This is a genomic window from Massilia sp. BGA-UO-ETr-WB1 (genome assembly GCF_059567845.1).
Genome location: NZ_JCAQOT010000027.1, coordinates 1,028,036 through 1,143,378, shown reverse-complemented (window position 1 = coordinate 1,143,378; position 115,343 = coordinate 1,028,036). Strand labels below are relative to the sequence as shown.

Genomic DNA, 115,343 nt, shown 5'->3' with positions numbered 1-115,343 from the left:
TCATGCGTTCCATTTTGCCCGGCACCAGCAGGCCGGCGCGGTTGGCCACGCCCATCAGGGTGCCGGTGGCGTCGAACAGTTCAACCAGGAAGAACACCAGCACCACGTTGATGATGCCGACCGACAGCGCGCCCTTGATGTCCAGTTTCAGCAGCGTCGGATCGAGCGACGGCGGCGCGGAGAACACGCCATTGAACTTGTTGTCGCCGAAGACGAAGCTGAGCAGAGTGACGGTGACGATGCCGATCAGGATGGCGCCGCGCACTTTCAGCTTGTCCAACGCCACGATCAGCATGAAACCGAAGATGGCCATCAGCGCCGGCGGCTTGTGCAAGTCGCCCGCCGTGACCATGGTGGCCGGATTGGCGGTGACGATGCCGGCGCTCTTGAGTGCGATCAGCGCCAGGAACAGGCCCAGGCCCACCGTGATGGCGGTGCGCAGTCCGTGCGGTATACCGTTGATGATCAGCCCGCGCAGCCCGAGCAGGCTGACAACGACGAACAAACAGCCCGAAATGAACACCGCGCCCAGCGCCGATTGCCAGGGCACGCCCATGCCCAGCACCACGGCGTAGGCGAAGTAGGCGTTAAGGCCCATGCCGGGCGCCATGCCGATCGGGTAGTTGGCGTACAGCGCCATGATGGCCGTGCCCAGCGCGGCGGCCAGGCAGGTGGCGACGAACACGGCTTCCTTGGGCACGCCGGCGTCGCCGAGGATGGACGGGTTGACGAAGATGATGTAGGCCATGGTGAGGAAGGTGGTGATCCCCGCCACGGTTTCGGTTCGCACGTCCGAGCCGGCTTCTTTTAGTTTGAATAGTTTTTCAGCGATGGACATTGGGGCTCCCAAGAAAGTGTCAGGAGCAGCATATCATTTCTCACTCAGCTCCCAAAAGCCGTTTCGGCGGTGTGGCGCCGGCTCCAGCTTGTAGGTCAGCTCGTGGGTCAGGCCCAGGGCATCCAGGAAGCGGGCGTCGTGCGAGACCACGGCGAGCGCGCCGGTGTAGCTTTGCAGCGCCTGTTCCAGCGCCCGCACCGAGGCCAGGTCGAGGTGGTTGGTGGGCTCGTCCAGCAGCAGGAGCTGGGCCGGCTCCTTGCGCCACAGCGCGCAGGCCAGCGCCGCTTTCAAGCGTTCGCCGCCGCTAAGCTTGGCGGAAGGTGTCTGCACCTGCGCCGCCTGGAGGCCCAGCAGGGCCAGGCGGCTGCGCAGTTCGCCCTCCTGCAGCGGGGTGTCCAGCTGGCGCAGGCGCTCCAGCACCGTCAGTTCGGGCGGCAGCAGCGCGGCGGCGTGCTGGTCCAGCCAGGCGTGCGGCACGCAGACCTGGCACTCGCCGGACAGCGGCGGCAGCAAGCCCGCCATCATTTTCAGCAGCGTGGTCTTGCCGCAGCCGTTGGGGCCAGTGACGGCAAGCCGCACCGGGCCGGCGAGCGTGAAATCCAGTGCCGCTATGGCTCGCGCTGCTGGGGGCGGGGAGTCGCCGGCGCCGCTGCGCGCGAGGGGCGTCTGCGACCCTGGTGGCGGATAGGGCGGCACCGCGCTGTCGAACTGGATAACGCGCTTGCCTGGCGGGACGGTGCTGGCCGGCAGCAGCAGGGCGACGGCAGCGGGTGCACGCAGGCGGGAGACGGCCTCGCGCACGGCATCGTCGTGGGCTGCGCTGGTCTCGGCACGGCGCTGCACTTCGCGGCCGGCGCTGGCCTCTGCCTGGCGTTTCAGCTTGCCGCGCAGGATGGGGGCGATATTGGCCTCCTTTCCCACCCGCGCATTGCGGGCGGCGCGGGCCTGCTGGCTGTCGTGCTGCTTGCGCAGTGCGCGCTGCGCCGCGTCGCGCTCGTTGCGGGCGTGTTCCAGCGCGCCGCGCGCCGCGTTGTCGGCCGTTTCGCGTTGCATTTCATATTGGCTGTAGTTCCCGCCATAGCTATGCAGGCCGGCCGCGTCCAGTTCCACGATGCGGTCCATCGCCCCCAGCAGCTCGCGGTCGTGGCTGACGACGATGGCGCCGCCGCGCCAGGCCAGCAGGCGCGCGTGCAGCCAGGCGCGGCCCGCGCGGTCCAGGTGGTTGGTCGGTTCGTCCAGCAGCAGGCCGTCCGCCTGGGACAGGAAGGCGCCCGCCAGGGCCACCCGCATCAATTCGCCGCCGCTCAGGCCTGCGGCGCTGTCGCCGGGCCGCAGCTGCGGCATGCCGCAGTCGGCCAGCGCCTGCACGAACTCGGCCGCCACGTGCCAGCGGCCCTCCAGGAAATCCAGGTCGTCGCTGCGGACTTCGCCGGCGTCCATGCGGCGCAGCGCGCCGAACAGCGGGGCCAGCCCTGCCACGGCTGCAACCGTGTCGCCGGCGGCCGGGCGTACTTCCTGCGGCACGTACACTACGCCGCCTTCGCGCAGCACGGCGCCGCTGTCGGGCGCGACCAGGCCTGCCATCACGCGGGCCAGCAGGCTTTTGCCTGTGCCGTTCGCGCCCACCAGGCCGGTGCGTTCGGCGTGGAAGGTGGCGTCCAGGCGGTCGAACAGGACGCGGCCGGAAGGCAGTGCGAGCGACAGCTGGCGCAGGGAGATCGAGAAAGCACCGGAGGGTGCGGGCGCGTTGGACGGCGCCACGGCCACCGTGGCGGTGGCGCTGATAAGTACTGCCATATAAGTAAGCTCCAGACGAGAAATGACGTCATACGCAGGCCGCGCAGCGGTCTTGCGTTCTCTTGCTGAGGGGGCTTACTTCTTCATCGGCGCATACTCCTGAATGGGCGCTGCCCGAAAATTGGGCAGCGCACGCATTCTAGCGCAGCTTCAGCGCGGCGGCAATATCGGACCAGGCCACGTACTTGAAGTTCTGCGGACCGTCCGGCAGGCGCTTGTAGCCGTCCTGCACCACCAGCATGCCTTCGCTGTAGGCGCCGCCGAGGTTGGCGGCGCTGACATCCAGGCCGTCGGTTTCGGAAGCGCCGTCGATGCCGGCCGCCACGTTCAGGCCGATGCGGAAGCTGCCGCGCACCTTGTGCGGCGCGGCCGCGTCCAGCACCACATAGCTGTTGCTGCCCTGGCTGGACACCACCAGATAGCTGGCCTGCGCACCGTGGTAGAGCGACAGGCCTTCCACGTCGGCGGTCAGCACGCCACCGACCGGCAGCACCATGGCCATGGCCGAGCCCTGGTCCGCGGCCGCCGGCAAAGCCCACACGCCGCGCTTTTCCTCGCCTACGAACAGGCGACCGGTGCGGTCGTCGGCCACGCAGCCTTCGGGCTGGGTGGCGACCTTGAAGCTGCGCAGCAGGGCGCTGGTGTAGGCGCCGTCCTTGCGGCCGATGCGGTAGTGCTGGAACGTGCCGTCCTTGTCGTTGACGAAGGCTTCCAGGCCGCCGCCGGCAGGCTGGTAGACGCATATGCCATAGATCTTTTCAAGGCCGGTCGGGAAGCGAACGGTTTCGGCGACTGTGCCGTTGCCGTCTATCGTGAACAGGACGATGGTGTTGTCGTCGCGCTGGGTGGCCAGCGCCAGGTCATGGCGGGCGCCGTCCAGCAGGACGTTCTGGCGCAGGTCGACGTTGTTCAGGCGGCCCGATTCGAGCAACTGGGTCTGCCTGCCTTGCATATCGTAGACCAGCAAGCCTTGCTTCTTGTTGGTGCCCAGCACGCGCGAGGCGGATGGATCTGTCGGGTGGACCCAGATGGCCGGGTCGTCCGCCGCGTCGCCCAGGCGCGCCATGGGTTCGGTCTGGGTGCGGGGCAGGACGATGGCGGGGGCGGCGACGTTGGCTGGCGCCGAGACAGCCGGCGCGGTCAGGCCGGCGGGGAAGGTGCGCCATTGCTTCGCATCCTCGTCGTTCAGCAGCAGTTCGGTGCGCGCGCCGGTGCTGCGGCTGGCCAGCGTGCGGCTATAGGCGGCCGCCTTCAGCACGCGCGGAGCTTGCGCCTGCCAGGCGCCATTGCGCCGGCTGAACAGGTTCAGGGTTTTGCCCTTGGCGTCCAGCATGGCGACGCCGCCCGGCAGCAGGGCCAGCGGGCCGGCGCCGCCGGGAAGCTTGCCGTAGGGCGGGCGCAGCGCCAGCGCGTGGCGCTCTCCGACGCTGGCGGCGCCTTCCGCATCCGCGTTATAGGCCCACAGGCCCATGCCGGATTCGCTGACGAACAGCGTGCCGGTGGCGTCGTCCACGCGGCAATGGCGCACGTGCGTCGGCAGGGCGAGCTTGCGCACCAGTTTGCGCTCGGCGCCGTCCAGCAGCCATTGTTCGCCCTGGCCGTCCTTGGCGATCAGGAACTGGTAGCTGAGCTGCTGCGCGTCGCGGTACAGGCAGGCAGCCTCGGGAGCGAAGGCCGGCGGCGGGAAGGGCGCCTGCACGCGCAGCGTGCCCGCTTTCAGGTCGGCGTCGATGGCGACGGTGCGTTCGGTGTTGGAGTCCACCAGTGTGGCGAGCACGCCGCCGGGCTGGCTGCGTGTGTCCAGCTGCTTGCCGCGCACCGCATGGCGGGCGCGCTCGGCGCCATTGGCGTCGAGCAGGCGCAGGGCGTTCTTGTCCAGCGCCAGCCAGCCGCCGTCCGGCAGCGCGGCCAGTTCCGTGGCCGCCGAGATGGCTGCCATGGCGCCGGCCGATCCGGCCGAACCGGCTGCTGCGGCGGTGCTCGCGAATGCGGCGCATGCCGCAGCGATGATTGCTTGAGTCTTCATCATTAGAACAGGCTGGCTTTCAGGGTGATTTTATAGGTACGGCCATACTGCTCGTATTGTGTGTTATGGTTCTTTACGCCTTGGTAGACGTAGTACTTCTCGTTGTTCAGGTTGGAGGCCTCGAACTGCAGCTGCAGCTGCTTGCTGATCTGGTAGGCGAAGGACAGGTCGAGCTGCTTCTGGCTATCGACAATGCGGTCCTGCGCCGCGTTCAGGATGTCGCCGCCCATTTCAAGCAGGTACTCGGACTTGTAGTTCAGCGCCAGGCGGGTGCTGACCGGACCCTGTTCATAGCCCAGCATCACATTCATCACGCGGTCCGACTGGCCCGGCATGGAGATGCTGCGCGACAGCACCTTGCCGGCCTTGGTGTCGAAGCGCGCCACGTTGGCCTTGGAGTCGCTCAGGGTAGCGTTCACGCCAGCCAGCAGGTGGTTGAACGGCGCCGGCAGCATGCGCAGCGGCTGGGTCCAGGCCAGTTCGACGCCCTTCACGCTGGCCTTGTCGCCGTTGGCGTAGGAGGTGGCCGTGGTATAGCCCGCCCACTGGCCGGTGCCCGCCAGGTTGGTGGTGTAGGTGAAGTTCTTGATGTCCTTGTGGAAGGCATAGGCCGACACGGTGCCGTCGGTGCCGAGGATGCGTTCCACGCCCAGGTCCAGGTTGCGCGCCTGCAGCGGGGCCAGGTCCGGGTTGCCGATGGTGGCTTCGGTGGCGCTGGCCAGGCTCACGCCCGGCGCCAGCTGGCTGAAGTTGGCGCGCACCACGGCCTTGGTGATGGCGGCGCGGATGCTGGTGCGGTCGTCTGCGTCGTAGCGCGCCTGCAGCGATGGCAGCCAGTTGGTGTAGGAGCGCTCGCGCTGTAACGGCGAGATGACCGCGCCGCTGATCTGCGAGCCGGCCGCGTCGAAGCTGGTGTGCTCGGCGCGCACGCCGGCCAGCACGCGCCAGGCATCCCACGCCAGCGTGTTCTGCACGTAGGCCGAGTCGATGTCCTCGTTCATGCTGAAATCGTTGATGGCCGACTCGGACGCCAGCCGCGCCGCATTACGGTCCAGGCCCGCGATGCGCGCGCGCACGACGGAAGGATCGATGGCGGCGCCGATGCGGCCCAGCTTGTAGTCCAGTTCATTCGTGCCCACGAATGCGGCCATGGCGGTGGAGCCGGCGCCCCAGTAGTTGCCGCTGGTGGCCTTGCTGCTGTTGTAGGCCCACTGGTTGGTGTCGTTGGCCTTCTCGCGGCGGCTGGCCTTGGCGCCGAACTTCAGCGTCGAGCGCATCTCGCCGACAGGGAAGGTGTGCGACAGGTCGATGCGCGCATGGTGCTCCTTGTCTTCCGAATAGCGCCGCTGCAGCGTGATGGCGTTCAGGCTGTAGTTGGCCGCGTCGTAAATGCCTGCCGGCGCGGTGAGCCGCGGCTTGCCGCCGTCCGTGAAGCCGACGCCTGCGAAGTTGGCGTTGCCACGGAAGCGCGCGTCGTTGATGGATTCCGGCGTGTCCTCGTTGGCGCGGCTGGCGCCGCCTTCCACGTTCAGCTGCCAGTCGCCGAATTTCTGTTCGGTGCCCAGCACCGTGGAGCGGATCTCCTGCGTGTACTTGCGCTGGCGCAGGCGGCGCTCGGCGCGCGCGCTGGCGGTGGCCCCATCGGCGATGCCGCCGCCGGAGATATTGCTGATGGTGAGGCGGTCGCGCACTTCATCGTCGCTGAAGCGGCTCAGCAGGTTGCGCAAGAACCAGTTGCTGCCGGCGGCAGGCCGGTAGTCCAGGTTGATGGCGGCGGCGCGGCGCTCGCGCACCGGCAGGTAGTCGCGGAATTCGAAGCCGCTCAGCTTGTCGCCGTCCCAGGCGCCGCCGGTTTCCACGTTGTCCGAGCCGAACTTGCGCTTTTCGCCGCTCAGGCCAACGGCCACGCCCAGGTGGCCGTCCATGAAGCGCTGCGCCCACAGCAGGCCGGCGCTCGGGCTGCTCTGGCCGGTGTTCTGGTCGCGGCTTGCCGCTGCGCTGACCGACAGCACCTTGCCGGGCAGGTCGAAGGCCGACAGCGACTTCACCTCCACGGTGGCGCCCAGCGAGTTGGCGTCCATGTCCGGGGTCAGGGTCTTGCTCACTTCCAGGGAGCGGATCAAGCCTGCGGGCAGGATGTCCAGCGCCACGGCGCGGCGGCTCGCTTCCGGCGACGGCACCAGCGCGCCGTTGATGGTGACGGCGTTCAGGTCCGGGCCCAGGCCGCGCACGGTGATGTAGCGGCCTTCGCCCTGGTCGCGCTGCACCGACACGCCCGGCAGGCGGGCCAGCGCTTCGGCGGCGTTCTTGTCCGGCAGGCCGCCGATGTCGTCGCTGCTGACGACGCTGATGATGTTGTCGGCCTTGTCCTGCGCGGCGATGGACTTGCGCAGGCTGGCTTGCTGGCCGGTGATGACGACGACGCCCGCCACGGAGGTGGACTCGGCAACCTGGGCGTGCACGCCCAGGGAGGTCAGCATGGCCAGCACGCCCATGCTGAGGGCGGACAGGCGGAAGGTTGGCGCGGTTGGCTTGTGCATGGTTTTTTTCGTTGGTTGGAATGTTGAAGTAACGCCGGGCATTCTAGGAAGCGAATGTGTCGCTTCTGTTACAAAGCGGGTGCGGCGAGTGAGCTGTTTGCACCTCCCCTGGCGTGTTGGGCTCCGTCATGCCGCTGTCATAAAGCGCCGCTATGCTGCCGCCATGCTAAAACTGCACCGTCCCTATCTGATCCTGTCGGCCTTCGGCCTGCTGCTGTTCCCCATCATCTACGCCGGCATGGGTGAGGCCAGGCCGCTGGCCCAATGGAAGTGGCTGGATATCCTGTGCGAAGGCGGCACGTCCGCCATGGCCGGCATCTGGCTGCTGATTACGCTGAGCAGCCGGCCGGGCGGCCTGGTGACGCGCCTGCTCGCGCTGGGGCTGGCCGCCATCATGCTGGGCTCCTGGGCGGACTGCCTGGACGAGCTTTTCCACGTGGCCAAGGACCAGCTGTGGGACAACTGGCTGGAGGCGCTGATGCCGCTGGGGATGCTGACGCTGACGGCCGGCATGTACTACTGGCGCCAGGAGCAGTTCAGCCTGAATGAACACTTGCAGAAGCGCGAGCGGCTGTTCCGCGACCATCGCGCGTTCGACCGCGTGACGCAGCTGGCGGGCGCCGATTACCTGCGCACGCAGATACGGCTGGAGCACGCCCGCGCGCCGGGCAGCCCTTGCGCGCTGGTGCTGCTGGACATAGACGGCTTCCACAAGATCAACCGCGAACACGGCCAGCGCGAAGGCGACCGCGTGCTGCAAGCGGTCGGGCATATGCTGTTGCTCAACCTGCGCAACGAGGATCTGCTGTGCCGCTACGCGGGCGACCGCTACGCCGTCCTGCTGCCCGGCATGGGGCAGCAGCAGGCGCGCGAACTGGCAGAACACCTGTGCTTCATGGTCGGCCGCATGCGGCACGCCGCGCCCGCCGGGCAGATTGCGGTGGGCCTGCGGCACGCCTGCACGCTGGCCGAGGGCAATCCGGAGGCGCTGCTGGCGGAGCTTGGCAAGGCGGTCGACGCGGCGCCGGCGCACTCCGGCGATGGGCGCGGGCTGGCTGCGGCGTGATCGCCTACCACGGGGCCGGCGATGCGGTGATCCCGGCCCGGCACCAGCCGTGGCAGGTGCTGGACTACGCGGCCAGCCGCGATGCCGCGCTACCGGCGCTGTGGCGCGGCACCGGGCTGGATGGCCCGGAGCTCCCGCCTGCCGGCCTGCATCTGACGCCGCAGCAGTACCTGCAACTGCTGCAGAACGCTGCGCGCGTGCTCGACAGCGCCGATACCGCCTTCATGCTGGGCCAGCAGATGCTGCCGGGCGACTACGGCCCGGCGAGCGGCGCATTGCTGCGCGCGCGCAGCTTGCGCGAGGCGCTGCATATCCTGGCGGGCAGCCATTGCCTGCTGTCGCCGCTGCTGTGTCCCCGGTTCCGCGAGGAGGGCGCACTGACGGCGCTGTACTGGACCGACAGCTACGGCGCGCCCGGCCAGCTTCCCTTCCTGGCCGAGATGCACATGACGGCGCTGGCGGCCATGTGCCGCTGGCTGGGCGGAGAGCGCCTGCCGTGGCGCTTCTGCTTCAACCGCACGCGGCCGCGCTACACCGAGCAGCACGAAGTGCACCTCGGCGCCGACCTGCGTTTCGACTGCCACCTGGACGCCATGCTGATCGACACCGCGTGGCTGGACCGGCCATGGCCTGCCGCTGCAAGCACTGACGCCGGCGCCGTCCCTGCCGCCGGGCCGGCAAGCGCGTCCGCCGCCGATTCCGCCACCGCATCGCCCAGCCTGCTGACCGCGCTGTACGACTACCTGCTGGCGCGCGTGCGCGCGGCGCCGACGCTGGAACAGACTGCAGTGGACTTCGCCGTCAGTCCCGCCACGCTGAAGCGCCACCTGGCGCGCCACAACACCCACTTCCAGGCCGAACTGGACCAGGTGCGAACCCACGTGGCGCTGTACCTGTTCCAGACCCGCCGCGCCGACAACGAAGCCGTGGCCAGCCACCTGGGCTTCCACGATGCCGCCAACTTCCGCCGTGCCTTCAAGCGCTGGACCGGCCGGACGCCCGGCCTGCTGCGTGAATCCATGCTCTCCGGGGCCAACTAAAGCGGGCAGCGCCGAGGTACAATTGGCATCCAACAGAATCATGAGCATCGATGCGATTACGTACCCATTATTGGCTGCTGGCTTCTTCCATCGTGTTGCCGGTGGCCGTGTTTTGCAGCATCGCGCTGGACATGCTTCTCACGGCACAGCGCGCCTCGGCGATGCGCCACATCGAGGAAAGCGCCCGTTCGGCCACGCTGGAGATCGACGCTGAAATCCGCCGCGCGCAGTCGGTGCTGCGCGTGCTGGCCGGTTCGCACTCGCTGGCTTCCGGCGACATGCAGCGTTTCCACCAGGAGGCCGGCGCCGCCAACGCGGGCCATGGCGGCTGGATCATCCTGTACGAACGCAGCGGACAGCAACTGGTCAATACGCGCCTGCCATACGGCGCCAGGCTGCCGCAGCGGCCGGACCCCGAGGTGGTGGAGCGGCAGCTCGACAGCGGCAACGGCGTGGTGTCCGGCATGAAGTGGGGCCTGGACCTGAAGCGCGTCTTCGTCACCGTCGAGCTGCCCATCACCACGGCGGCAGGCGACCGGCGCGTGATCTCGCAGGCGTTCACGCCATCCTATTTCGCGCGCAGTTTCGAAGCCCGCACCATCCCCGCCAGCTGGAAAGTCAGCGTGGTCGACAGCACCGGCGTCATCATCGCGCAGCGCGGACAGCCGGACGATCCGGCGCGCATGCGCGTTGCGCCCGACGTGCTGGCGCGCATGCAGGCGGCGCCGGACGGCACGCTGCGCCATGCCGGCAGCGAAGGCACCGAGGTCTATTCCTACTTCGTGCGCTCGGCGCTGTCGGACTGGGCGGTGGTGGTGTCGGCGCCGGTGGCGGAAATCAACGCGGCGGTGCTGCGCGGGATGTCGGTGGCCATCATCGGCTTTGTGATCGCCATCGGTTCGGCGCTGGCGCTCGGCATCCATACGGGCCGCAGGCTGGTGCGCTTCGTTTCCGGCGCCTCGCACGCGGCGCGCGCGCTGGGCGGCAGCATGCCGGTGGCGGGGCTGCGGCATTCCAGTATCCGCGAGATGGAAGCACTGAACGACGCCATCCGCGACGCCGACGCGCGCTTGCGCGCGGAGATGGTGAGCCGCGCCAGCGCCGAGGCGGAGCGCAACGAGCTGCTGGTGCGCGAGCGCGCCGCGCGCGAGCACGCGGAACGCCAGAACGCGGCCAAGGATGAATTCCTGGCCATGCTGGGCCACGAGCTGCGCAACCCGCTGGGCGCCATCACCAGCGCCGTGGCCTTGATCGACATGAGCAGCCAGCCGGGCATGCCGCCGCAGGTGGGCCAGAAGGCGCGCGAGGTGCTGCGGCGCCAGACGGCGCACCTGACGTCGCTGGTGGACGATCTGCTGGAAGTGAACCGGGCGCTGATGGGCAAGCTGGCGCTGAGCAAGCGCGGCATCGATCTGGCCGATGCGGCGCGCGGCTGCGTTGAAACGCTGCAGGCCGGAGGGCGGCTGGAGCATCACCGCATCGAACTGCACGCCGAGCCGGCCCCGGTACTGGCCGATGCCACCCGGCTGGCGCAGGTGATCGACAATATCCTCGACAACGCGCTCAAGTACAGCCCTGCAGGATCTGCCATCGCCATACGCGTGGCGCAGCATGGCGGGATGGCGGAGCTGACCGTGCGCGACCAGGGCGTGGGGATTGCGCCGGAACTGCTGCCGCATGTGTTCAATGTGTTCGTGCAGGGCGAGCAGACCTTGCAGCGCGCCCAGGGCGGGCTGGGAATCGGCTTGACGCTGGTGCAGCGGCTGGTGGAAATGCATGGCGGCACGATAGACATCGCCAGCGCGGGCGTGGGGCAGGGCACCTGTGTGACGGTGCGGCTGCCCGCCGCCGCGATGAATGCGGCTGCCGAAGCGGAGCCGCTTGCCGGTTCAACTGCAGGTTAAATTACAGGTTGAACAGCTGGCTGTAGATGCGCGCGGCCATCAGGCCGGCGGGCGTGTGCTGCAGCGACGGCGCCAGCAGCCGCGCCAGCGTGGCCATGGCTTCCTCCTTGCTGTCCGACGCCGCCAGGCGCGCTTCCAGCAGGCGCAGCTCGCAGCCGATCGATTCCCACGCGTGTTCGTCGGAAGGGAAGTGGTGGCGGATGACGGGCCGCTCGGTGCGGGTCCGCTGCGGCGCTTCGGCGGTGGCCAGCTGGCCGGCATGCGGCGCTGCCTTTGACGATGATGTCGATGCCGATGCGGCAGCTTGCCCGGGGGGCATGCTGGCGCCCGGCTGGGCGCCGGCGCGGTCGGCCACGGCATCCGGCGGCAGGACGGGTTCGGCGGGCTCCCGCAGCGGCGCGGCCGGGGGCTTGGCAGGCTGCGCCGCCGATGGCGCGGCAGTCGCAGGCGATGCCGCTGGCGGCTGGCCTGCAGCCTGGCCGGCCGGCGGCTCGGCGGATAGTGGCGGCACGGCGTCGGCGGCGGAGGGCAGCGGCAGGTGGGCCGCAAGCGCGTGCAGGCGGTAGCCGTCCGCCACGCGGCGGTAGAAGGCGGCCGGGTCGCCGACCCGCGCCATCACGCCGCGCAGGCTGAGCAGCGCGGACGGCCCGCTGCCGGCCGCCACGCCGGCTGCGGCAAAGGCGTCCGCGCTCAATCCCAGTTCCTGCAACTCGTGGCGTGCCACCAACAGCTCTGCCGATGGCTGTTGGCGCGACAGGTTATAGCCTATCAGTTCCGGCAGGAAATCATCGCCATTGTGCGCCAGCGCCATTTCCAGCGCGGCGCTGCGGTAAGCGCCCAGCGGCACGCCGGCTGCGACGGTTCCCGCGGCGGCATCGGCGTTGCCGGCGCTGGACGCCAGCAAGTCGCGGTACAGCAGATAGCGGTTGCGGTCCGGCACGCCGTAGCCCAGCTGCTCCAGGTAGCTGGCGATCATGGGCTGGAAATCGATATCGTCCCAGCGCTCCACCACGCCGTACAGCGAGGCGCCGTCCGCCAGCCGGGCGGGCGCGGCTTCGCGCAGGAACTGGCGGGCTTGCGCCAGCGTGGCGAAATGGCGGCGCGGCGCGCCGAACTCGCGCGCCACCTGGTAGCGGTGGTAGGCGTCGGTCACGTTTTGCGCATGGTGGCTGATCCATCCTGCCAGCTCGTCGTAGCGCAGCGGCAGGCAGGCTGGCTGGGCGGCCGCCGCATCGAGCTGGCTGCGCAGGAATGCTGCGGCGTCGGCGGCGCGCAAGGATTCGCCGGCTTCCGACAGGGCGGCGTAGATGCGCCGAGGGGCTTCGGGGGAGGTGGTGGCAACGGGGTTCAGCATGACGTGTCTCGCTCAGCTAGCAGTTTTTTCCAGTATGCAAAATTGTTGCTTGCATGCGTAGCGGTGATTGTCCCGCCACTCTGTAAGACTAGACTGACAACGGAAAAAAGCCATGCAAAGTAGCCGCTTCCTGCGCCGCTGTTGCGCGCCGCCTACTACCGGGCGTCAGAACTTGGTGAACTGGCTTTCGTCCAGCGTGCTGGCGGCCGGCGCCAGGCTGGCCGGCGCCGGGCCCGGGCGCTGCCGGCGCGGCTTGCCCGATTTCACCGGGCGCACGTTGGAGCGGTCCGGCTGCTCCTCGCTGGCGTAGCGCTTGAACAGCGCCATCAGGTGCGCCAGGTGGTCGGCCTGCGAACTCATCTCTTCCGACGTGGCGGCCAGCTGTTCCGAGCTGGCGGCGTTGGTCTGGGTGGCCTGGCTGAGCTGCCCCACGGCGGCATTGATCTGGCCCACGCCGGCCGACTGTTCCTCGGACGCGGCCGCGATCTCCTGCACCAGGTCCGAGGTGCGGCGGATGTTCGGCACCATGGCGTCGAGCAGCACGCCGGCCTGCTCGGCCAGGTCCACGCTGTTGGCCGCCACCTCGCCGATCTCCTGCGCCGCCACCTGGCTGCGTTCGGCCAGCTTGCGCACCTCGGCCGCCACCACCGCGAAGCCCTTGCCGTGCTCGTGCGCGCGGGCCGCCTCGATGGCCGCGTTCAGGGCCAGCAGATTGGTCTGGTAGGCAATGTCGTCGATGATGCTGACCTTCTTGGCGATCTGGCGCATGGCGGCGGCGGTGGCTTTCACCACTTCGCCGCCCTTGGCCGCTTCCTGCGCCGCCTTGGTGGCGATGCCGTCGGTGATGCGGGCGTTCTCCGCATTCTGGGTGATGGAGGCGGTCATCTGCTCGATGGAGGCGCTGGTCTCTTCCACGCTGGCGGCCTGCTCGCTGGACGCCTGCGACAGCGACTGCGCCGTGGCGCTGACCTCGGTCGAGGCGCTGGCCAGCGCGCCGGTGACCTGCTGGATGTCGCGCACGATGCTGCTCAGGCTGCGCGAAATCCACACCGCCAGCACGCAGCCCAGCACGGCGATCACCACGGCGAAGGACAGTATCCAGCTCTTGGCCTGGCGCGCGATGTCGCTCATTTCGCCCGATTCGGCCTTGGTCTCGGCGGCATTGACCTCGCGCAGCCGGGCGCTGGCGCCGGCGATGCCGGCGTCGGCGCCTTTCACGGCCTTGTCCAGCTCCAGCACGGTGGCGCCTTTTTCGCGCAGCGCTTCCAGGTGGCTCATCTGCTGCCCGTACTCCTTGGTGGCGGCCAGGATTTCATTGAGCAAGCCTTGTTCTTCGCGCGACACTTCGCCGCTGGCCAGGTAGTTGTTGGCGGCCTTGTCGACCGCGGCGATCTCGGTGCGGAATTTGGCGGCATAGTCGCCGCCGCGCAGCACGTAGTTCTTGAAGCTGTGCGAAGCGCGCCCGTGCGCGGCAACGATGGACATCACGGCATCCTTGCGCGCCAGCGTCATGCTCTCGATATTGTTCCAGCGCCCGAGCAGGGCGCTCAGGCTGGCGAAGGCGGTCAAGCCCAGCAATATGACCAGAATCACGATGCCGCCCAGTCCCACGTGCAGCCGGGTTTCCATCTTCATGTGCTTCAGCATGGTTTTTCCTCCTGACGGCGCGGGCCGGTAAGGAAGATATTGTGCCGCAATCGGAGCGCACAATTGTCACCAAATTCCACAATCCCGCATTTACATCAGCTTTGTTCCGCATCCACAACATAGCAGTCCCGGCCGTTGCGCTTGGCCTGGTACAGCGCCCGGTCGGCGCGCGCGACCAGGCTGGACGCGGTCTCGCCCACGCCCTCGCCGCCGCCGCCGCCCCGATACAGCGCCACGCCGACGCTGGTGGTCACTTGCATCGGCGAACCGGCCACCGTAAACGGCGCGCGCACGGCGGCCACGATCTTGGCCGCCAGCTGGGCCGCCTCGCCGCCCTGGTCCACGTTTTCCAGCACGATGATGAATTCGTCGCCCGCCAGGCGCGCCACCAGGTCCACCGCGCGCACCGCCTGGATCAGGCGGCTGGCGAATTCCTTCAGCACATCGTCGCCGGCGCCGTGGCCCAGGCGGTCGTTGATGGCCTTGAAATTGTCGATGTCGAGATAGGCCAGCGCCATGCGGCGCGCCAGGCGCTGGCTGCGCGCCATGGCCTGCTGCAGCACTTCCTCGAACTTGCGGCGGTTGGCGATGCCGGTCAGCGCGTCGACCCGGGCCAGCTCGATCAGCTGCCGCTCGACGGCCTTGATGCGGCTCATGTCCTGCGTCAGCGCGTACACGCCGGCCACGCCGCCGGCCCGCACATCCGGCACCAACGTGGTCTCCAGCGTGCGCAGGTCGCCATGCAGGCGGGCGCGGTGCTCGAAGCTCACGCGCTCGCCGGAGAAGGCGCGCTCCAGGTGCGGCAGCGTCTTGCCGTAGGCGGCCGCGCCCATCACTTCGCGCAGCGGGCGCGCGGCCAGGGATGCCGGGTCCAGGCCCAGCCAGTGCTGGAAGGTGGCGTTGCCGAAACGCAGTACGCGCTCGCGGTCCACATAGGAGATCAGCGCGGGCAGGTGGTCGGTGATCAGCTGCAGGCGCTTCTCGCTGGCCGCCTGCGTCAGCTCCGCGTTGCGGCGCTGGGTGATGTCCAGCGACATCAGGTAGATGCCCTGCACCTGGCCGGCGCCGTCCACGTCCGGCACCTGGCCGGCGCCGTCCACGTCCGGCACCAGGTCCGTCATCAGGTGCAGCGCGCGGCCCATGTGCACGCTGTCGCGCTCCTCGTGCACGCGCTCGCCGCGCAGCGCGGCGTCGATCTTGTCTTTCCAGTCCAGGTAGACTTCGGGGCCGAACACCTCGCTGATGGTCTTGCCCAGCATGCGGGCCGGGTCCACGCCCAGCAGCTTCCGGTAGTAATCGTTGGTGAAGCGGAAGCGCAGGCTGCGGTCCAGGTAGGCCACCAGCGCCGGCATGCTGTCGGCGATCATGCGGAGGCGGTGCTCGCTGGCGGCAATCTGCTCCTCGTGCGCCACCCGGTCCGAGATGTCGTGCAGGAAGGCCGTGGCGACCACGCCGCTGTCGTGGCGCAGCGTGCCGATCGACAGCTCGACCGGGATTTCATGGCCGTCCCGGTGCTGCGCGGCGATGCGGGTGCGCTGGAGGCGGCGCTGGCCCGCCAGCCCGTCCGGCGCGCTGCGGCCGCCGGCCAGGCGCATGATGCCGAGGGCGTGCGCGCTGCGCAGGCGCGGCGGCACGATCAGCTCGGCCACGTTGCGGCCCAGCGCTTCCTCGCGGCGCCAGCCGAAGGTATGCTCGGCCTGCACATTCCATTCGGTCACTGTGCCGTCGGCGGCGGTGCTGACGAAGGCGTCCGGCGCATGTTCCAGTATGTTGCGCACCAGCGTTTCGCTGGCCAGCACCCGCTCCTGGGTGGCGGCGCGCTCGGCGGTCAGGCGGTAGAAGGCTTCGCTCAGCTCGCCGATCTCGTCCTGCCGCCCGGTGCGCAGCGATTCGATGTCGCTGCCGCCCCGGTGCAGCAGCGCCACCTGCGAGCGCAGCCGCTCCAGCGGCGCCAGCAGGCGGTGGATGGCCAGCCAGGCCACCAGGCCGGCCACCGCCGCGAACAGGGTGGCGGCCAGGATGGCTTGCCGGCGCAGTTCGATCAGCGGGGCAAAGGCCTCGTCGGTGGGATAGCGCGCCGCAACAATCCAGTTGGTGGCCTTCAGCCGTTTGTATGAATAGATGCCCTCGTTGCCGTCCTTGTTCCTGGCTTCGGTCCAGCCCTCGAAGCCCTTCAGCGCCATTTCCGTGGCGCGGTTGTAGCCGGGCCGGTCGTTGATGTGGCGCAGCAGGCGCTCCGGCGTGGGGTGGTGCAGCAGGATGCCGCCGGCCGTCATGATGAACATGAAACCGGTCTTGCCGGGCTTGAGGCCGTTGATGGGGCCGAAGAAGTCGGACTGCTGCAAGTCGATGCCGGCCGCGATCACGTAGGCCACCTGGCCCTGCGGGTCCAGCACCGGCTGGGTCATCAGGACCACCGGGCGGCCCGACAGGCGGCTCAGGAAGGGCGCCGAGATCAGGCCGGCGCGGCTGCTGACGGTGTTGTCGAAGTAGGGCAGGCCGATGGCGTCCACGCCGGCTTCCTTCAGGTCCGGGCGCAAGGTGGCGACCATTTTGCCGCGGCGGTCGAACACCACCACGTTGAAGAACTCCGCGCTCACCGCCGGCCGGGCCAGCAGCAGCGCCTGCAGCGCGGCCGGGTCGCTGTGGATGCCGGGGGGCAGGCCTTCGGGCAGGGTCGAGAGCAGGGCGCGCTTGGCTTCCAGCTGTTCGTCGACATAGGAGGCGGCGGTGGACAGCACGGCGTACTGCTGGGCGCCGATGACGGCCTTCATGTCGTGCTCGGCCAGCATCAGCGCGACGGTGGTGACGATGGTGGTGGCGGCCAGCACCAGCAGGATGACGACCGTGGTCATCCGGGATTTGAGGGTACGTGGCAGCATGCCGGCTGGGGCCATGTCTTTGAGCAAGTCGTTCGGGAGCGTGGAGTATTGCACACCCGGCCTCGGCAAGCCATGGATTTAGGAGGATTGGCGTGCCGCCCGCACATGCCCTACAATTGCTGCACCGCATCTAAAACAGAGCCCCTGAGTGATTTCCAAGCCCGTCCTGCTGGCCGCCGTTGCGGCCGTCGCCCTGTCCGCCGCCGGCGCAGGCTACTACTACACGCACCGCGCCGCACCCGAAGCCGCCGCCGGGGCCGCCGCCGTTCCCGGCCCGGCCGGCGCTGCTGGCGCAGCCGGGCCGGCCCAGGCTGCCCAGGCCATCGCCGGCCAGCTCAAGGATGTGCTGGCGGCCTACCGCAAGACCATCGTGCTGCTGGCGGATGAGCGGTCGCTCAGCGAAGCGGAAAAGGCCCGCGCCAACCAGGTGGGGCAGGGACTGTTCCATGACAACCAGCTGCGCATCGGCCGCATCGACGAGGCCCTGGCCGCGCTGGCGGCCTCGCCGGACGCCGGCCGCTTCGCCGCCATGGGCGCACTGCTGGACTATATAGAAGCCGACGCCAGCCTGTACGACGCCGACCGCCTGGCCTTCCGCGAGCTGCTGCAAGCGCTGCGCGGCTACGTGGCCAAGGACGGTTCGCTGCCGGCCATCAAGCTGCACAAGCGCATTTCGGAAGACCTGGACGCGCTGGCCGAGATCGAGCGCAATTACGACCAGGAGATCCGGCAGATCTTCGGCCGCTTCGAAACGCGCGGCATCGAACTCAAGCGCGAACGGTGGGACGATTACGTGGCGCACTTGAAGAAGCTGTATACCCGCGAGCAGATTTTGAAGGAGTACGGCGTGGTGATGCCGTATCCGCAGCCGCCCGCCGGCGCTGCCGGTGCTGCCGCCGCCAAGCCGGAGGACGGCGAAATCTTCGGCAAGTCGCTGCCGAAGAAGACCGTGGTGCTGACCTTTGACGACGGCCCGCACAAGCGCTACACCGAGGAAATCGCCGCCATCCTGAAGCAGTACGGCGTGCCGGCCGTGTTCTTCGAGGTGGGCCGCAACATCGGCAGCGTGGACGCGGCGCAGCAGGCCAGGCTGAACGGCGGCGCCGAAGTGAGCCGCAAGCTGAAGGCGGCCGGCTATACGCTGGCCAACCACAGCTACAGCCACGCCCAGTTGTCCAAGGAAAGCGGCGACAAGCTGCAAGCGGAGATCCTGAACACCGACCTGCTGCTGAAGGCGGTGGACGCCGACCGCTCGCCGCTGTTCCGCTTCCCGTACGGCGCGCGCAACAGCGAGGGCATGGCCCTGCTGCAAAAGGCCAAGCTGCAATCGGTGATGTGGAATATCGATTCCCTGGACTGGGCCGACCCCGTGCCCAGCTCGATTGCCGGCCGTGTACTGCAGAGCGTGGAGAAGGAAGGGCGCGGCATCATCCTGTTCCACGACATCCACGAGCGCACCGTGAAGGCGCTGCCTGCCATCCTGGACCGGCTGGTGGCGGAAGGCTACCAGTTCGCGGGCTGGGACGGCACCACCTTCAAGGTGGCGCAGGGCGCGGCTGCGCCGGGGCCCGCCCCGGCGGCGCCGGTGTCCGCCGGCTATGGCAACTCCTGGGCCATCGTGATCGGCATCGACGACTACGCGAAGTGGCCCAAGCTGCAATACGCGGTGCGCGACGCGCAAGGCGTGCGGCAAACGCTGATCGACAAGTTCGGCTTCACCGCCGAGCGCGTGGTGACGCTGAAGAACGCCGAGGCCACGCGGGCCGGCATCCTGCGCGCCTTCCACGACCGGCTGGCGCACGGCGGCGTGCAGAAGAACGACCGCATCTTCGTGTTCTTCGCCGGCCACGGCGCCACGCGCAAGCTCAGCTCGGGGCGCGACCTGGGCTACATCGTGCCGGCCGACGCGGATCCGAACCAGCTGGCCACCGATGCGATTCCGATGACCGAAATCCAGAACATCGCCGAGAGCCTGAGCGCCAAGCACGTGCTGTTCGTGATGGACGCCTGCTACAGCGGCCTGGGGCTGACGCGCGGCGGCTCGTCGTCCTCCTTCCTGCGCGACAACGCCAAGCGCATCGGCCGCCAGATGCTGACGGCCGGCGGCGGCGACCAGCTGGTGGCGGACGGCGGCCCGAACGGCCACTCGGTGTTCACCTGGACCTTGCTGCAGGGGCTGGGCGGCAAGGCCGACCTCAATGGCGACGGGCTGATCACGGCGACCGAGCTGGCGGCCTATGTGGCGCCGGCGGTGGCGGGCGTGTCGAGCCAGACCCCGGCGTTCGGCAGCCTGCCGGGTTCCGAGGGCGGCGATTTCGTGTTCGAGCTGCCGGCCGAGACCGAGTTCCTGGGCGCCGGCACGGCGCAGCTGTCGAACGACGCCATCGCGCTGAACTCCAAGCTCGATTCCAAGCTGGACCCGAAAGCCGACGCGGCGCCGGTGGCCGTCACCATCAAGGATTTGCAGGGCAAGGAGCAGGCCATCACGCCGCCGCCGGCGGTGCCGGTGTCCGCGCGGCAGATGGCGCAGCGTGCCAACGACCGGGGCTTGCAGCTGTATAAGGAGAAGCAGTACGCGGCGGCCGAGGCGCAGTTCACCGAGGCGCTCAAGCTGCGCGCGGACTTCGCGCTGGCGGCCAACAACCTGGGCTTCGTGTTCTACAAGCAGGAGCGCTATCCCGAGGCGGCGCGCTGGTTCGAGAACACCATCAAGATGGACCCGTCGCGCGCCATCGCCTACCTGAACCTGGGCGACGCCACGGCGCGCGCCGGCGACGGCAAGCGCGCGCAGGGCGCTTACAAGACCTATCTGGAACTGGCGCCGAACGGCAGCGGCGCGGCGTACGCGCGGCAGCAGCTGGAAAAACTGTGAAGCGTATCGAAGGCATCCTGTGGGACAACGACGGCGTGCTGGTGGACACGGAACGGCTGTTCTTCCAGTCCAACCGCGAGCTGTTCCTGCCGTTCGGCGTCGATTTGTCCGAGCTGGACTTCTTCAACTGGTACCTGGCCGATAACTGCGGCGCGTGGCACTTGCTGGAGCACCTGGGCATGGGCGAGGAACGCATCGCCCAGCTGCGCGAAGGGCGCAACCGGCGCTACTCGGAACTGCTGCTGGGTGCGGCCGTGGAGCCCATCGCCGGGGTGGCCGAGCTGCTGTCCGAGCTGGCGCCACGGCTGCCGATGGGCGTGGTGACCAGCTCCATGGGCAGCCATTTCGAGCTGATCCACTCCAGGCTGGACCTGCTGCGCCACTTCCGCTTCGTGCTGACGGCGGAGCACTATGCCAACAGCAAGCCGTCGCCCGAACCGTACCTGCTGGGGCTGGAGAGGCTGGGACTGGCGGCGGACCAGTGCGTGGTGGTGGAGGATTCGCCGCGCGGCCTGCAGGCGGCCACCGCTGCGGGCATGCGCTGCATCGTGCTGCGCAACGCGCTGACGCGGCACTACGATTTCCCCGGGGCCTGGCGCATCGCCGACGATATGGCTGGGCTGCGGGCCGAGCTGGCGGCGCTGGCCGGCGAGGAGCACTGAGCCATGGCGCGCTTTCACCTGTGCTGGGAACTGGGCGGCGGCCTGGGCCACGCCGGCCGGCTGAAGGTGCTGGCCGAGGCCTTGCTGGCGCGCGGCCACGAGGTCAGCATCAGCCTGCGCGACCTGGCGCAGGCGCATGGCCTGTTCAGCGGCCTGTGCGGCGCTTCGGCGGGCGCGCCTTCATTGTGCGTACCGCCGCTGCAAGCGCCGGTCTGGCTGCACCGCACCGAGGGCATGCCGCCGAACCATGCCAGCCATGCAGAGATCCTGCTGACCGCGGGCTATCTGCAGGCCGGGCCGCTGGCGGGCATGGTGGCCGGCTGGCGCGCCATGTTCGGCCTGCTGCGTCCCGACGTGGTGGTGGCCGACTACGCGCCCACCGCCATCCTCGCCGCGCGCAGCATGGGTTTGCGCAGCGCGTTGGTCGGCTCGGCGTTCGCCATGCCGCCGCCCGGGCGCGCCTTGCCCTGCCTGAGAGAGTGGGAAAACATGGCGCCGCAACGGCTGGCCAATGCCGAAGCGCGCGTGCTGCAAACTGCCAACGCCGTGCTGGCGCACCATCACGCAGCGCCGCTGAACTGGGCCGTCGACCTGCTGCTGGGCGACGCTCCGCTGCTGACCACATGGCCCGAGCTTGACCAGTTCAACCGCGCCGATGCTCCTGCCGCATCCACTGCCTCTGCTCCCTGCACCGAATGGTACGGTCCGGCGTTCCTGGCGGCCAGCGGCGAGCCGCCGGTATGGCCGCCGGGCGCGGGCCCGAAAGTGTTCGCCTATCTGAAAACCGGCCATGCGGACCATGCGGCAGCGCTGGCTGCGCTGGCGCAGGAAGGCTGCCGGGTGCTGTGCTATTTGCCGGAGGTCGCCGGCGGCAAGGCGCCGCCGGTCACCGCGCCCAACCTGGCTTTCGCGCGCGGGCCGGTTGCGCTGCAAGCCGCGCTGGCTGAAGCGCAGTTGTGCGTCACCCACTGCGGCGAAGCGACGCTGGCGCAAGCCATGCTTGCCGGGGTGCCGGTGCTGATGCTGCCCATGCAGCTTGAGCAGTTCCTCACCGCGCGCCGCATCGCAGCCGCCGGGATGGGCGTGAACGCCGCCATGCTGGGCAAGCCGCTCGACTGGCGCGCGCTGGTGCGCCACATGCTGTCCACGTCCGGCTACGCTGCCGCCACGCAAGCGTTCGCGGCGCGCACGCAAGGCTACAAGGTGGAAGAGATGGCCGCGCAAGTAGCCATGGCGTTGGAGCGGCAGGCTGCAGGGAGCTGAGCGTGCTATTCAGTATAGATTGGTAAGCTTGGCCAGTATGCCGACGACGGCCACCAGATTCGTGCATAGCACGCCGAACATCCAGCGCAGGCGGGTACGCATCTCCCGCATTTGCTTCGGACGAACGTCTCCAGCTCGGTGACGCGCCGGTCGATGCGGGCGAAGCCATCTTCCATGCGCCGCTCGAGCGACTGCAGCGTGACAATAACGTATTCCATTTGGACCTCGAGACGGACAATCCGTGCTTCATGTCCACCTTCGGGAGGACGATCAGTGTTGTCAAGCGGAACCTGGTTCATGCTGGACGCCTGGAGAGGTTAATTCTCTCACTGTCGCCCAAGATGGCGGCGCCGCCTTGCGCAAGCGCAAAATCGTGTCACTTGGGACGGGGCGGAACCAGGCCGGTGTCCGGCCGCACCGGGTCGCCGGCCCGCAGGCGGCCGATGCAGGCGGCGAGCGCGCGTGCCACCACGCGCACCTCTTCCTGGAACTTGTCCTCGCGGTCCAGCACCTCGTGGCTTTCGGCATACGATTCGTAATAGCCCAGGTACCGGTCGAGCTCGGCCTGGCCGCCCGCGCTCACCAGTCCCATCCAGCTCAGCCAGTCCGACAGGTTGCGGCGCAGGCTTTCCACGCCCGCCACGTCGCCATGCACCACCAGCCCGTAGGCGCGCCCGGCCAGGTGCTTGGGGTAGCCCCAGCCAGCCAGCTCCAGCGCCTTCGCTTCCGCCGCCTTCTTGCCGTGCGTGCTGGTGGGGTCCGGGTTGCCGCCGTCGGCGCAGACCAGGCGGTCTATCATCAGCTTGAGCGGGCTGGGCGCCTGGTACCAGTACACCGGCGTGAGGATGATGACGCCGTGCGCCGCCACCCATTTCTCGTAGATCTCCGCCATCCAGTCATTGGTCTGCCGCTCAGCGTGGTTGGGGTAGCAGCTGCACGGCCAGTGGCACAGCGGCATGGCGGTCGAGACGCAGCCTTTGCAGGGATGGATGTGCAGGTCGTAACTGGAGGTCAGCAGGCTCAGGTCCAGCACATCGCTTTCGATGTGCTGGCCGGCCAGCGTGTCGCGCGCCAGCTGCGCCATGCGCCAGGTCTTGGACGCTTCGCCCGGACAGGTGCCGTCGTTGCGCGCCGACCCGATGATGAGCAGCGCGCGCGACGGCGAAGCCGGGTCCTTCTGCCTGCGCTCGGCGGCGCGCAGGCGCTCGCGCGTGGCCACCCATTCGGCCGACAGCTCGTACTCGGGATCGGCATAGCCTTCGCCGGCCGCTTGCGTGACGGGCGCCTTGCGGCCCGCGTGGTAGTTGTTCCAGGCCACTTCCTCCACCTGGTCCAGCGCCCCGCGCACGGCGTCGAACGCCGGGTCGAGAAAAGAGCGCCGGAACTGCAGGTGGAACTCCCGCCGTTCCAGCGGTTTGGGCGCCTGGCCCTTGCGTATCTCTGTCATGCGGCCTCCGGTGGAAGACTCCAGCTTGCCACCGGGGCGCCAGGCGCTCTGTACGCTAACGTACGCTACCGCTGCGCCAGGTTGCGCGCCTCGCCGGCCGCCACGGCGAAGCCGCGCGCCTGTTCGCCAGCGCGCGCTGCAATTCGGCGATCGTTTTTGCTACAGAATGTGAAGCTGTTAGAGTGGAAATGTTGCGATTTTCGCCAAGCGCGGTGTACACTCGACAGCAAGTTGCAAGGGCGCAAGCACCGCCGCCATTCGTGGAAACCGCATAACCGAGGAGTGTGTTCCAACGTGTATTCACAAACGCAAATCGATCCGGTCGTGAGTTTTCAGAATGCGCAGGGCGAGACAGTCCGGGCCACCATCGTCAACCTGCAGCGCCGGTCGCTGGCGATGGAAGTGTACAACCCGTATTCCATCGTCCAGGCCAGCGAAGTGCTGAGCGAAGTGACGGTGCGCATCGGCGCCCGCTGCGGCTACGCGGGCAAGGCGGTGGTGGTGAGCATCGTCAACACCGGGCTCACCGCCGTGGTGTCGGTGACGCTGATCGACGAGTGGCGCGAGCTGGGTGTGTCGGGCATGTCGAGTGAGCTTGCGCCAGGTGCGGTGGGCCGCGAAGCGGGCCGCTTCGTGGCGGACTGGGACGAACGCTTCCGCATCCGGCGCGACTATCAGGTCGTCATCAACGAAACGCGCGCCTACCTGTCCGAGGTGGCGCGCTGGGTGGAGCAGGTGGACCTGTCCGCCGCGCTGCCCAGGGAACACGGCAAGCTGCGCGCCGACGTCTTCGCCGAACTGGCCGAACCGCTGGTTCTGCGCACCAAGCGCTACTTCGGCGACATCAACGCCGAAGCGGCCCGGGTGGAGGATGAAAGCGCCGCCTCCCACCGCGCCTTCGCGCAAGCGGCGCTGCATCCGCTGATCCTGCGCGCGCCCTTCGTGTTCCGCACCTATACCAAGCCGCTGGGCTACGCCGGCGACTACCACATGGTGAACCAGATCCTGGACGATCCGCGCCAGGGCCCGAGCACTTACTTCCAGATCGTCAACGCGGCCTTCCTGCAGACGGCGGTGGCGCTGGCGCACCGCAACCGCATCGGCATCCTCACCGCCTTCCTGAAGCGCATGGCCGATGCGGCGCGCGCGGCGGGGCGGCCGTTCCGCGTGCTGAACGTGGGCTGCGGCCCGGCGGCCGAGATCCAGCGCTTCCTGAAAGAGTACGACGAGCCGCACTGGCTCTCCTTCGAACTGGTGGACTTCAACGGCGAAACGCTGGAATGGACCAGCCAGCGCCTGGCCGCCATCAACCACGGCCTGGCGCGCCAGGTGACGGTGCGCTTCATGCAGGACTCGGTGCAGCAACTGCTCAAGCGGCGCGCGGAGGCCGAACCGGCGGGCGAGTTCGACGTGGTGTACTGCGCCGGCCTGTTCGACTACCTGTCGGACAAGGTTTGCGCCCGCATGATCGCGCATTTCGCGGCGCGCATGCGATCCGGCGGCCGCCTGCTGCTGACCAATGTCCACGCCAGCAACCCGGAACGGCCCGGCATGGAGCACCTGCTGGAATGGTATCTGATCCACCGCGACCAGCTGAAGATGCAGCAGCTGCTGCCGTTCGAAGCGCAGCAGCGCGAAATTTACCTGGACCCCACCGGCGTGAACGTGTTCGCGGAAGCCAGCATCCCATGACCGCGCCGGGCGGTAGCTACGCATCCGTACTGCGCGCCTACCGCCTGCGCTTCAGCCGGGGCGGCGCATTCACCGCGATTGCGCTGATCCTGCTGGGCAGCGGCCTCGATTTCAGCCTGTATCCCGGCCATCAGCTGGACTTCGCGCTGGCACGCCTGCTGACGGCGGCGGCGCTGTTCGGCGTGGTGCTGGCCATGCGCACCGGCTGGGGGGAGCGCAATGTGCAGTCGCTGACGTTTTGCTGGCTGCTGGCGCCGCAGCTCATGATCGCGTGGATGATCCAGCAGACCGAGGGCGCCAACTCCATCTATTACGCGGGCCTGAACCTGGCCGTGTTCGCGTCCGGCATCGCGCTGCCATTCAGCCTGTGGCAGAACCTGTCGCTGGGCGGGCTCACTTACCTGAGCTATTTCGTGGCTTGCTATCTGCATCCCAACGGGGTGCAATGGAACGGCGCCTTCGCCGTCAACTCCATTTTCCTGGTGTTCACCGCCATCGCCAGCGCGGTCTGCACCTTCTACAACGAGCAGGCGCGCTTCATGCTGTACCGCCTGAAAGCCGAACTGGCCGACAACAACGCCCAGCTGGAGGCCACCAACCGCGACCTGGCCGAGATCAAGGGCCAGATGCTGCAGCAGGAGAAGATGGCGGCGCTCGGCACCCTGGCCGCCGGCCTGCTGCACGAGGTGAACAACCCGGTCAACTACTGCATGATGGCGATCGACCTGGCCATTGAAGACCCGGCCGCGCGGGACAGCGAACTGGTGAGCGAATGCCTGGCCGACGCCAAGCGGGGCATGCAGCGCGTGCAGCACATCGTGTCCGACCTGAAAACCTTCGCCTACCGCAAGCAGGACGCGGACCATTACAGCGCGCGCTTCATGTTCGAGCGCGCGCTCGACTCGGCGGTGCGGCTGGTGAGCCACGAGACCAAGGGCATCAAGATCGGCCGCGCGCTGCGCGGCGACACCATGGTGCGCGGCGACGAGGCAGCCATCATCGGCGTGCTGATCAACCTGATCAGCAACGCCGCGCTGGCCATGCGCAAGCACGGCACCGCCGAACCGGCCATCGACATCGTGGCCGAGGCCGGCGGCGGCGGCGCCGCCGGCGAGCGCCTGACCGTCAGCGTGCGCGACAACGGCCCCGGCATCCGGCCCGAACACCTGGGCCGCGTATTCGAACCATTTTTCACCACCCGCGAAGTGGGCCAGGGCCTCGGCCTGGGCCTGAGCATCAGCTACAGCGTGGTGCAGCGCCACGGCGGCACCCTTGTGGCGGACAGCGCCGTCGGCTTGTGGACCCAGTTTACTTTCGACCTGCCATGTGCAGCCCATCCACCGTGACATGAAATTCCCGCGTTCAGAGAAGGAAAAAGCATGATCGACAACAGTAGGCCGGCTCCAGCCATCCTTTATATAGACGACGAAGTCACCGCCCTCAAATACTTCCAGCGCGCACTCGGCACGCTGGCGCCCATCCTCACGGCCGCCTCGGTGGAGGAAGGCAAGCGCTTGCTGGACCAGCACGCGGACAGCATCGCCGTGCTGGTGTCCGACCAGCGCATGCCCGGCGCCTATGGCAACGAGCTGCTGGTCTACGCCTGGGACAAGTACCCGCACATCATCCGTATCCTGACCACCGCCTACGCGGAACTGGAGCACACGGTGGAAGCCGTGAACCAGGGCCAGATCCACCGCTACATGCAAAAGCCGTGGGACATCGCCGCTCTGCGCATGGAGATGAAGCAGGCGCTGGAACTGGCGCGGCTGCGCAAGGAACACGCCCAGCTGCTGCGCGAAAAGCTGCTGGTGCGCCAGCAGCAGACGGTGGCCGCGCGCATCGGCACCATCTACACGCTGAGCGTCAGCATCGCCGGCCAGGTGTCCTATCTGCCTGTGGACGCCTACCTGTCGGCCGCGCTGCTGGCCGGCATGACGCCGCCCGAGCCGGACTGGCTGCTGATGGACTACGCCGACCTGACCGCCTCCGAAGCCTTCCGCAGCGCCGCCTTCGGCCTGGCCGTGCGCGAGCAGCTGGCCGGCATCGAGCAGCGCTATCCGCAAGCGGAACCGGCGCGCGCGCTGGAAATGCTGGCCGAAGTCTTCGGCGACAGCTGCGCCGTGCTGGGCGGCACCGGGGTGCTGTTCCAGCATGGCGCCGGGCTGGCCGAATTCCTCGAAACGCCGACCGGGGATGTGCCGTCGGCGCAACACGCGTTCTGGCTGGCGGCGCTGCTGTGGCTGGGGCGGCACGGCTGGTCGCTGCAAATCTGCCAGGGAGAGGGCGGCGCGGTGCAGGGCAAGCTGGCGCAAGCCGACTCCATGCTGACGCCGGCGCAGTTGGCGGCCTGGGTGGAGCAGTTTTAGCGCGGGGATGCGCAGTGGGCTGCAGCGGGCTGGTAACGGTCTGTTGACAGAGCTTGCTAGCGGAGAAGGGGCAGAGTATATTGATTCGGCAACATTCACTGTCGGAGGAACGGTCTGTGACCTTAACCGCTAGCGCAATTCCCGAAACCTTCCTGGCCAAGTGGCAGACCACCACCGACGTCATGGCCGGCATCTTCGACGTGCCCGCCGGCCTGATCATGCGCGTGCTGCCCGAGCAGATCGAGGTGCTGGTGTCCAGCCACAGCGAGGGCAACCCCTACGAGGCCGACGAAAAGGCCAACCTGAACACCGGCTTGTATTGCGAAACGGTGATGGCCACGCGCGGCCTGCTGCACGTGCCGGACGCGCTGGAGGACGAACACTGGCGCTGCAACCCGGACGTGGCGCTGAACATGATTTCCTATCTCGGCGTGCCGCTGCTGTGGCCCGACAACCAGGTGTTCGGCACCATCTGCGTGCTCGACAGCAAGAAGCGCAACTACCAGCACAAGTATGTCGAGCTGCTGTGGGAAATCAAGAAGAGCATCGAGCGCGACTTCGTGGTCAAGCAACAGCAGGAGCAGCTGGAAGCCAGCAATGCGGAGCTGCGCCACGCCGTGCGCCAGCAGGAAGCGTTCTCGCTCAAGCTGGCGCAGTCCAACCAGGACCTGCACGCCGCGCTGATGCGGCTGACCTCCCTGCAGGACGAACTGCTGCGCGCCGAGAAAATGGCGGCGCTGGGCGCGGTGGTGGCCGGCATCTCCCATGAATTGAACACGCCCATCGGCAATAGCCTGCTGGCCGCCAGCACGCTGCAGTCGCGCACCGCCGACTTTACGCAAGAGATGGCGCGCGGCCTCACGCGCAGCCGCATGCACGAATTCGTCGGCACGGTGGAGCAGGGCGCCGCCATCATGATGCGCAGCCTGGACCACGCGGCCCGGCTGGTGAGCAGCTTCAAGCAGGTGGCGGACGAGCAGGCGGCCGACGGCCGGCGGCGTTTCGACCTGGGCGATGCGGTGCGCAGCGCGCTGCAGGGCCTGGACGAAGCGATCACGGACAGCGGCCACCGCGTGCTGTGCACCATTGAGCGCGGCATCGAAATGGACAGCTACCCGGACCAGCTGGGGCAGGTGATGGCGCAGCTGATCGCCAACGCCGTGCAGCACGCCTTCCTGCCCGGCCTGGCCGGCACGGTCACCATTGCTGCTGAGCCGGACGGCGCCGGCCACGTGGCCATCACGGTGTCCGACGATGGCCTCGGCATTCCGCAGGACAATCTGGGCCGGGTGTTCGATCCCTTCTTCACCACCCGCATGGGCAAGGGCGGCAGCGGGCTGGGGCTGCACATCGTCTACAAACTGGTGACCACCACCTTGCACGGCAGCGTGGAAGCCAGCAGCGGCGACGGCCAGGGCGCGCGCTTCACGGTGACGCTGCCGCTGTCCGCGCCGGGCGCCATGCGCCAGCCCGATCGTGCGCCGCCGGCAGTGCCGATTTTGTAGTATCGGCGGTATCTGCTACTGCCAGGAGTACCGCCATGCCACGAGGAGCCAGCCCGAAACGGGAACGCGAGTACAACGAGCTTGAAGAGAAGTTCGAAAAGGAAGGCCGCTACAAGGGGCGCGAGGAAGAGGTGGCGGCGCGCATCGTCAACAAACAGCGCAGGGAAAGCGGCGAGACCAAGGAACAGAAGGGCAAGCAGGCCGACGCCGGCCTGCCCATCAATAACTACCAGCAGCTCACTGTCACCCAGATCCGCAGCCGGCTTGAAGAGCTGACCGCCGCGCAGGTGCGCAAGATCCGCAGCTTCGAAGCGGCGCACAAAAACCGCAAAGGCGTGCTGCAAGCGCTGGAACGGCGCAGCAAATAACGCTACACTGCCTCCGCCAGCTTCACTCTCAGCAAGCACGTCATCCACCGCCGCTTCCGCCCGCGTGCGGCGTCCATACCGGCGGCGAGGCGTGGCCCCCAAGGGCAACGCCTCGCCGCCGTCAACATCAACTGCCTGGAAAACGTCGACATCCACGCGCTGCCCGTGCAGCACGACGGCGGCCGGGCGCTGTCAGCCCGCGTTCAGCGCAGCGAGCGTCCACCCACCACCAGCGTCACGTCGCTCGGCTGCCATTGCGGCGCCAGCCCGCGCACGGCCTGGCTGGCGCTCAGCAGCGCGGTGAAGATCAGCAGCACGCCCATGGCGCGCGCCGTCACGATGGCCGCGCGCGGATGGGCGCCGAACCAGCCGCTGGCCTGGCTGGACGCGACCGCCAGCGCACCGTAGACACCGACCTGCGTCACCGCCGTGATGGCGCCCAGCACGCCGGACTGCAGCCATAGCGGGCCCTGGTCCGTCTTCAGGAACTGCGGGAAGATCGCCAGCATGAAGATGTAGGACTTGGGATTGAGCAGGCTGGTCATCATCGCGCGGCGGAAGATGACGGGCGGCGCCAGCACCTCGCGGCCGGTGGCGGGCTGGAACACGCTGTCGCTGCGCAGGAAGCTCATCCCCATCCACGCGATGTACGCCGCCCCGGCCAGCAAAATCACATTGAACAAGCCAGGCCACAGCTGCAGCACGACCGCGATGCCGGCCGTGGCCATCAGCAAATGGCAGGCCCCGCCGGCAACGATGCCGCCCACCGCCGCCAGCCCCGCGCGGCGCCCGCCCAGGATGGAACTGGCCATCACGTAAGCCATGTCCAGGCCCGGCAGCGCGATGATGCCGAATACCACCACGAAGTACAGCCACAGGTTGGTGCTTTGCTCCATTTGACTCCCCCTCCAAGTTTTATGCGATGGAAACAGCATAAAGTCGAAATAGGACGGATTCCGCCCTGATTCTCTGCTATCTTTACTGCCATGTACCATCCAACCACCCGCGTTCTGGCCGTGCTGGAACTGCTGCAAACCCATGGCCGGCTGAGCGGCGCAGAAATGTCCCGGCGGCTGGAGGTCGACGGCCGCACACTGCGGCGCTACATCGTCATGCTGGAACAGATCGGCATCCCCATCCTGAGCGAGCGCGGCCGCCACGGCGGCTACGCGCTGATGCCCGGCTTCAAGCTGCCGCCGATGATGTTCACGGACGACGAAGCGCTGGCGCTGTCGCTCGGCCTGCTGGCCGCGCGCAGCCTGGGGCTGGCCGAAGCGGCGCCGGCGGTGGCCAGCGCGCAGGCCAAGCTGGAGCGCATCATGCCGGCCGGCTTGAAGCAGCGCGTGGGCGCCATCGACGAAACGGTGCGGCTCGACCTGGCGCGCGCCACCGCGCCGCAGGACAATGCCGCGCTGGTCACGCTCAGTTCCGCCGCCCAGGCATGCCGGCGCGTGCACCTGCGCTACAAGCCGCCCGGCGCGGCCGAGAGCGAGCGCGGATTCGACCCCTACGGCCTGGCGTTTTACGACGGCTGCTGGTACGCGGTGGGCTACTGCCATTTGCGGCGCGACATGCGCACCTTCCGGCTGGACCGTATTGTCTCGGCGGCGCCGCTGCCGCACAGCTTCGCGCGCCCGGACCGTTTCGACGCGCTGGCCCACCTGCGCACTTCGCTGGCCTCCATCCCGCGCACCCACGCCACCAGGGTGCTGTTGAAGACGGATCTGCACACCGCGCAGCACTTCCTGAAGGACGCGATCGGCCTGTTCGAGCAGACCGCAGACGGCGTGTTGCTGCACAACCAGGCCGACGACCTGTCCTGGCTGGCGCGCCAGCTGGCCGGCTTGCCGTTCGGCTTCCACATCATCACGCCGGACTCGCTGCGCGGCGAGCTCGACACGATAGCGCAGCGCCTGTCGCAAATCGCCCGTGTCCGCTAGAATGCGGCGGCATTTTTGCGTTCCGCATTCTTTATAGGGCTCTATGATTCAGAAGTTGATTGCCGCCGGCGCGTTGGCGCTGGCGACGGGCTGGGCGTTTGCCGGCGCTTGCCCGTCTCATTATGTCGATGGCCGCGCGCCGGAGATACGCAACGGTAAGCTGGCTTCGGCCACCAGGGAATTGTGCTACGGCGTGTTTGGCGTGATGCACTCGGGGATCACGCGCACGCCGCTGTGGTCCGCCGAGCATCTCACCTCCGGCAATATCGAGCAGGCACGCGAGCTGGACCGGGAGAATTCCTTCCACCCCGAACCGCGGCTGCCGCGCAGCGAGCGGGCCGAATTGTCGGACTATGCGCGCAGCGGCTTTGACCGGGGCCATATGGCGCCCAATGGCGATATGCCGGACCGCGCGGCGCAGCGCGACAGCTTCACGCTGGCCAACATGGTGCCGCAGGACGCCGACAACAACCGCCAGGTGTGGGCCGCCATCGAGCAGGCGGTGCGCAAGCTGGCGCAGAAGGAGGGCGACCTGTACGTGATCACCGGCCCCGCCTTCCTCGGCAGCGATCTGCGCAAGGTGGGCAACGTGCTGGTGCCGAGCCATTTGTATAAAGTGGTGTACAGCCCGCGCCAGCGTGCCGGCGCCGCCTATTTCGTGGAGAACAAGGCGGACGTGCAGTATGTCACCATGAGCGTGGCTCAGTTGGAGGCGAAGATCGGCATCGATCTGCTGCCGTCGCTGTCGGCGCGCCAGAAGGAAACCATGTTGCGCCTGCCGAGCGCAAAACCCCGTAAACGTTGAGAGGAGCAAGCATGGCAAAGAAATTCGTACCTTACGCCAATGAGGCGGACGTGCTGCACATCGGCGGCCTGATGATAGAGAACCGCCTGGACCGCATCACCATCGCGGGCGATATCGACCTGACGCTGGACCAGGCCGGCCAGGCCCACGCGCGCGCATTGCACGCCTTGCTGGGCGACGTGCTGGCCAAGCTGGACGCGCAGGCGCTGCCGGAAAAACTGCCGGCGCCGGATGTGAAAACCGTGAAAAATCCGTTCGAGTAGTGGTTATGTAGCGATTTTGCTTGCTGTGGTAATAAAATTCAGGCAAAATCGCTGCATGGATACTCACGACCTGCAAATTCTACAGCTGATCCAGTCCGACAACCGCCGCTCGGCGGCCGACATCGGGCAGGAAATCGGCCTGTCCATCTCCGCCGTCAGCGACAGGCTGCGGCGCCTGAACGCCTCGGGCGCCGTGGCCGGCAACCGCGCGGTGATCGATCCGGCGCGCGTCGGCATCACCGTGTGCGCCTTCATCTTCGTGGACCTGGAGCCGCGCGCCGACGAGGCGCTGTTCGCGGCTGCCTTGCGCTCCTTCCCCGAGGTGCAGGAAGCGCACCACATCACAGGCCCGCACTCCTGGCTGGTGAAGGCGCGCGTGCGCGACACGGCCGCGCTGCAGCGCTTCCTGACCACCCGGCTCAAGCCGGTGCAAGGGGTGCTGCGCACCGAAACCATCATCGTGCTGGACACGGCCAAGGAGACCTCCGAGCTGGAGTTCAGCAGCGGGCAAGGAGACGCGCCATGATCGAGATGGGCTCGACCTTGATGCGGGGCGCGGTCATCGGCTTTGCCATCGCCGCGCCGGTGGGGCCGGTGGGCCTGCTGTGCATACGTCGAACCTTTGCGCACGGCGCCCGCACCGGGCTGGCCTCCGGCCTGGGCGCGGCCACTGCGGACGCGATGTACGGCCTGGTGGCGGCGCTGGGCGTGAGCGCTATCGCCGCGCTGCTGCTGGAGCATGCGGCCATGCTGCGCATCGTCGGCGGCTTGCTGATGGCGGGCCTGGGCATGACGGCCCTGCGCCGGGCGCGGGCGATGCAGCCGACGCCCACCGCAACGCCGCCATCCGCCGCCGCCGCGCCATCCGCCGACGGCCATGCGCCCGCGGCGGCGACAGCGCGCGGCCTGTTCAGCGCGTTCGGCACCACATTCGCGCTGACGGCTTCCAGTCCGATGACCATCCTGTCCTTTGCCGGCCTGCTGGCAGCGCTGGCGCCGCCGGACGGCAGCATGACCGGCGGCCTGGTGCTGGTGGCCGGCGTGTTCACCGGCTCCATCGCCTGGTGGACGCTGCTGGTGGGCGGCGTGGCGGCCAGCCGCAAGGCGGTGTCGCCCAGGCTGCTGCGCATCATCGAAGCCGTGTCCGGCCTTGCCTTGCTGGCTTTCGCAGCCTGGTCGCTGATCACCGGGATGGCCATGGTGTAAGCGCGGCGGCGCTCGCATTGCCTTTTGCTGGCTGAGAGCCGCAAAACGGTGCTAAAGTATCGGGCAGACCATGCCTATCCATTACGCCCGCAAACTCACCGGCAGCAAGCGCAGCCCCGACGGCAACCGCCACCTCGGCGTGCTGCTGTGCTTTGTCGCTGGCGCCATCAATGCGGGCGGCTTCCTGGCCGTCCGGCAGTACACTTCCCACCTGACCGGCATCGTCTCCGCGATGGCCGACAACCTGGCGCTGAGCGCCTACCGGCTGGTGCTGCCCGGGCTGGGCGCCTTGCTGTCCTTCCTGGCCGGCGCCGCGTGTTCCGCCATCATGGTCAATTACGCGCGGCGGCGCCATATGCACGGCGAATACGCGCTGCCGCTGCTGCTGGAAGCCTTGCTGCTGCTGGGCTTCGGCGTGGTGGGCGCGCAGTTGGCCGGCATCGACGGCTTGTTCGTGCCGCTCACCGTCATGGTGCTGTGCTTCATCATGGGCCTGCAGAATGCGCTGATCACCAAGGTGTCCAAGGCCGAGATACGCACCACGCACATCACCGGCATCGTCACCGACATCGGCATCGAAGTGGGCAAGCTGCTGTACTGGAACGGCACGCTGCAGCCCGGCCAGCACCGGGTGCACGCCAATACCGAGCGGCTGCTGATGCTGGTGGCGCTGGTCTCCGCGTTCTTTGCGGGCGGCGTGTCCGGCGCGCTGGGCTTCCAGGCGATGGGCTATTCGGCCACCGTGCCGCTGGCGCTGCTGCTGGTGGCGATGGCGATCGTGCCGGCGCTGGACGATCTGCTGCCGCGCGCGCCGGCCAAATAAGGCGCTTCAACTTCCGCTTGCACCCGTATCCAATATGGTGGATACTTAATCCACTATGACGGATTCCTCTCTCCATTTGCTGATTGCACAGCGCGTGCGCGAACTGCGCGCCGCGCGCGGCCAGTCGCTCGAAGCGCTGGCTGCCCACTGCGGCGTGAGCCGCTCCATGCTGTCGCTGATCGAGCGCGGCGAAAGCAGTCCAACTGCCGTCGTGCTGGAGAAGCTCGCCACCGGCCTGGGCGTCACCCTGGCTTCGCTGTTCGAAGCGCCGGCGGCGCCGGGCGATCCGGTGTCGCGCCGCGCCGCGCAGCAGTCCTGGCGCGACCCGCATTCCGGCTATGTGCGGCGCAATCTGTCGCCTGCCGGGGTGGCCTCGCCGATCCAGCTGGTGGAAGTCGAGTTCCCGCCGCAGGCCCGCGTGGCGTATGAAACGGCCGCGCGCGAGCCGCAGGTGCACCAGCAGATCTGGGTGCTGGAGGGCGTCATCGAGATCACGTATGGCGAGCAGCTGTTCCGGCTGGAAGCTGGCGACTGCTTTGCGATGCTGCTGGACCGGCCCATGGCTTTCCATAATCCTACCGGCGACACCACGCGGTATGCCGTCGCCATCACCACCACCGCCACAAACCACTTCAGGAGTTGAAATGCAGGACTACCGCGTGCACCGCCTGGCTTCCGTCAGCGAGGCGCAAATTCAGGAACTGGCCGAACTGCTGGCCGATTGCGTGGAGGGCGGCGCCTCGGTGAGCTTCATGCAGCCGCTCGGGATGGACAAGGCGCAGGCCTTCTGGCGCGGCGTGGCGGACGGGGTGGCGCGCGGGGAGCGGGCGTTGATGGTGGCGCAGGACAATACCGGCATCCTCGGCACGGTGCAGCTGGTGCTGGCGCAGCCGGACAACCAGCCGCACCGCGCGGACGTGTCCAAGATGCTGGTGCGGCGCCGCGCGCGCCGGCGCGGCGTGGGCGAAGCGCTGATGCGGCACGCCGAACAGGTGGCGCGCGACTGCGGCAAATGGCTGCTGGTGCTGGACACCGCCAGCCCGGACGCGGAGCGGCTGTACGAACGGCAGGGCTGGCAGCGTGTCGGCGTGGTGCCGGACTTCGCGCTGATGCCTGACGGCGCCCTGTGCGACACCACCTTCTACTATCGCAAACTGGAGCCGCTGGCGCTGGACAATCCGGTCTGGAACGCACTCAGCGGCGCCGCCGAAGGCGGCACGCACGCCGCCATGGCCTTGCGCAACGGCCTGGCCGCGCGCTATCCGCGCGACGTGTCGCCGCTGGCAGGGCTGCGCGAGCCTTCCGCGCAGGCGTTCGGCGACCTGCGCGCCATGGTGGAAGCGGGCGAAGAAGTGTGGCTGCTGACCCCCAATCCGCTGGCCTTGCCGCCCGAATGGGAAATGGTACGCGCGCGCTATATCGACCAGATGGTCTACGCGGGCCCGCAGCCGGTGCCAGCAGCGCCGCACGCGCGGCCGCTGCTGGAGCTTGGCGCGGACGATGTGCCGGACATGATCGCCCTGGCGGCGGAAACCAAGCCGGGGCCGTTCGTGCAGAAGACCATCACCATGGGCCGCTATCTCGGCGTGCGCGCCGACGATGGCAGCCTGGCGGCGATGTCCGGCACGCGCATGGCGCTGGGCGGCTATACGGAAATCAGCGCGGTGTGCACCAGCCCCGCAGCGCGCGGCGCCGGCCATGCGCGGGCCTTGATGCAGGCGCTGATGGCGCAGATCGAAGCTTCCGGAAAAACGCCTTTCCTGCACGTGAAAACGGAAAACGGCGCCAAGCAAGTCTATGAAAAACTAGGCTTTGCCGTGCGCCGCGAGATCTGCTTCAGCGTGATACGCCGCAGAGCTTAGTAGGCGAACACCTCTGCCGCCGGCGTGATCTTCACCGCCTCCGGCTTGATGTTCAGCTTCAGGTTGCCGATCACCTGGTCTTCGTCCAGCACTTCCTTCGGCTTGTTGCCGTCGTATTTGATGGGCGAGGGCGCGTCGCTGACCAGCTTTTCTTTCAGGCCGGCGGCGTCCTTGGTGATCATCACCACCGACAGGTTTTTCGAGGACAGGTGCTTGGCCATGGCGGCGTTCACGTCGTCCACAGTCAGTTTCGACAGGCCGTCGCGCATCAGCTTGGTGAACTCGGGCGTGTTGTACCACTGCGAATCGAGCGCATAGCCCAGCTGCTGGTCCTGCGTGGAGGTCATGACGAAGACGTTCTTCATCAGGTAGTCGCGCGTGGTCTCGAACTGCTCCTTGCTCATGCCTTTGCTGAGCGCCTTGTCCAGCTCCCACAGCGCGATGCGCAGCGCGAAGTGGCCGTTTTCAGGCGCCACCGGGCGTATCCACACTTCGAACAGCTGCGCCTTGCGGCCCAGGTTCGGATTGGGGAAGAACTGGAACATACCGCGCGGGAAAGCCTCGGTGTACGCGTAGTCGCCGTAGTTCATGCCGCGCAGCTCGCGGATGCGCTGGTACAGCAGGGCGCTCGACGAGCGGTGCTCGCCCAGCCAGGTCTTCACCATCCACAGCGCCGGGAAGTCCGGGTGCGAGCGGGTGACGGTCAGCGGCAGGCCGAATGAAATGGCGGTGGCGCGGGTGTTCTTCTCGATGATTTCCACTTCCAGGCCGTTCGGCATTTTGCCCAGCGGCGTCTTGGTCGCGGGCAGGCCGGCGCCGTCCGGCAGCTTGGCCAGCGCCTGTTTGAGCGAGGCGGTCATGGCTTCCGTCACGTCGCCCGAGATGCCGACCCGCACGGCGCCCTGGGTGTAGGCGGTCTTCCAGAAGTTCTTCACGTCGTCCAGCGTGATGCTGTCCAGGCCCTTGGCGGTGCCCAGCACGGCGTGGCCGTAGCCGCTGCCGGCGAAGACGTTGGCCTGCAGGCGTTCCTTGGCCAGTTCCTCCTCGTTGTTGTCCTTCAGGTCCGTCTGCAACGCGTTCTTCTGGGCGTCCTTCAGGCGGCGGAAGTCTTCCTGGCGGAAGCCCGGCGACAGCAGCATCGGCAGCGCGATTTCGTTGAAGGCGGTCCAGTTGTCCTTGTGGATGGAACCGGTGAAGGTGGTCATCTCCTTGTCGGTCTGCTCGCTGAAGCTGCCGGCCATGGGGAAGAAGGCCTTGGCGATCTCGTCGATCTTGCGGTCGGTGGAACCGGCAGAGGCCACCATGGCGGCGGTCAGCGCGGCCAGGCCTTCCTTGCCGGCCGGGTCATGCGCGGAACCGGCCGGGAACAGCAGCTTGTAGCGGATCTGCGGCAGCGCGGACTTTTGCACCAGCACGTCGATGTTCGCCTTGCCCGCTTTCGGTTCGAAGCTGGCCAGCTTGGGCAGCGTGCCGATTTCCGCCGGCAGCGTGGAGTGCGACAGCGTGGTGACGACCATGCCGTCGTCGGTCAGGAACTTGCGGCCGGCGGCCAGCAGGTCGGCCGGGGTAAGCGAGTCCAGCACGCGGTAGTAATTGTTGATGGTGCCGTAGGACCGGTTGAAGTGCACGAAAGAAGCCAGCGTGCCGGCGATCTGCTCGGTATTGTCCAGCGAGCGGATCACGCCGTACTTCAGCGCGGACTTGGCCTCGGCCAGCGTCTTGTCGCTGACGGCTTCGGTGCGCGCCTTGGCGACGGTTTGCAGGATGGCGTCGCGCACGTAGACGGCGTCGTCGCCGCGCTTGACGCGCGCGCCTATCATGGCCAGCGTCGGGTCGACGCGGTTCGGCGTGCTGTCAAACAGCTGGTCCACTTTCTGTTCATCCTGCACCAGGCGCTTGAACAGCGGCGAGGTGCGGCCGAAGGACAGCGACAGCAGCATCGACAGTGCGGCCTGCTCCTTGGTTTTTTCCGAGAAGGCCGGCGCGCGGAAGGCCACGGTGACCAGCGGCAGGGTGGGGGTGGCCCACGGCACGTGCTTGTAGACGGCGCCTTTCGGGGCCGGTTCCACGGGCACGTCGGCCTTGTAGCTGCCGCGCTGCCACTTGCTCCAGTATTTCTCGACCATGGCGATGGCCTTGGCCGGCTCCACGTCGCCCGCCACGATGATGGTGGTGCGCTCGGGGCGGTACCAGCGGTCGAAGAACACCTTGGAGTAGGCGTACTGGTTGGGCATGTCCTCGATGTCCTTGATGAAGCCCATCGTGGTGTGTTTGTAGGTGTGCTTTTCGAAGGCGGCGTCGCGCATCACCTCGAACAGCTTGGACATTGGATTGGCGCTGTTCTTGTTGTACTCGCCCAGCACGGCGCGCGATTCGGTCTTGAACACGTCTTCGCTGTATTCCAGGTGCTGGAAGCGGTCCGCTTCGACTTTCAGCACGGTATCCAGGTCGTCCTTGGCGAAGGTGGTGTAGTAGTTGGTCAGGTCGTCGCTGGTGTAGGCGTTCTGGCGCGCGCCGGCCTTGGTGATGATGTCCTGGTATTTTTCAGGCGGGTAGTCCTTGGTCCCCCGGAACATCATGTGCTCGAAGAAGTGGGCAAAGCCGGACTTGCCCGGCTCCACTTCGTTGCGGGAGCCGGTCTGCACCGGGATCTGCAGCGAGACGATATTGGGGAAGCCGGTTGGCACGACGATCACTTTCAAGCCGTTGGCGAGGGTCTTCTCGGTGGCTTTGAAGGGCAGCAGGTCGGCCTTGGGCGCGTTGCCCGAGGGCGCCGCCATCGCCGGCGCGGCCAGTGCCAGGGTAAGGACTGGTATCAGCTTGGACACTTGTTTCTCCTTTTTGTTATAAAAAACCACGCAACCTTGTAGGGAGTGGCAACGCGGAAGAATAAAATATTCAGGCAGGAATGCATAGGCATTTCGGCGTGCTAACATTAAAGTAAAACGGCCCATCCCAAGCAAGTCACAATATGTTCGCAACCACCGGTATTAACAGCATCGATGCGCTGGTCTACAGCAGCTGGAACACCTCGGCCGGCACGGCGGCGACGCTGAGCTACCGCTTCCTGACCAGCGTGCCGAGCGACGCCACGGCGGACGACGCCAATGGCTTCCAGATGATGACCTTCGCCCAGCAGCAGGCCACGCGCGCCGCGCTGAGCGCCTGGGCCGCAGTGGCCAATATCACCTTCGTTGAAACCAGCAGCGGCGGCCAGCTGCGCTTCGGCACCAACGACCAGAGCGCCGACAACAGCAGCGGCTACGCCTATCTGCCCGAGCCGGGCACCGCCTCGGTCGATCTGTACCTGAACAACCGCGGCTATTACAACAGCGTCTTCACGCCCGGCAGTTTCGGCCCCGCCGTGCTGCTGCACGAGATCGGCCATACCCTGGGCCTGAAGCACCCGGGCGACTACGATTCCGCCGGCAGCAGCGTGGACGGGCCTTTCCTGCCCCAGGCCACCGACAATACCGATTACACGGTGATGTCCTACCACCAGTCGCTTGACTTCAACGGCCGCTACGTCGTCACGCCGATGCTGTACGACATCCAGGCCATCCAGTACCTGTACGGCGCCAACACGAGCTACCGCGCCGGCGATGACGTGTATGCCTTCGGCAGCGGCCAGGCGCCGATCTGCGTGTGGGACGGCGGCGGCAACAACACTTTCGATTTTTCCGCCTGCGTGGGCGCCACGCAGATCGACCTGCATGCGGGCGCCTTCAGCGGCACCGCCACCGGCTTGACCAATGTGTCGATCGCCTACAACGTGACGATACGGACCGTGCTGACCGGCGACGGCGGCTCGACGGTGGCGCTGAACGACGCCGGCAATGTGATGAAGGGCGGCAGCGGCGCCGACGAGGTGCGGGTGGGCGCGGGCGACGACATCATCAACGCCGGCGACGGCATGGATACGGTGGTCTTCAGCGGCCTGTTCTCGAGCTACGCCATCGTGCGCACGGAGCAGGAAGTGCGCATCGCGGGGCAGGGACTGGATGTGCTGTCGGGCGTGGAACTGCTGCAGTTCGCGGACATGCGCGTCAACGTCGCCGACCTGGCGCTGACCGGGCCAGCCGGCCCCACCAGCGGCAACGACACGCTGCTGGCCATGCCCGGCAATGAGTTCGTCGATGGCGGCCTGGGACTGGACACGCTGGTCTACGGCGGCGCGCGCGGCCCCTACCTGGTGCGCGCGTCGGGCAAGGGCTACACCGTCACCGACGGCGGGGGCAGCGTGGACGTGCTGTCCGGCGTCGAGCGCATCGTTTTCGACGACGCCGGCGTGGCGCTGGACGCGGACGGGGCTGCGGGCCAGGCTTTCCGCCTGTACCGCGCGGCGCTGGACCGGACGCCGGACAGCGCGGGGCTGGGCTTCTGGATGTCGGCCATGGACAAGGGGCTGGACCTGGGGGCGGTGGCGCGCGCCTTCCTGGACAGCGCCGAATTCAGCGCGCGTTACGGCAGCTATGACAACACCCAGTTCGTAACCCAGCTGTATGCCAACGCGCTGCACCGCGCGCCGGATGCGGCTGGCCTGGCTTGGCACGTGGCCAACCTGGACAACGGCATGTCGCGCGCGGCGGTGCTGATCGGCTTTGCCGAATCGCCCGAGTGCCAGGGCGCGGTGGCCAGCCTGATCGCCAATGGCATCGAGTACACGCCGTTCGGCTAAAGGATCCGGCTAAGATTCTCCCTCCTGCGTGAGGCTGATGCGGTTGCGGCCCATGTGCTTGGCCCGGTACAGCGCCGCGTCGGCCGTGGCCACCAGCTGGGAGGTTTCGTTCTCCGGCGCGGGCAGGGCGGTGGCCGCGCCTATGCTCACCGTGACGAACTGCTTGCCGGCGCCCAGGTTGGGCAGCTGCAGCTGCTCCACGCGGCAGCGTATCCGTTCCGCCACGATGGCGGCCCCCTTCAGGGACTGGTTGGGCAGGATCACCGCGAATTCCTCGCCGCCGTAGCGCGCCACCAGGTCGTTGGCGCGCATTTCGCTGGCCACCGCCGTGGCGATGCGCTGCAGGCATTCGTCCCCGCCCAGGTGGCCGTAGGCGTCGTTGTACTGCTTGAAGTTGTCGACATCGACCATCAGCAGCGACAGCGGCTGGTGCTGGCGCAGCGCGCGCTGCCACTCGGCATGCAGGGTGCTGTCGAAGCAGCGGCGGTTGGCCAGGCCGGTCAGGCCGTCGCGCGTGGCCAGCTGCTCCAGCGCGATCTGGGCCTTCTTTTCGTCGGTCAGGTCCCGTAGGGTTTCCACCACCGCCACGATGGCGCCGTCCGCATCCCGGATAGGGCTGGCGTCCACCGCCAGGTAGCGGCTGCGGCCCAGGCGCGGCATGTCGCACCAGTTTTCGGCGGTCAGGCTTTCCTCGCCGTCGGCGCGGCGCACGTGGCGGTCGTACAACCGGCTGGCGTCGCTGCTGCGGCCTTGTACCACCAGGTCGGCCAGCGTGGGGCGCGGTTTATGGTAGAAGCAGCGCCAGTGTTCGCCGGTGCCCAGCACTTCGGCGGCTTGCACGCCGGTCAGCCGCTCGCAGGCGCGGTTCCAGATCAGCACCCGCCCGTGCCGGTCCAGTACGAACGTGGGAATCACCAGCAGCTCCATCAGCCTGAGCGCCAAGCCTTGCTGCGGGCCGGCCAGGGCCGGGTCGAACAGATGCAAAACCTGTGGCATACGATTCCTTTTATGACCTGTTTTTAATAACTTGGGTTAATCGTGGTGCAATTTGCGCGGTGCAGCTCACGTGGCGCATCTCAACGTGGCGCATCTCATTGTGCTGCGGCAAGTCAGCGCCTGGCTTGATGCGGAACAAAGGATGGCTGATTGGCCGCCTTGGCCGCCGTGGGGATAGAGATGGTGAGCGCGGTGCCCTGGCCGGGCGCGCTGGCCAGCACGAAGCAGCCGCCGGCCGCCGCCACGCGGTGCTCGATGCCGAGCAGGCCGCAGCCCTGGCGCGGCGGGCCTTCCTGCATGCCGACGCCGTTGTCGCGCACCGTCATGCTCAGTTCATGCGCGTTGCGGCACAGTGCAATGCTTACTTCTGTGGCGCCCGCGTGGCGCGCGATGTTGGACAGCGATTCCTGCAGCACGCGGAACACGGTGGCGTCCGCAGGGCAGGCGGCGTCGCTGCCGTACTGGGCGGATTCGAGCTGGTAGTGGATGCCGTTGATGCGTGAGAATTCCGTCAGCTGGCGCTCCACCGCGCAGCGCAGCCCCTGTTCCAGGCCCACCGGCCGCAAGCCGTTGATGATGCCGCGCAGCGAGCGCACGCCGGCGTCGGTGTGCGCCAGCAGGGTGGCCAGGTGGCGGCGCGCGGCCGCAGGCAGGCCGGGATGGGCTTGCAGCGCAGCCAGCTCGATTTTCAGCGTCAGCAGGTTCTGTCCGAGGTCGTCGTGGATATCGCTGGCGATGCGCAGGCGCTCCTCGTGCAGCAGCGCGGGAGCGCCGGCGCGGGCGGCGCCCAGCGCGCGTTCCAGCCGGCGGCAGCGCCACAGCAGCGCCAGCGAAATGGACGCAAGCAGCACTGCGCAGGCGCCCAGGATTTCAACATGGAATGCAGTCATGGCGGACCCTCCAGCTGTCGGAACAGCCCTGAACATATCCTGAATGCAATTTATGCACTTTGTTGAATATCAAACTGTCAATCGGCTGTGCCGTATGGCTAACATTTTTTCCACACTTTATGGAAGCCCCGCTTTCGGCTATAATTGAAGGTTGACTATCGGGTTAATCATCGTGACTTACAGCATCAAAGAGATTTTCTATACCTTGCAAGGCGAGGGCGCCCACGCGGGGCGGCCGGCGGTATTCTGCCGCTTTGCGGGCTGCAATCTGTGGACCGGCCGCGAGAGCGACCGCGCCACGGCGGTCTGCCAGTTTTGCGACACCGACTTCGTCGGCACGGACGGCGAGCGCGGCGGCAAGTTCGCCACGCCGCAGGCGCTGGCCGGCGTGATCAACGGCCTGTGGCCGGAGACCTACCCGGCCAGCAAGTACGTGGTGTTTACCGGCGGCGAACCGCTGCTGCAGCTGGACCCGGCCCTGATCGCCGCGATGCACGAGGCGGGCTTCGAGATCGCGATTGAAACCAACGGCACCCTGCCGGTGCCGGAGGGCGTGGACTGGATCTGCGTGAGCCCGAAGATGGGTTCCAAGCTGGTGGTTCACAAAGGCAATGAAATCAAGGTGGTGATCCCGCAAAAGGACCAGGACCTGTCCGCCTACGAAGGGCTGGATTTCGAGAACTTCTTCGTGCAGCCGATGGACGGCCCGCTGGCCGAATTCAACACCAGGCTGGCGATCGAAACCTGCAAGCGCAATCCGAAATGGAAACTGAGCCTGCAAACACATAAACTGCTGCAAATACCTTAAGAATCAATATGCTGACCATCACCCGCAAACTGGAATTCGACGCAGGCCACCGCATTCCCGACCACAAGAGCCAGTGCCGCAACCTGCACGGCCACCGCTACACCCTCGAAATTACGCTCACCGGCCAGGTGATCAACGCCGAAGGCAATTCCGACAACGGCATGATCATGGACTTCTCGGACGTGAAGACCATTGCCAAGGAGCACCTGGTGGACGTGTGGGACCATGCCTTCCTGGTCTACGAGAAGGACAGCGCGGTGAAGGAATTCCTGGCTTCGCTGCCGAACCACAAGACCGTGGTGATTGACCGCATCCCGACCGTGGAAAACCTGGCGGCGGTGGCGTTCGACATCCTGAAAGCGGCCTTCAAGGACCGCTACGGCACCGGCCTGCACCTGCACAAGCTGGTGCTGCACGAAACCCCGAACTGCTGGGCCGAGATCACCGATGCCTGACTTTCCGCCGCCCGCACAGCTGCCCATGGCAGCCGCGCAGCCGGCTGACGAGGCCTTCATGCGCGAAGCGCTGGAACAGGCGCAGCGCGCCTGGGAGCAGGGCGAAGTGCCGGTGGGCGCCGTCGTCGTCAAGGACGGCGTGGTCATCGCGCGCGGCTACAACCAGCCGATCGGCAAGCACGACCCCACCGCGCACGCGGAAATCGTGGCGCTGCGCGCCGCCGCCGAAGTGCTGGGCAACTACCGCCTGCCGGGCTGCGAGCTGTACGTGACGCTGGAGCCCTGCGTGATGTGCTCGGGCGCCATGATGCATGCGCGGCTGGCGCGCATCGTCTACGGCGCACCCGACCCCAAGACCGGCGCCTGCGGCTCGGTGGTCAACCTGTTCGAGCAGGAGCAGCTCAACCACCACGCGCAGACCGTGGGCGGCGTGCTGGCCGACGATTGCGCCGGCGTGCTGAAAAGCTTTTTCGCTGCGCGCCGCGCGGCGGCCTCGGCAGCGCGCAAAGCGGCTGTGGAGTAAAAGCCACTACCGGCGGCGCTCTCCGCATTGGTGTTTCCCCTGCTCAGCCGCTGGTGCTATTCTGGTGCTATGCTGGTGCAAACGGCAAGATACATTACCCGTAAGCAGGAGATTCAATGCGGTCCCCCAAACCAATAGAAGATGAGGGCGCGCCTGGCGTGGTGCGCCTCGCCCTGGAGCTGCGCGCGCCCTGGGAGCTGGGTGCGGCCTTCGCGGCATACCCCTTCGCCCGCCTGGCGCCCGCCGGCGACGGCCATCCCGTCATGGTATTCCCCGGCCTGGCGGCAGGCGACACCACCACCATCGTTTTGCGGCGCTTCCTGGCCGACCGCGGCTACGACACCTATGCGTGGGAGCAGGGCCTGAACTTCGGCCCCAAGCCCGGCGTGCTGGAAGCCTGCATCGCGCGCATCGAGCAAATCCACGAACGCACCGGCCGCAAGGTCAGCCTGGTCGGCTGGAGCCTGGGCGGCGTGTATGCGCGCGAGATCGCCAAGATGCTGCCCGAGAAGGTGCGCGTGGTGGTCACGCTCGGTTCGCCGTTCACCGGCCACCCCAAGGCCACCAACGCCTGGCGCGTCTACCAGCTGGTGTCGGGCGAGAAGGACATCGATGCGGCACGCTTCGCGGCGCTGAAGCGGCGCCCGCCGGTGCCCACCACCTCCATTTTCAGCCGCACCGACGGCGTGGTGGCCTGGCAGTGCAGCATGGAGGAGGAGACGGCGGACTCCGAGAACATTGAAGTGCATGCCAGCCATGTCGGCATGGGCGCCAACCCCACCGCGCTGTTCGCCGTCGCCGACCGGCTGGCGCAGCCGGAAGGGCAATGGCGCCGCTTCGACCACGTGGCGCACACGGGCATCAAGAAGCTGCTTTACCTCGATCCCCAGCGTACGCCGTTCTTCCAAAACCTTTTTGGACTGTACTGATCATGCCCACCGCCCTCGCCAACGGCATCACCATCGCCTACGAAACTTCCGGAGATCCCGCCGGCCCGCCGGTGCTGCTGGTCATGGGCCTGGGCATGCAGCTGATTTCGTGGCCGCAGGAGTTCGTGGACGGGCTGGTGGAGCGGGGCTGCCACGTGATCCGTCACGACAACCGCGACTGCGGCCTGTCCACCAAGTTCGACGGCGCCGGCGTGCCGAATCTGCCGCTGTCCTATCTGATGAATATCGTCGGCTGGCCGCTGCGGCCGGCCTATACGCTGGACGACATGGCCGACGACGCGCATGGCCTGCTGGACCACCTGGAGGTGCCGCAGGCGCACCTGATCGGCGTCTCCATGGGCGGCATGATCGCCCAGGTGTTCGCCGCGCGCCATGCCAGGCGCACGCTGAGCCTCACCTCCATCATGTCCAGCAGCGGCAGGCGCGGCCTGCCGGGGCCGACCCGCGCGGCGCGCCGGTCCCTGCTGACGCCGGCGCCCGCCGGCGGTACGCGCGAGCAGTTGATGGAGCACCTGGTCGACACCTTCCGCGTGATCGGCAGCCCGGACTTCCCGACACCCGAGCACGACCTGCGGGCCCGCATAGCCCGCACGCTGGACCGCAGCGTGTGCCCGGCGGGCGTGGCGCGGCAGCTGGTGGCGATCGCCGCCAACGGCGACCGCAGCCACCTGCTCAAGCAGATCCGCAAGCCCGCGCTGGTGATCCACGGCGCCGCCGACCCGCTGGTGCCGGTGGCCTGCGGCATCGATACCGCCAGCCAGATTGCCGGAGCGGCGCTGCACATCATCGACGGCATGGGGCACGATTTGCCCCCGCAGCTGATAGGACGGCTGCTCGCCTTGATCGAACCGCATGTGCAAGGTAAGATGGCCCGGCATTCCCAGGCTGCCTGAACGCCAGGGTGCATACCTTGGGTTGAATCGATTTGAGTACTCCAAAAGCAGGGCAGGGCGTCGGCATCGCCATCGCCGCCCCCGGCGGCTACGCGCTGGATGAGGCGGCGCTGGCGCGCGGCATCGCGCGCATGGAAGCGCAAGGCTTCGTGGTCCACAATTATTATGCGCCGGAGCTGAAGTTCCAGCGTTTCGGCGGCACCGACCAGGCGCGGCTGGCGCAGCTGAACGCGGCGGCGGCCGATCCGCAGGTGCAGGTGGTGATGGCGCTGCGCGGTTCCTACGGCATCAGCCGCATCCTGCCGCAGATCGATTTCCGCGCCATGGCCGACAGCGGCAAGCTGTTCGTCGGCTACAGCGATTTCACGGCCTTCCATATGGGCCTGATGCAGGCCACGGGCGCCATCAGCTTTGCAGGCCCGATGATCTGCGACGATTTCATCCGCGACGAGCCGGTGGACTACACGCTGAACCAGCTGTGGGACTGCCTGCGCGGCCCGGTGCACTCGGTGCGCGGCGCGGCTGCCGGCAATCCGGCGGTGGACGTGAGCGGCAAGCTGTGGGGCGGCAACCTGGCCATGCTGGTGCATCTGCTGGGCACGCCGTATTTCGCGCAGATCGACGACGGCATCCTGTTCGTCGAGGACATCAATGAACACCCTTACCGCGTCGAGCGCATGCTGCTGCAACTGCTGCACGCGGGCGTGCTGGACAAGCAGAAAGCGCTGGTGCTGGGCGACGTGTCCGGCTACAAGCTGGCGGCTTTCGACAACGGCTACGACTTCGACGCCATGCTGGCCTACATCCGCTCGCGCCTGCCGATACCGGTGCTGACCGGGCTGCCGTTCGGGCATGTCAAGCAGCGCTGCACCTTGCCGTTCGGCGCCCAGGCGCATCTGGTATCGGACGCCGAAGGCTTCAACCTGACAGTCAGCGGCTACCCAACGCTGGCGCATGGCTGAAGCACTCCCCGGGCTGAGCTACTACCGCGCCACGGCCGACCACGCGGCCTGGCCCGCGCTGCAAGGCCTGGCCGACGCGGACATCTGCATCATCGGCGGCGGCTTCGCCGGCCTGGCGACGGCCATGTCGCTGATGGAACGCGGCCAGCGCAGCGTAGTGCTGCTGGAGGCCGAGGCCGTTGGGCACGGCGCCTCCGGCCGCAACGGCGGCTTCGTGTTCGGCGGCTATTCGCTGGGCGAGCGCGCGCTGGTCGGCGCGGCAGGCGCGGAGCAGGCGCGCAAGCTGTACCAGCTCACGCTGGACGCGGTGGCGACCATACGGCGCCGCATCGCGCAGTACGGCATCGCCTGCGAAGCCGTGGATGGCGGCATCTACCTTGCCAACTGGTTCAACAACGACCGCATACTGGACGAACAGCGGCGCTTCATGGCGGACACGCTGGGCGTCGAATGGCAGCGCGTCAGCCGCGCGGACTTCGCGGACCGCGCCCGCAGCGAGCGCTATTTCGGCGCGCTGTACGAGGAGAATGCCTTCCATTTCCACCCGTTGAAATACGCGCAGGGCCTGGCGCGCGCGCTCGCCGCAAGCGGCATCCGTGTGCATGAGCAAAGCCGCGTGAGCAGCATCGCGTCACCGCGCAGCGGCGGCTGGCGCATCGCCACGGCCGAGGGCGAGGTGTGGGCGCGCGAAGTAGTGGTGTGCTGCGGCGGCTACATCGAGCGCCTGTATCCCAAACTGGCGGGCGCCATCCTGCCCATCGCCACCTACGTGATGGCGACCGAACCGCTGGGCGAACGCCTGCCCGCCGCGCTGGCCACCGACGCCGCCATCTACGACACCCGCTTCGCCTTCGACTACTACCGCCCCTTGCCGGACAGCCGCCTGCTGTGGGGCGGCCGCATCGCCGTGCGCGAACGCAGCGCCGCCGACGTGGCGCGCCTGCTGCTGCGCGACATGCTGAAAGTCTACCCGCAACTGGCCGGCACAAAAGTCGATTATGCCTGGAGCGGCATGATGAGCTACGGCCGCCACAAGATGCCGCAGCTGGGGCGGCTGCCGGAAGGGATCTGGTACGGCATGGGTTTCGGCGGCCACGGCGTCGGCCCGACCACGCTGAGCGGCGAGGTGCTGGCCGCCGCGCTGACCGGCGAAGTAGGCGACCTGAGCCGATTCCAGCAATGGGGCCTCCCCACCACCGGCGGCCCCGCCGGCCTGCTCTCCGCCCAGCTTGCGTACTGGTACTACGAACTCCGCGACTGGCTGCGCCAATAGCGCGTCCGTTTGCCGTGGCGCAAACTACGTCCGGGCCGCTAGGTGGGCAATGGATCTTCCCATCCTCAGTCTGGAGCGCTGATGAACTCCAACGACCAGCGTCCCCCAGAGCCGGGCCCGCTTGACTTCCAGGCGCAGCGTGCCAATTATAGAGCCATGCTGTCTCGCCTTATCAACTTGGAAAAGGAAATGGTGGCCGTGCGAACCACCGTGGAAGTTATCCGCTCAACTATGTGACCAAGGAAGAGTTGGTGCGCGTGGAAGGACGTTGCGAAGCGAGCTCCACAAGGAGCTGGACAAGCAGACATGGCGGATTGTCGGGTTCGTGACGGTCGTGTCGAGCGCGCTCACTGCGGCTGTGTATTTTATTGCCAGGAACGTTCATTGAGCCTTGGGCGTTCCCTGAGCCTTGCTATGACGGCGCCATGGAATAGTTTTCAGCTCATTCAAAGCATTCTGAGTCCAGGACGGTATAGCCATTCCCGACCTTGTGCGCGTTGAATGCCACGCCCTTTATGCGTTCAAGGTTTTGCTCGAAGGATTCCATGGGCGGCAGATTCCTGCCCGCGCCCAGCACATCCAGAGCAGAGCGGCTGATTCGAAAAGCCCGCCACGTACCAGCATCGAACAGTTCAAAAGCTACGAAGTCGCCAGTTGCAATCTCGTTGACGTTTCGCAAATCGGGATCGTTCAGCATAGTTCCTCCGTCACGAGAAAAACAAGCATATCATGATCCATGGCGTCGTTTGGCTTCCTGCGCCTCGTACCAAAGCCGTTCTTCAACGGCTCGGCCTTGCTGGCAACGGTGACTACGAACTGCGCGACGGCTGCGCCAATGGCACCTCCGTTTGACGGGGCGCAAACCGTGTCCGGCCCCTTAGGCTGACAATGAATCGTCCATCCTCAGCCCGCAGCGATGATGAATTCCAATGACCAGCCTCCGTCGCCGACCCCGCTTGACTTCGAGCCGCGCCGCGCCAATGATAGAGTCATGCTTTCGCGACTTGCAAATGTAGAAACTGAATTGACTGCGGTCAGAATGACCGTTGAGGTAATTCGTTCCAATTATGCGACCAGGGAAGACCTCGTCAGCGAAGTCGGCAAGGTTAACGGCGCCATTGCGCACGAGATTGCCAGGGTCAACGAGAAACTGGCTGCCGCCAATGAAAACACGGCGCGGGAGTTTAGCAAGGTCAACGAGGCGATCGCCCAGGCCAATGCGGGCACGGCGCGCGAGTTTGGTAAAGTCTACGAGGGGCTTGCCAAGGCTTACGACAACACGAACAGCTTGCGCGCCGAAATGCACATGGAATTCACCCTGCAGGCATGGCGTGTCGTTGGCACCATGATCGTCGTATGCAGCGCGCTGACGGCAGCCGTGTATTGTATCGCACGCAACATTCACTGAGCCCCCGCATCAGCGCTTTCGTCGGTGGCATACCTGCAGTGACATACGTCTCGGAAACGGACAGTGACTGATAGTGGCCCAGCAACTTGGCATCTGCCGGAACGACTTGCTACTGCCAGGAGCGTTCACTGACCCTTGGCTGACGCTACGCCCGTAGAGTGGTAAAATGTCAGGTTAATTGAATTTACCGCTTTAAGGGCCTCCTGACGTGTTATCCACCGCAAACATTACCATGCAGTTCGGCGCCAAGCCGCTGTTCGAAAACATTTCCGTCAAGTTTGGCGACGGCAACCGCTACGGCCTGATCGGCGCCAACGGCTGCGGCAAGTCGACCTTCATGAAAATCCTGGGCGGCGACCTGGAACCGTCGGCAGGCAACGTGGCGCTGGACGTCAACGAGCGCCTCGGCAAGCTGCGCCAGGACCAGTTCGCCTACGAAGAAATGCGCGTGCTGGATGTGGTGATGATGGGCCACACCGAAATGTGGGCCGCCATGCAGGAACGCGACGCCATCTACGCCAACCCGGACGCCACCGACGACGACTACATGCGCGCGGCCGACCTGGAAGGCAAAGTCTCCGAATACGATGGTTACACCGCCGAATCGCGCGCCGGCGAACTGCTGCTGGGCGCCGGCGTGGACATCTCGCTGCACCAGGGCCCGATGAGCAACGTCTCGCCAGGCTGGAAGCTGCGCGTGCTGCTGGCCCAGGCACTGTTCTCGAATCCGGACATCCTGCTGCTCGACGAACCGACCAATAACCTGGACATCAACACCATCCGCTGGCTGGAAGACGTGCTGAACGAGCGCAACTCCACCATGATCATCATTTCCCACGATCGCCACTTCCTGAACCAGGTGTGCACCCACGTGGCCGACATGGATTACGGCACGCTGAAGATCTACCCGGGCAACTACGACGAGTACATGCTGGCCTCCACCCAGGCCCGCAACCAGCAGCTGGCCAACAACGCCAAGGCGAAAGAGAAGGTCGCCGAGCTGCAGGACTTCGTGCGCCGCTTCTCGGCCAACAAGTCCAAGGCCCGCCAGGCCACTTCGCGCGCCAAGATGATCGAGAAGATCAAGGTCGAGGACATGAAGCCGTCCTCGCGCGCCTACCCGTTCGTGCGTTTCGACGGCGAGAAGAAGCTGCACCGCCTGGCCGTGGAAGCGGAAAACATCTCCAAAGCCTACGACCGCCAGCTGTTCAAGAACTTCAGCATCATGGTGGAAGCGGGTGAGCGCATCGCCATCATCGGCGCCAACGGCGCCGGCAAGACCACGCTGCTGCGCTGCATCGGCGGCGAAGAGATCACCGGCCTGAACGCCGACACCGGCCGCATCAAGTGGGCGGAAAACGCCAACGTCGGCTACATGCCGCAGGATCCGACCGAGGACTTCGCCACTGACCTGACGCTGACCGACTGGATGGGCCGCTGGACCAAGGAAGGCGACGACGACCAGGCCGTGCGCTCCATCCTGGGCCGCCTGCTGTTCGGCGGCGACGAGGTGAAGAAGTCGGTGCGGGTGCTGTCCGGCGGTGAAAAAGGCCGCATGATGTACGGTAAGCTGATGCTGGGCCGCCACAACGTGCTGCTGCTGGACGAGCCGACCAACCACATGGACATGGAATCGATCGAATCGCTGAACATCGCGCTGGATAAATACGCCGGCACGCTGATCTTCGTTTCGCACGACCGCGAATTCGTTTCGTCGCTGGCCAACCGCATCCTCGAAGTCAAGGAAAACGAGATCGTCGATTTCCGCGGCAACTACGAAGAGTACCTGACCAGCCAGGGCATCAACTAATCCAAGAGCACCATGCAACAGACTCTCGCCATCAAGCCAGTCGAGTACGAGCACCCGCAACAGGGAACCAGCTGCGTTGCGCATGCCTGGGCTCGTACGCCAGCCACTCCCAGCGCGGACGAACGCGTTGCCCTCAAGGAGCGCATCAAGCGCCTGCTGAAAGAAAAACAAGCAGTGCTGGTTGCGCACTATTACGTCGACGCCGACCTGCAGGATCTGGCCGAGGAAACCGGCGGCTGCGTGTCGGACTCGCTGGAGATGGCCCGTTTCGGCCGCGACCATCCCGCCAGGACCCTGGTCGTGGCGGGCGTGCGCTTCATGGGCGAAACGGCCAAGATCCTCAGCCCCGAGAAGACCATCCTGATGCCGGACCTGGACGCGACCTGCTCGCTGGACCTGGGCTGCCCGGCCGACGAATTCACCGCCTTCTGCGACCAGCACCCGGACCGCACGGTGGTGGTGTACGCCAACACCAGCGCCGCCGTGAAGGCGCGCGCCGACTGGATGGTGACCTCGTCGATCGGCCTGGACATCGTCAAGCACCTGCACGAGCAGGGCAAGAAGATCCTGTGGGCGCCGGACAAGCACCTGGGCTCCTACATCCAGAAGCAGACCGGCGCCGACATGCTGCTGTGGCAGGGCTCCTGCCTGGTGCACGATGAATTCAAGGGCGTGGAACTGGACCTGCTGAAGGCCGAGTACCCGAACGCCAAGGTGCTGGTGCACCCGGAGTCGCCGGCCAACGTGGTGGAGCAGGCCGACGTGGTGGGCTCCACGTCGCAGATGATCGCCGCCGCCGTCAACATGGATGCGGACACCTTCATCGTCGCCACCGACAACGGCATCCTGCACAAGATGCGCGCCGCAGCGCCGGGCAAGACCTTCATTGAAGCGCCCACCGCCGGCAACAGCGCCACCTGCAAGAGCTGCGCGCACTGCCCGTGGATGGCCATGAACGGCCTGCAGAACCTGGCCGATGTGCTGGAGAATATGAAGAATGAAATCCATGTCGACCCTGCGGTCGGCGTGCAAGCCAAGCGCTCCATCGACCGCATGCTGGACTTCGCAGCGGCCAAGAAAGCCAAGGTCGCGCCGAGCGCGGACCTGGCGCAGGAAGGCAAATTGTTCCAGGGGATAGGACCGGCATGACCACCTTGCGCAACCCATATGCTCCATTCGACGCGCCGTTGAAGGCCGCGTTCGAAGGCAATCTGCTGGCCGCGCTGCTCGAAGACGTCGGCACCGGCGACCTGACCGGGCAACTGGTTCCCGCCGAAGGCCGCAGCACCGCGCGCGTCATCGTCCGCGAGGACGCCGTGCTGTGCGGCGCGCCCTGGTTCGAAGGCGTGATGCTGGCCGTGGACGGCAGCATCAGCGTCACCTGGCACTACGCCGAAGGCGACATGATGGCGGCCGACAGCGCGGTCTGCACGCTGGAAGGCCCGTCGCGGGCGCTGCTTACCGGCGAACGCGCGGCGCTCAATTTCATGCAGCTGCTGTCCGGCGTGGCAACCGCCACGCGCCGCTACGTGCAGGTCGTGGAAGGCACCAGCGCCAAGATACTCGACACGCGCAAGACGCTGCCGGGCCTGCGCCTGGCGCAGAAGTACGCGGTGCGCGTGGGCGGCGGCGCCAACCAGCGCATGGCGCTGTACGACGGCATCCTGATCAAGGAAAACCACATCGCGGCCGCAGGCGGCATCACCGCCGCGCTGGTGGCGGCCAAGCGCGTGGCTGCCAACGCGGGCGGCGACGTCACCATCCAGGTGGAAGTGGAAAACCTGGCCGAGCTGGAAGAAGCGCTGGCCGCAGGCGCCACCTCGGTCCTGCTCGACAATTTCGACCTCGGCATGATGCGCGCTGCGGTGCAGATGAACGCCGGCCGCGCGCTGCTGGAAGGATCGGGCGGCGTCAACCTTGAGACTGTGCGCGGCATCGCCGAGACGGGCGTGGACCGCATCTCGATCGGCAGCCTGACCAAGGACGTGCGGGCCACCGATTTTTCGCTGCGCATTATCGGGTGAAGTAAACCTCATCCGCCTTTCCCCTGCGTAGAAAAAGCGGTAATATCATTCCGCAGTCCGCCTGATCCCGACAGGAGATGCCGAATGAATAGCGACAAGTCCGACCACGGCCACGCGAGCGCCCATGGCCTTGCTGGCTGAGTTCCACGCCCGCCTCGCACGCCTGAGCCTGCGCGCCAGGCTGCGCACCGTCATCACCTGCCTGGCTATCCCCATGCTAGTCTCCGCACTGCTGGTGGTGATGGTGCACGCCTACGCCGCGGCGGCCTGGCACGGCTTCGCCGAGCAGGACGAACGCGCGCTGCAACTGGCGCTAAGAGGCAGCGCGTCGCTGCCCGCCCTCGACGTTCCCGCCACCCGGCGCGCCACCATCAACGGCTTGCGCGCGCAGATGCGCGACATCTCCACCCTCAGTGACGACGCCAGCGTGCGGCTGGCCGCGCAGGCCGTCACCTTGCTCACCTACGAATATGAAACCAGCCGCGCCGCCGGCACAGGAAGCGGCGCGGCGCCGGCGCCGCTGGCACCCTTGCTCGATGAGCTGGTGGTGCAGGCCTCCGGCGCCGCAGCGCTGGCGCATTCGCGCGCGGTGCTGATCGGCCGCATTGCGCTGTTTGCCATGATTTTGCTGCCCGTGCTGGCGGCGGCCGGCGCGGTGGCGCTGGCGAGCGGCATCACGCGCAGCATCGACGGCACGCTGCGCGACTGCATCGCGTTTGCCGGCGAAATCGCGGCCGGCAATTTCAGCCACGGCAGCAGCTCGGCGCGTCCGGCTGCGCGCGCGCGGCACATCGACGCGGACCCCGACAGCGCCAGTGAATTCGACATCCTGGTGCGCTCCATGAACCGCATCGCCGACGAAACCGTCACCGCCGCCGAGCGCGAAGTGGAGCATACCGCGCGGCTGGAGCGCGTGGAACGGGCCTGGGCCTTGCGCTCGGCCTGCAGCAAATCGCTGGTGCACGCGGAAAGCGAAGCCGAGCTGCTGAGCGCCATCTGCGGCCACCTGGTGGAACTGGGCGGCTACCGCGTGGCGTGGGTGGGCTATGCGCGCGACGATGAAGCGCAGAGCGTGGAAGTGGCCGCGCACGCCGGCACCGACGCCGACTATGTCAACGGACTGCAGCTCAGCTGGGGCAGCGACGTGCACAAGCAGGGCGGCTTCGGCACCGCCATCCACCAGGCGCGCACGCTGACCACCACCCAGCTCGCGTCTGATCTTGTGTTCACCTGCTGGCACGAGCTCACGCCGCCGCACGGCCTGGCCTCGGCGCTGGCGCTGCCGTTGAGCGAAGAGCCGGGCGAAGGTGGCGGCGGCAGCGGCGGCAAACCGTTCGGGGTGCTCGGCCTTTATTCGGAGCGGACGCGGGCCTTTGAAGAGGAGGAGCTGCAGCTGCTGCACGACCTGGCGGACGATCTGGCCTTCGGCATCGTCAGCCGGCGCCAGTCCGGGCAGCGCCAGCGCGCCGAAGAGCAACTGGCCCGCCATGTCAATTACGACGGCCTGACCGGCTTGGCCAAGCTGGAAACGCTGCAGGCGCAACTGGCGTCGCAGGCCGAACAGGCGCGCGCCGCCAACCGCAAGCTGGCGGCGCTGCACGTGAACCTGGATCGCTTCAAGGACGTCAACAATACGCTGGGCCGCGCAGGCGGCGACCAGGTGCTGGTGCAGGCCGCGCAGCGGCTGGTGCAATGCGCGGGCGAGGGCGCGCTGCTGGCGCGCAGCGGCGCCGACGAGTTCATCGTGCTGCTGCCCGTAACGGCGGCGGCCGACGCTGCGCAGGTGGCGGCCCGCATCGCAGCCAGGCTGGCAGAGCCGGTGGCCGCCAGCCTGCTGCCGGCGGGGGCGCCGATGATACGGCCGCTCGGCTCGATCGGCATCAGCGTCTATCCCGACGACAGCGCGCAGACCGCCGACCTGCTGCGCAACGCGGGCCTGGCCGTGCAGGAGGCCAAGCGGCAGGGCGGCAACACCTACCGCTACTATGCGCCCGAACTGAACGCCCGCATGGCGTCGCGCTTCGTCATGGAGTCTGAACTGAGCCGGGCGCTGGAGCGGGGCGAGCTGGCCATGCACTACCAGCCGCAATGCAATCTGCAGACCGGCGTCATCACCGGGGCCGAGGCGCTGATGCGCTGGAAGCACCCCACGCGCGGCATGGTGGCGCCGGGTGAATTCATCAGGCTGGCCGAGGAGACCGGGCTGGTGCTGCCGCTGGGCGCCTGGGCCATCGAAAACGTGTGCACCCAGCTCAAGGCCTGGCGCGATGGGGGCGTCAAGGCGCCGCCGGTGGCGGTCAACCTGTCGGCCAAGCAGTTCCAGCAAAAAGACCTGGTGCAGACCGTGCGCCGCGCGCTGGAAAGCACCGGCACCCCGGCCCGCCAGCTGGTGCTGGAGCTGACCGAGAGCGCCGTGATGCATGACGTGGAAGCGGCCATCCGCACGCTGAACGAGCTGAAAGAGGTGGGCGTCGGCATTTCGCTGGACGATTTCGGCACCGGCTATTCCTCGCTGAGCCACCTGAAACGCTTCCCGATCGACCATCTGAAGATAGACCAGTCCTTCGTGCGCGACATCACCACCTCGCCCGACGACGCCGCCATCTGCAACGCCGTGATCGGCCTGGCGCACAATCTGCGGGTGGGCGTGGTGGCTGAAGGCGTGGAGACGGACGAGCAGATGAACTACCTGCGGCGCCGCTTCTGCGACACCATGCAGGGCTTCCTGTTCAGCAAAGCCGTCTCGCCGGACGCCTATGCGCAGCTGCTCGCCAGCGGCAAGAAACTGGCTTTGCCGGATGCGGCGGAAACCCCGCGCACCTTGCTGCTGCTGGACGACGAGCCCAATATCATCCGCTCGCTGAACCGCGCGCTGCGGCTGGACGGCTACAAGATCCTGGCCGCCACCAGCGCCGCCGACGCGCTCAAGCTGCTGGCCATGAACCCGGTGCAGGTGGTGCTGTCGGACCACCGCATGCCGGAAATGACGGGCATCGAATTCCTGAGCAGGGTGAAGGAGCTGTACCCCGACACCATCCGCATCATCCTGTCCGGCTATGCCGACCTGGATTCCGTGATCGACGCCATCAACCGCGGCGCCGTCTACCGCTACTTCACCAAGCCCTGGGACGACGAGCAGTTGCGCGAGTGCGTCCAGCAAGCTTTCCGGCACCAGCAGCTGCTTACCGCTTGAGGCGGTCTTGATCTTGATCTAGCGCAAGTATCTTAACTTTCCTAACGGCAAATAAAGTACTACTATGTATTAGTGGTATCAGGTTTATACCTTAGCTGTTATAGAACAGGAGATGCTGCGTTATGCGCTTGCTTGCCGAGTTCGATAGCCGTTTGGCGCGGCTTAGCCTGCATGGACGGCTATGGGCCGTGGTGGCCAGCCTGGCCATGCCAATGCTGGTTGCCGCATTGCTGGCCGCGTTCGCCCACCTCTACGCGGTGCAGGCCTGGCGTTCGTATAGCGGCCAGGAGCAGTACGCGGTGCAGCTGGCGCTGAAGGCCGGCAAGGACCTGCGCCTGCTTGAAGCGCCCGCAGCGCCCGCCACACGGCAGGCGGCGCTGCTGGAGCTGCGCGAGCAGATGCGCACGGTCGCCGCGCTGAGCGGCGAAGCCAGCGTGCGCCGCGCGGCGCAGGCGGTGACCACCCTCAGTTACGAATTCGAGGCCGGACGCGCGCCCGCCGGCAAGCCGGTGGAAACGGCAGCGGCGGAACTGGCGCCGCTGCTGGACACGCTGAGCACGCGCGCCGGCGACGCATCCGAGCGCGCCCGGACGCGGGCTGCCCGGCTGGCCCTGACCGCGCTGGTGGCGATGTTCCTGCTGCCGGCGCTGGCCACCGCCGCCGGTATCGCGCTGGCGCGCCGCTTCACGCACAGCATAGACGGCACCCTGCGCGACTGCATCGCCTTCGCCGGCGCCATCGCCGCCGAGAACTTCAGCCACGGCGGAGCGCATGCCCGTGCCGGCGCGCGCGCCAAGCGCATGAGCGCCGATCCCGACAGCGCCAGCGAATTCGACATCCTGGTGCGGTCCATGAACCGCATCGCCGACGAAACCGGCATCGCGGCCAGGCGCGGCGCCGAGCAGAACGCCCGCCTGCTGCACCTGGAGCGGGCCTGGGCGCTCCTGTCGGCCTGCGCCCAGTCGCAACTGCGGGCGGCGGATGACCGCGAACTGCTGGCTGCCGTGTGCGGCCACCTGGCGGAGCACGGCGGTTACCGCGCGGTCTGGGTCGGCTACGCGCTGGACGACGAGGCCTGCAGCATCGAGGTTGCCGCCCATGCAGGCACGGATGCGAACTATGTGCACAAGCTGGCCCTGTCCTGGGGCGAGGATGCGCGCGCGCAGGGCGGCTTCGGCACCGCCATCCACCAGAACCGCACCGTCACGACCAGCCAGCTGGTGGCGGACATGGTGTTCAACGTGCCGGGCCGCCCGGCAGTGCCGCACGGCCTGCTGGCCGCCGCCGCACTGCCATTGCGCACCGCCCCTGAGGCCGTGCCGTTCGGCGTGCTTGGCCTCTATTCGGTGCAGGCGGAGGCCTTCAGCGAGGAGGAGCTGGCCTTGCTGCAAGGCCTGGCGGACGACCTGGTGCTGGGCATCGCCCGCTGCCGGCTGCACGCGCAGTGCGTGCAGCAAGCCGCCGCCACGGCGGCCAGGGCGGCCGAAGCGCACCCGGTGTATTACGACGACCTGACCGGGCTGGCCACGCTGGAAACCGTGCGGCGGCAACTGGCGCCGCTGGCCGAACAGTCCCGTGCGGCGCACAGGAAGCTGGGGGCGCTGCACATCAATCTGGACAGCTTCGACGTCATCAACGAGAAACTGGGCCACGCCGTCGCCGACCAGCTGCTGGTGCAGGCGGCGCTGCGGCTGGCGCAGGCGGCCGGCGAGAAAGCCGTGCTGGCGCGCCCCGGTGCGGACGAGTTCATCGTGCTGCTGCCCGGCCTGGTGTCGGCCGCCCACGCGGGCAAGGTCGCCGCGCGCGTGGCCGCCATGCTGGGGCAGGAGGTGGACGCCGGCCTGCTGCCGGCCGGCACGCCGCAGCTCAAGCTGATGTGCTCCACCGGCATCGCGCTGTACCCGGACGACAGCGCCGAGCCGGGGGACTTGCTGCCGCATGCGCGGCAAGCCATGCAGCAAGCCAAGCATCAGGGCGGCAACACGCACCGCTACTATGCGGATGCGCTGAACGCGCAGGTGGCGCAGCGCAGCGCCATGGAGCAGGCGCTGAGCCGCGCGCTTGAGCGCGGCGAGCTGCTGCTGTATTACCAGCCGCAGAACAGCCTGGCCCATGGCGGCATCGCCGGCGCGGAGGCGCTGTTGCGCTGGCAGCACCCGCAGCGCGGCATGCTGGCGCCGCAGGAGTTCATCCGCCAGGCCGAGGAAACCGGCCTGGTGATGCCGGTGGGCGCCTGGGCCATCGAGCGCGCCTGCCGGCAAATGAAGGAATGGTTGGAGCAGGGCCTGCAGGCGCCGCCGGTGGCGGTGAACCTGTCGGCCAGCCAGTTCCGCTTGCCCGGCCTGGCCGAGACGGTGCGCCAGGCGCTGGCCGCGAACGGCGTGCCGGGTGCATCGCTGGTGATCGAGGTGGGCGAGCCGGGCCTGATGCACGACGCCGACGCGTCGGCCGCCACGCTGCGCCAGTTGAAGGAGCTGGGCGTAGGCATTACGCTGGACGACTTCGGCAACGGCCCGGCATCGCTGTCCTGCCTGCAGCAATTCCCGGTGGACCGCCTGAAGATAGACCCGGCGCTGGTGCGTGAGCTGGCCACGTCGCCGGCCGCCTCGGTGCTGTGCGGCGCCATCATTTCGCTGGCCCATACGCTGGGTATCAAGGTCATTGCGGACGGCGTGGACAACGAGGCGCAGCTGCAGGGCTTGCGCCAGCAGCGCTGCGACACGATGCAGGGCGCGCTGTTCAGCAAGGCGCTGCCGCCGGAGGGCTACGCCAGCCTGTACGCCGCCGGCAAGAAGCTGACCCTGGCAGCCCGGCCTGTGCAGGAGCAGGCGGGTCCGTCCAAGGTGCAGGCTCCGGCTCAAATTGAGCCCCAGGCCCAGGCCCAGCGCTGCCTGCTGCTGGTGGACGCGGAGTCCTCCACCCTGCGCTCGCTGAACCGGGTGCTGAAGGGCGAGGGCTACAAGATCCTGGCTGCGGCCAGCGCCGGCGACGCGCTGGCGCTGCTGGACGCGAACCCGGTGCAGGTAGTGGTGTCGGGCGAGCATTTGCCGGATATGAGCGGCGCCGATTTCCTGGCACAGGTGGCGCGGCAGAGCCCGGCCGCCGAGCGCATACTGCTCACCGGCGATGCCGGCTTCGCGGCGGCGCTGGATGCGCTCAATAGCGGCGCAGCACACCGCATCTTCCCCAAGCCGTGGAGCGACGCGCAACTGCGCGACTGCGTGCACCCGCCGCTGCGGGCTGCATAAAACAATCGCCGTAAAAAAACCGCCCGGGAGGGCGGTCGAAGGAAACGCTGGCGGGACCGAAGCCCCGCCGTACTGGGGGAAATCAGTCTGCCGCGTAGATGTCGTTGTGAACGGTCTCTTTCACGAACAGGGTACCGATGACAGCGGTGACCAGCGCGATCACGATCGGATACCACAGGCCGTAGTAGATGTCGCCCTTGAAGGCCACCAGCGCGAAGGCGGTGGTTGGCAGCAGGCCGCCGAACCAGCCGTTACCGATGTGATACGGCAGCGACATGGAGGTGTAGCGGATGCGGGTCGGGAACATCTCAACCAGCATGGCGGCGATCGGGCCGTACACCATGGTCACGTACAGCACCAGAATGAACAGCAGCAGCACCATCATCGGCTTGTTGATCTGGTCAGGATCAGCCTTGGCTGGGTAGCCCGCGGCCTTGATCGCCGCGCCGGCGTCTTTCTTGAAGGCAGCTTCCTGCTTTTTGCTCTCGTCGCTGAAGTTCAGGCCGTCCGGAGTCATGACGGCATTGAAGGAAGACACTTCCTTGTCGCCGATCTTGATGGTTGCGATCGTGCCTGCCGGCGCGTCCTGGCGGGTGTAGGCCACCGAGCTAGCCGACAGCATGGCGGTCGCGATATCGCACGACGAAGGGAACTTCTTGGTGCCAGTCATGTTGAACTGGAAGTGGCAGGAAGCCGGGTCGGCCACCACCACCACCGGCGAGTTTTTCAGCGCGGTTTCCAGCGCTGGGTTGCCGTAGTGGGTCAGGCCGCTGAACAGCGGGAAGTAGGTCGCAGCGGCAATCACGCAGCCGCCCAGGATGATGTACTTGCGGCCGATGCGGTCCGACAGGCTGCCGAAGAAGATGAAGAACGGCGTTGCCAGCAGCAGGGCGATGGCGATCATCACGTTGGCGGTGGCGATGTCGATCTTCAGCGTCTGCAGCATGAAGAACAGCGCGTAGAACTGGCCGGTGTACCACACCACTGCCTGGCCCATGGTCAGGCCGATCAGCGCCAGGATCACGATCTTGGCGTTTTTCCACTGGCCGAAGGCTTCGCTCAGCGGCGCCTTGGACACTTTGCCTTCCGCTTTCATCTTGGCGAATGCCGGCGATTCGTTCATGGCCAGGCGGATCCACACCGAGATACCCAGCAGCAGCACGGAGACCAGGAAGGGAATGCGCCAGCCCCAGGCGTTGAAGGCTTCCTCGCCGGTGGCCATGCGGGTACCCAGGATCACCATCAGCGACAGGAAGAAGCCCAGCGTGGCGGTGGTCTGGATCCACGCGGTGAACAGGCCGCGCTTGCCGTGCGGCGCGTGTTCCGCCACATAGGTTGCCGCGCCGCCGTACTCGCCGCCCAGCGCCAGGCCCTGCAGGATGCGCAGCGTGACCAGGATGATGGGGGCGGCGATGCCGATCGCGGCATAGCCCGGCAGCAGGCCGACGATGAAGGTCGACAAGCCCATGATCAGGATGGTGATCAGGAAGGTGTATTTGCGGCCGATCATGTCGCCCAGGCGGCCGAACACCAGCGCGCCGAACGGACGCACGATGAAGCCGGCGGCAAAGGCCAGCAGTGCGAAAATGAAGGTGGTGGTGGGGTCGCCGATAAAGAACTGCTTGGCGATGATGGATGCGAGCGAACCGTACAGATAAAAGTCGTACCATTCAAATACGGTGCCTAGCGAGGACGCGAAGATAACCTTCTTTTCCTCGGCCGTCATGGGCGCTGCTTTGCCCACGTTACGCGCGCCATTGGCGGTGCCGGATACTGTTGCCATGATTTGTCTCCATATAATTATTAAACCCGATAGCCAACGCGTGTTACATCATTAGCATGGGTGCACTATGGACGCGCAACCTTACGTCATGCTTGCTTCAAACTTACGCAAACCTTACAAAAAACACACGGTATAAAAATTTGCGAACGACCGTACTAAAATATGCTATTCTGACCAAATCGATTACCACCCTATACCTCATACTAGGAGACAGAAAATGACTGATGCCGTGATCGTTTCGACCGCCCGTACTGGCTTGGCCAAATCGTGGAAAGGCGCTTTCAACATGACCCACGGCGCCACCCTGGGCGGCCACGCGCTGCAGGCGGCGATTGCCCGCGCCAATATCGAGGCGGGCGAGGTGGAGGACGTGCTGATCGGCTGCGCCAACCCGGAAGGCGCCACCGGCGGCAATATCGCGCGCCAGATCGCGCTGCGCGCCGGCTGCCCGGTCACCACCGCCGGCATGACCGTGAACCGTTTCTGCTCGTCAGGCCTGCAGACCATTGCCACCGCCGCCCAGGCCATCATTGCCGGCCAGGGCGACATCTTCGCCGCCGGCGGCGTGGAATCGATCTCCTGCGTGCAGCAGGAAATGAACCTGCATATGTATAAGGAAGTGTGGCTGTCGCAGAACAAGCCGGAAATCTACTGGAGCATGCTGCAAACCGCCGAGAACGTGGCCAAGCGTTATAACATCAGCAAGGAACGCCAGGACGAATACGGCGTGCAGAGCCAGCAGCGCGCCGCCGCCGCGCAAGCGGCCGGCCTGTTCAACGCCGAGATCGTGCCGATGACCACCGTGATGGGCGTGGCCGACAAGGCGAGCGGCATGCTGGTGAGCCGCGAAGTGACGATTTCCGCCGACGAGGGCATCCGCGCCGACACTACGCTGGAAGCCGTGTCCAAGATCCGCACCGCCATGCCTGGCGGCGTGGTCACCGCCGGCAACGCCAGCCAGTTCTCGGACGGCGCTTCAGTGGCCATCGTGATGAATTCGAAAGTGGCCGAAGCCAAGGGCCTGCAGCCGCTGGGCATCTTCCGTGGCTTCGCCATCGCCGGCTGCGAGCCGGACGAAATGGGCATCGGCCCGGTGTTCGCCATTCCCAAGCTGCTCAAGCAGGCCGGCCTGAAGGTGGAAGACATCGGCCTGTGGGAACTGAATGAAGCCTTCGCGGTGCAGGTGCTGTATTGCGCCGACAAGCTGGGCATCCCGATGGACCGCCTGAACGTGAACGGCGGCGCCATCGCCGTCGGCCACCCGTACGGCGTGTCGGGCGCGCGTCTGACCGGCCATGCGCTGATCGAAGGCAAACGCCGCGGCGTGAAGTACGTGGTGGTGACCATGTGCATCGGCGGCGGCCAGGGCGCGGCAGGCCTGTTCGAAGTCGCCTAAGGCGGCACAGCAGCAAGCACGGGCGCTCGGAGAAGCGCCCGTTTCATAACTAGATCCTCGAGACTACTATGCAATCCAGACTCCTGTCGCGGCGCGACATCGATTTCCTATTGTATGAATGGCTGGACGTGGAATCGCTGAACCAGCGGCCGCGCTTCCAGGACCACAGCCGCGAGACCTTCAACGCGGCCATCGACACGGCGGAGCAGATCGCCACCGACCTGTTCGCGCCCCATAACAAGAAGAGCGACCAGGAAGAGCCGCACGCGGTGCCGGGCGAGCATTGCCTGGAAGTGAAGATCATCCCCGAAGTCAAGGCGGCGCTGGACGCCTACGTCGGCGCCGGCCTGATGGCGGCGGGCCAGGACTATGAACTGGGCGGCATGCAGTTGCCGGTGACGGTGGAGAAGGTGCTGGCGGCGTACTTCACGGCCGCCAACGTGTCCACCACGTCCTACCTGTTCCTCACCATCGGCAACGCCAACACGCTGCTCAAGACCGGCACGCCGGAGCAGGTGCGGCGCTTCGTGCGGCCCATGTTCGAGGGCCGCTACTTCGGCACCATGTGCTTGTCCGAGCCGCAGGCCGGCTCCAGCCTGTCGGACATCACCACCCGTGCCGAGCCTGACCATGTGGACGGCCCGGAAGGCGAGCGGCAATACCGACTGACCGGCAACAAGATGTGGATCTCGGCCGGCGAGCACGATTTGGCCGGCAATATCGTGCACCTGGTGCTGGCCAAGATACCCGGCCCGGACGGCAAGCTGATCCCGGGCGTGAAAGGCATTTCGCTGTTCATCGTGCCGAAGTTCCTGGTCGATGACGACGGCACGCTGGGCGAGCGCAACGACGTGGTGCTGGCGGGCCTGAACCACAAGATGGGCAACCGGGGCACCAGCAACTGCCTGCTCAATTTCGGCGAAGGCAAGTTCAAGCCGCAAGGCAAAGGCGGCGCCATCGGCTACCTGGTCGGCAATCCGCACCAGGGCCTGGCCAATATGTTCCACATGATGAACGAGGCGCGCATCGGCGTGGGCGCGGGCGCGGCGGTGCTGGGCTATACCGGCTACCTGCACTCGCTGGACTACGCGCGCAACCGTCCGCAAGGCCGCCACCCGGCCGCCAAGGACCCGGCGCAACCGCAACTGCCCATCATCGCGCACACCGATGTGCGGCGCATGCTGCTGGCGCAGAAGGCTTACTGCGAAGGCGCGCTGGCGCTGGTTCTGTACAGCTCCCGCCTGGTGGACGAGCAGCACACCGCCGCCACGCCGGAAGCGCGCGAGCACGCCGGCCGCCTGCTGGACTTCCTCACGCCCATTACCAAATCCTGGCCGTCGCAATGGTGCGTGGAGGCCAACAGCCTGGCGATCCAGGTGCATGGCGGCTACGGCTACACCCGCGAATACAACGTGGAGCAGTTCTACCGCGACAACCGCCTGAACGCCATCCACGAAGGCACGCACGGCATCCACGGGCTGGACCTGCTGGGCCGCAAAGTGTCCATGCAGGAGGGCGCGCTGTTCAAGGCCTTCGCCGGCGAAGTGCGCAAGACGGTGGACCGCGCCGCGTCGGCCAATCCGCAGCACGCCCTGTCGGCCGAGTTGCGCACGCAGGCGGACGCACTGGCCGCCGCGCTGCGCCGCACCAGCCACGTGACGCAAAGCCTGTACGCAGCGGGCGACATGAACAAGACGCTGGCCAACGCCAGCACCTACCTGGAAGCCATGGGCCACATCGTGGTGGCGTGGATGTGGCTGGAGCAGGCCATCGTGGCGGCGCGCAGCCTGGCGGAGGGAGCCTCCGGAGATGACGCCAACTTCTACCACGGCAAGCTGCAAGCGTGCCGTTACTTCTTCCGCTGGGAGCTGCCGAAGGTGCAGCAGCAGCTCGATTTGCTGGAAAGTATAGACACAACCACGCTGGACATGCAGGATGCGTGGTTTTAAATCGGGGAGCGGAAAATGATCAAACACATCGTGATGTGGAAACTGAAGGACCACGCCGAAGGCGCCGACCGCGCCGCCAATGCGCAGAAGATGAAAGAGCTGCTGGACGCCTGCCGGGGCATCGTGCCCGGCATGCTGAAACTGGAGGCAGTCATCGCCCAGCCCGGTCTGGAAGCGACCTACGACGTCGTCCTGTATTCCGAATTTACCGACAAGGCCGCGCTAGACGGCTACCTGGAACACCCTCAGCATCAAGCCCTCAAACCATTCTTTGGCGCGGTGCGCGACGCCCGTCAATGCATGGACTACGAAATCTGATCGGAGACTAACGATATGCGTACTACTCAAGAATTATTCAGCCTGCAAGGCAAAACCGCACTGGTAACCGGCGGCTCGCGCGGCCTGGGCCTGCAAATGGCGCTGGCGCTGGGCGAGCAGGGCGCCAAAGTGGTGCTGTCCTCGCGCAAGCAGGCGGACCTGGACGAAGCCGTGGCCATCCTGGCCAAGCACGGCGTGACCGCCTACGCCATCGCGGCGGACCTGGGCAAGGAAGCGGCCGTCGGCCCGCTGGTGGACGCGGCGATGGAAAAGCTGGGCGGCCATATCGATATCCTGGTCAACAACGCGGGCGCCACCTGGGGTGCGCCGGCGGAAGACTACCCGCTGGAAGCGTGGGACAAGGTGATGAACCTGAACATCCGCAGCATCTTCCTGGTGTCGCAGGCGGTGGGCAAGCGCTCCATGATCCCGCGCAAATACGGCCGCATCATCAACATCGCCTCCATCGCCGGCCTGGCAGGCAACCCGCCGGGCATGCAGACCATCGCCTACAACACCTCCAAGGCGGCGGTGATCAACTTCACCCGCACGCTGGCGGCCGAGTGGGGCGTGCACGGCATCACCGTCAACGCGATTGCGCCCGGCTTCTTCCCATCCAAGATGACGGCCGGCCTGCTGGCCGCGCTGGGCGAAGAGCAGATGGCCGCCGAAGCGCCGCTGCGCCGCCTGGGCGACGATGAAGATTTGAAAGGCCCGGTGGTGCTGCTGGCGTCCGACGCGGGCAAGCACATCACCGGCCAGACCTTGCCGGTGGACGGCGGCGTGTCGGCGCTGTAAGGAGGAGCACATATGAGCACCTATCAGCGCATCGTCCTGGCTTCGCGCCCAAGCGGCGAAGTCCAGGCCAGCAACTTCCGCCTGGAGACGGCCGAGATTCCGGCCATCGCCGACGGCCAGATCCTGATCCGCAACCACTACCTGTCGCTGGACCCGTATATGCGCGGCCGCATGAGCGACGCCAAGAGCTACGCCGAGCCGCAGCCGCTGGACGCCACCATGATAGGCGGCACGGTCGGCCAGGTGCTTGAATCGAAGCACCCCAAGTTCGCGGCGGGCGACTTTGTGGCCGGCATGTTCGGCTGGTCCGAAATCGGCGTGTCCGACGGCGCGCTGCTGCGCAAGCTCGACACCACGCACATTCCGCTGTCGGCCTATCTGGGCCCGGTGGGCATGCCCGGCATGACCGCATGGTTCGGCTTCAACCAGATCATGCAGCCCAAAGCCGGCGAGACGGTGGTGGTGTCCGCAGCCAGCGGCGCGGTGGGCAGCGTGGTGGGCCAGCTGGCCAAGCTGCGCGGCTGCCGCGCGGTGGGTATCGCGGGCGGCAAGGACAAGTGCGACTACGTGGTCAATGAGCTGGGCTTCGACGCCTGCATCGACTACAAGGCCGGCAACCTGGACGCCGACCTGGCGGCCGCAACCCCGGACGGCATCGACGCCATCTTCGAAAACGTGGGCGGTGCCGTGTTCGACGCCGCGCTGGCCCGCACCAACGCCTTCGCCCGCGTGGCGCTGTGCGGCATGATCGCCGGCTACAACGGCGAGGACGTCCCGATCCGCAACGCGCGCGTGCTGCTGACCAACCGCCTCACGGTGCGCGGCTTCATCGTCTCCGAGCATATCGAACTGTGGCCGCAGGGCCTGGGCGAACTGGGTGGCCTGGTCGCGACCGGCAAGCTCAAATACCGCGAATCGGTGGCGGAAGGCCTGGCCGGCGCACCGGAAGCGTTCATGGGCCTCCTCAAGGGCAAAAACTTCGGCAAGCAACTGGTAAAGCTCATCTAAGGCTGACATTAATGAAAAACTTCCAAGACAAAGTAGCCGTCATTACCGGCGGCGCAGCGGGCCTCGGCCGTGAATTCGCCATCAAGGCCCACAAACTCGGCATGAAGCTGGTGCTGGCCGACGTGCAGCAGGATACGCTGGACAAGACCGTGGCCGAACTGAAGGAGCAGGGCGCGCAGGTGATCGGCGTGATCTGCGACGTGCGCAAGGGCGAGCAGGTGCAGGCGCTGGCCGACGCCACCATGAAGGAATTCGGCTCGGTGCACCTGGTGTTCAACAACGCCGGCGTGGGCTCGGGTGGCCTGATCTGGGAAAACACGGTGGCCGACTGGGAATGGGTGCTGGGCGTGAACGTGTGGGGCGTGATCCACGGCGTGCGCATCTTCACCAAGCTGATGCTCGAATGCGCCAGGAAGGAGGAGGGCTACGAAGGCCATATCGTCAATACGTCCTCGATGGCCGGCGTGGTAAACCCGACTGCCATGGGCGTCTACAACGTGTCCAAGCACGCGGTGGTGTCGCTGTCCGAAACGCTGTACCACGACCTGAACCTGGTGGACGCACCGATCGGCGCTTCGGTGCTGTGCCCGTTCTTCGTCCCGACCGGCATCAACCAGTCGCACCGCAACCGACCCGACGACGTCAAGATGGACGCCAAGCCGACCCGCAGCCAGCTCGCTTCGCAGGCCATGACGGACAAGGCTGTCAGTTCCGGCAAGGTGACCGCCGAGGACGTGGCCAACATCACCTTCAAGGCGATCGAAGACGGCCAGTTCTACATCTACACCCACCCGCAGGCGCTGGGCGGCCTGAAGACGCGCATGGAAGACATGACCACCGGCCGCAACCCGACCGACCCGAACGACGCCACGCCGCACATCCGCCAGATGCTGAAGGACATGGTCAAAGGCGGTAGCGCAGCCTGATTCCATATGCGACAATCCTGCGCATGAATACTGCGCACGATATTCGCTTCGGCGACTGGAACACCCTGCAACAAGACGCGAAGACCATCCGCATGGAGGTCTTCGTGGTGGAGCAGAACGTTCCCGCCGAGCTGGAAATGGATGACAACGACGCGGCCTGCCTGCATGCCGTAGCCTACGATTCGGCCGGTGTGCCCATCGGCACCGGCCGGCTGCTGCCGGACGGCCATATCGGCCGCATGGCGGTGCGCAAGTCGGCACGCGGAGCCGGCATCGGCGGCGCGCTGCTGCAAGGGCTGATGGCGCAGGCCAATCTGCGCGGCCACAAGACCGTGGTGCTGGGCGCGCAGACGCACGCGGCGCCGTTCTACGAGAAGCACGGTTTCTCTATCATTGGCCAGGAGTTTATCGAGGCCGGCATTCCCCACGTCGAGATGGCGCACACCTTCGCCTGAAGGCCTGCTTCAACGCGCCTCTCCAGTCCGGGCGGCGCCCGGCAGCGGCCGTCCCAGGTGGACGAAGGCGAAAGCCGCAAGGATCAGCACTGCGGCGGCCCCGAACGCAGCCTGCATGCCGCCCGTCACGGCGTTCGGCTCGGCGGATGGCAGGCCGGAAGCCGCCACGCCCAGCGCGTACACCGCCCCCATTGCCGACGCACCCGTGATGAGCCCCAGATTGCGGGACAAGTTCAGCAGGCCTGACACCACGCCGCGCTGATCCGGGCAGGCGGCGGCCATGACGGCGGTGTTGTTAGCCGCCTGGAACAGCGCATAGCCCGCAGTGAGCAAGGCCAGCGCGCCGACGTAGCCCGGCACGCCGTAGCCGGCCGCCAGGAAAGGCAGCGCTGCGGCGCCGGCCAGCATGGCGGACAGGCCTGACATGCTCATCCGGTACGCGCCGAGGCGGTCCACGAGGCGGCCGGCTGGAAAACCGGCCATAGCCGCCACCAGCGGTCCGGCGGACATGACCAGGCCTGTCTGGCCGGCATCCAGCGCCAGCGCGCCGCCCAGGTAGAACGGACCGACTACCAGCGTCGCCATGACGACTGTCGTCACCAGCGCGCTTGCCACAAAGCCTGAGCTCAGGGCCTCGTTGCTGAACATTGCCAGCCGGATCAAGGGCGAGCGTGCCTTCTTCTGGGAGAGCACGAAAACGACAGCGCCTGCTCCGGCGCACAGCAGCAGCGCGGCGTTCATCCAGCCAAAATTGCCACGCCCCTTGGTCATCGAGGCGGCGAACGCGGCCAGTGTAAATGCAAGCAACAGCGTCCCCAGGTGGTCGAGGCGGGGGCGGGCTGCGCTTCCGGTCCCGTCGCCTGCCACGGCGGCTGCGTCGCTGGCCTTATCCCCGGCAATGCGGTCTGGCGGAAGGCTGCGGTGAGCCAGCAGGGCGGCGAGCAGGCCGAGTGGTATTGCCGCGCTGAATATGGCCGGCCACGCGGCCAGGCTGATCAGCGCGCCGCCCAAAGGCGGGCCCAGCGCGGTGCCGGCGGCCGACATGGCGGCCAGCAAGCCCATGGCGCTGCCGGTCTTCGCCTTGGGCACGGAGGCCGCAACGAAGGCCATCGACAGCGCCATCATGGCGGCGGCGCCCAGGCCTTGCAAGGCGCGGGCGGCGGTCAGTTGCCACAGTTCCGACGCCAGCGCGCACAAGCCCGAAGCGAGCGTGAACAGCAGGATGCCACCGACCAGCAAGCGGCGGCGGCCCACCAGGGCGCCCAGCCTGCCAACACTGACGACCAGCGTGGTAACGGCCAGCAGATAGGCCAGCACCACCCATTGGACTTGCTGGAAACTGGCGTTGAATGCGAGCGCCAGCGTCGGCAGGGCGACGTTGGCGATGCTGGTTCCCAGGGAGGAAAGCAGCGTGGTCAGGGAGAGGGCGGCCAGTGCGCGCCTGGCGGCGGACGGAAGCGGCGGAGTGGGGATATTCATGCGGACGTCCTGGTTGATTGCTTACCGAACATCGTACCCGGGCGGGTGGGATGGCGGAAGGCGCAGCAGTTGCAGCTTATTCGTGCGCCAAACGCCATATATGGGGCACTTCCATGTTATCGTTGAGGCATGACTTCCCCTGATTTCAATTTGCTCATCACGCTGGACGTACTGCTGTCCGAGGGCAGCGTGGCGCGGGCGGCGCGGCGTTTGCGGCTCAGTCCGTCGGCGATGAGCCGGGCACTGGCGCGGCTGCGCGAAACCACCGGCGACCCGCTGCTGGTGCGGGCCGGGCGCGGCCTGGTGCCCACGCCGCGCGCGCTGGAATTGCGCGAGCGCGTCAGCCAACTGGTGCAGGACGCCGAATCGGTGCTGCGGCCGGCGGAAAGGCTGGACCTTGCCGGCCTGGTGCGGACATTCACGATCCGTGCGCGGGAAGGCTTCATCGACAATTTCGGCGCCGGGCTGATCTCCCGTGTCGCAGCCGACGCACCCGGCGTGCGGCTATGTTTCGTGGACAAGCTGGACAAGGAAAGCACCGCCTTGCGCGATGGCGCGGTGGACCTGGAAACAGGCGTGGTCGGCAAAGCGACCGGGCCCGAAGTGCGCACCCGCGCGCTGTTCCGGGACCGTTTCGTGGGCGTGGTGCGCGCCGGCCACGCGCTCAGCGAAGGCACGGTGACGGCTGAGCGCTACGCGCAAGGGCGGCACATCGCGGTATCGCGGCAAGGACAGGAAAGAGGGCCGATAGACGAAGCGCTAGGGCAAGCGGGGCAGGAACGGACGGTGGGCACCATCGTCGGCAGTTTCGCAGCGGCGCTGGCGCTGGCCCGCGCCACGGATTTGATCGCCAGCGTTCCCGAACGCCAAACCGGCAAACTGCGCGACGGCCTGCACAGCTTCCCGCTGCCGCTGGCCGCCCCGCAAATCACGGTTTCCATGCTGTGGCATCCGCGCATGGACGCCGACCCGGCCCACCGCTGGCTGCGTGGCCTGGTCCACGCGATCTGTGCGGTTGAAAACCGGGTGGGAACTTGACTCTTACTGGATCAGCATTTCATGCAGTACTGCGGGGGCGTCCGCGTAGAGTTTGACCACGGTCGAGCTGCGCGTGCCGTAGCCGGGGGACTCGATGCGCACCGCCGACAGCAGGCGCTCCACCTCGATCGGCACGCCGGTTTCGGGCAGGCGCAGGTCGGGCGCGCGGGTGGTGTCGGCCAGCATTTCGAAGTAGGCGTCGTCCGGTGCGCCCAGGCACAGCAGGCTGGCGAACTGGGCTTTGGTCTTCAGCACTTTCGGCCACGGCGAGTCCAGCGTAGCGTTGGACAGGCCGTAAATGCCGGGCGTGAGCGGCTGGCCGTTGCGCGGGTCGCCGTCGCCCTTGTTGGAGTACCAGATCAAGGTGTCGCGGTCGCCGATGACGAGGTTGAAGCCGTTGTAGGCGTGCGCGCCGTCGCGGATATGGTCGATGTACTCGGCCGGCGACATGCTGCCGGCCAGGAAGTCGGACACCAGCTGCCCGCGCGAAGGCGCGTCGGCCTTGTGCTCCTGCGGCGCGCGGATGTTGGTGATGGCGGCAAAGCGCGGCGAGCCGGAGCCCGCCTCGGCGGCTGCCTCGGCATCGGCCTGGCTGATGCCCATCCAGCTGCCGCCGGCCTTCAGGTCGCGGCCCGCGTAGATGCGCGGCTGGTCGGGCCACGGCGCGGCCGGAGCCGCTTCGCGCGCGTAATATTCATCGCGGTTGGCGGCGGCGATCAGCGGCACCGCCGGCACGACTTGCCACGCGAAAACAATCAAACACATGAGTTGAAATCCGTAAAAATTTCGGTGTGGCGGGGGCCGGCCGTGAGCGGCGCCAGCCCGGACTGCAGGACGGCGGCCGACAGCGCGGCCTCGAACCCGTCCGGCACCGCCGGATAAACTTCCATCCAGGTCTGCAAGCCATCCTTGGCCTGCGGACGGCGCTTTAACTGCGGCGCGGCGCCGCAAGCGCTGGCCAGTCCGGCCTGCATGGCCGTGACCGCTCCGTGCAGGACAGCCGTGTCGGCTTCCCGCACCTGGTAGTAAATATACAAATCGGTCATGCTAGACGTCGAGCTTGTCCAGCACGTAGGGCATGGGCAGGAATTCCAGCGCCACGCCGTCCGCCGAAGCGAGGCGCACCCGGGCCTGCTCCAGCGCATCCAGCTTCATTTCCACCAGCGCGTCCACGCCGCCCAGGCCGTTCGGCGCGGCGTTCACCACCATGCCGCACGGTTGCGACGGGTCGGACTCGGCAAACACTTCGGCGCCGGCCGCCGCCGAGGCGTCCGCGATGCGCACCAGGGCCGTGCGGCGCTTGAGCTTGCCTAAATACTGGCTGCGCGCGACGATTTCCTGGCCCGGGTAGCAGCCTTTCTTGAAATTCACGCCGCCCAGCAGCTCGAAATTGATCATCTGCGGCACGAACTGTTCCTGCGTGGCGGCGCCGATCTGCGGCACGCCGGCGTGGATTTCGGCCAGGCGCCAGGCCTCGTTGCCGCCCACGTTGAGCTTGTCGGCCAGCACCGGCGCGACGGTCGCGGCGATGTCGGCCGAGGTCAGCCACAGGTAGCGCGGCGCGCCGAAGGCGTCGGCCAGGCGCAGCAGGGTGCCCAGCGCGTGCTCGGTTTTGCTGTAAGGGCGCCCGGGCAGCGGATCGAACCAGGTCTGCAGCACGGCTTCGGCCATGCCGCCGCCCAGGCCCAGCACCACTTGCGTGGCCGGCGCGTCGGTGGCGTCGGCCAGCTTGGTCTTGGCGCGCAGCACGAACATGCTCAGGCGTTTCTGCAGCGGAGGCTGGATTTCGCGCGGCAATTGCAGGAAGATGGATTCTTCGTTGCGCCACATCAGGAAAGTGGCTTGCAGCCGGCCTTTCGGGGTGCAGTAGCCGGCCAGGCGCACGTCGTCCTGGCCCAGGTGCTCGACGTCGTTGGTGAGCTGATTGTGCAGGAAGCCGGCGGAGTCTTCGCCGGTCAATGCGATCAGGCCCTGGTCCGTGACGGCGGCAACAAAGCCCACGGCCAGTTCGGTCGGGGTCAGCGGCTTGCCCTGCGGCGTTAGAAGTTGATTCCAGTTACTCATAAATTCCAATAATTTGACGATTAAAGCATTATCATTACGGCCTAATTATAGTGATGTAGAAGAATTCGCGCCGGACGCTGCAAAAAAGCGCTTTGTCCGGCGCCACTGCCGGCCTGAAAACCGGCCCTAACTCCCGGCCTTGTGGCTAGCAAAGATGGCATTCATAAAAAAGACGATAGTGTTGGGTATCCTGGTTGCAGCGGCAGCCGGCGGCGGATTTGCCTGGTGGGCCAGGCAGCCGATCATTACGGAAGAGCCCCCGATAGATTTCACCATTGTGCCCGGCAGCGGCGCGCATGCAGCCGGCCAGCAGATCGCCGAAGCCGGCGTTCCGATCCAGCCGCTGCTGTTCAACCTGCTGGCGCGCTTCACGCAGAAGTCGTCCAGGCTTAAGGCTGGCGCTTACGAGCTGAAACCCGGCACCACGCCGCTGCGGCTGATCGACCAGCTGGTGCGCGGCGAATTCGCGCAGGAGCAGCTGACCATCATCGAAGGCTGGACTTTCCGCCAGATGCGCCAGGCCGTGGCCGCCCACAAGGGCTTGAAGCACGACACCATCGCCCTGTCCGACACCGAACTGATGGCGCTGGTTTCCCCCGAGTTCAAGGCGCCCGAAGGGCTGTTCTTCCCGGATACCTACCTGTTCGCCAAGGGTTCCAGCGAGCTGGCCATCTTCCGGCAGGCGCACACCATGCTGATCGCCAAGCTGAGCGAAGCCTGGGAGAAGCGCGACCCCAACTTGCCCTACAAGAACCCCTACGAAGCGCTGACCATGGCCTCCATCGTGGAAAAGGAAACCGGCCAGAAGTCGGAACGCGCCATGATCGCCGGCGTGTTCGTCAACCGGCTGCGGCTCGGCATGCTGCTGCAGACCGACCCCACGGTGATCTACGGCATGGGCGCCCGCTACGACGGCAAGATCCGCAAAAAGGACCTGGAGACCGACACCCCGTACAATACCTACACCCGGGCCGGCCTGCCGCCGACGCCGATCGCCTTGCCGGGCGTGCAGTCGCTGACGGCGGCGCTGGCGCCGGCCAAGACGCCGGCGCTGTATTTCGTCTCGCGCGGCAACGGAACCAGCCAGTTTTCCGATAACCTGACCGACCACAACCGGGCAGTGAATCAGTACCAACGTTAAAAGATGCAGAGTTACATGAAACAATACAGCGGCAAGTTCATCAGTTTCGAAGGCATAGACGGCGCCGGCAAATCGACCCACATCAGTTTTGTGACCGACTATATCCGCGCGCGCGGCGTGCAGCTGGTCAGCACCCGCGAGCCGGGCGGCACGCCGCTGGGCGAGAAGATCCGCGAGCTGTTCCTGCACGAGAAGATGCATCTGGAAACCGAAACCCTGCTGGTGTTCGCCAGCCGCCGCGAGCACCTGGCGCAGGTGATCGAACCGGCGCTGGCCCGTGGCGACTGGGTGCTGACCGACCGCTTCACCGACGCCAGCTTCGCCTACCAGGGCGCCGGGCGCGGCCTGGACCGCGCCAAGCTGGAAACGCTGGCGCACTGGGTGCACGCCGACCTGGAGCCGGACCTGACCTTCCTGTTCGACGTGCCGCTGGAAGTGGCGCGCGCGCGCCTGGACTCGACCCGCGAGCTGGACAAGTTCGAGCGCGAGAAGGAAGAATTCTTCCACGCCACCCGCAACGAATACCTGCGCCGCGCGGCCGAGGCGCCGCAGCGCTTCCGCGTGATCGACTCCACCCGCAGCATTGCAGTCATCCAGCAGGAACTGGCGGCCATCCTGGACGGCGTGCTGGCATGAGCACGGCCATCTACCCCTGGCAGGAATCGTCCTGGACGCAGCTGCAGGCGCTGCGCGCGCGCATGCCGCACGCGATCCTGTTCCACGGCGCGGCCGGCACCGGCAAGGCCGACTTCATCGAACATTTCGCCCAGTCGCTGCTGTGCGAAAACGCGGGCCCCGACGGGCACGCCTGCGGCGCGTGCGTGTCCTGCGGCTGGTTCGGCCAGCAGAACCACCCCGACTTCCGCCGCGTGCGGCCCGAATCCTTCGAGGACGAAGTGACGGGCGAGGGCGAGGAGGGCGAGGAAAAGAAGGCCGCCAAGTCCAAGGCGCCGTCGAAAGAGATCAAGATCGAGCAGATCCGCCAGCTGTCGGACTTCATGAACATCTCCACCCACCGCCAGGGCTTGCGGGTGGTGGTGCTGTATCCGGCCGAGGCGCTCAACATGCCGGCTTCCAACGCGCTGCTGAAAACGCTGGAAGAACCGCCGCCGGGCACGGTGTTCCTGCTGTCCTCGAACAGCCTGGACCGGCTGCTGCCGACCATCCTGTCGCGCTGCCGCAAGTTCGCGCTGCCGATGCCGGGGCACGACGAGGCGCTGGCCTGGCTCAAGGCGCAAGGCGTGGCCGACGCCGACAGCTGGCTGCGCGAGCAGGGCGGCGCGCCGCTGGCCGCCATGGCCCAGTCCGAGTCCGGCAGCCGCGAGGAAATGGACCTGCTGCTGCAGATGCTGGCCCATCCCAGCGTGGAGGCGGCGCTGCGCGCGGCCGACAAAATGCAGAAAGTGCCGCTGGCCTCGCTCGTTTCGTGGCTGCAGCGCTGGCTTTACGATATGTTTTCCTACAAACTGTCAGGCAACATCCGTTATTATCCTCGTTACCGCAAGGAGTTGGCCGGGCTGGCGGACAAGGTGCACACCGCCAAACTGATGGCGGCGATCAAGAGCGTGAACGAACGCCGCGCGATTGCCGACCACCCGCTGTCGCCCAAGCTGTTTATTGAGGATATGCTGCTGGACTACACGGCAAGCTGCGCTTGAAAGGAAACCAATTGACCGGCAGCACCATCGATCCCAATGCCGTACCGATAGCGCGGCCCACCGTGCTGTCGCTGGCCATCAAGGAGAAGGCTGCCTTGTACGCGGCCTATATGCCGTTCCTGAAGCACGGCGGCATCTTCGTGCCGACCCAGAAGCCCTACAAGATCGGCGACGAGATCTATCTGATCCTCGCCTTGATGGACGACGCCACCAAATACCCGATCGCAGGCAAAGTGGCCTGGATCACGCCGCCTTCCGCCGCCCACAACAAGGCGCAGGGCATCGGCCTGCATTTCCCGGACGACGAAACCGGGCAGCGCGTGCGCGCCCGCATCGAGGAAATCCTTGGCGCCGCGCTGCGCTCGTCGCGCGCCACGCATACCCTTTAGAACGCGTACCCTTTCATCAATCACACTTGCCCTTGCCCATGTCATTCCGCCACCGCAACGCCACACTCAATGACCTGCCCGCCATTGTCGCCATCTACAACAGCACCGTCGCCTCGCGCGAAGTCACCGCCGACACCGAGCCGGTCTCGGTCGAATCGCGCCTGGCCTGGTTCCACGAACACACGCCGGAACGCCGTCCGCTGTGGATCATCGAGCGCGCCGACGATCAATCGGCCTCACCCGCCGTGCTGGGATGGATTTCGTACTCCAATTTCTATGGCCGCCCCGCCTACTCGGGGACGGCTGAAGTGTCGATCTACATCGACGAAGCGTCGCGCGGCAAAGGCATTGGACGCTACGCCTTGCAGGAAGCAATCGACTTCGCGCCCAGTGTCAATGTGCACACCTTGCTGGGCTTCATCTTCGGCCATAACAAGCCCAGCCTGGGGCTGTTCTCCAAATTCGGCTTTGAAACCTGGGCCAATCTGCCCAAAGTCGCCAACCTGGACGGCATCGAGCGCGACCTGATCATCCTCGGCAAACGCGTCGCCTGAATCGAAAGCCACCATGCTGCGTAAACTAGTCCTCGCCCTGATCCTGGGCATTTGCGCAGCACAGCCGGCCCGGGCCGAACTGCTGGGCAGTGCTGACAGCCAGAAGCTGGTGTCCGAAGGCCATGCCCTGCAGGCGGCCGGCAAGTACAAGGAAGCCCTGGACAAGTTCGAGGCGGCGCGCAAGCTGTCGCCGGACGCATCCAGTCCCTTGTCCTCGGCGGCCTACCTGCTGCAAACCCTGATCCCCGGCCTGCCCCAGGACGCCGCCGCCAAGGCGCGGCAGCAGGCCGAGGGCTTCGCGCGCGAAGCGCTGAAGCTGGCGGCCAACGATCCGCTGGCCGCCGAAGTGCTGCGCATGCTGGACGATCCGACGGCAGGCGCAGGCTACAAACCCAACGCGCAGGCCGACAAGGCGTACGCGGAAGGAGAGGTTTTGTTCCACAAGGGCCAGTACGAGGCTGCCCGCGCCAAGTACCGCGAGGCGCAGCTGGCCGATCCCAAGTTCTCCTCCGCCTTCCTGATGGAGGGCGACACCTATTTCATGGAAAAGAACTGGCTGGCGGCGGAAATGCTGTTCAACAAGGCCACCGAAGTGGATCCGCAGAACGCGCAGGCCTGGCGCTTCCTGGCCGACACCATGGCGCGCATGGGCAACCGGGCCGGGCTGGAGCAGGCGGCCTTGAAAGCGGTTGCCGTGCAGCCCAGCCAGATGCCGAGCTGGGAACGGCTGGCGGCGGTGGCCGGGATCGACGGCAAGCCGCTGACGCGCCTGCAGCTGGTGCGGCTGGCATCCGTGTCGCTGGACCCTAAAACCGGCAAGGCCACCGTCAGCCTGGCGGAGCAGTTCAAGGGCGCCAAGGTCGAGACCAATAGCGACTATGCGGTCTGGCTGGCGTATGCGCTGGCGCAGGCCAACGCGCTGACCACGGCCGCCAAGGAGGGCCGCACGCTGTCGCCGTTCTCGCAGGAACTGGTGGGCTGGAGCACCGCGCTCAAGGTGGCGGCCGAATTGCAGGAAAGCGGCGCGCCGCCGCTGGCATCCCCCGTGCTGCTGGCCTTGCGGGGCCTGAAGTCGCCGGCCGACCTGGAAGCGGCCATCCTGCTGCTGATGTACCGCGAAGCCTACCGCCCCGAGCTAGAGGCGTGGAAGAAGGCGCACCCGGACGGCATCCGCCAATTCGTGGCGGCGCACCGGCTGATGCCTTAGCCGCCAGCGGCTGCGGGGCGTTTGGCGCGGGCGCGCTCGCTCGCGTACAATCACGCCATGTTTATCGATTCCCACTGCCACATCAATTTCCCCGAGCTGGCTGCTCGCATGCCCGAGATTCTCGGCAAAATGGCCGAGAACAAGGTGACGCACGCGCTCTGCGTCTCGGTCGACCTGCCGGACTTCCCGCAAGTCCTGGCGCTGGCCGAGCAGTACCCGCACATCTACGCCTCGGTCGGCGTCCATCCCGATTACGAAGACACGCCGGAACCCAGCGTCGAGCAGCTGGTGCAGCTGGCCGACAACCCGCGCATCATCGCCATCGGCGAAACCGGGCTGGACTACTACCGCCTGGAAGGCGACCTGGAGTGGCAGCGCGAGCGCTTCCGCACCCACATCAAAGCTTCAAGAATCACGCGCAAGCCATTGATTATCCACACAAGATCCGCCAGCGAAGACACCATCCGCATCATGCAGGAAGAGGGCGCCGGCACCGACAAGGGCGGCGTGGCGGGCGTGATGCACTGCTTCACCGAGTCGCTGGAAGTGGCGCGCGCGGCGATGGCGATGGGCTTCTACATCTCCTTCTCCGGCATCGTCACCTTCAAGAGCGCCAAGGAATTGCAGGCCGTGGCCATGGAAGTGCCGCTGGAACAGATGCTGATCGAAACCGATTCGCCCTACCTGGCGCCGATGCCGCACCGCGGCAAGATGAACGAGCCCGGCTTCGTGGCCCACGTGGCCGAGTACATCGCCAAGCTCAAGGGGGTGTCCGTGGAACAGGTTGCGCAGCAGACCAGCGACAACTTCTTCAAATTATTCAACGTGGTACGTTAACTTCTTAAGAAAACACATGATCGTAAAACGCCGGGTATTGCTGTCTCTGCTCACTGCTTTCGCCCTGATGCCTGCGGCCCCGGCGTTTTCCGAGACTGAAGACGAAGTCCAATTCTTCCGCGCCGCCCAGGTCGACAACACCGTGGTGGTGCGCGACGTGCTCAAGCGCGGCCTGGACCCCAACCTGCACGAGCCCGAGCGCGGCGAAACCGGCCTCATCATCGCCATGCGGCACGACGCCAACCGCGTCTTCAAGATACTGCTGGACCATCCCAAGATCGACCTGGAAGCGCAGTCCGTCAACGGCAGCACCGCGCTGATGATGGCCGCCTTCAAGCACAATAAAGACGCCGTCAAGGCCATGCTCGCCAAGGGCGCCCAAGTGAACCGCAAGGGCTGGACCCCGCTGCACTTTGCGGCGGCGGCGGGCGACCTGGAGATTATGAACATCCTGCTCGAACACCACGCCTACATCGACGCCGGTTCCCCCTCCGGGCTGACGCCGCTGATGCTGGCCGCGCGCGAAGGCATGGAGGACGCCGTCAAGCTGCTGCTGGCACAAGGGGCGGACGCCACGCTGAAAGACGGCGCCTACGGCATCGATGCCGCCGAATTCGCCACCCGGGCCGACAAGCCATGGATCACCAAGGCCATCAAAGCCCACCTGGCCGCGAAAGCGGCAAAGTAGACGGTTTTTCCACGCCAACTCGCCGCTTAACTTTGCCTGGCAGGCAAAGATAATGGCTACGTTGCGCTAACAAGGAAAAACCATGCTGAACGAACGTGAAATAGAGAGCTGCTACCTGGGACAATTCATCCCGGTCCACTACCATCACAACATGCTGATGGACCAGAACCGCATGCACAGCTTCAAGTCGGCCATCGACTACGCCGTGAAGCCGGGCATGAAAGTGCTGGAACTCGGGGGCGGCACCGGCGTGCTTTCCTTCTTCGCCGCAGCCAAGGCCAGAAAAGTCTATTGCGTGGAATTCAACCCGGACATGGTCAAGGAAGCGCGCAAATTCCTCGCCATCAATCCGAACGGTGAAAAAGTCGAAGTCATCCACGCGGACGCGTTCGAATACCTGCCGCCCGAACCGGTGGACGTGGTGATCTGCGAAATGATCCACGTCGGCATGCTGCGCGAAAAGCAGGTGGAAGTGATCGAATCGTTCAAGCGCCGCTACCTGGAGCGCTTCGGCGGCCCGCTGCCCGTGTTCATGCCGGAAGCGGTCATCATGGCGGTGCAGCCGCTGCAGCAGGAATACGACTTCGAAGGCTTCTTCGCGCCCATCGTGCAATTCCAGGAAACCCAGGTCATCTATCCCGGCACCGTCGAGATGGCGCAGCCAGCCGTGTACAGCGTGCTCGACTTCACGCAGCCGAACGACCTGCTGATCGGCTGGGAAGGCAAATTCGTGGTCGAACGCAGCGGCTGCGTGAACGCCATGCGTTTCGTCACCAAGAACATCCTGTCCGTGGTCCAGGAGCGCAACAGCACCATCGACTGGCTGAACCACTACATGACCTTGCCGCTGGCCAAGCCGGTGCAAGCCAAGGAGGGCGACGTGCTGGCGGTCAGCTTCCAGTACCGCGCCGGCGGCTCGCTGCCATCGCTGCAGGCGTCGCTGCGGGTGGACGTGCTGTACGAATCGGCGCTCCAGCCCCACCACTACGCACCGGCCTTCGCTTGAGCGCGCCATAAAAATGCGGGGTCAGGTCCGGCATCGCGCCATTTTGGCGCGATGCCGGACCTGACCCCCAACCGGTGACCCCGAACCGGGTTATGGCGGTATACTCCGGGTTTTGATTAAAGAGTATTTGTCATGGAACAAGAAGACCGCCGCTACATCGTGCAACAGAAGAAGCTTTCGGAAGGCGACAAGCCGCCCGTGTTCGCGAAGGTAATGCGCAGCAAGGAGGGCGTCTTCGAGGGCGTGTCCTTCATCAAGTCGAAGGAAAAGGCCACCATCCTGACCGTGCCCGAGGCGGAGCAGGCTATCGCCTGGGCTCAAAAGAAGAAGCCGAACGCAAAAGAGTACGAAACCAAGATCATCTGCGTCGGCCAGTAAATCCGCCCAAAGCCGGCTTTACGCCGCGCGCTTGTCCAGCAGGCGGGCGCGGGCGCTTTCATACTCGGCCGTCAGGCGGCCGACCAGTTCGGCCACCGTCGGTGCGTCTTCCATCAGGCCCACGCCCTGGCCTGCGCCCCAGATGTCGCGCCAGGCCTTGGCTTCGCTCGAGCTGCCCGAGCCGAAGTTCATGGCAGATTTGTCGGCTTCCGGCAGCGCGTCCGGGTCCAGGCCCGCAGCGACGATCGATTTCTTCAGGTAGTTGCCGTGCACGCCGGTGAACAGGTTGGTGTAGACGATGTCCGCCGCCGTCGATTCGATAATGGCCTGGCGGTAGCCGTCGTCCACGTTCGATTCCTGCGTGGCCAGCCAGCGCGAGCCGATGTAGGCGAAGTCGGCGCCCATGGCTTGCGCGGCCAGGATGGCGTCGCCGGTGGCGATCGAGCCGGACAGGGCGATCGGGCCCTTGAAGAATTTCCGCACCTCTCCCACCAGCGCGAACGGCGACAAGGTGCCGGCATGGCCGCCGGCGCCGCTGGCCACCAGGATCAGGCCGTCCACGCCCGCTTCCAGCGCTTTCTGCGCGTGGCGGATCGAAATCACGTCGTGCAGCACGATGCCGCCGTAGCTGTGGATGGCGTCCAGCATCTCTTTCGGCGGCGCGCGCAGGGAGGAGATGATGATGGGCACCTGGTGCTTGACGCACATTTCCACGTCGTGCGCGAGGCGGGTGTTGGACTGGTGCACGATCTGGTTGACGGCGATGGGGCCGATGATGGCGTCCAGGTTGGCTTCCTTGTAGGCGGCCAGTTCGGCTTTCAGTTCGGTCAGCCAGGTGTCCAGCAGCTCGGCCGGGCGCGCGTTCAGGGCCGGGAAGGAGCCGACGATGCCGGCCTTGCACTGCGCGGCCACCAGTTTCGGGCCGCTGGCGATGAACAGCGGCGAGCCGATCACGGGCAGGGCCAGGTTACGCAATACCTCAGGGATGTGATTTGATGTCATGATATGCTCCGTCGGGTTAGGTCTGATACGATGTTATCAGAAAAAACGCCGTTTTTTCACTGAATTTTAGAGCGCAGCTTCATGAATAAAGCCAAGGTTGTAGATTTCCGCCAGGAACAGGAAGATTTGCGGGGCGCGCTGCGCCAGGGCATGCTGGACGCCGCCAGCCGCTTGCTGGTGGAGGAGGGCCCGGCCGCGCTCACCGTGCGCAAGGTGGCCGAGGCGGTGAACTGCTCGACCACGCTGCTGTATTCCATCTTCGGCGGCAAGGACGGCCTGAGCAACGCGCTCTACCTGGAAGGCTGCGAGCGCCTGAAGCGCGACTTCGCCGCCACCGAGCCGGAACTGGCGCAGACCGACGCGCTGCAGGGCGTGTGGATCTGCGCCCGCGCCTACCTGGACTACGCGCGCCGCAACCCGGCGTATTACCAAGTGATGTTCGGCGACGCCATTGCCGGCTTCATCCCGGCGCTGGAGTCGCGCGTGTCCGCCTGGGGCACGTTTACGCCGCTGATCAGGCAGTTCGAGCGCTGCATGGAGCAGGGGCTGCTGCCCAAATCCAGCCCCACGGCGGCCGCGCGCCTGCTGTGGGCCGCGCTGCACGGCATCGCCAGCCTGGAGCTGAAGGGCTTTTACCTGAAGAAGGAGCACCCGGACGCGCTGTTCAAGTCGGCCGTGCGCGCGGTGCTGCTGTCGCTGCAAAACCCCGAGGCCTAGGGCATCAGAGCCCAGGCTGGCCACCATGTACTTTTATGCAAACGTGACAAAGCGCGCATTTTTCATGGGAGCATGATGCTATCCTGTGCGCCAGCTGCATTTTTCCAACTACGGGGATGGCTCCATGACGATTTCACAGGAAACAGAGAGTTTTTTCAACAAGCCGGTGGCCACTTTCGAGTCCGGCGATGCGCTCGACATTCAGAAGTCCGTCTACCGCCTGGCGCTGGACTATGACGACGAAAAGGAGATGGCCGACCTGATCGACGAGTTCCTGGCGCAGGTCGACAAGGCGCAACTCGATGCGCTGATCATCGGCAGCTGGGGCGCGCCTGCCGAGAACGGCGTTCAGGACATCCTGGACAAGCTGATCGCCCTGGCGCCGGAATTGCCCAATCTGCGCGCGCTGTTCATCGGCGACATGACGTTTGAAGAATGCGAGATTTCCTGGATTATCCAGGGCGACTACACGCCCTTGCTGGCGGCTTACCCGCAACTGGAAGCCTTGCGCATCCGCGGCGGCACGGACCTGGCGATCGAACCGTTCACCCATCCGGCCCTGCGCTCCTTCACCATCGAAAGCGGCGGCTTGCCGGCCGAGGTGGCCGAAGCCCTGGCGGCGTCCTCGATGCCGAAGCTGAACCATCTCGAACTGTGGCTCGGCACCGAGGATTACGGCTTTTCCGGCGACGCGGAACTGTACCGCCGCGTGCTGGCCGCGCTGGTGACGCCCGAGCTGAAGTACCTGGGCCTGCGCGACGCCGAGATTGCCGACGACCTGGCGGTCATGCTGGCCTCGCACGAAGTGGTCGGTCAGCTCAACACGCTGGATCTGTCGCTGGGCACCATTGGCGACACCGGCGCGGAAGCGCTGTTCAAGAGCCCGCTCGTTCCGCAGCTCAAATTCCTGGACCTGTCGCACCACTATATTTCCGCCCAATGGCAGGAGCAGCTCAGGACGCTGCCGGTGCAGGTGATACTGGACGACCCCGAGGAGGAAGACGACGGATATCGCTACGTCGCCGTGGGTGAGTAATTTGGTAAACAATGCGCCGTGCGTGCTGCTGGGCGTCGCTGCCGGCAAGCGGATGCGGCTGATGCAGGCTGCGCGCCAGCAGCTGGGGCTGCGGCCGGCGGTGCTGGTGGAGTGGAGCGAGTGGCTGGCGCAACCGGCATTGCTCGATGCGGCCCTGGCCCGGCCTTGCGATTTCAAGATCGAATCCCCGGGCGACGATCCGGCCCTGCACCACAAGCTGGTGCGCGAAGGGGCGCAGGCGCTGGGCTGCGCCGTGCCGCAAGCGCCCGAGTTCGGCGAGCTGTCGGTGTCGCCGGCCTGGTTCGCCGGTCTGTCTACCGCCATGCAGCGCATCGCCGCGCTACTGGCGGACCGCCCCCACGTGCGCGTCCTGAACGCGCCGCATGAACTGCTGCTCATGACAGACAAGCTGCGCTGCCAGCAGCACCTGATCGCCTGCCAAGTCCCCACGCCCCGGCTGCTGGGACCGGTGGACGGCTACGGCCACTTGCGCGCCATCATGGACGAGCACGCCCTCGACCAGGTTTTCGTCAAAGCGCGCTACGGCTCCAGCGCCTCGGGCGTGATCGCCTACCGGCGCAACGGACGCGGCGCCGAGCAGGCCACCAGTTCGGCGCACTTGCTGCAGGGGGCGGGCGGCGCGCGCCTGTACAACGTGAAACGTCTGCGCCGCTACGACCGGCAGGCGGACATCGTCCAGCTGGTGGACTTGCTGGCAGGCCAGCAAGCCTACGTGGAAACCTGGCTGCCCAAGCCGCGCTGCGGCAACGGCCACTACGACGTGCGCATGCTGACGCTGGCCGGCCAGCCGGCGCACCGCGTGGCGCGCATGGGCACGCGCATGATGACCAATCTGCACCTGGGCAACCAGCGCGCCGATATCGACGGCCTGCTTGCCGCCCCGGACCAGCTCGCGCTGGAGCGGGTGGCGCGGGAGGCCGCCGCCGCCTTTCCGGCCAGCAACGTGATTGGCCTGGATATCGTGGTCCGGCGCGGCCACGCGCATGTGCTCGAAGCCAACGCCTTCGGCGACCTGCTGCCGGGCTTGCTGCGCAACGGCCGGGACAGCTACGCCGGCCAACTGCTGGCACTGCCATGAAACCCGATCCAGACGCGATACCGGACATGCGGGCGGTGGTGGGCAGCCACGACATCGTCTTCATCACCCTCGACACCTTGCGCTACGACGTGGCGCAGCGCCTGTTCCTGGACGGCGGGCTGCCGGTGCTGGGGCCCTGCCTGCCGCGCACCGGCTGGGAGCGGCGCCATAGCCCGGCCAGCTTCACCTACGCCGCGCACCACGCCTTCTTTGCCGGTTTTCTGCCGACGCCCGCCGAACCGGGGCGCCATGCGCGCCTGTTCGCCACGGCTTTTCGCGGCAGCGAAACCACCTCCGCGCACACCTGCGTATTCGAGGAAGAGAGCATCGTCGCCGGCCTGGCCGCGCGGGGCTACCGCACCATCTGCATCGGCGGGGTGGGCTTCTTCAACAAGCTCACCGCGCTCGGCAGGGTACTGCCCGGCATGTTCGACGAAAGCCACTGGTCGCCCGCGATGGGTGTCGGCCAGCGCCGCTCGGCCGAGCGCCAGGTGGCGCTGGCGCTGCGGCAGATGCAGCAACTTGGCCGGCAGCGCATGTTCCTGTTCATTAACGTGGCCGCCATCCACGCGCCCAACCGGGTCCACCTGCCCGGCAGCAGCGGGGACACGGTCGAGAGCCACGCGGCCGCGCTGCGCCATGTGGACGCCGCGCTGGCGCCGCTGCTGACGGGCTGCGCCGCGCGCGCGCCCACCTTCGTCATCCTGTGCTCCGACCATGGCAGCGCCTACGGCGAGGACGGCTACCAGGGCCACCGCCTGGCGCACGAAACGGTGTGGACCGTCCCCTACGCGCATTTTTTCCTCGAACATCAAGAAGCGAGCCCACCGTGAACCAGTCCGACGCCCCAGGCACACTCGCACAGCGCATGCGCCAGACGCCTTACCAGGCCTACTCCTACTCCTACCCGCACAAGGCAGCCTACCGCGCCTTGCCGCAGGCGGAATCGCTGGAGCGGCTGTGGGCCGAGCAGGACCGTTCGGCCCTGTTCGCCTACATCCACGTGCCGTTCTGCGAAATGCGCTGCGGCTTTTGCAACCTGTTCGCCATGGCGCGCCCGCAGCCCGAACTGGTGGAGCGCTACGTGGCACAGGTGGTCCGGCAGATGCGCGTGCTGGACCGGGTGCTGGGCGAACGCCGCTTCGCGCGCTTTGCCATCGGCGGTGGCACGCCCACCTACCTGAGCGCGGCGCAACTGCAAACGCTGCTGGACGGCGCGCGCGACATTCTCGGCGTCGACCTGCAGGCCACGCCCGCCGGCATCGAAGCCTCGCCGGAAACCGTCACGCCCGAGCGGCTGGCCGTATGCCGCAGCATGGGTGTGGACCGGGTGAGCCTGGGCATCCAGAGTTTCGCGGCCGGCGAAATGCGCGCGCTGGCGCGGCCGCATCAAAATAGCGTGGTGCGGCAGGCCATAGCGCATATCCGCGCCGCCGGCTTTCCCACACTGAACCTGGACCTGATCTACGGCATCGCCGGCCAGACCGTCGCCAGCCTGCTGGCCTCGATCGACAGCGCGCTGGCGTTCGCGCCAGAAGAACTGTACCTGTATCCGCTGTATGTGCGGCCGCATACCGGCCTGGGCAAGCTGGCCAGCCGCAAAGGCGTCACCTCGTTCGACCCGGTGATGCTGGCGCAAGCCGGCGACAGCCGCCTGGACCTGTACCAGGCCGCGCGCGACCACCTGCTCGCGCAGGGCTACGAGCAGGTGTCGATGCGCATGTTCCGCGCGCCGCACGCGCCGGCGCAGGACGGGCCGTCGTATTGCTGCCAGAACGACGGCATGGTCGGGATGGGGGCGGGCGCGCGCGCCTACACGCAGCGCCTGCACTATTCCACCGACTACGCGGTGGGCCGCAGCGGCACCGCCGACATCATCGAAGCCTACCTGGCGCTCGGCGAGGACGGCTTTGCGCAGGCCCACCATGGTTTTGCGCTGGGGCCGGAGGAGCAGCGCCGGCGCTACGTTATCCAGTCGCTGCTGACGGAGCCGGGCCTCGATCCGGCCGCCTATCGCGCGCGCTTCGGCAGCGATTGCCTGCAGGACCTGCCCCAGTTGCTGGAACTGGACCAGCTCGGCTTGCTGGAGGCGCAATCCTGCCTGAGCGGCCTGATGCGCCTGAACCGGCGCGGCTACGCCTATGCCGACACGATAGGCCCCTGGCTGGCATCGGACGCGGTCCGCGCGCTGATGGCGGACGGCGGACCGGCATGCTGACAGGGTTGCCGATGGCCGCGATGGCCCCGGCGGCCACGTTCGGTCCCGAGCAGCCGGTGCTGTCCTTGCTGTACCGGGGCACGCTGGAGAGCTGCAACTACGCCTGCAGCTACTGCCCGTTCGCCAAGCGCGCCGACAGCCGGGCCAGGCTGGCCCGCGACGCCGCCGAAGTGGCGCGTTTCAACGCCTGGGTGGGACAGCAGCAGCGCCCGGTCAGCGTCCTGTTCACGCCCTGGGGCGAGGCGCTGGTGCGGCGCCACTACCGGACGGCGATGCAGGCGCTGTCGCACATGCCGCACGTGCGCCAGGTGGCGCTGCAGACCAATCTGTCCGGCCCGCTCGCGTGGCTGCAGGACGCGGAGCGGGACAAGCTCGGGCTCTGGTGCACCTATCACCCGGACCAGACCAGCCTGGAGCGTTTCCTCGAGCGCTGCCTGCGCCTGGAGCGGCTGGGCGTGCGGTTTTCCGTGGGCGTGGTGGCCATGCGCGAGCACTTCGGCGCGATCCGCGCGCTGCGGGCGGCGCTGCCGGCCCGGCACTATATCTGGCTCAACGCCTATGACCGGCGCGGCCCGGGCTACTACCGCCCGGAGGATTTGCTGTGGCTGGACGCGATCGACCCGTGGTTCGCATATAGCCGCAAGCCGGCGCCATCGCGCGGCAAGCCCTGCCGGGCGGGAGCCGAGGTGCTGTCGGTGGACGGGGAAGGGGAGGTGCAGCGCTGTCATTTCCTGCCCGAACGCCTAGGCAATCTCTACACGGAGCCGCTGGAGCACATGCTGCAGCAGCGCTCCTGTCCGCGCTACAAGTGCGATTGCTTCATCGGTTATGCGCACCGCGAGGATCTGCCGTTCTACGCCGACTTCGGCAGCGGCGTGCTGGCGCGCATACCTTTGCAAGTTAGCAACACCGCCTGACAGGAAGACTGCCGGCGGCGCACCGTTCATTCCGGTTTTTTAACCATTTGTCGGCGCAGCGTGCAGCCGGTCGCATGGCAAGCGGCAGGGCGGCCGCTTCGGTTACATTAACGTTGTCCGAAACGTACTGCCTGGAGCGCATCATGCTGAGTTTTGTGTTGTGGCTGGTTCTGCTGTTTTTGTGCTGGCCGCTGGCCCTGCTGGCCTTGCTGCTATACCCGCTGGTGTGGCTGGTGCTGCTGCCGTTCCGGCTGATCGGCGTGGGCGTGGAAGCCGTGTTCGAGCTGCTGCGGGCCATCGTCATGCTGCCGGCCCGCGTGCTGCGCGGCTCGCCCGGCCGCTAGAATTCCACCAGTACGCCTGCGCCCACCGACATCTGGGCGTAGTTGTAGTCGATCAGGCTCTGGCCGTAGCCGGTGCTGCCTTGCAGGTATCCCTTCAGATTGTCCCGGAGCGGGAAATTCCAGCCCAGCTGCAGGAAGCCATGCTTGCTGCTCAGGTTGCGGCGCGCCAGCAGCGAGTATTCGTGGCCGGCGTTGCGGTAGGCCAGGCGCAGGTCGCCGCGGCCCATGAAGTCGCTGATATCGATGTTGTCATTGTCCGACTTGGCGTTGTCCAGCCGCTGCCACAGGCGCAGCGTGGCGCTGAAGTGCTGCCCCCATTCGCCGCCCACTTCCGCATACAGCCGGTTCCAGCTGCGCGACAGCGTGGAGGTCTGGCCGTTGGACTGGTGCACCAGGCCGAAATTCACGTAGCGCAGCCGCGCTTCGCCGATGCCGGCGGTGAGCGGCGCCACCGCCATCAGCTCCGGCTGGTAGTTGGTCTCGCGGAAGGGGCTGGAGGCCGAACGGTTATAGGCCTGCCAGAAGCTCTGCTGGGTGTAGGCGAACCACAGATCGAAGGGGCTGTTGGCGATGCCTTCCATCATTTTCATCTTGAAACTGAGCTGGTAGCTCAGCTCCACGTGCTGGCTTTTCAGGCCGGCCGGCGTGAAGTCCTTGAACGGACCGTCGTTGGTGCCGTTGCTGTAGTTGGCCAGCAGCAGATAGGTGTCGCGGTGCGGCCTGAAGGAGAACACGCCGCGCTTGGACGGCTGGTCCAGCTCCCAGCGCTGCACCATGCGCGACAATTCCTTCTCCGGCTCGGCGCCGTTCACCGCGTCCATGGCGGTGGGCGCCGCTTCGGCCTTGGCGGCCGCCACGGCCGGGGCAATCACCGCTGCCACCTCGCTGGCCGGCGCCGGCTGGGTGCCTGGCGCGGCGCCGTTGGCCGGCGGCGTGGAAGCCAGCGGACCTTTCTTGGCCAACGCGTCGTAGCAGCCCAGGCGGGCGCTCGGGTCGCCCAGCGTGGAGCAGCGCTGCAGGAGGATTTCGATTTCGGAAGCGTCCTGGGCGTGTGCGGCCAGTGGCGTGAGGGTTGCCACCGCAGTCACGGCGATCAGTGTATGGATGGTTTGCTGCGTTCTGGTCTTCATGGGGATGACAAAAGTATGCGTTGGCAGGCAGTCTATATTGATTTGTGGCAAATGCGGCGCACTCCAGGCAAAGATACCCCTCTTTTGGGTAGGCTTGAATTTGGTAAAGCACGCCATACTTCAGTGATCCCTTCGTTTCCATTACTGTTAGAATCAACGACGACCCAATGCCGGGCCCTCGTTTCAAGGAGATTGTGATGACCCGCAAGACACCTATCGAGCGTTACCGCAATATCGGCATCAGCGCTCACATCGATGCCGGCAAAACCACCACCACCGAGCGCATCCTGTTCTACACCGGCGTCAATCACAAGATAGGCGAGGTGCACAACGGCGCCGCCACCATGGACTGGATGGAGCAGGAGCAGGAGCGCGGCATTACCATCACGTCGGCGGCCACCACCGCCTTCTGGAAGGGCATGGCCGGCAATTTCCCCGAGCACCGCATCAACATCATCGACACCCCAGGCCACGTCGACTTCACCATCGAGGTGGAGCGTTCCATGCGCGTGCTGGACGGCGCCGTGATGGTGTACGACTCGGTGGGCGGCGTGCAGCCGCAGTCCGAGACCGTCTGGCGCCAGGCCAATAAGTACAAGGTGCCGCGCATTGCCTTCATCAACAAGATGGACCGCGTGGGCGCGGACTTTTTCCGCGTGCAGCAGCAGATCAAGGACCGCCTGAAAGGCACCGCCGTGCCGATCCAGATTCCGCTCGGCGCCGAGGACAACTTCCACGGCGTGGTGGACCTGGTGAAAATGCGCGCCATTAACTGGGACGACGCCAGCCTGGGCGTGAAGTTCAGCTACGAGGAAATTCCGGCCGACTTGAAAGAGCTGGCGCAGAAGTGGCACGACCACATGGTGGAGGCGGCCGCCGAAGGTTCGCCCGAGCTGCTGGATAAATACCTGAACGGCGAAGCCTTGAGCGAGGCCGAGATCAAGCAGGGGCTGCGCGCGCGCACCATCCGCAACGAGATCGTGCCCATGCTGGCCGGCAGCGCCTTCAAGAACCGCGGCGTGCAGGCCATGCTGGACGCGGTGATCGAGTACCTGCCTTCGCCGGTGGACGTGCCCGCCATTAACGGCCACGACGAGCAGGACAATCCGATCGAACGCCATCCAACGGACGACGAGCCGTTCTCCGCGCTCGCCTTCAAGATCATGACCGACCCCTTCGTGGGCCAGCTGACCTTCTTCCGCGTCTATTCCGGCGTGGTGAATTCGGGCGACACGGTGTACAACCCGACCAAGAGCCAGAAGGAGCGCCTGGGCCGGATCCTGCAGATGCACGCCAACGAGCGCAAGGAGATCAAGGAGGTGTACGCCGGCGACATCGCGGCGGCGGTCGGCCTGAAGGCCGTCACCACCGGCGACACGCTGAGCAACCCTGACCATGTGATCGTGCTGGAGAAGATGATCTTCCCCGAGCCGGTGATTTCGCAGGCGGTGGAGCCGAAGACCAAGGCCGACCAGGAGAAGATGGGCATTGCCTTGAACCGCCTGGCGCAGGAAGACCCGTCGTTCAAGGTGCACACCGACCAGGAGTCGGGCCAGACCATCATGTCCGGCATGGGCGAGCTGCACCTGGAGATCCTGGTGGACCGCATGCGCCGCGAGTTCGGCGTCGAGGCCACCGTGGGCAAGCCGCAGGTGGCTTACCGCGAAACCATCACCAGGACCGCCAGCGACGTGGAGGGCAAGTTCGTCAAGCAGTCCGGCGGGCGCGGGCAGTACGGCCACGCGGTGCTGACGGTGGAGCCGGCGGCGCCGGGCAAAGGCTACGAGTTCGTGGACGCCATCAAGGGCGGCGTGATCCCGCGCGAGTTCATCCCGGCGGTGGACAAGGGCATCCAGGAGACCTTGCAGACCGGCGTGCTGGCGGGCTATCCGGTGGTGGACGTGAAGGTGACGCTCACCTTCGGTTCCTACCACGACGTGGACTCGAACGAGAACGCCTTCCGCATGGCCGGTTCGATGGCGTTCAAGGAAGGCATGCGGCGCGCCTCGCCGGTGCTGCTGGAGCCGATGATGCACGTGGAGGTGGAAACGCCGGAGGAGTTCATGGGCAACGCCATGGGCGACCTGACGTCGCGGCGCGGCATGGTGCAGGGCATGGACGAGATCCCGGGCGGCGGCGGCAAGATCATCCGCGCGCTGGTGCCGCTGGCCGAGATGTTCGGCTATTCCACCACGCTGCGTTCGCTGACGCAGGGCAGGGCCACGTACACCATGGAGTTCAAGCACTACGCCGAGGTGCCGAAACATATCCTCGACCAGATTGCGGTGTCGTCGAAGGGCAAGCCGCACTAGTGGCGGATCGATGGCGGGTTACGCTGGGGACGCCGGGTCCGCAGAGCGTGACCCGCCGTTCTCCTGCTCCTTCAACATCGTCTCGAATCCCGCAGCAGGCACCGGCCTGCTGTAGATATAGCCCTGTCCCTGCTCGCAGCGCAGCAGCCGCAGCAGCTTGGCCTCTTCCTCGGTTTCAATCCCCTCGGCCACCACCTTCAAATCCAGGTTGTGCGCCAGCGACACGATGGTGCTCACCAGGCCCATATAGCCGGCGTCGTGCGCCATCTTCATCACGAACGAGCGGTCCACCTTGAGCACGTCCACCGGCAGCGTCACCAGGTAGGCCAGCGACGAATAGCCGGTGCCGAAATCGTCTATCGCAATCGGCACGCCGTGGCGGCGGATGCGGGTCAAAATATCCACCACGCGGGCGTGGTCGGCCACCAGGCTGCTCTCGGTGATTTCTATCGACAGCGGATGCAGTTCGGCGCCGGCGGTCTTCAGCACCCGCTCGATATCGCCGATCAGCGTATCGCAGCGGAACTGCGCGGGCGCCACGTTGACGGCGATCTGCGGCGGGTTCAAGCCCGCGTCGTACCACGCGCGCCAGTCGGCCATGGCCTGTTCCATCACCTGCCGCCCGGCCGCGATCACCAGGCCGCTGCGCTCCAGCACCGGCACGAATTCGGCCGGCGGCACGATGCCGCGCGTGGGATGGTTCCAGCGTATCAGCGCCTCGGCACCGGACAGCTTGCCGGACTTCAGGTCGATCTTGGGCTGGTAGTAGTTGACGAACTCGCGCCGCACGATAGCGTCGCGCAGTTCGGACTCCAGGCTCAGCTCGCGCGCCAGCGCCTGGTCCGCGTGCCGGTCGTAATGGCCGAAACGTTCTTCCTTCACCCGCGCGCCGGCCAGCGCGTCCCACGCTTTCACCAGCAGCGCATCGGCCGAGGTGCCGTCTTCCGGCAGCGCCGCCGCGCCGGCGTTGATGGTGCACCAGATGCGGTGGTCGTCCACATGGTAGGAGCCTTGCAGCAGCGGCACGATGGTGTCGCGCACGTACGCCGACGGCGTGCCCGGTTCGTCGGCCGGGTAGAACAGCGCAAAGCGCCCGATGCCGATGTGCGACAGCAGCATGCGCGGCGCCACCTCCATGTTCAGGCGCTGCGCGATGGCGCGCATCAGGCCGATGGCGGCGCTGTTGCCGTAGGCCGAACTGATTTCGTCGAAGCGGTTGATGTTAATCAGCAGGACGGTGCCGCGCTGCTCGGCGGCGGCCAGCGCGGCGATCTGTTCTTCGAAGTGGGTGCGGCTGGGCAGGCCGGTGAGGGGATTGGTGCGCGCCAGCCGGTACAGCTCCTGCGCGTTGACCAGGCGCTCCAGGCCGAAGCTCAGCTCCGAGCCGATTTCGCCGGCGCGCTCCAGGTAGAACGAGTCGAACAGATCGCTGTGCAGCGAATACAGCGACAGCACGCCCCAGCGCCGGTTGTTGGCAAACAGCGGGATCGACATGCAGGACGCGATGCAGCGCCGCTGGCAGCCGGTGTTGAGCTGGTTTGAAAAGCGCATCTCACCCAATTCCAGCGCCTCGCCGGCCAGCTCGGGCGCGAACCAGTCGGCGTCCGCCGTGTCGTCGCCGCTGCGCCATTCGCGTTCCGCGCCGTCGCGCTCCACCGATGTGAGCAGGCGCAGCTTGCCGGTGGCTTCATCGCGGTAGCTGACATCGACGATCTGGATGCCGGGCTGCGCGGCGATGATGCGGCAGGCGCCCAGGCACAGGCTTTCCAGCGAACGGGCGCGCGACACCACCGGGGTCAGGCGCGACAGCAGCACGTAGAAACTGTCGTGCCGCACCAGCTTTTCCTGCAGTTCGGCCTGCATGGCTTGCAGCCGCTCCAGCGCCGCCAGCGCGGCCTGCCGCGCACAGGGATCCGCCGGCTGCGCGCTTTGAATGTATGCGGCAAGCCGAGCGGCGTCGTCCTGTGGTGCGGTGAGATCCATGTCAGTCTGTGAGTTTGAACTTCAACTGTACAGATAGTGCGCCATACAGGCGGTCCTTGTAGCGCGGGATGACGGCGATGTTGGCGCCCACGCGCTGGTACTCAAAGCTCATCACCGGGATGGCCGCCAGGAACCAGCCGCCGTCGCGCATTTTCGGATAGCCGCTGAAGCCGCCGACCACCGCGCCGAAACGCACCGGGCCGATGGCGAAGGGCTGGTAATACACGCCCGCGTAATTGGAATACTGGCGGTCGCTGTTATAGAAGCGGCCCGCGGTAGCCGCCGCCACGGTGGAGAAGCGGTACTCGGCGCCGATGCCGGGATTGCGGTCGTTCAGATTCTTTTCGCGATCGAAATGGTAGGAATAGAAGCCGGGATTCACCCACAGTTCGCTCAGCGGTTTATCCTCCACCAGCTCGAAGGGATTCGCATCGCCGGCCATGGCCGCGGTGGGCACAGCCAGGACGGCCGCAAATGTTAAGTATCCAGCGATTTTGGCCGCGTTTTTCACAGCGTGCGCCGCTACATGATGTGTCATCCCAACAATCCTTGATAAATGCCCGGTTGGCAGTCCCGGCATTATAGCCAAGAGCTGGCATGCTAGTTACAATGGGGGTGGACATTATTTCCTAGTAACAAGATAGTTACACGATAGTCATATAATAGTCACTATCCCGTATCAATCCCCCCTTCAGAGAAGAATCACCATGACGATTACCAAACGCCTGATGCTGACCCTGTCTGTGGCATTACTGGCGCTGTTATTTGTCGGCGGTAACGGCGTACTGCAACTGCAGCGCGCGCAAGCCCGCCTCGACACCGTCCAGACCGAACTCATTCCCAGCATCGCCGGCTTGAACATGGCCAAGAACGCCGTGTCCGACAGCCGGCTGGCCGGCTACCGCCTGTCCGTCTTCTCCGCGCCGGCGCCGGCCGAGTGCCCGGACCCGTGCAAGATGCCGGACAAGGCCTCGCTGCTGAAGGCCTATAACGACGCGCACGCCAAGTTCGACGAAATCCTGGCCAAGTACGAAAAAGAAAACGTCACCGACGACACCGACCGCAAGATGGTGGAAGCGGACCGCGAAGCGATGGCCACCTACCGCAAGGCGCTGGTGCCGTTCCTGGAAGCGTCCCACGCTGGCGACATGGACGGCGTGCGCGCCACGCTGATCGGCGGCTCGCCGCTGGCGATCGGCGCGGCCGGCGTGAAGAAGGCGCTGGACGACCACATCGCCTACAACAACACCCTGATCGACAAGGTGCGCGCCGAATCGATCGCCGCCTACGAATCCGCCTTCACCTTGCTGGTGGGCGTGATGGTGGCGGCGCTGGTGGTGACGGGCTTCCTGGGCTACCAGCTGTACCGCATCATCAGCGGTAGCCTGAGCAATATCCAGGGCACGCTGGAAGGCGTGAGCCAGTCGCTGGACCTGACGCAGCAAGTGCGCGTCGAGCGCATGGACGAAGTGGGCCACACCGCGGTCGCCTTCAACAAGCTGCTGACCGATATCGGCGCCGTGATCGGCAAGGTGCGCACTTCGACCGAGACGGTCAGCTCGGCATCGCAGCAGATCGCAGCCGGCACCGGCGACCTGTCCTCGCGCACCGCCTCGCAGGCGGCCGCGCTGGAGCAGACCGCGTCCAGCATGGAAGAACTGAGCTCCACCGTCGGCCAGAACGCGGACAACGCGCGCCAGGCCAACCAGCTGGCGCTGTCCGCGTCGGACGTGGCAGTGAAGGGCGGCAGCGTGGTGGACCAGGTGACGCAGACCATGTCGTCGATTAACGAGTCGTCGCGCAAGATTGTGGACATTATCAGCGTGATCGACGGCATCGCCTTCCAGACCAACATCCTGGCGCTGAACGCGGCCGTGGAAGCGGCGCGTGCCGGTGAACAGGGCCGTGGTTTCGCGGTGGTGGCAACCGAAGTGCGCAACCTGGCGCAGCGTTCGGCGGCTGCGGCCAAGGAAATCAAGGTGCTGATCGAGGACTCGGTGGACAAGGTCGGTTCCGGCACCAAGCTGGTCGAGCAGGCCGGCGCCACCATGAGCCAGGTGGTGACCAGCGTGCGCCAGGTGACGGACATCGTGGCCGCCATCAGCGCCGCCACCGACGAGCAGAACGCAGGCATCGCCCAGGTGCACCAGGCCATCACGCAGATGGACCAGGTGACGCAGGAGAACGCGTCGCTGGTGGAAGAGACCGCAGCAGCCGCGCAGCTGATGCGCGACCAGGCCGAGGAACTGTCGCAGGCGGTGGCCGCCTTCAAGATCGGCGCAGAGCAGGCGCCAACGAAGGCGGCCAGCCGCGCCAAGGTTGCCCCCATCGGCACGGCGGTAGCACGCGCTCCCGCAGCACCAGCCAAGCGCGCCGCGCCGGCCAAGCTGGCCAACGCCAAGCCGGCCAGCAGCGACTGGGAAGAATTCTGATCGTCCCCGGCACATGAAAAGGGCCGCGCCAGAGATGGCGCGGCCCTTTTTTTTCGATCCGATCATCGGCGTGATTGTTTCAGCCCGCACAGGGGAATCCGCGCTACGCTCCCATAGAATGCAATGACAAGGCGGCCCTGCCTCCCGGCGCCGCAACGTACCGATAAAACAGATGCTTTCAAAACTCACTCTTCTTGCCGCCGCCATGCTGGCGGCATTGCCGGCGGCGGCCGCCGCCTCCGACCCGGTCTTCGGCAACCCGCTGGTGCGCCAGCGCGCCGATCCCCACGTCACGCTGCACAGCGACGGCTACTACTACTTCACGGCCACGGTGCCGGAGTACGACCGCATCGAGCTGCGCCGCGCGCGCACACTGGATGAACTGGGCAGCGCCAAGGCGCAGGTGGTGTGGCGCCAGCACGCCAGCGGCCCGATGAGCTACCACATATGGGCGCCGGAGCTGCACCGCATCGACGGCAAATGGTACATCTACTTCACCGCCGGCCGCGCGGACGCGCACTGGGAAATTCGCCTGTACGTGCTGGAGAACAGCTCGGCCGATCCGCTGCAAGGAGAATGGGTGGAGCGCGGCCAGCTGAAAACGGGCTGGGAAAGCTTCGCGCTGGACGCCACCACCTTCGCGCTGGGCGGCAAGCGCTACCTGGCCTGGACGCAGCGCGGCGCCGAGCCGGCTTACCAGGGCACCAATATCTACCTGGCTGAAATGGACACGCCGCTGTCGATCAAGGGCCCGGCCACCATGCTGTCGCATCCCCAATATGCGTGGGAGAAGGTCAAGCACGATGTCAACGAAGCGCCGTCCGCGCTGGTGCGCAACGGCCGCGTGTACCTCACGTATTCCGCCAGCGCCACCGACGCCAACTACGCCCTCGGCTTGCTGAGCGCCCCGGTGGGCGCCAACCTGCTGGACGCCGCCTCGTGGCGCAAGTCCTCTGTGCCGGTGTTCAAGAGCGCCAATGGCCAGTACGGGCCGGGCCACAACTCCTTCACCACCACGCCGGACGGCAAGACCGACGTGCTGGTCTACCATGCGCGCGACTACCGGGACATCAAGGGCGATCCGCTGCGCGACCAGAACCGGCACACGCGCGTGCAAGTGCTGCGCTGGAATGCCGACGGCACGCCGGACTTCGGCGAACCGGTGGCCGACAAGGCCAGGGTGGCGGCCAAGCCGCTGTTCCGCGATCCGGTGGAAGACGGCGCGGCCGACCCGGTGGTGATCTGGAACGCGGCGCGCGGCAAATGGTGGATGTATTACACCAACCGGCGCGCCAAATCGCCCGGCCTGTCCGGCGTCACCTGGGTGCACGGCACCCGCATCGGCATCGCCGAGTCGGACGACGCCGGCGCCACCTGGACCTACACGGGCGTGGCGGACATTGAACTGCCGCCCGAGCTGGGCGGCAAGGACGCCACGCACTGGGCGCCCGAGATCGTGCAAGGCGACGACGGCGTCTACCACATGTACCTGACCGTGGTGCCGGGCGTGTTCAGCGACTGGAAGCATCCGCGCCACATGGTGCACCTGACCAGCACCGACATGCGCAACTGGCGCAAGCCGGGGCTGATCAAGCTGGCCTCCGAGAGCATCATCGACGCCTGCGTGGCACGCCTGCCGGGCGGCGGTTGGCGCATGTGGTACAACAACGAGGCCGACAGGAAGTCGATCTACTACGCCGACAGCAAGGATCTGACGAACTGGACCGACCATGGCCGCGCCGTCGGCGACCAGGCCGGCGAGGGGCCGAAAGTATTCCAGTGGCGCGGCTCGTGGTGGATGATCACCGACGTGTGGCAAGGCCTGGGCGTGTACCGCTCGGACGACGCCGTCAACTGGAAGCGGCAGCCGGACAATCTGCTGAAGGGGCCGGGGCAGGGCGCGGACGACCAGGTGCAGGGCGGCCATGCGGACGTGGTGGTCAGCGGCGGCCGCGCCTACCTGTTCTATTTCACGCACCCCGGCCGGCGCGGCGCGGACGCCAAGCTGGATGGCCCCGAGCAGCGCCGCAGCTCGATCCAGGTGGCCGAACTGATGGAAGCCGGCGGCATCCTGCGCGTCGAGCGCGACCAGCCCACCAGCATCCTGCTGAAAGCCCCGGCGCCATAGCGTCCCGGCTGACGATCTCCTGCCCCACTCGATGAGGGGCGTTCCCCGCGACACCGGCGGACCGCCGTGTCGCGTTTTTTTATTTTGCCTTGCGCCCGCTTGAGACCGGGCGCTTCGTGTCGACGGTCATCCCATAGGATCTCCACCATGCGGTCAGCGCCTCCATCGTCGGGCCGAGCTGGCGCGCCTTATGCGTGATCTCGTAGTCCACCCGGGGCGGCACCTCGGCGAAAACGGTGCGCGACACCAGGCCGTCCGCCTCCAGTTCGCGCAGCTGCGCCGTCAGCATATGCTGCGTAATGCCCGGTATCGCGCGCCGCAACTCGCCGAAGCGGTGAATCCGCTGATTGAGCAGCCACAGAATCTCCAGTTTCCACTTGCCCGAAAGGAGAGCGAAGGCACGGCGCATCTCTTCGTGCATGTTGATTTCGGCGCTATTAGTCTGCTTTTCCATACTAAGGGTCACTTTTTCATCCTACTTGTTCGGATCAATGTTAGTCCATATTATCGCTTCACGCTACGGATTGGACGTCCACGCCGCGTCGCGCATCAATAAACCCCTACTCATTGGAGAAAGAAATGACTCGACTCAACGGCAAGATTGCCATCGTTACCGGCGCAGGGCGCGGCATAGGCCGCGCCACGGCGAAACTGTTCGCGGCGGAAGGCGCAAAGGTCGCTGTACTGTCGCGCACCCCCGGCAACGTGGAGCAGGTGGTGGCCGACATCCGCGCCGCGGGCGGCTCCGCGCTTGGCATGGTCTGCGATGTAGCCAATCCCGATCAGATCAAGGCTTCGGTCGGCCGGGTGGCGGCCGAATACGGCGGCATCGACATCCTGGTCAATAACGCCTTCGATCCATCCGCAGTGCTGTCGCCCATCCTGGACCTGTCGGCCGAACAATTGCAGCGCAATTTCGAGATGGGGCCGATCTCGTATCTGCGTACCATGCAGGCCTGCTACCCCTGGCTGAAGGCCAGCGGCGAAGGGCGCGTCATCAACTTCGCCTCGCTGGCCGGCGTGCTCGGCATGGTCGGCTACGGCCCTTACAACATGGCTAAGGAGGCGGTGCGCGCGCTGACGCGCTCCGCCGCGCGCGAGTGGGGCGCGGACAATATCACCGTGAACAACGTGCTGCCGGTGGCGGACACCTGGGGCGCGGCCAACGCCCCGCCGCCGGCCAACGCGCTGTCCCGCTATGGCTCGCCGGAGGACGACGTGGCGCCTGTAGTGCTGTTCCTCGCCAGCAGGGACGCGCAGTTCATCACGGGCTACAGTCTCACGCCGGATGGCGGCATGATCATCGACAGCGCGCGCTAAACCGGAAGGCTGGTATGCTGATGGGCCGATGCCGGGCCCAAAACACGGAGACTGAAAGGAGAATTGAAATGAAGAAAAATACGATTTGCCTGTGGTACAAGGACGACGCGGAAGCGGCTGCGCAGTTTTACGCCAGCGTCTTTCCGGACAGCGCGGTCGGCGCGATTCATCACGCGCCTTCCAATTTTCCAGGCGGTAAGGCTGGGCAGGTTCTGACCGTCGAGTTCACCGTGTGCGGCGTGCCATGCCTGGGCCTGAACGGCGGCGATGCTTTCAAGCAGAGCGAGGCTTTTTCCTTCCAGATCGCCACCGATGACCAGGCCGAGACCGACCGCTACTGGAACGCCATCGTCAACAACGGCGGACAGGAGAGCGCGTGCGGCTGGTGCAAGGACAAGTGGGGCCTGTCCTGGCAGATCACGCCGCGCGTGCTGACCGACGCCATGGCCCAGGGCGGCGACGTGGCCAAGCGCGCTTTCGCGGCGATGATGGAGATGGGGAAGATAGACGTCGCCAAGATCGAAGCGGCAGCGCGTGGCGACGCCTAGGGCTGGCTTGCGCGCCGGGCCGCCTTACAGCGCGGCCAGCCAGCGCGCGCGGTAGGCGGCCCAGCCGGGCAGGGCGAGCGGTTCGGCGGCGGCCGGCCGATGGCTGGCGCCGAACCGCCCATCCGGGGCATCCTGCTCATTCTGCCCGCCTGGCTCGCCCCAATGCGCCAGCATCCATGCGCCGAAAGTGGTGCCGCTGGTGTCGTCCGAGCAGGCCACCGCCTGCGCCGGGCGCAGCGCGGCGAGCAGCGGCGCGAAGTAGGGATTGCCGGTATAGCTGCCTTCCACCACGATTTCACCTTCCGACACACCCAGCGCCGACAGGCAATAATCGCTCATCAGCACGCAATACAGCGTGGCCAGCGCATAGCGCTCCTGCGCCGTCCGTGGCGCCGGGCCGGCAACCGAGCCCGCACGGCCGCCGAACGGCCCGCCGGCTGCGGCGAAGCAGGGCAGCGCCATGGTGCCTTGCGTTATCAGCCGTTGCAGATCCTCCACCGAGCACTGCTCGGGCGCCGCGCCGGCCAGTTCGCCGAACTCGCGCCCGCCCATGAAGCGCATGCAGGCCACTGGTTCGCCCAGCGCGTTGCTGTTGGCGAGCATGTCCGCCTCCTCGCGCAGGCCGTCCAGCGGCATGCTGATGGCGGCGGCGATCACCCAGGTCCCGGTCGACAGCACCGTGCGCGGGACCGCGCCGCCCAGATGGCGCAGCAGCGAGGCGTTGCTGTCGTGGATGCCGCAGACAACCTGGCAATCCACCGGCAAGCCGGTTTGCGCCGCCAGCCCCGGCTTCAGTGCGCCCAGCTGCGCCCAGGCCGGCTGCAGCGCGGGAAACAGGCCGCTCCAGTCCATGCGTTCCACTAGCGCGGAATACTGCTGCCGCGCCGGCTGCCACAGATCCGTGTGGCAGCCGAGCGAGGTCACCTCGCTGGCCGCGACGCCGCTCAGGCGCCACGCCCAGTATTGCGGATACATGAGGATATGCCGCGCCCGCGCGAACTGTTCGGGATAGGCGTGCGCCTGCCACGCCAGCTGGCGCCCAAGGTTCAGGCCAGCAGGCAGCAGAGGCGAACGGCTGGACGAGTAGGACGGCCGCAGCGCGCGGTAGGCCGCGTCCTGCGAGGGCGGCAGCTCGAACTCGTAGTCGAGCACCGGCAGCACCAAGCCCTCGTCGTCCACCAGCGCCGCCGTGGCGCCGTGCGTCACGGGGACGATGGCGCCGACGCGGGCCAGCTGCGCGAAGCCGCGCATAACTTCCAGCATCCAGCTCCAGATCCGGTCGGTGTCGTGGTGCGGGTACAGTCCTTCCGCCACGATGGCGTTCGGGCTGCGCTGTTCGGCCAGCGTGCGGCCGGCGCCATCGATCAGCGCCAGCTTGACGTTGGTCTTGCCGATGTCGAGCACGATGGCGGCTGCGCTGGAGCGCGTCATTTGGCCACCTTGCGGCCGCGCAGCAGGCGTGGCAGGGCAATCGTCACCAGCAGCAGGATGCCGACCACGATGGTCATGTAGATGCCGGGGATGTTGGCCAGCGACAGGCCGTACGTCACGGTGCCCAGCGTGAGCACCGCCAGCAGCACGCCGCCGATGGTGCCCGCGCCGCCGGCGATGCTGACGCCGCCCAGGATCACCATGGTGATCACTTCCAGCTCCCAGCCCATGGCGATGTTGGGCCGCGTGCTGCCGATGCGGCCGGTGAGCAGGTAAGCCGCCAGGCCGGCCATGGCGCCCGCCACCATGAACAGCACCAGGCGGTAGCGTTCCACCGGGATGCCGGAGAAGCGCGCCGCCACCGGGTTGTTGCCGATGGCGTAGATGCGGCGGCCCCAGCTGGTTGCGTGCAGCACGAACGCGAAGATGGCGGCGAACACCAGCAGCACCACGAACTCGCGTGGAATGAAGTCGAAGAAGTAGCCCTGGCCCCAGTCCATCATGATCTGCGGGTAGCCGGTGTAGGCCTGGTCGCCCAACACCACGCTGGCCAGTCCGCGAAACAGCGACACGGTGCCGATGGTGACGACGATCGAAGGCAGCGCCCAGCGCGTCACCAGCCAGCCGTTCAGCCAGCCGCAGGCGGTACCGGTGGCCAGCGCCACGAACAGCAGGCTTTCCGGCGGCAGGCCGATGGATTTGGCGTAGCCCATGGCCACCGACGACAGCGCCAGCGTGCCGGCCACCGAGATGTCGATCTCGCGGCAGATGATCAGCAGCGCCATGGGCAGGGCGATCAGCGCCTTCTCGCTGAAGTTGAAGGTGCCGTCGGCCAGGTTGTAGGGGTCGAGGAAGTTCGGCAACACGATGCCGCAGACCACGAAGGACGCCGCCAGCAGCAGGGCCAGCAGGCTTTCCCAGCGGCCCAGCGCCGCGCCCAGGCGGAAGCCGGGACGGTCCTGGATGATGTAACGGGACGTGGATGCAGACGAGGATGTAGACGAAACAGGCGCAGGATTCACGCGGCACTCCCAGTGGCAGGTTGAGCAGGTTTAACGAGATGCAGCGGCAGGATCTGGCGGCCGGCGCTCTTGTTGCCGCGCGCGTTGATCATGACGGCGGTCAGGATGACGATGCCGGTCAGCGCGCTTTGCCAGAACGGCGACACTTTCAGCACCGGCAGGGCGTTGCCGATCACGGCCAGGAACAGCGCACCGAGCACCGCGCCTGCCACCGTGCCGGTGCCGCCGGCGATGCTGATGCCGCCGATCACGCAGGCCGCAATCACGGTGAACTCGAAGCCGTAGGCGATTTCCGTGTAGGCCACCGCGTAGCGCGCCACCCACAGGTAGCCGCACAGGCCCGCCACCAAGCCGGACAGGCCGTAAGTCCATAGCAGGCGGCGCGCGATCGGAATGCCGACATAGCGCGCCGACGCCGGCTCGTTGCCCACTGCGTACAGGTCGCGGCCGAAGCGGCTGTGGCGGGCGATGAACACCGCCGCCAGCACGGTTGCCGCAGCGATCCACACCAGGTGGCTGATGCCGAACAGGCGGGTCAGCGGGAAGGCGATGAAGTCTGGCGGCATCTGGTGCGACGACACCCACGCGCCGCCGGACAGCACGAACACCAGTCCACGGTAGACGCTCATGGTGCCCAGCGTGACGACGATGGGCGGCAGTTGCAGGTAGCCGATCAGCCAGCCGTTGATCAGGCCCAGCGCCAGGCCGATGGCCACGGCGGACAGCATCACCAGCAACAGCGGCAGTTCCGGGTAGCGCGCCGCCAGCAGCGCGGACATCATGCCCGACAGCGCCAGGTTGGACGCCACCGACAGATCCACGCCGCGCGTGACGATCACCAGCATCTGCGCCAGCGCCAGCATGATCAGCAGCGTGCTGTCGGTGAGCAGGCCGGCCAGGCTGGCGCCGCTCAGGAACACCGGCGCGCGCAGGCCCACCAGCAGGATCAGGCCCACTATCATCAGCGCCAGCAGCGCCTCCCTTTGTTTCAGCAAGCTTTTCAGTGCGTTCATGCGCATTCCTCTACCTGCAGCGCGCAGCCCGAAGCCGCCGCCACCACTTTCTCAGGCGTGGCCTCGGCCCGCTCGAATACATTGGTGATGTGCCCCTGGTGCATCACCACCACGCGGTCCGCCAGCCCCAGCACTTCCGGCAGCTCGGACGACACCAGGATCACCGACAGGCCTTTGCCAACCAATTCGCTGACGAATTTATGCACGGCGGCCTTGGAGCCGATGTCGATGCCCTTGGTCGGCTCGTCCAGGATGATCACGCGCGGATTGGTGGCCAGCCATTTGCCCAGCACCACCTTCTGCTGGTTGCCGCCCGAAAGTTCGGAGACCAGCTGCGTCAGGTGGCTGGCCTTCAGCTCCAGCTGCTCGCTGAAGTGGCGCGCGATGCTGTTCTCCTGCGCGCGGCGGCTGCGCAGCAGGAAGCCCACCTTGCCGAGGATGGGCAGGGTGATGTTCTGCAGGATGGGTAGCGACAGGTGCGCGCCCTGGTGCTGGCGGTCTTCCGGCACGTAGGCGATGCCGTTGGCGATGGCGTCGGCGGGGCAGGTGATGCGCACCTGCCGGCCGCCCAGCTTGACCGAGCCGCGCACGCCGGTGCTCAGGCCGAACAGCGCCTGCATCACTTCGGAGCGGCCGGCGCCGACCAGGCCGTAGAAGCCCAGGATCTCGCCCTGGCGCAGCGTGAAGCTCACGTTCTCGAATTCGGTGGGGTGGCAGAAGCCGTCCACTTCCAGCAGCACCGGGCCGGGCGTCACGTCCGCCTTGGGATAGGCCTGGTGCACCGCGCGGCCCACCATCAGCGCCACCAGTTCCGGTTCGGTGATGTCGCACAGCGCGCCTTCGGCGATGAACTGGCCGTCGCGCAGCACGGTGTAGCGGTCCGCCACGGCGAAGATCTCGTCGAATTTGTGCGAAATGAAGATGACGGCGGTGCCCGCCGCGCGCAGCTGGGCGATGATGCGGTACAGCTCCTGGATTTCGCGCTGCGACAGCGAAGCGGTCGGCTCGTCCATGATGACCACGCGCGCATCCTGCGACAAGGCGCGCGCTATTTCAACGAAGTGGCGCTGCGCCACGCTCAGGTCTTTCACCTTGGCGCGCACCGGCAGCGATACTTCCAGGCGTTCGAACAGTTTTTCCGCTTCGGCCTCGATCAGGCGCCAGTCCACGCGGCCAAGCGCTCCCTTGCAGGGGTGGCGGCCGACGTAGATGTTCTCGGCCACGGTGAGCTCGTCGAACATCACCGTTTCCTGGTGCACGGCGGTGATCCCGGCGCGCATGGCTTCCTGCGCGCTGGCGAAGGCCACCGGTTTGCCGCACAGTTCCATGGTGCCTTCGTCCGGGCGGTAGATGCCGGTCAGCGTCTTGACCAGCGTCGACTTGCCGGCGCCGTTTTCCCCGATCAGCGCCATCACTTCGCCGGGGCGCACGGATAGCGCTACCTTATTCAGCGCCACGATGCCGGCGAAGCGTTTGCTGATGCCGGTCAGCGCCAGCACCGGCGCGGGCAGGGCGGCGGCCGCCGGCACGGATCCAGCCACTGGCTGCGCAGCCGTCCCGCCAGCCGCGCCGGCCGATCCGGCCGCTGGTCCGCCCGTCTGCAGCGGCACGCCGCCGTCTACTAACAAATTGAGTTGCATGCTGCGTCCGCGTCAGAAGATTTTGGAGAACTTGTCGACGTTCTCTTTGTTATAGGTGAACGGTGCGCCCATGGCCGCCTCGCCGCCCGCGTCGATCGCGATGGTGCCCATGCGGCCGGCCGATACCGAGCCGCCTGCCTTCGCATTCGGCGCGCCCTTGACGAAGTCGTACGCCGCGTAAGTGGCGGCGTAGCCCAGGTCGATCGGATTCCAGATCGCGAACTCGCGCACCGCGCCGGTCTTCACGTGGCCCGCCATTTCGGACGGCAGTCCCAGGCCGGTCACGAACACCTTGCCCACCAGGTGCTCGTCCACCACGGCCTTGCTGGCCGCGTTGATGCCCACGGTGGTCGGCGCGATGATGGCCTTCAGGTTCGGATTGCTGCGCAGCAGGCCGATGGCTTCGCGGTAGCTCTTGTCCGACTGGTCGTCGCCGTACACCGTGGCCACCAGTTTCAGCTTGGAGAACTCCGGCTTGGCCAGCTCGGTCTTCATCACGTTGATCCAGATATTCTGGTTGGTGGCCTGCGCGGAAGCCGACAGGATGGCGATCTCGCCGGCGCCGCCAATGGCGTCCGACGCCATCTGGATCTGCTTCTGCCCGATCAGGCTGGCGTTCGAGGGATTTAGCTGCATCAGACGGCCTTCCGCCGCCAGGCCGCTGTCGAAGGAGATCACCTTGATGCCGCGCGCCATGGCCTTCTTCGCGATCGGCACCAGCGCATCCGGGTCATTCGCCGATATCACGATGGCGCTCACCTTCTGGCTGATCAGCGAGTTGATGATCTCGATCTGCCCCTCGGCGCTCGGCGTGGTGGGGCCGGTGTAGATGATCTCCACATCCTTCAGCTGGGCTGCCGCCTCGTTGGCGCCGGCGTGGGCCGCGTCGAAGAAGCCGTTGCCCAGGCTTTTCACCACCATGGCGATGCGCACCTTCTCCGGCTTTTTTTCACAGCCGGTAAAGGCAACGAGCATGCTTGCGGCCAGCGCCGCGATTGCAAGGTTCTTGAGCTTCAATGCGAGATCTCCGATTGGTACATGGACGCGGTCTGGTAGTCGAACGCCGGGTTGTAGTTGGGGGTGTTCACCTGCGGCGGCATCGCTTCCGGTTCCACCGTCACCACGCGGATGCCCGACTGCTCCATCAGCTGCACCGCCGAATCGGAGGCGTGGGTGTCGGTGATGACCGTGGACACGCGGTTCAAGCCGCACAGGATCAGGCCGGCCTTCTTCTGGAACTTGGAACTGTCGGCCAACACGATCAATTCTTCGGCCTGGCTGATCAAGCGCTTCTCAGCCTGGATCAGCAGCGGGTCGGCCTCCATCAGTCCCAGCAGCGACAGGCCATACACGCTCATGAACATCTTGGCCGCGTAGTGGTGCTGGGTGATGTCGTTGTCGAAGGGGCTGAGGATCACGTTCTGTTCGCGGTATACCTTGCCGCCGGGGAGGATGATCTCGTTCTCGCTCGATACCAGCAGGCGCTCGGCCATGAGGAAGGAGTTGGTGAGGATCTTGAGGTGCTGGTCCACCAGGAACTCGGCCATCATGAAGGTGGTGGTGCCACCGTTGATGATGATGGTTTCGCCCTCCGTGCACATGCCGGCGGCGTAGCGGGCGATGGCGCGCTTGCGCTCGGCGTAGCATTGAATGTTGTTCTGGAAGGTTTCGCTGGTGAGCGGGAAACCGCGCTTTTTCTGTTGCAGATTGGTTGCGCCACCCCGCGTGCGGGTAAGCAGATTGCGGCCGGCCAGCCAGCTGATGTCCCTGCGGACGGTAGCAGGCGAGGCGTTGAGCCACTCGACCAGTTGAGGCACGCTAGCCGTATTATGTTCGGCGAGCAGCTTCAACAAACGTTTACGGCGCTTGTGATTTACCATTTCTGTCTCCTCTTATTTTGTGTCTACTCAAGTTCGCCCGCCGGTTTTATCCGCCGGCGGTGCCAGGTGATCACTTTATTAACGATAGAGACTAATCATTTTGGCCTGACCAGTCAATCAGGCTTCGCTCAACTACTTGATTATTTCCGCCGCATTGCAGCATAACGAGCACATTCCAATCAACGATATGATTATTTCGTTCTTAGTCATCATGTTGATTGCTTCCGCATTGACACCCCATACCCCGCTGATTTCTACTGATTGCAGTTGCCGCGAAGGCAAAAAGTCACACATACCCCACAACGGAGATCAGCAAATGAAAGACCCGAAGCAGAAAGAACCGATCGCTTCCCTATGGAATGACAGCGCGGCCGCCGCCATGAGCGAGCCGGAACTGCTTCTGTACCGCTCCAACCTGCTGGGTTCAGACCTGCGCATTACCAATTTCGGCGGCGGCAACACCTCCGCCAAGGTCATGATGGCCGACCCGCTCAGCGGCGAACAGGTGGAAGTACTGTGGGTGAAAGGCTCCGGCGGCGATCTGGGCAGCATCAAGCTGGACGGCTTCTCGACCCTGTACATGGACAAGCTGCAGGCGCTCAAGCAGCGCTACCGCGGCCTGGCGCTGGAAGACGAGATGGTGGCCTACCTGCCGCACTGCACCTTCAACCTGAACCCGCGCGCCGCCAGTATCGACACCCCGCTGCACGCCTACATCGACCGCAAGCACGTCGACCACATGCACCCGGACTCCTGCATCGCCATCGCGGCCTGCAAGAACAGCGAAGCGCTGACCGCCAAGATTTTCGAAGGTGAACTCGGCTGGCTGCCGTGGCAGCGTCCCGGCTACGACCTGGGCCTGAAACTGGAAGCGCTGTCGAAATCGCAGCCGCAGCTGAAGGGCATCATCCTGGAAGGCCACGGCCTGTTCACCTGGGGCGACACCGCCAAGAGCTGCTACGAAACCACGCTCAACATCATCAAGCGCGCCGAGGAATGGCTGGCCGCGAACGTGAAGCAGCCGGTGTTCGGCGGCGCCGGCACCACGCCGCTGGCGGCCGAAGCGCGTTCCGCGCTGGCAGCGAAACTGATGCCTGTCCTGCGCGGCAAGATCAGCCAGGACGAGTACAAGCTGGGCCACTTCGACGACAGCGACACGGTGCTGGAATTCGTCTGCAGCAAAGACCTGGCGCCGCTGGCCGCGCTGGGCACCTCCTGCCCGGACCACTTCCTGCGCACCAAGATCCGCCCGTTCGTGATCGACTTCGATCCGGCCAAGCCGGACTTCGACGGCCTGGTGGCCGGCCTCGACGCGCAGCTGGAAGCCTACCGCGCCGACTACCGCGCCTACCACGAGCGCTGCAAGCATGACAACAGCCCGGCCGTGCGCGACGCCAATCCGATCATCTACCTGATTCCCGGCGTGGGCATGCTGTCCTTCGCCAAGGACAAGGCCACCGCGCGCATCGCCGGCGAGTTCTATGTCAACGCCATCAACGTGATGCGCGGCGCAAACGGCGTAGACACCTACGTCGGCCTGCCGGAACAGGAAGCGTTCGACATCGAATACTGGCTGCTGGAAGAAGCGAAGCTGCAGCGCATGCCGAAGCCCAAAAGCCTGGCCGGCCGCATCGCGCTGGTCACCGGCGGCGCCGGCGGCATCGGCCAGGCGGTGGCCCGCCAGCTGCTGCAAGAGGGCGCATGCGTGATGCTGACCGATATCGACGGCGAAGCGCTGGAGCAGGCCCACAAGGACCTGGCCAAGGCCGCAGGCAAGGACAGCGTGGGCAGCATCGTCGCCAACATCACCAGCGAGCAGGCGGTGGAGGACGTGATCAACGCGTCGGCGCTGCGTTTCGGCGGCATCGACCTGCTGGTTTCCAACGCCGGCATCGCCTCGTCGGCGCCGCTGGACGAAACCACGCTGGAAATCTGGAACCGCAACCAGGACATCCTGGTCACCGGCTACTTCCTGGCCAGCCGCGCCGCTTTCCGCATCATGAAGCAGCAGAAGCTGGGCGGCAGCATGGTGTTCGTGGCGTCCAAAAACGGCTTGGTGGCATCGGCCGGCGCTTCGGCCTACTGCACTGCCAAGGCGGCGGAAATCCACCTGGCGCGCTGCATTGCGCTGGAAGGCGCGCCGCACGGCATCCGCGTCAACGTGGTCAATCCCGACGCCGTGATCCGCGGTTCCCGCATCTGGGACGGAAAATGGAAGCAGGAACGCGCGCAGTCGAATAAAATCGGCGCGGACGACGTGGAGGATTTCTACCGCCAGCGCAGCATGCTGAAACTGAGCGTGCTGCCGGAGGACATCGCCGAGGCGGTGTACTTCCTGGCCAGCGACAAGGCAGGCAAGAGCACCGGCAACATCCTGAACGTGGATGCCGGCAACGCGGCCGCCTTCACCCGCTAACGCGCCAGGCAACGCCAAGCAACTCGGCAGGCATGCGCTGCATGCCTGCCTTCATAAGAACAGATGGAGACTGGAATGAGCACTTTGATCGACGCCGGCCGCGTGGCCGAACACAACGCAAAACTGCAGGCGAACCTGCAAGCCGACTACGACGCGCTGGCCGGCGTGCTGGCCCGCCGCGGCCAGGATATCGAAAAGCTGACTGCCGTTGCGCAGCGCTTCGCGGTAGCGCTCCCGAGCTGGGGCGTGGGCACCGGCGGCACGCGTTTCGCGCGCTTCCCAGGCAAGGGCGAGCCGCGCAACGTGTTTGAGAAGATGGAAGACTGCGGCGTGATCCACCAGCTCACGCGCGCCACGCCGAGCGTGTCGCTGCACTTCCCGTGGGATAAGACCACCGACCCGGCGGCGCTGCGCCAGCAGGCCGAGGGCTACGGCCTGGGCTTCGACGCGGTGAATTCGAACACCTTCCAGGACCAGCAGGGCCAGGAACACAGCTACAAATACGGCAGCCTGACCTCGCAGGACGCGGCCACCCGCGCCCAGGCCGTGGCGCACAATATCGAATGCATCGAACTGGGCAAGGCGCTCGGCTCGAAAGGCCTGACCGTGTGGGTGGGCGACGGCGCCAACTTCCCCGGCCAGCACAACCTGCGCGGCGCGCTGGAGCGCTACCTGGACAGCGCGCGCGGCATCTACGCCGCGCTGCCGGACGACTGGCAGATGTACATCGAGCACAAGCTGTTCGAGCCGGCCTTCTACGCCACCACCATCGCCGACTGGGGCACCAGCTTCGCCTGCGCGCAGCAGCTGGGCCCGAAAGCGAAATGCCTGGTCGACCTGGGCCACCACGCGCCCAACACCAATATCGAGATGATCGTGGCGCGCCTGGCGCAGTTCGGCAAGCTGGGCGGTTTCCACTTCAACGACAGCAAATACGGCGACGACGACCTGGATTCGGGCAGCATCAACCCGTTCCAGCTGTTCCTGGTCTTCAATGAGCTGGCGGACGCTGAGCAGCGCGACGGCGCCAGCTTCAACCCGGCCTACATGCTGGACCAGTCGCACAACGTGACCGATCCGATCGAAAGCCTGATGAACAGCGCCGCCGAAGTGCAGCGCGCCGCCGTGCAGGCAGCGCTGGTGGACCGCGCAGCGCTCAAGCAGTACCAGGCGAACAACGACGCGCTGCAATCGGCGCAGGCGCTGAAGCAGGCCTACCGCACCGACGTCAGCGCCATCCTGGCCATGGCGCGCGTGCGTTCGGGCGGCGCCATCGATCCGGTGGCATGCTACCGCGCATCGGGCTACCGCGAGAAGGCGGCCGAAGCGCGTCCGGCAAAGGCAGGCGCCAGCAGCAGCGGCATCGTTTAAACGCCCGCCGGAGCCCATCGATGAGCAAGCGCACCATGCGCAGGACGGCGGCTACGCGTAACATTTCCTCAACATGGCTCGCTGCGGCGGTGGCCGCCACCGTGGCTGCCGTGGCGGCCGGCGGGGCGCTTGCCTCGGCCGGCGCTGGTGCCGCAGCGGCCGCAGGCGCTGCGGCTGGAGCGGCCAAGGCGTTCGTGCCGCCCGCACCGGTGCGGTTCAACCGCGTGGCCGAGGTGGCGGCGCGGCTGGCGGTTCCGCCGGACGACGCCAAAGCCATGGTGCGCTGGTGGTGGTTCGGCCCCAACGTGGTCAAATCGCAGCTGGAGCGCGAAATGCAGGCCATGAAGGCGGGCGGTTTCGGCGGGTTCGAAATCCAGCCCGTCTACCCCATGGAACTGGACGACCCGGCGCGCGGCATCCGCAACGTTCCCTATCTTTCCCCTGAGTTCCTCGACGCGGTCAGCTTCGTCAACGTGAAAGCGCACGAGCAGAAACTGCGGGTGGACATGACGCTGGCCAGCGGCTGGCCCTACGGCGGCCCGAACGTGCCGGTCACCGAGGCGGCAAGCCGCATGCGGGTAGCCGCCGTCGCCATTCCCGCCCACGCCGAATCCTGGCCGCTGCCGTCCGTGATGAGCGGCGAAAAGCTGGTGGCCGCCTTCATCGGCGAAGGCACCGAGAAGCAGTACGACGCCACCAGGCTGCGCCTGATCGGGCCGGAGGACGTCAAACCAGCAGGCGCAGGCCGCGCTTCCGCCGCGCCATCCTCCCAGGCCCGCGTGGCCGTGTACTACATCGCCAGCCGCACCGGCCAGCAGGTCAAGCGCGCCGCGCTGGGCGCCGAAGGCTTCGTGCTCGACCACCTGAGCCGGACCGCCATCGACCATCACCTGGACACCGTTGGCGAGCCGCTGCTCAAGGCCTTCGGCGACAAGCCGCCGTACGCCGTGTTCTCGGATAGCCTGGAAGTCTACGGCACCGACTGGACCGACGATTTCCTGGCCGAGTTCCAGCGCCGCCGTGGCTACGATCTCAAGCCTCATCTGCCCGCCGTCTACAGCGGCGAGGGGCCGAACGCCGGCGCGCTGCGCCGCGACTGGGCGCTCACGCAAACGGAACTGGTCAACGAACGCTATCTGACCCCGCTGAACGACTGGGCCACCGCCCACCGCACCCAGTTCCGCTCCCAGACTTACGGCGAGCCGGCCGTCTCGATGTCCAGCAACCGCCTGGTGGCGCTGCCGGAAGGCGAGGGGCCGCAGTTCCGCAGCTTCTCGTTCACGCGGCTGGCCACGTCAGCCGGCCACCTGTACAACCGGCCCGTGGTTTCCGCCGAGACCTGGACCTGGCTCAATTCGCCCGCCTTCAGCGCCACGCCGCTGGACATGAAGGTGGAGGCCGACCGCATGCTGCTGCAGGGCGTGAACCAGTTCGTCGGCCACGGCTGGCCGTACACGCCGCCCGGCGCGCAGGAACCCGGCTATGCCTTTTACGCCGCCGCCGTCTTCAACGACCACCAGCCATGGTGGAACGTGATGCCGGACGTGAACGCCTACCTGCAGCGCACCAGCTACCTGCTGCGCCAGGGCCTTCCGGCCAACCAGGTGGCGGTGCTGCTGCCGAACGACGACGTCTATGCCGCGCTCAAGCCGGCCAAGGTGTCGCTGTCGGCCGAAATGCACAAGCACGTCACGCCGCTGCTGACCGAGCAGATTCTCGACGCAGGCCACAACCTCGATTATGTCGATGCGGAATCCATCCTGGCGCTGGGCGTGAAGCATCCGGTGCTGGTGATGCCCCATGTGAAGCGGCTGGCGCCGGAGGTGCTGGCCAAGTTGCAGGCCTACGTGCGCGGCGGCGGCAAGATCATCGCCGTCGGCAGCACGCCGTCGCTGGCTCCCGGCTATGCCGATGCGGCGCGCATCAGTGACCAGGTGGCCGCCGCCTCGAAGGCATTGTTCGCCTCCGGTGCGCAAGTGCAGGTAGTAGCGGACGACGCTGCCGTGGGCGGCGCGCTGAAGAAAGCGCTGCCAGGCGATCTGCGACTGGCGTCCAGTCAGTCCGACGTCGGCTACATCCGCCGCAAGCTGGCCGACGGCGACATCTACTTCATCGCCAACACCAGCAACCGCGAAGTCCGCACCACGGCGACGCTGGGCTACACGCGCCGCTCGGCTGCGTGGTGGGATCCGCAGGACGGCAAAATCACGCCGGCCAACGTGAAGCCGAACTTTGCGTTGACCCTGGCGCCATACGAGTCCCGCGTGCTGGTGCTGTCCGACGCGGCGCAAGCGGCAGTGCCTGGCATGGCCGCCGGCGCCGCCAGAACGCCTGCTGCGGCCGCGCCGACGTTGCTGGCGGACCTGAGCCGCGACTGGCAGCTGGCTTTCCCCGGCGCCCAGCCGCAGGCCATGCCCGGGCTGCGTTCCTGGACCGACACGCCGGCAAAACGCTACTACTCCGGCGAAGGCGTCTACACGAAGGACGTCAACCTGCCCGCAGCGCCGCAGGACGGCTCCCGCGTCACGCTGGACTTCGGCCCCGGCACGCCGCTGGACAGCACGCCCAAAGTACCGGCCGGCATGCGCGCCATGCTGGAAAGCCCGGTGCGTGAAGCCGCCGTGGTGTACATCAACGGCCAGCGCGCAGGTTCGGTCTGGAAGCCGCCGTACCAGATCGACGTTACGCCATGGCTGAAAGCAGGCAGCAACCGTATCGAAGTTCGCGTCGCCAATCTTGCGCTGAACGGTCTGGCCGGCCAGGAACGCCCCGACTACCGCCTGCTGTCCGCCCGCTACGGCCAGCGCTTCGTGCCGCAGGACACGCACCTGATCGAGCCCAAGCCGTCCGGCATGCTCGGCCCCGTGCGCCTGCTGTCGGAGCAGATCAAATGAGGAACAACATGCAAGCAAGATGGATACAGGCCGCGCTGGCCGCCGTGCTGGCAACCGCCATGGCGCTGGCCATGCCGGGCGCCAGCGCCAAGGACTACAGCGTGGACAAGTACGGCGCCAAGGGCGACGGCACCACCATGAACACCAAGGCCATCCAGGCCGCCATCGATGCGGCCGCCAAGGATGGCGGCCGCGTCGTGTTCCCGGCCGGGATATACCTGAGCGGTTCGATCTTCGTCAAGAGCGGCGTGACGCTCAACGTGGGGAAGGGGGCCACCATCCTCGGTTCGCAGAACATCAAGGACTACCCCGTGATGCCGACCCGCATCGCAGGCATCGAGATGAGCTGGCCGGCCGCGCTGGTGAATGTGTATGAGCAGAAGAACGCCGTCATCGAAGGCGAAGGCACTATCGACGGCGACGGCAAGGTGTTCTGGGACAGCTACTGGACCCTGCGCAAGGAGTACGAGCCGCGCGGCCTGCGCTGGGCCTCGGACTATGACGCGCAGCGTCCGCGCCTGGTGCAGGTGTTCAACTCGTCCAACGTGAAAGTGGGCGGCGGCCTGCTGCTGCGCCGCTCCGGCTTCTGGACGCTGCACATCTGCTACTCCAGCGACGTGACCGTGGACGGCGTTGTGATCCGCAACAACGAGGGCGGACGCGGACCTTCCACCGACGGCATCGACATCGACTCGTCCAAGCGCATCCTGGTGCAGAACGCGGACATCGCCGTCAACGACGACGCGCTGTGCCTGAAAGCGGGGCGCGACTCGGACGGCCAGCGCGTGGCCCGCACCACGGAAGACGTGGTGATACGCGACTCCATCGTGCGCGACGGCGCCGCCGGGCTCACCTTCGGCAGCGAAACGGCGGGAGGCTTCCGCAATATCGAAGCCTACAACATCACCGTGGTCGGCAATGTTCCGGTGGGTATCCTGTTCAAGTCGGCGCACACCCGTGGCGGCTTCGGCGAGAACCTGCGCCTGCACGATTTCAAGATGACCGACATCCCGGTCGTCATGCGCATCACCATGAACTGGAACCCGAGCTACAGCTACGCCACCATCCCACCGGAGATCAAGGAGTATCCGCCGTACTGGAAAGTGCTGGCCACGCCGGTGCCGAAAGAGAAGGGC

96 protein-coding genes and 2 pseudogenes (2 of these 98 running past the window's edge) are annotated in these 115,343 nt (G+C 66.5%); 69 read left to right on the top strand and 29 right to left on the bottom strand.

Going from position 1 to position 115,343, the window contains the following annotated elements; genetic code table 11:
- From AC56DV_RS31815 to AC56DV_RS31800, 4 genes are all read right to left on the bottom strand, one after another.
- A protein-coding gene (locus AC56DV_RS31815) for an NCS2 family permease (RefSeq protein ID WP_496318194.1) crosses the window boundary here: on the bottom strand, positions 1-838 show its 5' portion. The gene continues 461 nt to the left of window position 1, outside the view; 838 of the gene's 1,299 nt are visible here — the first part of the coding sequence; its start codon is at positions 836-838; its stop codon lies beyond the left edge, outside the window.
- 33 nt (positions 839-871) lie between these two features.
- Entirely contained in the window at positions 872-2,635 is a 1,764-nt protein-coding gene (locus tag AC56DV_RS31810; protein WP_496318193.1) for an ABC-F family ATP-binding cassette domain-containing protein, read from the bottom strand.
- A 139-nt stretch (positions 2,636-2,774) separates the two neighbouring features.
- A complete protein-coding gene (locus tag AC56DV_RS31805; protein ID WP_496318192.1) occupies positions 2,775-4,664 on the bottom strand; it encodes a phytase in 1,890 nt (629 codons plus the stop codon).
- Entirely contained in the window at positions 4,664-7,201 is a 2,538-nt protein-coding gene (locus tag AC56DV_RS31800; RefSeq protein WP_496318191.1) for a TonB-dependent receptor, read from the bottom strand. Before AC56DV_RS31800 ends, AC56DV_RS31805 begins: the two co-directional genes overlap by 1 nt.
- A gap of 163 nt (positions 7,202-7,364) precedes the next feature.
- Here AC56DV_RS31800 and AC56DV_RS31795 point away from each other — a divergent pair, with 163 nt between their 5' ends.
- The 3 genes from AC56DV_RS31795 to AC56DV_RS31785 are packed head-to-tail and all read left to right on the top strand — an operon-like array spanning position 7,365 to position 11,211.
- A complete protein-coding gene (locus AC56DV_RS31795) occupies positions 7,365-8,267 on the top strand; it encodes a GGDEF domain-containing protein (RefSeq protein WP_496318190.1) in 903 nt (300 codons plus the stop codon).
- Positions 8,264-9,307 carry an AraC family transcriptional regulator gene (locus tag AC56DV_RS31790; RefSeq protein WP_496318189.1) on the top strand — a complete coding sequence of 348 codons (1,044 nt, stop codon included), beginning with the start codon at positions 8,264-8,266 and terminating at the stop codon, positions 9,305-9,307. The genes AC56DV_RS31795 and AC56DV_RS31790 overlap by 4 nt, the downstream gene beginning before the upstream one ends.
- A 50-nt stretch (positions 9,308-9,357) precedes the next feature.
- Entirely contained in the window at positions 9,358-11,211 is a 1,854-nt protein-coding gene (locus AC56DV_RS31785) for a sensor histidine kinase (protein ID WP_496318188.1), read from the top strand.
- A gap of 1 nt (position 11,212) precedes the next feature.
- Here AC56DV_RS31785 and AC56DV_RS31780 read toward each other — a convergent pair whose 3' ends face one another.
- From AC56DV_RS31780 to AC56DV_RS31770, 3 genes are all read right to left on the bottom strand, one after another.
- Entirely contained in the window at positions 11,213-12,565 is a 1,353-nt protein-coding gene (locus AC56DV_RS31780) for a heme oxygenase-like domain-containing protein (RefSeq protein ID WP_496318187.1), read from the bottom strand.
- A gap of 165 nt (positions 12,566-12,730) precedes the next feature.
- Positions 12,731-14,212, bottom strand: a complete 1,482-nt coding sequence (locus AC56DV_RS31775; RefSeq protein ID WP_496318186.1) for a methyl-accepting chemotaxis protein — start codon at positions 14,210-14,212, stop codon at positions 12,731-12,733.
- A 95-nt stretch (positions 14,213-14,307) separates the two neighbouring features.
- Positions 14,308-17,094 (bottom strand): sensor domain-containing diguanylate cyclase, encoded by a 2,787-nt coding sequence (locus AC56DV_RS31770; protein ID WP_496318185.1) that lies wholly within the window; start codon positions 17,092-17,094, stop codon positions 14,308-14,310.
- Between the two features lie 148 nt (positions 17,095-17,242).
- On the opposite strand from AC56DV_RS31770, the gene AC56DV_RS31765 reads away from it, so the two are divergent.
- The 3 genes from AC56DV_RS31765 to AC56DV_RS31755 are packed head-to-tail and all read left to right on the top strand — an operon-like array spanning position 17,243 to position 21,891.
- Positions 17,243-19,966: a polysaccharide deacetylase family protein gene (locus tag AC56DV_RS31765; protein WP_496318184.1), complete on the top strand. Its 2,724-nt coding sequence runs from the start codon at positions 17,243-17,245 to the stop codon at positions 19,964-19,966.
- Positions 19,963-20,628 (top strand): HAD family hydrolase, encoded by a 666-nt coding sequence (locus AC56DV_RS31760; RefSeq protein WP_496318183.1) that lies wholly within the window; start codon positions 19,963-19,965, stop codon positions 20,626-20,628. The genes AC56DV_RS31765 and AC56DV_RS31760 overlap by 4 nt, the downstream gene beginning before the upstream one ends.
- A gap of 3 nt (positions 20,629-20,631) precedes the next feature.
- A complete protein-coding gene (locus AC56DV_RS31755) occupies positions 20,632-21,891 on the top strand; it encodes a glycosyltransferase (RefSeq protein ID WP_496318182.1) in 1,260 nt (419 codons plus the stop codon).
- Positions 21,892-22,267: 376 nt separating this feature from the next.
- Here AC56DV_RS31755 and AC56DV_RS31750 read toward each other — a convergent pair whose 3' ends face one another.
- Positions 22,268-23,338 (bottom strand): flavodoxin family protein, encoded by a 1,071-nt coding sequence (locus AC56DV_RS31750; protein WP_496318181.1) that lies wholly within the window; start codon positions 23,336-23,338, stop codon positions 22,268-22,270.
- 294 nt (positions 23,339-23,632) lie between these two features.
- On the opposite strand from AC56DV_RS31750, the gene AC56DV_RS31745 reads away from it, so the two are divergent.
- The 5 genes from AC56DV_RS31745 (at position 23,633) to AC56DV_RS31725 (ending at position 29,272) form a co-directional block, all read left to right on the top strand.
- Positions 23,633-25,030 (top strand): class I SAM-dependent methyltransferase, encoded by a 1,398-nt coding sequence (locus tag AC56DV_RS31745; protein ID WP_496318180.1) that lies wholly within the window; start codon positions 23,633-23,635, stop codon positions 25,028-25,030.
- The gene (locus AC56DV_RS31740) at positions 25,027-26,376 is read left to right on the top strand and encodes a sensor histidine kinase (RefSeq protein ID WP_496318179.1); all 1,350 of its coding nucleotides are present in this window, start codon (positions 25,027-25,029) and stop codon (positions 26,374-26,376) included. Before AC56DV_RS31745 ends, AC56DV_RS31740 begins: the two co-directional genes overlap by 4 nt.
- A 33-nt stretch (positions 26,377-26,409) precedes the next feature.
- Complete coding sequence (locus AC56DV_RS31735) at positions 26,410-27,399, top strand: response regulator (protein ID WP_496318178.1); 990 nt, start codon at positions 26,410-26,412, stop codon at positions 27,397-27,399.
- A 116-nt stretch (positions 27,400-27,515) separates the two neighbouring features.
- The gene (locus tag AC56DV_RS31730) at positions 27,516-28,904 is read left to right on the top strand and encodes a GAF domain-containing sensor histidine kinase (protein ID WP_496318177.1); all 1,389 of its coding nucleotides are present in this window, start codon (positions 27,516-27,518) and stop codon (positions 28,902-28,904) included.
- Between the two features lie 35 nt (positions 28,905-28,939).
- Complete coding sequence (locus tag AC56DV_RS31725; protein WP_496318176.1) at positions 28,940-29,272, top strand: DUF8129 domain-containing protein; 333 nt, start codon at positions 28,940-28,942, stop codon at positions 29,270-29,272.
- 203 nt (positions 29,273-29,475) lie between these two features.
- Here AC56DV_RS31725 and AC56DV_RS31720 read toward each other — a convergent pair whose 3' ends face one another.
- The gene (locus tag AC56DV_RS31720) at positions 29,476-30,168 is read right to left on the bottom strand and encodes a LysE family translocator (protein ID WP_496318175.1); all 693 of its coding nucleotides are present in this window, start codon (positions 30,166-30,168) and stop codon (positions 29,476-29,478) included.
- A 90-nt stretch (positions 30,169-30,258) separates the two neighbouring features.
- Here AC56DV_RS31720 and AC56DV_RS31715 point away from each other — a divergent pair, with 90 nt between their 5' ends.
- The 9 genes and pseudogenes from AC56DV_RS31715 to AC56DV_RS31675 all read left to right on the top strand — a co-directional run bounded on the left by AC56DV_RS31715 (position 30,259) and on the right by AC56DV_RS31675 (position 36,171).
- A complete protein-coding gene (locus AC56DV_RS31715) occupies positions 30,259-31,212 on the top strand; it encodes a helix-turn-helix transcriptional regulator (RefSeq protein WP_496318174.1) in 954 nt (317 codons plus the stop codon).
- Positions 31,213-31,255: 43 nt separating this feature from the next.
- Positions 31,256-32,017 carry a DNA/RNA non-specific endonuclease gene (locus AC56DV_RS31710; RefSeq protein WP_496318173.1) on the top strand — a complete coding sequence of 254 codons (762 nt, stop codon included), beginning with the start codon at positions 31,256-31,258 and terminating at the stop codon, positions 32,015-32,017.
- An 11-nt stretch (positions 32,018-32,028) separates the two neighbouring features.
- Positions 32,029-32,280, top strand: coding sequence for a hypothetical protein (locus tag AC56DV_RS31705; protein WP_496318172.1), 252 nt, complete (start codon positions 32,029-32,031; stop codon positions 32,278-32,280).
- A gap of 55 nt (positions 32,281-32,335) precedes the next feature.
- Positions 32,336-32,806 (top strand): Lrp/AsnC family transcriptional regulator, encoded by a 471-nt coding sequence (locus AC56DV_RS31700; protein ID WP_496318171.1) that lies wholly within the window; start codon positions 32,336-32,338, stop codon positions 32,804-32,806.
- Complete coding sequence (locus AC56DV_RS31695) at positions 32,803-33,486, top strand: LysE family transporter (RefSeq protein ID WP_496318170.1); 684 nt, start codon at positions 32,803-32,805, stop codon at positions 33,484-33,486. The genes AC56DV_RS31700 and AC56DV_RS31695 overlap by 4 nt, the downstream gene beginning before the upstream one ends.
- Before the next feature lie 70 nt (positions 33,487-33,556).
- Positions 33,557-34,285 (top strand): annotated as a pseudogene (locus AC56DV_RS31690) (YoaK family protein); the annotation flags it as partial.
- A 79-nt stretch (positions 34,286-34,364) separates the two neighbouring features.
- Positions 34,365-34,952 carry a helix-turn-helix domain-containing protein gene (locus AC56DV_RS31685; RefSeq protein WP_496318169.1) on the top strand — a complete coding sequence of 196 codons (588 nt, stop codon included), beginning with the start codon at positions 34,365-34,367 and terminating at the stop codon, positions 34,950-34,952.
- 1 nt (position 34,953) lies between these two features.
- A pseudogene (locus AC56DV_RS31680) lies at positions 34,954-35,466 on the top strand (GNAT family N-acetyltransferase); the annotation flags it as partial.
- Between the two features lie 72 nt (positions 35,467-35,538).
- A complete protein-coding gene (locus tag AC56DV_RS31675; RefSeq protein WP_496318513.1) occupies positions 35,539-36,171 on the top strand; it encodes a GNAT family N-acetyltransferase in 633 nt (210 codons plus the stop codon).
- On the opposite strand, the gene AC56DV_RS31670 is transcribed toward AC56DV_RS31675, so the two are convergent.
- Complete coding sequence (locus tag AC56DV_RS31670) at positions 36,168-38,999, bottom strand: M16 family metallopeptidase (RefSeq protein ID WP_496318168.1); 2,832 nt, start codon at positions 38,997-38,999, stop codon at positions 36,168-36,170. The two genes, AC56DV_RS31675 and AC56DV_RS31670, sit on opposite strands and share 4 nt — an antisense overlap.
- A 143-nt stretch (positions 39,000-39,142) precedes the next feature.
- Between AC56DV_RS31670 and AC56DV_RS31665 the strand changes: the two genes are divergently transcribed.
- Positions 39,143-40,849 (top strand): DUF4214 domain-containing protein, encoded by a 1,707-nt coding sequence (locus tag AC56DV_RS31665; RefSeq protein WP_496318167.1) that lies wholly within the window; start codon positions 39,143-39,145, stop codon positions 40,847-40,849.
- A gap of 9 nt (positions 40,850-40,858) precedes the next feature.
- Here the strand turns inward: AC56DV_RS31665 and AC56DV_RS31660 are convergent, their stop codons facing one another.
- Positions 40,859-41,845 (bottom strand): sensor domain-containing diguanylate cyclase, encoded by a 987-nt coding sequence (locus AC56DV_RS31660; protein WP_496318166.1) that lies wholly within the window; start codon positions 41,843-41,845, stop codon positions 40,859-40,861.
- A gap of 113 nt (positions 41,846-41,958) precedes the next feature.
- Positions 41,959-42,735 (bottom strand): sensor histidine kinase, encoded by a 777-nt coding sequence (locus AC56DV_RS31655; RefSeq protein ID WP_496318165.1) that lies wholly within the window; start codon positions 42,733-42,735, stop codon positions 41,959-41,961.
- Between the two features lie 172 nt (positions 42,736-42,907).
- On the opposite strand from AC56DV_RS31655, the gene queE reads away from it, so the two are divergent.
- From queE to AC56DV_RS31615, 8 genes are all read left to right on the top strand, one after another.
- On the top strand, positions 42,908-43,543 hold the full coding sequence (gene queE / locus AC56DV_RS31650; protein WP_496318164.1) for a 7-carboxy-7-deazaguanine synthase: 636 nt from the start codon (positions 42,908-42,910) through the stop codon (positions 43,541-43,543).
- Positions 43,544-43,551: 8 nt separating this feature from the next.
- Positions 43,552-43,998 (top strand): 6-carboxytetrahydropterin synthase QueD, encoded by a 447-nt coding sequence (gene queD / locus AC56DV_RS31645; RefSeq protein ID WP_057156504.1) that lies wholly within the window; start codon positions 43,552-43,554, stop codon positions 43,996-43,998.
- Positions 43,991-44,521 (top strand): tRNA adenosine(34) deaminase TadA, encoded by a 531-nt coding sequence (gene tadA, locus AC56DV_RS31640; protein ID WP_496318163.1) that lies wholly within the window; start codon positions 43,991-43,993, stop codon positions 44,519-44,521. The genes queD and tadA overlap by 8 nt, the downstream gene beginning before the upstream one ends.
- 116 nt (positions 44,522-44,637) lie before the next feature.
- Complete coding sequence (locus AC56DV_RS31635) at positions 44,638-45,450, top strand: esterase/lipase family protein (protein WP_496318162.1); 813 nt, start codon at positions 44,638-44,640, stop codon at positions 45,448-45,450.
- Positions 45,451-45,452: 2 nt separating this feature from the next.
- Positions 45,453-46,364 (top strand): alpha/beta fold hydrolase, encoded by a 912-nt coding sequence (locus tag AC56DV_RS31630; RefSeq protein ID WP_496318161.1) that lies wholly within the window; start codon positions 45,453-45,455, stop codon positions 46,362-46,364.
- 32 nt (positions 46,365-46,396) lie between these two features.
- Positions 46,397-47,326, top strand: a complete 930-nt coding sequence (gene ldcA / locus AC56DV_RS31625; protein ID WP_496318160.1) for a muramoyltetrapeptide carboxypeptidase — start codon at positions 46,397-46,399, stop codon at positions 47,324-47,326.
- Positions 47,319-48,599 (top strand): NAD(P)/FAD-dependent oxidoreductase, encoded by a 1,281-nt coding sequence (locus tag AC56DV_RS31620; RefSeq protein WP_496318159.1) that lies wholly within the window; start codon positions 47,319-47,321, stop codon positions 48,597-48,599. Before ldcA ends, AC56DV_RS31620 begins: the two co-directional genes overlap by 8 nt.
- Before the next feature lie 81 nt (positions 48,600-48,680).
- The gene (locus AC56DV_RS31615; RefSeq protein WP_496318158.1) at positions 48,681-48,836 is read left to right on the top strand and encodes a hypothetical protein; all 156 of its coding nucleotides are present in this window, start codon (positions 48,681-48,683) and stop codon (positions 48,834-48,836) included.
- 205 nt (positions 48,837-49,041) lie between these two features.
- On the opposite strand, the gene AC56DV_RS31610 is transcribed toward AC56DV_RS31615, so the two are convergent.
- Positions 49,042-49,296 (bottom strand): hypothetical protein, encoded by a 255-nt coding sequence (locus AC56DV_RS31610; protein WP_496318157.1) that lies wholly within the window; start codon positions 49,294-49,296, stop codon positions 49,042-49,044.
- Between the two features lie 219 nt (positions 49,297-49,515).
- Between AC56DV_RS31610 and AC56DV_RS31605 the strand changes: the two genes are divergently transcribed.
- The 6 genes from AC56DV_RS31605 to AC56DV_RS31580 all read left to right on the top strand — a co-directional run bounded on the left by AC56DV_RS31605 (position 49,516) and on the right by AC56DV_RS31580 (position 60,282).
- Positions 49,516-50,007 carry a hypothetical protein gene (locus AC56DV_RS31605; protein WP_496318156.1) on the top strand — a complete coding sequence of 164 codons (492 nt, stop codon included), beginning with the start codon at positions 49,516-49,518 and terminating at the stop codon, positions 50,005-50,007.
- 208 nt (positions 50,008-50,215) lie between these two features.
- Entirely contained in the window at positions 50,216-51,817 is a 1,602-nt protein-coding gene (locus tag AC56DV_RS31600) for an ABC-F family ATPase (protein ID WP_496318155.1), read from the top strand.
- A gap of 12 nt (positions 51,818-51,829) precedes the next feature.
- Positions 51,830-52,966 carry a quinolinate synthase NadA gene (gene nadA / locus AC56DV_RS31595; protein WP_496318154.1) on the top strand — a complete coding sequence of 379 codons (1,137 nt, stop codon included), beginning with the start codon at positions 51,830-51,832 and terminating at the stop codon, positions 52,964-52,966.
- Positions 52,963-53,841, top strand: a complete 879-nt coding sequence (nadC, locus tag AC56DV_RS31590) for a carboxylating nicotinate-nucleotide diphosphorylase (protein ID WP_496318153.1) — start codon at positions 52,963-52,965, stop codon at positions 53,839-53,841. Before nadA ends, nadC begins: the two co-directional genes overlap by 4 nt.
- A 124-nt stretch (positions 53,842-53,965) precedes the next feature.
- Positions 53,966-57,034, top strand: a complete 3,069-nt coding sequence (locus AC56DV_RS31585) for an EAL domain-containing protein (RefSeq protein WP_496318152.1) — start codon at positions 53,966-53,968, stop codon at positions 57,032-57,034.
- A 122-nt stretch (positions 57,035-57,156) separates the two neighbouring features.
- Positions 57,157-60,282, top strand: a complete 3,126-nt coding sequence (locus AC56DV_RS31580) for an EAL domain-containing protein (RefSeq protein ID WP_496318151.1) — start codon at positions 57,157-57,159, stop codon at positions 60,280-60,282.
- An 82-nt stretch (positions 60,283-60,364) separates the two neighbouring features.
- On the opposite strand, the gene AC56DV_RS31575 is transcribed toward AC56DV_RS31580, so the two are convergent.
- Positions 60,365-62,065: an MFS transporter gene (locus tag AC56DV_RS31575; protein WP_496318150.1), complete on the bottom strand. Its 1,701-nt coding sequence runs from the start codon at positions 62,063-62,065 to the stop codon at positions 60,365-60,367.
- Between the two features lie 217 nt (positions 62,066-62,282).
- Between AC56DV_RS31575 and AC56DV_RS31570 the strand changes: the two genes are divergently transcribed.
- From AC56DV_RS31570 to AC56DV_RS31540, 7 genes are all read left to right on the top strand, one after another.
- On the top strand, positions 62,283-63,461 hold the full coding sequence (locus tag AC56DV_RS31570; protein ID WP_496318149.1) for an acetyl-CoA C-acyltransferase: 1,179 nt from the start codon (positions 62,283-62,285) through the stop codon (positions 63,459-63,461).
- A gap of 68 nt (positions 63,462-63,529) precedes the next feature.
- Positions 63,530-65,410, top strand: coding sequence for an acyl-CoA dehydrogenase (locus tag AC56DV_RS31565; RefSeq protein ID WP_496318148.1), 1,881 nt, complete (start codon positions 63,530-63,532; stop codon positions 65,408-65,410).
- Positions 65,411-65,425: 15 nt separating this feature from the next.
- Positions 65,426-65,728 (top strand): Dabb family protein, encoded by a 303-nt coding sequence (locus AC56DV_RS31560; protein ID WP_496318147.1) that lies wholly within the window; start codon positions 65,426-65,428, stop codon positions 65,726-65,728.
- Between the two features lie 15 nt (positions 65,729-65,743).
- Positions 65,744-66,526 (top strand): SDR family oxidoreductase, encoded by a 783-nt coding sequence (locus AC56DV_RS31555; protein ID WP_057156516.1) that lies wholly within the window; start codon positions 65,744-65,746, stop codon positions 66,524-66,526.
- 12 nt (positions 66,527-66,538) lie between these two features.
- Complete coding sequence (locus AC56DV_RS31550; RefSeq protein ID WP_496318146.1) at positions 66,539-67,534, top strand: NADP-dependent oxidoreductase; 996 nt, start codon at positions 66,539-66,541, stop codon at positions 67,532-67,534.
- 11 nt (positions 67,535-67,545) lie between these two features.
- Entirely contained in the window at positions 67,546-68,460 is a 915-nt protein-coding gene (locus tag AC56DV_RS31545; protein ID WP_496318145.1) for an SDR family oxidoreductase, read from the top strand.
- A gap of 23 nt (positions 68,461-68,483) precedes the next feature.
- Positions 68,484-68,915, top strand: a complete 432-nt coding sequence (locus AC56DV_RS31540) for a GNAT family N-acetyltransferase (RefSeq protein WP_496318144.1) — start codon at positions 68,484-68,486, stop codon at positions 68,913-68,915.
- Positions 68,916-68,924: 9 nt separating this feature from the next.
- On the opposite strand, the gene AC56DV_RS31535 is transcribed toward AC56DV_RS31540, so the two are convergent.
- Positions 68,925-70,394, bottom strand: coding sequence for an MFS transporter (locus tag AC56DV_RS31535; RefSeq protein WP_496318143.1), 1,470 nt, complete (start codon positions 70,392-70,394; stop codon positions 68,925-68,927).
- A gap of 129 nt (positions 70,395-70,523) precedes the next feature.
- On the opposite strand from AC56DV_RS31535, the gene AC56DV_RS31530 reads away from it, so the two are divergent.
- On the top strand, positions 70,524-71,432 hold the full coding sequence (locus AC56DV_RS31530; protein WP_496318142.1) for a LysR family transcriptional regulator: 909 nt from the start codon (positions 70,524-70,526) through the stop codon (positions 71,430-71,432).
- A gap of 3 nt (positions 71,433-71,435) precedes the next feature.
- Here AC56DV_RS31530 and AC56DV_RS31525 read toward each other — a convergent pair whose 3' ends face one another.
- From AC56DV_RS31525 to ygfZ, 3 genes are read right to left on the bottom strand one after another with little or no spacing between them, the layout of a single operon-like run.
- A complete protein-coding gene (locus AC56DV_RS31525) occupies positions 71,436-72,197 on the bottom strand; it encodes an NRDE family protein (protein WP_496318141.1) in 762 nt (253 codons plus the stop codon).
- Entirely contained in the window at positions 72,188-72,478 is a 291-nt protein-coding gene (locus AC56DV_RS31520; protein WP_496318140.1) for a DUF4936 family protein, read from the bottom strand. The genes AC56DV_RS31525 and AC56DV_RS31520 overlap by 10 nt, the downstream gene beginning before the upstream one ends.
- A 1-nt stretch (position 72,479) precedes the next feature.
- On the bottom strand, positions 72,480-73,496 hold the full coding sequence (gene ygfZ, locus AC56DV_RS31515; protein WP_496318139.1) for a CAF17-like 4Fe-4S cluster assembly/insertion protein YgfZ: 1,017 nt from the start codon (positions 73,494-73,496) through the stop codon (positions 72,480-72,482).
- A 154-nt stretch (positions 73,497-73,650) separates the two neighbouring features.
- Here ygfZ and mltG point away from each other — a divergent pair, with 154 nt between their 5' ends.
- The 10 genes from mltG to AC56DV_RS31465 all read left to right on the top strand — a co-directional run bounded on the left by mltG (position 73,651) and on the right by AC56DV_RS31465 (position 81,354).
- A complete protein-coding gene (gene mltG / locus AC56DV_RS31510; RefSeq protein ID WP_496318138.1) occupies positions 73,651-74,637 on the top strand; it encodes an endolytic transglycosylase MltG in 987 nt (328 codons plus the stop codon).
- 15 nt (positions 74,638-74,652) lie between these two features.
- Complete coding sequence (gene tmk / locus AC56DV_RS31505; RefSeq protein WP_496318137.1) at positions 74,653-75,273, top strand: dTMP kinase; 621 nt, start codon at positions 74,653-74,655, stop codon at positions 75,271-75,273.
- Positions 75,270-76,295 carry a DNA polymerase III subunit delta' gene (locus AC56DV_RS31500; protein ID WP_496318136.1) on the top strand — a complete coding sequence of 342 codons (1,026 nt, stop codon included), beginning with the start codon at positions 75,270-75,272 and terminating at the stop codon, positions 76,293-76,295. Before tmk ends, AC56DV_RS31500 begins: the two co-directional genes overlap by 4 nt.
- 11 nt (positions 76,296-76,306) lie before the next feature.
- Entirely contained in the window at positions 76,307-76,684 is a 378-nt protein-coding gene (locus tag AC56DV_RS31495; RefSeq protein ID WP_057156528.1) for a PilZ domain-containing protein, read from the top strand.
- 38 nt (positions 76,685-76,722) lie between these two features.
- A complete protein-coding gene (locus tag AC56DV_RS31490; RefSeq protein WP_496318135.1) occupies positions 76,723-77,238 on the top strand; it encodes a GNAT family N-acetyltransferase in 516 nt (171 codons plus the stop codon).
- Positions 77,239-77,251: 13 nt separating this feature from the next.
- Positions 77,252-78,445: a hypothetical protein gene (locus tag AC56DV_RS31485; RefSeq protein WP_496318134.1), complete on the top strand. Its 1,194-nt coding sequence runs from the start codon at positions 77,252-77,254 to the stop codon at positions 78,443-78,445.
- A gap of 57 nt (positions 78,446-78,502) precedes the next feature.
- A complete protein-coding gene (locus AC56DV_RS31480) occupies positions 78,503-79,282 on the top strand; it encodes a TatD family hydrolase (RefSeq protein WP_496318133.1) in 780 nt (259 codons plus the stop codon).
- Positions 79,283-79,298: 16 nt separating this feature from the next.
- Complete coding sequence (locus AC56DV_RS31475; RefSeq protein ID WP_496318132.1) at positions 79,299-79,970, top strand: ankyrin repeat domain-containing protein; 672 nt, start codon at positions 79,299-79,301, stop codon at positions 79,968-79,970.
- An 82-nt stretch (positions 79,971-80,052) separates the two neighbouring features.
- Positions 80,053-80,976 carry a class I SAM-dependent methyltransferase gene (locus AC56DV_RS31470; RefSeq protein WP_496318131.1) on the top strand — a complete coding sequence of 308 codons (924 nt, stop codon included), beginning with the start codon at positions 80,053-80,055 and terminating at the stop codon, positions 80,974-80,976.
- 132 nt (positions 80,977-81,108) lie between these two features.
- Positions 81,109-81,354 (top strand): hypothetical protein, encoded by a 246-nt coding sequence (locus AC56DV_RS31465; RefSeq protein ID WP_496318130.1) that lies wholly within the window; start codon positions 81,109-81,111, stop codon positions 81,352-81,354.
- Between the two features lie 18 nt (positions 81,355-81,372).
- Here AC56DV_RS31465 and AC56DV_RS31460 read toward each other — a convergent pair whose 3' ends face one another.
- Positions 81,373-82,356, bottom strand: coding sequence for an NAD(P)H-dependent flavin oxidoreductase (locus AC56DV_RS31460; protein ID WP_496318129.1), 984 nt, complete (start codon positions 82,354-82,356; stop codon positions 81,373-81,375).
- Positions 82,357-82,437: 81 nt separating this feature from the next.
- On the opposite strand from AC56DV_RS31460, the gene AC56DV_RS31455 reads away from it, so the two are divergent.
- From AC56DV_RS31455 to AC56DV_RS31425, 7 genes are all read left to right on the top strand, one after another.
- Entirely contained in the window at positions 82,438-83,073 is a 636-nt protein-coding gene (locus tag AC56DV_RS31455) for a TetR/AcrR family transcriptional regulator (RefSeq protein WP_496318128.1), read from the top strand.
- A gap of 124 nt (positions 83,074-83,197) precedes the next feature.
- Positions 83,198-84,109 (top strand): STM4015 family protein, encoded by a 912-nt coding sequence (locus tag AC56DV_RS31450; protein WP_496318127.1) that lies wholly within the window; start codon positions 83,198-83,200, stop codon positions 84,107-84,109.
- The gene (locus AC56DV_RS31445) at positions 84,102-85,208 is read left to right on the top strand and encodes an STM4014 family protein (protein WP_496318126.1); all 1,107 of its coding nucleotides are present in this window, start codon (positions 84,102-84,104) and stop codon (positions 85,206-85,208) included. The genes AC56DV_RS31450 and AC56DV_RS31445 overlap by 8 nt, the downstream gene beginning before the upstream one ends.
- On the top strand, positions 85,205-86,041 hold the full coding sequence (locus AC56DV_RS31440; RefSeq protein ID WP_496318125.1) for an STM4013/SEN3800 family hydrolase: 837 nt from the start codon (positions 85,205-85,207) through the stop codon (positions 86,039-86,041). Before AC56DV_RS31445 ends, AC56DV_RS31440 begins: the two co-directional genes overlap by 4 nt.
- The gene (locus AC56DV_RS31435) at positions 86,038-87,426 is read left to right on the top strand and encodes an STM4012 family radical SAM protein (RefSeq protein WP_496318124.1); all 1,389 of its coding nucleotides are present in this window, start codon (positions 86,038-86,040) and stop codon (positions 87,424-87,426) included. The genes AC56DV_RS31440 and AC56DV_RS31435 overlap by 4 nt, the downstream gene beginning before the upstream one ends.
- Positions 87,420-88,343 (top strand): STM4011 family radical SAM protein, encoded by a 924-nt coding sequence (locus tag AC56DV_RS31430; protein ID WP_496318123.1) that lies wholly within the window; start codon positions 87,420-87,422, stop codon positions 88,341-88,343. Before AC56DV_RS31435 ends, AC56DV_RS31430 begins: the two co-directional genes overlap by 7 nt.
- A 143-nt stretch (positions 88,344-88,486) precedes the next feature.
- Positions 88,487-88,687, top strand: coding sequence for a hypothetical protein (locus tag AC56DV_RS31425; protein WP_496318122.1), 201 nt, complete (start codon positions 88,487-88,489; stop codon positions 88,685-88,687).
- Here the strand turns inward: AC56DV_RS31425 and AC56DV_RS31420 are convergent.
- Positions 88,684-89,817 carry a phospholipase A gene (locus tag AC56DV_RS31420; protein ID WP_496318121.1) on the bottom strand — a complete coding sequence of 378 codons (1,134 nt, stop codon included), beginning with the start codon at positions 89,815-89,817 and terminating at the stop codon, positions 88,684-88,686. The genes AC56DV_RS31425 and AC56DV_RS31420 overlap by 4 nt on opposite strands.
- Positions 89,818-90,014: 197 nt before the next feature.
- On the opposite strand from AC56DV_RS31420, the gene fusA reads away from it, so the two are divergent.
- Positions 90,015-92,129, top strand: coding sequence for an elongation factor G (gene fusA / locus AC56DV_RS31415; protein ID WP_496318120.1), 2,115 nt, complete (start codon positions 90,015-90,017; stop codon positions 92,127-92,129).
- An 18-nt stretch (positions 92,130-92,147) separates the two neighbouring features.
- On the opposite strand, the gene AC56DV_RS31410 is transcribed toward fusA, so the two are convergent.
- Positions 92,148-94,112, bottom strand: a complete 1,965-nt coding sequence (locus AC56DV_RS31410; RefSeq protein ID WP_496318119.1) for a putative bifunctional diguanylate cyclase/phosphodiesterase — start codon at positions 94,110-94,112, stop codon at positions 92,148-92,150.
- 1 nt (position 94,113) lies between these two features.
- Positions 94,114-94,554, bottom strand: coding sequence for a hypothetical protein (locus tag AC56DV_RS31405; RefSeq protein WP_496318512.1), 441 nt, complete (start codon positions 94,552-94,554; stop codon positions 94,114-94,116).
- A gap of 265 nt (positions 94,555-94,819) precedes the next feature.
- Here AC56DV_RS31405 and AC56DV_RS31400 point away from each other — a divergent pair, with 265 nt between their 5' ends.
- A complete protein-coding gene (locus AC56DV_RS31400; protein ID WP_496318118.1) occupies positions 94,820-96,544 on the top strand; it encodes a methyl-accepting chemotaxis protein in 1,725 nt (574 codons plus the stop codon).
- Between the two features lie 172 nt (positions 96,545-96,716).
- Complete coding sequence (locus AC56DV_RS31395) at positions 96,717-98,672, top strand: family 43 glycosylhydrolase (RefSeq protein ID WP_496318117.1); 1,956 nt, start codon at positions 96,717-96,719, stop codon at positions 98,670-98,672.
- A gap of 79 nt (positions 98,673-98,751) precedes the next feature.
- On the opposite strand, the gene AC56DV_RS31390 is transcribed toward AC56DV_RS31395, so the two are convergent.
- Positions 98,752-99,126, bottom strand: coding sequence for a winged helix-turn-helix transcriptional regulator (locus AC56DV_RS31390; protein ID WP_496318116.1), 375 nt, complete (start codon positions 99,124-99,126; stop codon positions 98,752-98,754).
- Between the two features lie 125 nt (positions 99,127-99,251).
- Here AC56DV_RS31390 and AC56DV_RS31385 point away from each other — a divergent pair, with 125 nt between their 5' ends.
- Entirely contained in the window at positions 99,252-99,992 is a 741-nt protein-coding gene (locus tag AC56DV_RS31385; protein WP_496318115.1) for an SDR family NAD(P)-dependent oxidoreductase, read from the top strand.
- Between the two features lie 68 nt (positions 99,993-100,060).
- Positions 100,061-100,540 carry a VOC family protein gene (locus tag AC56DV_RS31380; RefSeq protein ID WP_496318114.1) on the top strand — a complete coding sequence of 160 codons (480 nt, stop codon included), beginning with the start codon at positions 100,061-100,063 and terminating at the stop codon, positions 100,538-100,540.
- A gap of 24 nt (positions 100,541-100,564) precedes the next feature.
- Here the strand turns inward: AC56DV_RS31380 and AC56DV_RS31375 are convergent, their stop codons facing one another.
- Genes AC56DV_RS31375 through AC56DV_RS31350 form a run of 6 tightly spaced genes read right to left on the bottom strand, consistent with a single transcriptional unit; the run spans position 100,565 to position 107,526 of the window.
- Positions 100,565-101,971, bottom strand: coding sequence for an FGGY-family carbohydrate kinase (locus tag AC56DV_RS31375; protein ID WP_496318113.1), 1,407 nt, complete (start codon positions 101,969-101,971; stop codon positions 100,565-100,567).
- Positions 101,968-102,993 (bottom strand): ABC transporter permease, encoded by a 1,026-nt coding sequence (locus tag AC56DV_RS31370; RefSeq protein WP_496318112.1) that lies wholly within the window; start codon positions 102,991-102,993, stop codon positions 101,968-101,970. Before AC56DV_RS31370 ends, AC56DV_RS31375 begins: the two co-directional genes overlap by 4 nt.
- On the bottom strand, positions 102,990-104,006 hold the full coding sequence (locus tag AC56DV_RS31365; protein ID WP_496318111.1) for an ABC transporter permease: 1,017 nt from the start codon (positions 104,004-104,006) through the stop codon (positions 102,990-102,992). The genes AC56DV_RS31370 and AC56DV_RS31365 overlap by 4 nt, the downstream gene beginning before the upstream one ends.
- Complete coding sequence (locus AC56DV_RS31360; protein WP_496318110.1) at positions 104,003-105,646, bottom strand: sugar ABC transporter ATP-binding protein; 1,644 nt, start codon at positions 105,644-105,646, stop codon at positions 104,003-104,005. The genes AC56DV_RS31365 and AC56DV_RS31360 overlap by 4 nt, the downstream gene beginning before the upstream one ends.
- A gap of 12 nt (positions 105,647-105,658) precedes the next feature.
- Entirely contained in the window at positions 105,659-106,663 is a 1,005-nt protein-coding gene (gene rhaS / locus AC56DV_RS31355) for a rhamnose ABC transporter substrate-binding protein (protein WP_496318109.1), read from the bottom strand.
- Entirely contained in the window at positions 106,660-107,526 is an 867-nt protein-coding gene (locus AC56DV_RS31350) for a DeoR/GlpR family DNA-binding transcription regulator (protein WP_496318108.1), read from the bottom strand. Before AC56DV_RS31350 ends, rhaS begins: the two co-directional genes overlap by 4 nt.
- Before the next feature lie 316 nt (positions 107,527-107,842).
- Here AC56DV_RS31350 and AC56DV_RS31345 point away from each other — a divergent pair, with 316 nt between their 5' ends.
- The 4 genes from AC56DV_RS31345 to AC56DV_RS31330 form a co-directional block, all read left to right on the top strand.
- Entirely contained in the window at positions 107,843-109,942 is a 2,100-nt protein-coding gene (locus AC56DV_RS31345; RefSeq protein ID WP_496318107.1) for a bifunctional rhamnulose-1-phosphate aldolase/short-chain dehydrogenase, read from the top strand.
- A gap of 75 nt (positions 109,943-110,017) precedes the next feature.
- Complete coding sequence (gene rhaI, locus AC56DV_RS31340) at positions 110,018-111,313, top strand: L-rhamnose catabolism isomerase (RefSeq protein ID WP_496318106.1); 1,296 nt, start codon at positions 110,018-110,020, stop codon at positions 111,311-111,313.
- 20 nt (positions 111,314-111,333) lie between these two features.
- Complete coding sequence (locus AC56DV_RS31335; protein ID WP_496318105.1) at positions 111,334-114,207, top strand: glycosyl hydrolase; 2,874 nt, start codon at positions 111,334-111,336, stop codon at positions 114,205-114,207.
- Positions 114,204-115,343 carry the 5' portion of a glycoside hydrolase family 28 protein gene (locus tag AC56DV_RS31330; RefSeq protein WP_496318104.1) on the top strand. It continues 321 nt past the right edge of the window, so 1,140 of the gene's 1,461 nt are visible here — the first part of the coding sequence; its start codon is at positions 114,204-114,206; its stop codon lies beyond the right edge, outside the window. Before AC56DV_RS31335 ends, AC56DV_RS31330 begins: the two co-directional genes overlap by 4 nt.

Excerpts from the sequence above, each read along its gene's own strand:
- tmk (WP_496318137.1), top strand. The coding sequence starts at position 74,653 with ATGAAACAATACAGCGGCAAGTTCATCAGTTTCGAAGGCATAGACGGC.
- AC56DV_RS31810 (WP_496318193.1), bottom strand. The coding sequence starts at position 2,635 with ATGGCAGTACTTATCAGCGCCACCGCCACGGTGGCCGTGGCGCCGTCC.
- AC56DV_RS31710 (WP_496318173.1), top strand. The coding sequence starts at position 31,256 with ATGATTCAGAAGTTGATTGCCGCCGGCGCGTTGGCGCTGGCGACGGGC.
- AC56DV_RS31740 (WP_496318179.1), top strand. The coding sequence starts at position 25,027 with ATGACCGCGCCGGGCGGTAGCTACGCATCCGTACTGCGCGCCTACCGC.
- tadA (WP_496318163.1), top strand. The coding sequence starts at position 43,991 with ATGCCTGACTTTCCGCCGCCCGCACAGCTGCCCATGGCAGCCGCGCAG.
- AC56DV_RS31575 (WP_496318150.1), bottom strand. The coding sequence starts at position 62,065 with ATGGCAACAGTATCCGGCACCGCCAATGGCGCGCGTAACGTGGGCAAA.
- AC56DV_RS31375 (WP_496318113.1), bottom strand. The coding sequence starts at position 101,971 with ATGACGCGCTCCAGCGCAGCCGCCATCGTGCTCGACATCGGCAAGACC.
- AC56DV_RS31520 (WP_496318140.1), bottom strand. The coding sequence starts at position 72,478 with ATGACCGATTTGTATATTTACTACCAGGTGCGGGAAGCCGACACGGCT.
- AC56DV_RS31410 (WP_496318119.1), bottom strand. The coding sequence starts at position 94,112 with ATGGATCTCACCGCACCACAGGACGACGCCGCTCGGCTTGCCGCATAC.
- AC56DV_RS31540 (WP_496318144.1), top strand. The coding sequence starts at position 68,484 with ATGAATACTGCGCACGATATTCGCTTCGGCGACTGGAACACCCTGCAA.
- AC56DV_RS31480 (WP_496318133.1), top strand. The coding sequence starts at position 78,503 with ATGTTTATCGATTCCCACTGCCACATCAATTTCCCCGAGCTGGCTGCT.
- AC56DV_RS31490 (WP_496318135.1), top strand. The coding sequence starts at position 76,723 with ATGTCATTCCGCCACCGCAACGCCACACTCAATGACCTGCCCGCCATT.
- AC56DV_RS31335 (WP_496318105.1), top strand. The coding sequence starts at position 111,334 with ATGAGCAAGCGCACCATGCGCAGGACGGCGGCTACGCGTAACATTTCC.
- AC56DV_RS31630 (WP_496318161.1), top strand. The coding sequence starts at position 45,453 with ATGCCCACCGCCCTCGCCAACGGCATCACCATCGCCTACGAAACTTCC.
- AC56DV_RS31805 (WP_496318192.1), bottom strand. The coding sequence starts at position 4,664 with ATGATGAAGACTCAAGCAATCATCGCTGCGGCATGCGCCGCATTCGCG.
- AC56DV_RS31660 (WP_496318166.1), bottom strand. The coding sequence starts at position 41,845 with ATGCCACAGGTTTTGCATCTGTTCGACCCGGCCCTGGCCGGCCCGCAG.
- AC56DV_RS31550 (WP_496318146.1), top strand. The coding sequence starts at position 66,539 with ATGAGCACCTATCAGCGCATCGTCCTGGCTTCGCGCCCAAGCGGCGAA.
- AC56DV_RS31465 (WP_496318130.1), top strand. The coding sequence starts at position 81,109 with ATGGAACAAGAAGACCGCCGCTACATCGTGCAACAGAAGAAGCTTTCG.
- AC56DV_RS31725 (WP_496318176.1), top strand. The coding sequence starts at position 28,940 with ATGCCACGAGGAGCCAGCCCGAAACGGGAACGCGAGTACAACGAGCTT.
- AC56DV_RS31570 (WP_496318149.1), top strand. The coding sequence starts at position 62,283 with ATGACTGATGCCGTGATCGTTTCGACCGCCCGTACTGGCTTGGCCAAA.
- AC56DV_RS31780 (WP_496318187.1), bottom strand. The coding sequence starts at position 12,565 with ATGCTGAACCCCGTTGCCACCACCTCCCCCGAAGCCCCTCGGCGCATC.
- AC56DV_RS31350 (WP_496318108.1), bottom strand. The coding sequence starts at position 107,526 with ATGGTAAATCACAAGCGCCGTAAACGTTTGTTGAAGCTGCTCGCCGAA.
- AC56DV_RS31755 (WP_496318182.1), top strand. The coding sequence starts at position 20,632 with ATGGCGCGCTTTCACCTGTGCTGGGAACTGGGCGGCGGCCTGGGCCAC.
- AC56DV_RS31525 (WP_496318141.1), bottom strand. The coding sequence starts at position 72,197 with ATGTGTTTGATTGTTTTCGCGTGGCAAGTCGTGCCGGCGGTGCCGCTG.
- AC56DV_RS31385 (WP_496318115.1), top strand. The coding sequence starts at position 99,252 with ATGACTCGACTCAACGGCAAGATTGCCATCGTTACCGGCGCAGGGCGC.
- AC56DV_RS31500 (WP_496318136.1), top strand. The coding sequence starts at position 75,270 with ATGAGCACGGCCATCTACCCCTGGCAGGAATCGTCCTGGACGCAGCTG.
- AC56DV_RS31675 (WP_496318513.1), top strand. The coding sequence starts at position 35,539 with ATGGCCTTGCGCAACGGCCTGGCCGCGCGCTATCCGCGCGACGTGTCG.
- AC56DV_RS31700 (WP_496318171.1), top strand. The coding sequence starts at position 32,336 with ATGGATACTCACGACCTGCAAATTCTACAGCTGATCCAGTCCGACAAC.
- AC56DV_RS31735 (WP_496318178.1), top strand. The coding sequence starts at position 26,410 with ATGATCGACAACAGTAGGCCGGCTCCAGCCATCCTTTATATAGACGAC.
- AC56DV_RS31685 (WP_496318169.1), top strand. The coding sequence starts at position 34,365 with ATGACGGATTCCTCTCTCCATTTGCTGATTGCACAGCGCGTGCGCGAA.
- AC56DV_RS31655 (WP_496318165.1), bottom strand. The coding sequence starts at position 42,735 with ATGACTGCATTCCATGTTGAAATCCTGGGCGCCTGCGCAGTGCTGCTT.
- AC56DV_RS31390 (WP_496318116.1), bottom strand. The coding sequence starts at position 99,126 with ATGGAAAAGCAGACTAATAGCGCCGAAATCAACATGCACGAAGAGATG.
- AC56DV_RS31795 (WP_496318190.1), top strand. The coding sequence starts at position 7,365 with ATGCTAAAACTGCACCGTCCCTATCTGATCCTGTCGGCCTTCGGCCTG.
- AC56DV_RS31665 (WP_496318167.1), top strand. The coding sequence starts at position 39,143 with ATGTTCGCAACCACCGGTATTAACAGCATCGATGCGCTGGTCTACAGC.
- nadC (WP_496318153.1), top strand. The coding sequence starts at position 52,963 with ATGACCACCTTGCGCAACCCATATGCTCCATTCGACGCGCCGTTGAAG.
- AC56DV_RS31425 (WP_496318122.1), top strand. The coding sequence starts at position 88,487 with ATGCTGAGTTTTGTGTTGTGGCTGGTTCTGCTGTTTTTGTGCTGGCCG.
- AC56DV_RS31585 (WP_496318152.1), top strand. The coding sequence starts at position 53,966 with ATGGCCTTGCTGGCTGAGTTCCACGCCCGCCTCGCACGCCTGAGCCTG.
- AC56DV_RS31460 (WP_496318129.1), bottom strand. The coding sequence starts at position 82,356 with ATGACATCAAATCACATCCCTGAGGTATTGCGTAACCTGGCCCTGCCC.
- AC56DV_RS31580 (WP_496318151.1), top strand. The coding sequence starts at position 57,157 with ATGCGCTTGCTTGCCGAGTTCGATAGCCGTTTGGCGCGGCTTAGCCTG.
- AC56DV_RS31715 (WP_496318174.1), top strand. The coding sequence starts at position 30,259 with ATGTACCATCCAACCACCCGCGTTCTGGCCGTGCTGGAACTGCTGCAA.
- AC56DV_RS31800 (WP_496318191.1), bottom strand. The coding sequence starts at position 7,201 with ATGCACAAGCCAACCGCGCCAACCTTCCGCCTGTCCGCCCTCAGCATG.
- AC56DV_RS31770 (WP_496318185.1), bottom strand. The coding sequence starts at position 17,094 with ATGCTGCCACGTACCCTCAAATCCCGGATGACCACGGTCGTCATCCTG.
- AC56DV_RS31430 (WP_496318123.1), top strand. The coding sequence starts at position 87,420 with ATGCTGACAGGGTTGCCGATGGCCGCGATGGCCCCGGCGGCCACGTTC.
- AC56DV_RS31395 (WP_496318117.1), top strand. The coding sequence starts at position 96,717 with ATGCTTTCAAAACTCACTCTTCTTGCCGCCGCCATGCTGGCGGCATTG.
- AC56DV_RS31400 (WP_496318118.1), top strand. The coding sequence starts at position 94,820 with ATGACGATTACCAAACGCCTGATGCTGACCCTGTCTGTGGCATTACTG.
- AC56DV_RS31485 (WP_496318134.1), top strand. The coding sequence starts at position 77,252 with ATGCTGCGTAAACTAGTCCTCGCCCTGATCCTGGGCATTTGCGCAGCA.
- ygfZ (WP_496318139.1), bottom strand. The coding sequence starts at position 73,496 with ATGAGTAACTGGAATCAACTTCTAACGCCGCAGGGCAAGCCGCTGACC.
- AC56DV_RS31545 (WP_496318145.1), top strand. The coding sequence starts at position 67,546 with ATGAAAAACTTCCAAGACAAAGTAGCCGTCATTACCGGCGGCGCAGCG.
- rhaI (WP_496318106.1), top strand. The coding sequence starts at position 110,018 with ATGAGCACTTTGATCGACGCCGGCCGCGTGGCCGAACACAACGCAAAA.
- AC56DV_RS31705 (WP_496318172.1), top strand. The coding sequence starts at position 32,029 with ATGGCAAAGAAATTCGTACCTTACGCCAATGAGGCGGACGTGCTGCAC.
- queD (WP_057156504.1), top strand. The coding sequence starts at position 43,552 with ATGCTGACCATCACCCGCAAACTGGAATTCGACGCAGGCCACCGCATT.
- AC56DV_RS31620 (WP_496318159.1), top strand. The coding sequence starts at position 47,319 with ATGGCTGAAGCACTCCCCGGGCTGAGCTACTACCGCGCCACGGCCGAC.
- AC56DV_RS31455 (WP_496318128.1), top strand. The coding sequence starts at position 82,438 with ATGAATAAAGCCAAGGTTGTAGATTTCCGCCAGGAACAGGAAGATTTG.
- AC56DV_RS31450 (WP_496318127.1), top strand. The coding sequence starts at position 83,198 with ATGACGATTTCACAGGAAACAGAGAGTTTTTTCAACAAGCCGGTGGCC.
- AC56DV_RS31615 (WP_496318158.1), top strand. The coding sequence starts at position 48,681 with ATGAACTCCAACGACCAGCGTCCCCCAGAGCCGGGCCCGCTTGACTTC.
- mltG (WP_496318138.1), top strand. The coding sequence starts at position 73,651 with ATGGCATTCATAAAAAAGACGATAGTGTTGGGTATCCTGGTTGCAGCG.
- fusA (WP_496318120.1), top strand. The coding sequence starts at position 90,015 with ATGACCCGCAAGACACCTATCGAGCGTTACCGCAATATCGGCATCAGC.
- AC56DV_RS31695 (WP_496318170.1), top strand. The coding sequence starts at position 32,803 with ATGATCGAGATGGGCTCGACCTTGATGCGGGGCGCGGTCATCGGCTTT.
- AC56DV_RS31535 (WP_496318143.1), bottom strand. The coding sequence starts at position 70,394 with ATGAATATCCCCACTCCGCCGCTTCCGTCCGCCGCCAGGCGCGCACTG.
- AC56DV_RS31345 (WP_496318107.1), top strand. The coding sequence starts at position 107,843 with ATGAAAGACCCGAAGCAGAAAGAACCGATCGCTTCCCTATGGAATGAC.
- AC56DV_RS31785 (WP_496318188.1), top strand. The coding sequence starts at position 9,358 with ATGCGATTACGTACCCATTATTGGCTGCTGGCTTCTTCCATCGTGTTG.
- AC56DV_RS31560 (WP_496318147.1), top strand. The coding sequence starts at position 65,426 with ATGATCAAACACATCGTGATGTGGAAACTGAAGGACCACGCCGAAGGC.
- AC56DV_RS31750 (WP_496318181.1), bottom strand. The coding sequence starts at position 23,338 with ATGACAGAGATACGCAAGGGCCAGGCGCCCAAACCGCTGGAACGGCGG.
- AC56DV_RS31440 (WP_496318125.1), top strand. The coding sequence starts at position 85,205 with ATGAAACCCGATCCAGACGCGATACCGGACATGCGGGCGGTGGTGGGC.
- nadA (WP_496318154.1), top strand. The coding sequence starts at position 51,830 with ATGCAACAGACTCTCGCCATCAAGCCAGTCGAGTACGAGCACCCGCAA.
- AC56DV_RS31720 (WP_496318175.1), bottom strand. The coding sequence starts at position 30,168 with ATGGAGCAAAGCACCAACCTGTGGCTGTACTTCGTGGTGGTATTCGGC.
- AC56DV_RS31360 (WP_496318110.1), bottom strand. The coding sequence starts at position 105,646 with ATGCAACTCAATTTGTTAGTAGACGGCGGCGTGCCGCTGCAGACGGGC.
- AC56DV_RS31475 (WP_496318132.1), top strand. The coding sequence starts at position 79,299 with ATGATCGTAAAACGCCGGGTATTGCTGTCTCTGCTCACTGCTTTCGCC.
- AC56DV_RS31555 (WP_057156516.1), top strand. The coding sequence starts at position 65,744 with ATGCGTACTACTCAAGAATTATTCAGCCTGCAAGGCAAAACCGCACTG.
- AC56DV_RS31565 (WP_496318148.1), top strand. The coding sequence starts at position 63,530 with ATGCAATCCAGACTCCTGTCGCGGCGCGACATCGATTTCCTATTGTAT.
- AC56DV_RS31365 (WP_496318111.1), bottom strand. The coding sequence starts at position 104,006 with ATGAACGCACTGAAAAGCTTGCTGAAACAAAGGGAGGCGCTGCTGGCG.
- AC56DV_RS31470 (WP_496318131.1), top strand. The coding sequence starts at position 80,053 with ATGCTGAACGAACGTGAAATAGAGAGCTGCTACCTGGGACAATTCATC.
- AC56DV_RS31405 (WP_496318512.1), bottom strand. The coding sequence starts at position 94,554 with ATGGCCGGCGATGCGAATCCCTTCGAGCTGGTGGAGGATAAACCGCTG.
- AC56DV_RS31530 (WP_496318142.1), top strand. The coding sequence starts at position 70,524 with ATGACTTCCCCTGATTTCAATTTGCTCATCACGCTGGACGTACTGCTG.
- AC56DV_RS31605 (WP_496318156.1), top strand. The coding sequence starts at position 49,516 with ATGATGAATTCCAATGACCAGCCTCCGTCGCCGACCCCGCTTGACTTC.
- AC56DV_RS31420 (WP_496318121.1), bottom strand. The coding sequence starts at position 89,817 with ATGAAGACCAGAACGCAGCAAACCATCCATACACTGATCGCCGTGACT.
- AC56DV_RS31775 (WP_496318186.1), bottom strand. The coding sequence starts at position 14,212 with ATGCTGAAGCACATGAAGATGGAAACCCGGCTGCACGTGGGACTGGGC.
- AC56DV_RS31380 (WP_496318114.1), top strand. The coding sequence starts at position 100,061 with ATGAAGAAAAATACGATTTGCCTGTGGTACAAGGACGACGCGGAAGCG.
- AC56DV_RS31635 (WP_496318162.1), top strand. The coding sequence starts at position 44,638 with ATGCGGTCCCCCAAACCAATAGAAGATGAGGGCGCGCCTGGCGTGGTG.
- AC56DV_RS31610 (WP_496318157.1), bottom strand. The coding sequence starts at position 49,296 with ATGCTGAACGATCCCGATTTGCGAAACGTCAACGAGATTGCAACTGGC.